The following is an 83,634-nucleotide window of genomic DNA, read 5'->3' on the forward strand; positions in this document are numbered from 1 at the left end:
GGCATGGCCCCTGCGTTGCCCGGTGGCATGGCACAGGAACCATGAGTCCCGGTGCTGCGCCTGCTGGGGCGCTGCCTGACCGGCTTGCAGGCGCAGCACCGGGACTCATGGTTCCTGGGCCATGCCACCGGGCAACGCAGGGGCCATGCCGAGGGTGTGCGCGATGGTTTCGAGCGTGGCCGGGAAGCCGGCTACGAGGCCGGGCGCCAGGTGCTGGTGATCCGCGACAGCCGCCCCGAGGATGCTGCCGTGCCTGGCTGCGACGACAACCTCTTCGACGACTGGCGCCTGCCGCTGACGGCTGAACTGAAAAAACGCTTCAAGGCCGATGTGGCCCTGCGCCTGCCCGCCGAAGCGCAACCCAGCGCTGCGCAATGGAAACTGATTTTCAGCGACACCCCGTCTACCTGCGTGGTGGCCGGGGCGGGCGCGGGCAAATCGACGTCGCTGGTACTGCGCATCCTGCTGTTGCGCCATTACCTGGGCTACGAGCTGGACGCGATGACCGTGGTCACCTTTACCCGCGAGTCGCGCAAAGACTTCATCAAGCGCCTGGTGCAGGTGTTCGCCCTGTGGCAGATCAACCTGCAACCGGCGCAGGCGCGCGAGCTGGTGCGGACCTTCCATTCACGCATTCTGCCGCTGGTGCGCAGCCTGCCGGGTTTTGACCAGCTGCGTGCTTTCGAAACGCTGGGCAGCGACATGCCAGCCGGGCGCGAAGCCGAGGCCGACAGCAACCCGTTCGACCTGCGCTTGAATGACGCCCAGCGCCAGCAACTGAACCAGTGCTACAGCCGCGTGCTGCATGAAAGCCCACGCTTTGCCGAGCTGATCGGCTTGCTGCGAAGCGAAGTCTTGCAGCTCAAACCCCTGGACCCGAACAACCCCGAGGTGCAAAAACGCGCCCAGGTTACGCAATTGGCTGCGCAGCGCGACGAAGAGCTGTGTGATGTGATCGAGGACCTCTGGTTCGCTGCCGGCGCCTGGCCGATCACAGGTATCGAACCGTGCCGCGATACCGTCGAGATCCGTGGCAGCCGGTTTCATGTGCATGGGCGCCTGGCGGGGGGCGGGCCGTTGGTGGTGCTCGGCTTCGATCCGACGGAAAGCGCGCAGTACCAGCGCCCTGGCGCCAAGCTGGCGGTACGCGGTGAGTGGGCGGTCAAACGCACTTTGTTGCAGGCGTTCTGCGACCGGCCGCTGATCTGGCTGGACAACTACGCCATGGCCCGGCGCCTGGCAGCGTCGCTGGCCGGTGATGCCGTGGCGGGCCCTGGCTTCGAGTACAAGGTCAAGGGCGAGCTGGCGGCGGTGCCGCTGCTGGATGCGTTCGTGGGGGCTGCCAATTTCATCGAGAACCTTGGCCTTGAGGTGAACACGGCCGTGGCGTCGATGAGTTTCCCCAGCGGTGACAGCGACGCCCTGTTCTTCGAGGCCCTGGCCTTGTACTGGAAAGCCCTGGAAGCGCACCTGCTGGGCCTGTCGCCACCGGTGATGAGCTACAACCGCATGTTCGCCCTGTTCGGCGAAAACAACCCGGAAAACCTGCGCCTGCTACCCGACCCGCTGTTGCGGCCATTGGCGCACCTGATGATCGACGAGTTCCAGGACGTGTCGCCACAGATCGTCAGCTGGCTGCGTGCGAGTTTGCGCGAAATACGCCGACGCGGCCCGGCCATGCACACCGGGCGGCATGCCCAGCATTCGTCACTGCTGTGCGTGGGCGACGACTGGCAGTCGATCTATGGCTGGCGCGGCAGTTCACCCAAGTACTTCATGGAATTCACCAAGGCCTTTGCTGCACCGGCCAACACCCGCGTGATGCTGGTCGATAACTACCGTTGCCAGCAACAGGTGATCGATGCCGCCGAGCACCTGGTCAAGGGCACCCCGGCAATTGCCGGCAAGAAGGCCCGCGCCAGCGGCCCCGCCGCGCAATTGCCGGGCTCGCCGGTCAAGGTCTTCGACCGGGATGAGGCAGCCTTGGGCCAGACACTGATGGAGCACTACCAGCGCGGCGAGACGGTGATGATGCTGTACCGCAAGGGCAGCGACCGGGCACTGATGAGCGAGCACCTGCAAAGCGTGGTGCAAGCCGAGGCCGCGCTGCCGGCCGAGCAACGCCGGCTGCGCCAGCTGACCTACCACAGTGCCAAGGGGCTGCAGGCCGACGCGGTGTTCATGCTCGGCGACTGCCAGTACCTGACCAGCTCCCCCTACAAGAACCAGGTCTACCGCCAGGCCGGGTTGGGCAAGGCCGCAGACGCTCAGCCGTTCGATACCGCGCAGAAGGAAGAAGTGCAGCGCCTGGCCTACGTGGCAGTGACCCGTGCCGTGCAGCACTGCTATTGGCACGTCGAGGCCGCCAGCGGCGAAGCGGCAGTGGCGCCAAGGGCGTCTGCACGGGTCGATGGCCGGCAGGCATTCTTCGAGGACCTGCGCGGGCAGTGAAGGGCGCTGTGGCCGGCGAGCAAGGGGCGCCGTTCAGCTGAGGGGTGTCGGTCTGGCCTATGCAAGTGTCGGCCCGGCACCAACGCGGCTGCCGGCATCGCGCCAAGGTAGGGGTGTCGCGGCCTTGCCAGGCCTTAGTCAGGAAGCTACCCATGCGTTCATCGTCGACACCCAAGGATTACTTGCTGGACAACAATGGCGTCGAAATCGCGGTGCGCTGCTGGGGCCGGGAGGACGGCATGCCGGTCTTGGCCTTGCATGGTTGGCTGGACAATGCAGCCTCGTTCGACCGCTTGGCACCGCTGCTCGAACACTGTTTCGTCGTGGCCCCCGACCTGGTCGGCCATGGGCGTTCCGACCATCGCCGGCACGACAGTGGCTATTACCTGTGGGAGCACGCCGAGGACATGCTGGCGGTTGCCGACAGCCTCGGCCTGAGCCAATTCCATGTACTGGCCCACGGCATGGGCACGGGGGTGGCGTCGCTGCTTGCGGCCATGACCAGCGGCATCGCCAGCATGACGTTCCTCGACGGCATGGGGGCACCGTTCACCGTCGCCGAGGATGACCGCGTGCAGCACCTGGCGCGGGCCTATCGGCTCAAGCGCATGGTGCAGCGCAGCCAGCTACCGGGCTTCGGCGAGCCGGGCGCCGCCCGCTTCGATGACCTCGACACCGCCTTGGCGCAACGCCGCGAGCGGCTGGACACCGAGCTGTCCGAAGGCGCCGCCCGCTTGTTGGCCATGCGCGACCTGTTGCAGCTGGGCGAGGGCTATTGCTGGCGCCACGACCCACGGCTGGTGCTGCCCGAACCCATGCCGCTGACCGAGCGCGAAGCGTGCGACCTGCTCAGCCAGATCCGCTGCCCGTTGTACCTGATGTTCGGCCGCCAGGGGGCATTTTCCGGCGATGCGTTCAGCCAGCGCCAGGCAGCTTTGCCCGACCATGCGAAGGTGTCCTGGCACCCGGGCGGTCATCATTTCCACCTGGATGCGCCGGACCGGGCGCTGGCCGACCAACTGCTGCGCATCATCGCGCGGCACGAAGGGGGCATGCTGCAACGCCTGGTGAATGAGTAGCGAGTGCTGGTGATGGCCTGGGGCCCTGCGCTATGGTGGTACACCCCCAGGCCAGCAGGAGCCCGCCATGCGACCCTTCGCCATCCAGCACATCGACCACCTGGTACTGCGGGTCAGGGACCTGCCGCGCAGCGTGGCGTTCTATACCGACCTGCTTGGCTGTTCGGTCAGCCGCGTGCGTGAGGACCTGGGCATGGTGCACCTGGCCACGGGCACGGCGATGATCGACCTGGTTACGCTGGACGGGCCGCTGGGGCGAACCGGTGGTGCGGCGCCGGGCGCCGAGGGGCGCAACCTGCATCATTTCTGCCTGCGTATCGAGCCATTCGATGAGCCCGCCTTGCTGGCCTACCTGCAAGCGGCGGGGGTGCAGGTAGAACCTGCCGAGAAACGCTACGGTGCCGAAGGCGAAGGGCCGTCGCTGTACTGCTACGACCCGGATGGCAACCAGGTCGAGCTTAAGGGGCCGATAGCGTCAGTGGCAGCGGTGCACCCCCTCGGGGTTTAACCCTGGCGGCGCCGCACTCCGGGGCAGGCAACCATCAGTCGTAATAGCCGCGCAGCCCGAACGCGTAGCCAGTGTCCACGGTGGCCGGCCGGCCCCGGTTCCAGCGCTTTTTCAATACGAACTCGAATGCTGGCTCGTACAAGGCGTCGCGCACCACTGCGCCGGCCAGCACCTCCACGTCATACCAGCCATTGTCCAGCTCGATGATCGGCCGCCCCGGTACCTGGTAACGCGCCAAGAAGTCACCCAGCGTCTTGGGCGTGAAGTGCTGAAGCATCCGCCAGGTATACAGCATCAGCGCCCCGTGCTCGACGCGCAGTACATAGCCGTTGCGCTGGTGCTTCAGGCGGCTGCCAGCTTCGCGCAGCGCTGGTGTGTGGTTGTCCAGGGTGAACAGAATGCGGTACGGCAGGTTATCGACCCCGGCCAGTGGCAGCACCACACCTTCACTCACGGCTTGGTCGCCGCTGTCGTCATGGGTGAAGGCGTAGGCCAGGTCATCGGGCAGTTGCTGGTCCTGCTTGAACCGTTCGAGCAACTGGATATCGCCCAGCAGAAAGTAGTCGACCCCGTCATTGAGCACTTCGCTGAATTCGTGGCGCATCTGTTTTCCTTATTGTTGCGCAGTGCCATAGCGGCATGGGGTTAGTGCTTCTGTGCGATCTGGATCAGGTTGCCGCAGGTGTCATCGAACACCGCGACGGTTACCGCCCCCTTGTTGGTAGGGTGCTGGGTGAACTGGACGCCGGCGGCGCAGAGCCGGGCATACTCTGCCTGAATGTCACGCACGGCGAAGGAGGTGGCAGGGGTACCCGCTTGCTTGAGTGCAGCTTTGTAGGTTTTGGACGCCGGGTGGTCATCTGCCTCCAGCAGCAGCTCAACGCCGTTGGGGTCGTTGGGGGAGGTGAGGGTCAGCCAGCGGTGGTCGCCCATGGGGATGTCCTGCTTGGGCTCGAAACCGAGTACGTAATGGTAGAAAGCAAGGGCTTTGGCTTGATTGTCGACGAGGATGCTGGTGACGATGATCTTCATGAGTGCACACCGTATGCCTAGGGTCGATAAGTATCAGTAAAGACGCTGAGGGCCATTTGACCAGTGCGCTTGAGCCTACCCAGGGAAAACCTGCTCAAGCCATAGGCAAATGCTTGATCCGCCAGCCACCGCCCGGGCGCCTGCGGGGGTAAAGTGTCAGCCATGATCCCGATTCCCGTGCGCCCAGGCCGGCGCCAGAGAGGTAAGCGTGGCTGCCTATACCCTGCGACAACTCAAGTACTTCGTCACCACGGTAGAAGCCGGTAGCGTGGCGGAGGCTTCGCGCCAGCTTTACATCGCTCAGCCGTCGATTTCCACGGCCATCAAAGGCCTGGAGGAAAGCTTCGGGGTGCAGTTGTTCATCCGCCACCATGCTCAGGGTGTGTCGTTGACGCCCAGCGGCAAGCGCTTTTACGCCAAGGCCAAGTCGCTGCTGCAAATGGCCCATGAGTTCGAACAAAACGCCCTGGCCGACAATGACACCGTTGCCGGGCAGATCGATATCGGTTGCTTCGAAACCGTGGCGCCGTTGTACCTGCCACGGCTGATTGCCGGTTTCCGCCAGCGCTACCCTGGCGTGGATATCCGCCTGCGCGACGGCGAGCAGCAGGACCTGATCCAGGGCCTGACCGCAGGGAGCTTCGACCTGGCGTTTCTCTATGATCACGACCTCGATGGCACCATCGAGGCCGAGCCGCTGATGCCGCCGCAAAAACCGTACGTATTGCTGCCGGAGAACCACCGTTTTGCCAGCCAGGGCCAGGTCTCGCTGCGCGACCTGTGCCCGGAGCCGATGATCTTGCTGGACGTGGCGCCCAGCCGTACCTACTTCGTCAGCCTGTTCAACGAGCTGGGCCTCACGCCGAACATCGTCTTCAGTTCGCCTTCGATCGAGATGGTGCGCGGCATGGTCGGGCAGGGGTTCGGGTTCTCGCTGTTGGTCACCCGGCCGCATTCGCCCTACACCTACGACGGCCAGCGCCTGGTCATGCTGGACATCACCGAGCCGGTGGCGCTGTCGGGGTTGGCCGCGGCTTGGTTGAAGCGTGTACAGCTGACCAAGCCGGCGCAGTTGTTCGTGGCGTTCTGCCGCGAAGAGCTGGCGAAGTTCCAAGATCTGCAGCCGCAGCGCGGTGCCTGACCCAGTTCAGAACCAGCGGTCATTCTTCTTGCGCCCGCGGGTCAGCGCCGGCAGGATCAGCCCCGCCAGCAGGCCCGCGCCGGCGATGCTGCCACCGTAGACCATGTAGCGCATCATCACCTGTTTGTTCTCATCGCCCAGGCGCGCCTGGGTGTCGCGCAGCTCCGACTGGCTCTGGTCGTATTGCTCGTTGAGCGCCTTGTTGCGTGCCTCCAGCTCGTCGATCAGCTTCTTGCGCGAGTCCAGGGTTTCCTGCATGCCTTGCACGCGGTTTTTCCAGCTGTCGTCGATGGTCTTCAGCTGGCCGGTGAGCTCTGCCACCTGCGCATCCAGCAGCGGCAGCCGTTCGTTCTGGCCGGGAACCGCCTGCAGGTCATCGCTGAGGATCCACACCACGTCGCCATTCTGGCCGCGCACCTGGCTGTACTTGCCTTGGCTGCCAAGCAGGGTCAGCTTTTGCCCGGACTTGAGGGTGCCGACAATGCGATGGCCGTCGGTCGGCCCGCTACGCACATAGGTGCTCAGGCTGTCGCTGACCCAGCGTGCGTCGCTGGCGGGCTCTTCGGCATGCACGGGTGCGGCAAGCGCCAGCAGGGCGGCGATCAGGCTGCCGCGCAGGGCAGGGAGGGCGGAGGCGGTTGGGCGGGAATCGGGCATGTTGGTCTTCGCTGCAACGGAGAAAAAGTAGGCCGGTGACTGGGCCGATGAACCGGTCGGTGAGTTGACCGTCAGCGAATGACCTTTTTTTTGTCAGCAGGTTCACTGCCTGGCGTCGGAAATGTCTGCAGGATGTTGCAGCGCCAAAGCCGTGCCGGGGCGCCGCCGATGACGCAATTGTAATGCGGGGATCATCCTGGCGTTATCTGCCGAGGGGCAATCTCGCAACGTCGACATAAAAACAAATGCGACGTTCAAGGAGCATCCGATGACTTGCAGATACCCCCTTAAACTGGCTGCATGCCTGGCCTTGGCCAGCGCCGGTGGCCAGGCACTGGCCGCCGAAAAGAACACCGACGGCTTCATCGAAGGTAGCACCCTCGATGTGCTCAACCGCAACTTCTACTTCAATCGTGACAACCGCGATGCTGCAGCGCCCACGCACAACCCGCGCAAAGCGGCTGACAATGGCTACTCCGAGGCCTGGGCTCACGCCGTGATCGCCCGCTTCGAGTCGGGCTTTACCCAAGGCACGGTCGGTGTCGGCGTGGACGCGTTCGCCATGCTCGGCTTCAAGCTCGATACCGGCGGCGGCCGTAACGGCGGGCGCAGTTCGTTCGATGTATTGCCGGTAGACCATGACGGCCAGGCGCGCGATGAATACACCAAGGTTGGCGGCGCGGCCAAGGTGCGCCTGTTCGATACGGTATTGAAGGTGGGCGATCTGTTTCCGGTTAACCCGGTGGTCGCCGCAGGCGACTCACGGCTGTTGCCCGAGAGCTTTCGGGGCGCGACCCTGGAGAACACCAGCATCAAGGACCTGACCTTGCAGGCGGGGCGCCTGCATGCCATGAGCCAGCCCATGTCCAGCGGCATGCGGGAAAACTTCGCCACCTTCTATGGCGGCCCGGTGGACTCGCCCTGGATCGCCTACGGCGGCGGCGACTACGCCCTCAACGAATATGCCAGTGTCAGCCTGTTCAGCAGCCGGCTCAAGGATGTCTGGAACCAGTACTACGCCGGCACCAGCCTGAGTTGGCCGCTTGGCGAGCGACTGGCGCTGATTGGCGGTTTCAATTACTACAAGGCCGTGGACGAGGGGCGCCAGCGCCTGGGTGCTTTCGACAACGATATCTGGAGTGCCAAGCTGGGCGTGCGTTTCGGTGCCCACACCCTTGCGCTCACCCACCAGCGCAACAATGGCGACGACGACTTCGATTACTTGCGCCAGGCCGACTCGATCTTCCTCGACAACTCCATCCAGTACAGCGACTTCAACTCGCCCAAAGAGCGTTCGTGGATGCTGCGCTATGACCTGAACATGGCGGCCTATGGCGTGCCTGGGTTGTCGTTCATGACCCGTTACGGCAAAGGTAGCGACGCGGACTACAGCAACGCCAACGCCGTATATATGCGCCGGGGTGCCGATGGCAACCCGCTGACCGATCAGAAACGCTGGGAGCGCGATATCGAGGTCAAGTACGTGGTGCAGAGCGGTGCGGCCAAGGACTTGGCGCTGCGCGTACGCCAGGCCACCACCCGCGCCACGGCGTTCGAGTCGGACCTGGACGAAGTGCGGCTGATCGTCGAGTACCCACTGTCGATCCTGTGAATTCACCTTGGTAGCTTTCCAGCTCCTTTGGTTTGGGTGAATGTTTGCGCTCCCCGGGCAATGCAAGTCAGTTAAGTAATTTGGGGCAGTCCAGGGGATCGCGCAGTTCTCGAGTTCAGCGCCAAACCTGTGGGAGCGGGCGTGCCCGCGAAGGGCTGCAAAGCAGCCCCAGTAACGCTCAACTGACAGGCATTACCCTGTGGGGCGCTTTTTTTGCGCAGTAGCCGTTACCGCTGCGCGGGTTCAGGTGTCTGCGGTTTCGCTCGCAGCCTTCGCCGTCTTGACCGACGCCTTTTTCTCCTGCACCACGATATAGAACTCTTCGCCATGCTTCACCGCCCCATACAGCACGGCTTTTTCGATCAGCTCGTTGCCGCGCAGCTGGCGCAGCATCATCGGGTCTTTGCGCAGGTCGCGGTACAGCGCCAGGCAAAGCAGCACCATCACCACCACAAACGGCAGGGCCACCACGATCGTCAGGTTCTGAAGCCCGGTCAGCGCTTCGCCGGGGTCCCGTGGGTCGCCGATCGCCAACATGATGGCCGCGACCGTCCCGGTCAGCGCGCCCCAGAAGATCACCGTGCGCCGCGAAGGTGCGGTGGTGCCGTGCTCCGACAGCGTGCCCATCACCAGCGACGCCGCGTCGGCGCCCGAGACAAAGAAGATGCCCACCAGCACCATCACCAGCACTGACGTCGCCGAGGCCAGTGGGTAGCTGTCCAGCAACTGGTACAACGCATGGTTGCTGTTGACGGCCCCGTTGGCCAGCTGGAAAGCACCTTCGCGCAGGGCATCGACGGCCGCGCCGCCGAAGATGGTGAACCACACCAGGCTGACCAGGCTCGGCACCAGCAGCACGCCGGTAACGAACTGGCGGATGGTGCGGCCACGGCTGATGCGGGCAATGAACATGCCCACGAACGGCGTCCAGGAAATCCACCAGGCCCAATAGAACACTGTCCAGCCGGCCAGCCAGCTGTTCATCTGCTCGCCACCGCTGGCGTTGGTACGGGCCATCATTTCCGGCAGCATCTTGATGTAGATGCCGAGCGAGGTCGGCAGCAGGTTCAGCATGAGCAGGGTCGGCCCGACCATGAACACGAACAGCGCCAGCACCAGGGCCAGCACCATGTTGATGTTGGACAACCACTGGATGCCCTTGCCGATGCCCGATACCGCCGACGAGACGAAGGCGATGGTCAGCAGGGTGATGATGGAGATGTAGAACAGCTTGCCAGGGCTTTCGATCCAGCCGTTGTATTCCAACCCGCCGGCGATCTGCAGGGCGCCCAGGCCCAGTGAGGCCGCCGAGCCGAACAGCGTGGCGAAGATTGCCATCATGTCGATCAGCCGGCCAAGCGGGCCGTTGGCGTGCTTGCCGATCAACGGCCGGAAGGCCGCGGAAATCAACTGTGAGCGGCCCCGGCGGAAGGTACCGTAGGCGATGACCAGGCCGACGATGGCGTACATGGCCCAAGGGTGCAAGGTCCAGTGGAAGAGGGTGGTCGCCATGGCGACCTGCATCGCTTCGCTGGTCTGCCCGCTGGCCGAGCCGGGCGGCGGTGACACGTAGTGCGACAGCGGCTCGGCCACGCCGAAGAACATCAGGCCGATACCCATGCCGGCACTGAACATCATCGCCACCCAGGACACCGTGCGAAACTCTGGCTGTTCGCCATCACGGCCAAGCGGTACCCGCCCGTAGCGGCTGGCGGCCAGCCACAGCACGAACACCACGAACAGGGTGGAGGTCAGTACGAAGAACCAGCCAAAGTTGAGAATGACCCACGATTGAGCGGTGGAGGCACTGCGCGCCAGGCTGGCCTGGTTGATGAAGCCCCAGAGCACGAAAGCGATGGCCAGGATGCTGGTGAAACCGAAGACCACCCAGTCCAGCTTGCCCTCGAAGCGCCGGTCCTGGCGGGCTTCTGCGGTTTTCGAGGGGTCGGTAACGCCAAGGTCGAGTGTTTCGTTGATGTGTTCCTTTACCATGAATGTTGAGGCCCCTGTGTGGCTTGCCTGTTCGTGCAGGCTTGTAGTTGTGTGAGCTACCGAGGGCGTTGGCGCCTCGGCCGGGTGGAGTGCTGGCGGAATTATCCTGCGCGGTCAGCGCCGGCACCTGTCCCGATAGCGTCCTGGGGCTGCCCTTGCGCGACTTGGCAAATACTTTTAGTTCTGGGGGCATTGGCCCTTTCTGTCTCGGCTTCTGGTACGCTGGTGGGCATTACCCGGGGCCGCACATCAAGCACCGTAGAAGCGCTGTCGCGTGCGGGCCCGGCCGTACCAGGAAACGGAGATTCGTAATAATGGCCACTGACCGTGTGAGCCTGATTCATTTCGATAAACTGAGCATGAGCCCTGCCGCAGCCGAGCGGTTCCAGCATGCTCTTGATGCGCTGGAAGCGCTCAAGCTGCAAGACCGTTACGTTTACCTCATCGCGCCTTACCTTGGGGATATCGCTGACGCTTGCGACGCCGACCAATTGAAGACGGCCTTGGAACAAGGCCTACGCGTTGTCGACGAGCTGGTGGCCGCCTACTCGGTCAACAAGGCCAAGGCCGATGAAGTGAGCAAAGTGTTCAAGGATGCTGGCGCGCGCGCGCGGGCTGAATTGCCCGGCTGAACGGCATATGGCCAAAGACATCGACAACCCCTGCGTTTCGCTGTGCCAGCTCAACAGTGAGCTGTGCGTGAGCTGCGGCCGTACCCGCGAGGAAATCCGCAAATGGCGGGGCATGAAGCGCCCCGAGAAGATGGCGACCGTGCAGCGGGCGGCCACGCGCATGAAGGCCATCGCCAAGAAGGCGGCCAAGCGGCAGGTCAGTTAGGCCCTGCTGGCAGCTCATCAGCCCCCACAGGGGGCGCAAAGCTTGAGGTCTGCACTGCTCCTGTGGGAGCCCGGCTTGCCGGCGATGGGCCGCACTCCTTTTTTTGCCCATAAAAGGTCCGCTAGTCGGCCTCTGATGGTCCAGACTGTATACAGCCCCACACCTGATGCAGCCGACCAGCATTGCTCAAGCCATTGGTCACCCAGCGGGGCGGCGAAGTTACAACTGCCGAGGGTCGTTGATGATCAAGCGTCGCCTGCGCCACGCCTTGCCCTTGTTGTGCCTGATGCTGCTGCCCCTGGCGGCGGTAGCCGATGACACATGCCGGCGGCTGACCGCCACCGGTAACCCGGAATACCCGCCTTACCTGTGGCGCGATCCGCGCAACCCGCAGCAGTTGATGGGTGCCAATGCCGATTTGCTCAAGCACCTGGGCAAGCAGCTCGGGCTGGAGATCGACGTGGTTTACGCTGGGCCGTGGTCACGCGCGCAGGAAGAAGTGCGCACTGGTCGGATCGACCTTCTGGCCGGGTACTTTCGCACCGAGGCGCGGCAACAGCACATGGACTTCATCGAGCCACCGTTCCTGGCCACCCCCAGCGTGGTCTGGGTGCGCCAGGGTGACGCCTTTGCCTACCGGCAATGGGCGGACCTGAAGGGCCGCAAGGGCGGTACGTTGGTGAACAACAGCCATGGCCAGCAGTTCGATGAGTACGCGCAGGCTCATCTCACGCTCGAAGCGGTACCCACTGCTCGCCAGGCGTTCGAAAAACTGGTGCACAAGCGCAGTGCCTACGTGGTTTACGAACAGTACCCAGGCATGGCCCTGGCGCGCACGCTGGGTATTGGCGGTGCCGTGCAGGTACTGCAGCCACCGGTCTCCAGTGAAGGGTTGTACCTGGCCATTTCGCATAATTCACCCTGCAACCAGCCACAGCTGCGCGCAGCACTGGCCCGGGAAATGGCCAGGATCGTGGGCGGAGCCCTGCCGCAGCAGTTGTTGAAGGAGAACATGAGGCAATGGCAATGACAGGCCGTGCGCAGGCCGTTGCTACAGCGCGTGGGCCAGCTGCTCGGCTTCCTTGGCGTTGCTGACGTTGACCGCGCCAGGCAAATGCACATCATTTTTTGCCGCCAGCAGCTCGGCCATCACGCTGACGGCGATTTCCGCCGGGGTCTTGCTGCCGATATAGATGCCTATCGGCCCATGCAAACGCTGTAGCGACGCTTCGCTTTCGCCGAAATGCTCGATCAGCCGCTCACGGCGCAGTTGGCTGTTGCGCCGCGAGCCGATGGCGCCAATGTAGAAGGCCGGGCCGTGCAAGGCTTCGAGCAAGGCCAGGTCGTCCAGCTTGGGATCATGGCTGACGGCAACGATGGCGCTGCGCACATCTGCCTTGAAGGCACGGACCACATCGTCTGGCATGCCTGGCAGCAGGGTAACGCCGGGGATGCTCCAGCCTGCCGTGTATTCCGGGCGCGGGTCGCACAACGAGACACTGAAGCCGTTGAACAGGGCCATGGTTGCGAGGTACTCGGCCAGGGCGCCAGCACCGATCAGCAGCAGGCGGTAACCAGGCCCAAGGGTGCTGCACAGGCGCTGGCCATCAAACCTGAACAGTTGTGGGGTAGCGGTGGCAACCAGGCTGGCAGCACCCGTGTGCAAGTCGAGTTCGCGACACATCAGGTTGCCGCTGTCCAGGCTGGCCAGCAGTTGTTCCAGGTGCGACAACGCGGGCGCGAACTCCAGCACCAGTTCAAGGGTGCCGCCGCAGGGCAGGCCGAAGCGGTGGGCTTCGTCTGCGCTGACGCCGTAGCGCACTACCTGCGGCTGGCCGCTGGGCATGCCGGGGCCACCGTAGGCGCTGGTGTAGCGGTGGATGAGGTCGTCCTCGATACAGCCACCGGATACGCTGCCAACTACCCGGCCATCGCTGCGCAGCGCCATCATCGAGCCGACCGGGCGCGGTGAAGAGCCCCATGTACGGGCGACCGTGGCAAGCAGGGCGCGGTGGCCGCCGGCAAGCCAGTCGCGGGTGGTGCGCAGCACCAGCAGGTCGATGCTTTCCATGGAAACTCCGTTACAACACTGTCGAGAAGGTTGGCTCAGGCATGCCCCCTTCAGCGCATATGCAAGATGATGGGGCTACTGCTGGCCGGGTCGGTGTGCCCGCGCAACTTGCTTACCGCCTGCGCGTCCACCGCGCCGCCCTGGTTGCCCCAGGCCGAGCGCACGAACGTCAGCACTTCGGCGATCTCCTTGTCTCCCAGTTGCTCGCGAAAGGCCGGCATACGGTAAGCATCTGGCACTCCAGCAGACACTACGCGCTGTGAACCGTTCAAGGTGATATTGATCGCCGACGCGTCCTCTTTGGCCAAAGCCGATGTAGCCCCGGCCAGTGGTGGCATCGATGGCGTCTGGCCCTTGCCGTCCAGGCCATGGCACGACGCGCAGCGGGTCACGTAGGTGTGCGCCCCGGGGGCGTCCAGCCGCTCGGCAGCCGACACCGCCTGGTACTGCCAGGGCGCGCCATCGCGCTGAGGGTCACCGGGCAGCGACTTCAGGTAATGGGCGATGGCGGCCAGGTCGTCGTCAGTCATGAACTGGGTGGAGTTGTTGAATGCCTCGGTCATCGAACCGAATACCACGGCATGGCGGTTGCGGCCGGTCTTGAGGAACTGGGCGATTTCCGCTTCGCTCCAGCGCCCCAACCCGGTGTTGTGGTCCGCACGCAGGCTCGGTGCATACCAGCCATCGAGCAATGCCCCGGCCAGGTACGCTGTGCCGCTGTCGTCCAGGGCCTTTTCGTTGAACGCCAGGCCACGCGGCGTGTGGCAACTGCCGCAGTGGCCAGGGCCCTGGACGATGTAGGCACCTCGGTTCCACTGCGCGTCCTGCCCCGCCTGGGCGGTGTACGGCGCCGTCGGGGCGAACAGGCCGTTCCACAGCGCAATGGGCCAGCGCAGGTTCAGCGGCCACGGGATATCGCTGGGCAGGTTGGCTTGCTTGGCCGGCTGCACGCCGTGCATGAAAAACGCATACAGCGCCTTTACATCGTCATCGCTGAGTTTGGCGTACGAGGGGTAGGGCATGGCCGGGTACAGGCGCCGGCCACCAGGCGCCACGCCGTGGCGCACGGCGCGGTCGAAGTCCGCCAGGCTGTAGGCACCGATGCCAGTGTCGCGATCGGGGGTGATATTGGTGGCATGAATGGCCCCCAGCGGGGTGGCCATTTGGAGCCCGCCGGCGAACGGTTGGCCTTCTGGCAGGCTGTGGCAGGCGACGCAGTCGCTGAGCCGGGCCACGTATTCGCCACGGCTGACCAGCGCTGCGGCGGCGGTGTCCGCCTGCGCGTCGGTGAACGGCGAAGCGGGCTCGCGGGTGACATACCAGGCCAGCAGGCCCGCCGCGATCAGGCACGGCAGCGCCAGCCAACCAGCGGTTCTTGCGAAACGATGGGTCATGGGGCAATCCTTGTGCGTCAGCTGAAAGTATGGCGGCTCATTGGCAGGCTGCGTACGCGCTGGCCGGTCAGTTGCGCCACCGCGTTGGCCACTGCCGGCGCGACTGCGGGCAGTGGCGGTTCGCCAATGCCGCCCATCTTCGCCCCGCTTTCGACAATGCGCACATGTACCCGTGCCATGCGCGAAGGCGGCAGGATCGGGTACAGGTCGTAATTGCGCGCGCGCGGCTTGCCATCCACGTACACCGCTTCTTCCACCAGCGTCTGCGACAGGCCCAAGGCCACCGCACCATTGACCTGGTGCTCGATGATGGCCGGGTTGACGATACTGCCGGGGTCGATGGCCTGCCAGATATCGTGCACCTTGACCTGGCCGTTCTCCATCGACACTTCGGCGATGACGGCTGCGTGCGAGCCGAAGGGCGAGGCCATGGCCACGCCACGGGCCCGCTTGCTGCCATCTTCGGCGGTGAACGGCCCGCGCTTCCAGCCCCCGGACAAGTCGGCGACCGCGTTCAGCAGGGTGGTCAGCCGGGGGTTGTCGCGCAGCAGGTGCAGGCGCAGTTCGAACGGGTCCTTGCCACCTTTGTCGGCCAGTTCGTCTAGAAACGACTCATAGAAGAAATCGTTCAGCGAGTTGCCCACCGAGCGCCAGTAGCCGAGCATGGCCGGGCCTTTGACATAGACCTGGGCAATGCGTTTGTTGGCGATGGCATAGGCCTTGCCCGACAGCCCCTCAAGCGCGGTGGGGTCGACCTTGTCGCCCTGCTTGCCCGCCAGGGCCTCGGTCGGGCCTTCGGTGGCGCTGACCGCTTCGATGGCCACCGGCAGGCCGTCGGCATCGAGCCCAGCGCGGAACTTCACCACGGCGACCGGGCGCAGTACATCACGCAGAAACTCTTCTTCGCGGCTCCAGATCAGTTTGACCGGCCGGCCCACCGCCTTGGCCAGGGCAATGGCCTGCGGGTAGGGGTTGGCCGATTCGTACAGGAAGTGGCGGCCGAAGAAGCCGCCCAACAGTGGCGAGTGCAGGTTGATCTGGCCGGTTTGCAGGCCGGTGCGTTGAGCGATGTCGTCGCGGAACATGTCCGGGGCCTGGTTGGGCAGCCAGACATCCAGCGTGCCATCGGCATTGAAGCGGGCCAGGGCCGACGGTGGCTCCAGCTGGGCATGGTTCAGGTACTGGTTGTGGTAGCTGGCCTCGACCCGGGTCTTGGCATTGGCCAAGGCACCCGCTACATCGCCTTCGTTTTCTTCATCGCGCGCCGGGCCATCGACCGTGGCCAGGTGCTCGCGCCAGCCGTCGCTGGAAAAATCAGCCGGCATCGCCCGCAGGGTGCTGTCGGCGGCTGGCTCTTGCCAATCGACTTGAAGGGCTTCGACGGCGCGCTTGGCGTGCCACCAGCGTTCAGCGACCACCGCTACCGCCCCTGGCAACTGATGCACCGAGTGCACGCCGTTCATGGCCTTGACCTGGCCTTCGTTACGCAGGCTGCCAACGGTCATGCCCAGGCGCGGCGCATGCTGCACGGCGGCGTGGAGCATGCCGTCCACCTTGATGTCGATGCAGTATTGGGCTTTGCCGGTGGATTTGTCGTAGGCATCCAGGCGCCGAACCGGCTTGCCGATCCAGCGGAACTGGCCAGGGTCGCGCAGCTTGACGCTGGCCGGGTCGGGTACCGGCAGGTCCATGGCCCGCCCGGCCAGTTCGCCGTAAGGCACCGAGCGGCCGCTCGTGGTATGTACCACGTTACCCGGGGTGCTCGACAGTTCGGCCACCGGCACTCCCAGTTTTTCGGCGCCAGCCTGCAGCAACATGGCCCGGGCGAGGGCGCCCAGGCGGCGCATGGTGGGGTAGCTCATGCGTACCGACATGCTGCCGCCGGTAATCCGCATGCCGTTTTCCATCACCACATAGGCTTCGCCGGGTGGCGCGCTTTCGACCACGAAGTGCGCGGGGTCCACGTCCAGCTCTTCACCGACGATCTGGGCCATGGCGGTGAACGGCCCCTGGCCGCCTTCCATGAACGGGCTGAGCAGGCGCACCGTACCGTCTGGGCGAATTTCCAGAAACGCCGGCACTTGGGTGCCGCGTTCTGCTGTGGCCACGGCGGCGGCTTGCACCCGCGGCACGCCCACCGGCAGGCCGAAGCCCAGCACCAGTGCGCCCACGGCAGTGCCGGCGAGGAAGCGACGGCGTGACAGGTTGACCGTTTCGCCGCGCTGCAGTGCGAGCAGTTCGGCAGGGGTATCGACGGGTGTGTTCATCAGGCCTGCTCCCCTTGGGCCAAGTCGTGCATGGCGGCATGGATGGCGTTGTAGGTGCCGCAGCGACACAGGTTGACCATGGCTGCGTCGATCTGCTCGGCGCTGGGTTTGGGCGTGTGCTTGAGCAGCGCGGTGGCCGCCATCACCTGGCCGGACTGGCAGTAGCCGCACTGAGCCACCTGGTGGTCGACCCACGCCATGACCACCCGTTGGCCGACCGGGTCGGCTTCGATCGCTTCGATGGTGGTGACCTCGCGGCCGACCACGCCGGCCACCGGGGTGACGCAGGCACGGACCACGTTGCCGTCGACCAGTACCGAACACGCGCCGCACTGGGCCAGGCCGCAGCCATACTTGGTGCCGGTCAGCCCCAGGTCATCGCGGATCACCCACAACAGGGGCGTGTCGGCGTCCGCCTCGACCTGGTAGGTCTTCTGGTTGATGCGTAGTTCCATGGTTCACCTGCCAGTCATCGGTTGTTGTCGCGGGGTCATGTCGGGTGGGGAATACATTGTTCCCCGGTGGGGAAACGCTAGCACAGGCCGGCGGCCAACGGTTTGAACCGGGTGGCAGGTTCAGAGAATCAGGCAAGTAATCCGTTGGAATGCGCAACTGGGCAGCCAGGCAGGACGTGCGCGGTAAAAACCCGGATAATGCCGGCCAATTTCGTCTTGCACGCTTAAATCACGGTAATCCCGCATGGAAATCAAGGTTAACTTTCTCGACAATCTGCGCCTCGAAGCGAAGTTCGACGACTTCACGGTGATCGCCGACCAGCCGATCCGCTACAAAGGCGATGGTTCGGCCCCGGGCCCGTTCGATTACTTCCTGGCGTCTTCGGCCTTGTGTGCGGCTTACTTCGTCAAGCTTTACTGCCAGACCCGCGACATACCGACAGAAAACATCCGCCTGTCGCAGAACAACATTGTCGACCCGGAAAACCGCTACAACCAGATCTTCAAGATCCAGGTGGAACTGCCCGAGGACATTTCCGAAAAGGACCGCCAGGGTATCCTGCGTTCCATCGACCGCTGCACGGTGAAGAAAGTGGTGCAGACCGGCCCGGAGTTCGTCATCGAGGTGGTCGACAACCTCGACGCCGATGCGCAGGGCCTGCTGATGCCGGTGTCCGATACCAGCACCTGCATCCCCGGCAAGGACCTGCCGCTGGAGCAGACCATCGCCAACATGTCGGGCATTCTCGCCGGGCTGGGGATGAAGATCGAGATCGCCTCATGGCGCAATATCGTCCCCAATGTGTGGTCGCTGCACGTTCGCGACGCGCAGTCGCCCATGTGCTTCACCAACGGCAAGGGCGCTACCAAGGAGGCCGCACTGGCCTCGGCGCTGGGCGAGTTCATCGAACGCCTGAACTGCAACTTCTTCTACAACGACCAGTTCTGGGGCGAAGACCTGGCCAATGCCGCGTTCGTGCATTACCCCGACGAGCAGTGGTTCAAGCCCGGCCCGCGCGACGCGCTGCCGGCCGAGATTCTCGATGCGCATTGCCTGGAAATCTACAACCCCGATGGCGAGCTGCGCGGCTCTCACCTGTACGACACCAACTCGGGCAACACGGCGCGCGGGATCTGCTCGCTGCCGTTCGTGCGCCAGTCTGACCAGCAAGTGGTGTACTTCCCGTCCAACTTGATCGAAAACCTGTTCCTCAGCAACGGCATGAGCGCTGGCAACACCCTGGCCGAGGCGCAGGTGCAGTGCCTATCGGAAATCTTCGAGCGGGCGGTGAAGCGTGAAATCCTCGAAGGCGAATTGTGCCTGCCGGATGTGCCGCACGAAGTCCTGGCCAAGTACCCGGCCATCCTTGCGGGTATCCAGGGCCTGGAAGCGCAGGGCTTCCCGGTACTGGTCAAGGATGCCTCGCTGGGGGGTGAGTTCCCGGTCATGTGCGTGACCCTGATGAACCCGCGCACCGGTGGCGTTTTCGCCTCGTTCGGTGCCCACCCAAGCCTGGAAGTGGCGCTGGAACGCAGCCTTACCGAACTGCTGCAGGGGCGCAGCTTCGAGGGCCTGAACGACTTGCCGCAACCGACCTTCGAAAGCCATGCGCTGACCGAACCGAACAACTTCGTCGAACACTTCATCGATTCCAGCGGGGTGGTGTCGTGGCGTTTCTTCAGCGCCAAGGCCGACTTCGAGTTCGTCGAGTGGGATTTCTCTTGCCACGGCGCAGACTCCAACCAGCAGGAGGCCGCCACGCTGTTCGGCATTCTGGAAGACATGGGCAAGGAAGTGTACATGGCGGTGTACGACAACCTGGGCGCCACAGCCTGCCGTATCCTGGTGCCGGGTTATTCCGAGATCTACCCGGTCGAAGACCTGATCTGGGACAACACCAACCGCGCCCTGGCGTTCCGTGCCGACATCCTCAACCTGCACAGCCTCGACAGCCGTTCGCTGAAACTGCTGCTCAAGCGCCTGGACAACTGCGATGTCGATGACTACACCACCATCACCACGCTGATCGGCGTGGAGTTCGACGAGAACACTGCCTGGGGCCAGCTGACCATTCTTGAACTCAAGCTGCTGATCTGCCTGGCCGTGCAACGTTTCGAGGAGGCCAAGGAACTGGTCGAGGCGTTCTTGCAGTTCAACGACAACACCGTCGAACGTGGCCTGTTCTACCAGGCGCTGAATGTGGTGCTGGAGGTGCAACTGGATGACGAACTGGAGCTGGGCGACTACGAGGCTAACTTCCGCCGCATGTTCGGCAATGCGCGCATGGACGCGGTGCTGGGCTCGGTTGACGGCAGCGTCCGCTTCCATGGCCTGACCCCGACCAGCATGAAGCTCGAAGGCCTCGACCGGCACCTGCGGTTGATCGAGAGCTACAAGAAGCTGCATGCGGCGCGGGCCCGCTTCGCCTGATAGCGGCTTTACACAGCGTTGAATGGCACCGGCCACCCGGTGCCATTCAACGTGCCGTCTGTGCCCCCCCCCGGACCAACTCGAACCAGGCGCGCATGGCCTTGGCCAGTATCTGTCGCTTACGCCGCGCTCAAATGAAACGAGTATGTATTTCTGCCACCCTATCCATGTCGGCCATTTAGTCTTGGCCTGTAGGATATTTCTGTAGTTATCCTGCTTTTCATAAAGCCTTTGTTCTTCTTTTTGGGTGGGCTCCTGAAGTTAGAGCGGTGCCGCCTGTGCCCAAAAGCTACTTGCTGCTTAAGTTGTAGGAAACTTCCTAATTTCTCGTTTGGGCTAGCGGGCTATTGAAAAAAGAGTCATGGTTAGACGGGTGATCCAGTCGGATTCTACCTCGCGTTCATGTTCGTCGAAGGGCCTGCAGTATCCTGCTTAAACTGTTCTGGCTTTCAGTCGATGAATTCAGTTCTCGAGGTCACCTGCGCTCAGGAGGAACCATGGCTTCAAACAGTTTTCAGAATGAGGTGCCCAAGGCACGCGTCAATATCAAGCTTGACTTACATACTGGCGGCGCTCAGCGCAAAGTAGAGCTGCCGCTAAAACTCATGCTCATGGGCGATTACAGCAACGGCAAAGAGCAACGTCCGCTGTCTGAGCGGGTAAAAGTCAATATCAACAAGAATAACTTTGACAATGTGCTTTCTGAGTTTTCGCCAAGCCTGCAATTGTTTGTCAAGGACACGCTCGCCAACGATGGGGCTGAAACGCCTGTCGAGTTGAGCTTTCAGCGCATGAAGGATTTCGAGCCCGAACAGGTCGCGCGGCAGATACCGCAGTTACGTGCGCTGCTGGCAATGCGAAACCTGCTGCGTGAGTTGAAAGCCAATCTCCTCGATAACGCCACGTTCCGTATTGAGCTGGAACGCATACTCAAAGATGAAGCATTGAGTGACGCGTTGCGTAAGGAGTTGGCTGCGCTTGCCCCTCAAGGCGAACGCTAGGCAACCATCATTTCGACCGACCGGAAGCGAACCCATGTCCGAAGAGCAATCCCCTGCGCAATCGCGCGGTGCCGCTGTGCGAGTGAAAGACAGCCAGAATGTTTATCACGCCCTGTTTGAAAAAATAAATCTCGAACCCCTTGATCACATGGGCGGTATCGACGCCTACCAGAGTGTGGAAGTGCTGTCCGATGCAACGCCCAATGAGCGTGTCACTGCGTCGGTCAGTGTCTTTCTTGAACGGCTCAAGCACGTCTCCCCCAAGCTGGAGCGCCTGGACAGGGCACTGCTGGATGAGCATATTGCCTCGATCGATGCCCAGATCAGCAGCCAGCTGGACGAGGTGATGCATCACCCGGACTTCCAGCGGGTCGAGTCGATCTGGCGAGGGGCGAAGTCGTTGATCGACCAGACGGATTTCCGTCAGAACGTGCGCATCGAGTTGCTGGATGTCAGCAAAGAGCACTTGGCCCAAGACTTTGAAGATGCGCCCGAGATTGCGCAAAGCGGTATGTACCTGCATACCTATACTCAAGAATATGATACGCCGGGTGGGGAGCCTATCGCGGCAGCAGTCTCGAACTACGCGTTTGGCCGTGGCGCGCAAGACATTGCACTGTTGCGCAATATCTCTAAAGTCGCGGCCTCTGCCCATATGCCATTCCTGTGCTCAATGGGTCCCGCATTCTTTGGCAAGGAAACCATGGAGGAAGTGGCCGCGATCAAGGATATCGGCAACTACATGGACCGCGCCGAGTACATCAAGTGGCACGCCTTTGCCGAAAGCGATGATGCCCGTTATGTAGGCAGCACGTTGCCTTGCACTTTGGGCCGCCTGCCTTATGGGCCGGATACAAACCCGGTTCGGCTGTTCAACTATGAAGAGCGCGTGAAGGGGCCGGATCACAGCAAATATCTTTGGGTCAGTTCGACGTTCGCGTTTGCAGCCAATATGGTCAAAAGCTTCATTGCCAATGGGTGGTGCGTACAAATTCGAGGGCCGCAATCAGGGGGTGCTGTGACCAACCTGCCCATCCACCTGTATGACATGGGTACGGGCAGCCAAGTCAAAATTCCTTCGGAAGTGATGATTCCAGAAACACGGGAGTTCGAGTTTGCCAATCTTGGCCTGATTCCCTTGTCGTATTACAAGAATCGCGACTATGCGTGCTTTTTTTCGGCGAACTCAGCGCACAAACCCGCGATGTATGACACGCCTGAGGCCACGGCCAACAGCCGCATCAATGCTCGGCTGCCTTATGTATTCCTGCTTTCTCGTATCGCGCACTATTTGAAGGTGATCCAGCGGGAAAGCATCGGTACGACCAAGGACAGGCGCTTGTTGGAGCTGGAACTGAACAGGTGGCTAAGTGGGCTGGTCACTGAAATGACCGATCCCGGCGATGATTTGCAAGCTTCTCATCCGCTAAGGGAGGGGAAAGTAATCGTCGAAGACATTGATGACAACCCGGGGTTCTTCAGGGTCAAGCTGTTTGCCGTGCCGCATTTCCAGGTTGAAGGCATGGACATCAACCTGTCATTGGTTTCGCAGATGCCCAAAGCCAAATCCTGACAGCGTACCGGGGAGTAATAACCGTGAAGATCGATCGGCCCCTGTGGGCGTCCGGTGTGGTGTTGTCTGCGCAGCAGTTTCAGCAGCAGGCCCGCTTTGAATCGTGGACCAATCAGGCAGTTGCTGCGCTGGCATGGGTCCATCCGTGGGGCATTCACGCAGTTGCGTTCGATGCAGACGCACTGCAGCTGGGTAAACTTCTGGCTACGCGGCTACAGGTGTGCATGCCGGACGGAACGTTGATTGACACGGATCGACTGGATCGGCTGCCCGGTGCCCTGGAGCTGGCCAGGGCCTTGCCTGACGACAATCAGGCTGCAACGGTGGTGCTCGCCTTGCCGCTTGAACAGGCCAACGGCAGCAACTGTGTGTTCGAAGGCGGCAGCGTTGAGCGCCCTGTCAGATACCGCCAGGTGTGGCGGGACGTTCAGGATCTCTACACCGATGAAGTGCAGCCCATCAGCGTGCTCGAACACGCGTTGAGCTTGCGCCTGCAGGGTGATGACAATGCTGATTACCTCACCTGCCCGGTAGCGCGCTTGCTACGGGATGGGCGCGGTGGTTGGGAGATTGATCAGGCCTATGTTCCCCCGCTGCTGAAGTTTGATGCTCATGCGGGGCTGTTGCTTCAGCTGGACAATTTGCTGACTCAGTTGTCCGCCAAGCGTGAGCGGTTGATGGGCATGCGCCGGGAGAGCAACCAGCGCATGGCGGATTTCGCGGTCGCAGATGTGACGTTGTTCTGGTTGCTCAACGCACTGAATACCTACCAGCCGGTGCTGGCTGACCTCAAGGCACACCCTGGCCGGCACCCGGAGCAGGTGTACCAGCAGTTGGTGAAGTGTGCAGGGGCGCTGCTGACGTTTTCGCTGGACCAGAGCGTCGAGGATATCCCGGCTTATCAGCATGCAGACCTGGAGGCTGTGTTTCCACCGCTGATGCGTACGCTCTCCACCCTGCTGGAGGCAAGCCTGCCCTCGCGTGTGATAGCACTGGTGCTGGAGGCGCGTAGTGCCAACCGTTGGCAGGTGACCCTCGGCGATCCTCGGTTGCTGGAGCCGGAAGGCGCTGACTTCTACCTGTCGGTGCGCTGCCGATTGCCGGCTGTGCAAGTGCAAAGCCAGTTCCCCCGGCTGTGCAAGATAGGCTGCCCAGATGATGTGGATCATCTGGTCAATGCCGCACTCGATGGCGTTCCCTTGAAACCCCTGAGCCATGTACCAGCGGCAATACCGCTGCGTTTGGAGAACCAGTATTTCGCGCTGGACCTCAGTCATGAAAAAGGCCGTGCCATGTTGGCCGATGGCGTTTGCGCGCTCTACGTACCGAGCGTTTTTCAGGACGCCAAACTTGAACTGTTTGCGGTGCTGCGCTCATGACGTTCGCCCAGCATAACCACGGTGCGGCCAAGCTGGATATCGACGCTTTGCTGCAGGACACCTACTTGTTGGTGGTCGAGTTGCGGCACGGTACAGGGGCGCACAGTAGCCCGGAACTCTGGTCGCGTTGCGTAGCCGATGTCGAGCATGTTCGTACCTCGCTTCAGGAAGAGGGCCTGGACCGTCGCAGCATCGAGCTTATCAGTCACGCGCAATGTGCCTTGCTGGATGAGACGGTACTCGCTTGTGCCGAAGGCCAGGCCCATGAGGATTGGGCAATGGAAACCTTGCAGGCCAGGTTTTTCAGTAGCCACCAGGCGGGTGAATCGCTTTATGAGGACATGCGCACGGTGCTGCGTGAAGCCTCTGCCCACCCTTATGTCTTCACGGTTTTTCAGCGGGTGCTGATGCTGGGTTTTCTGGGGCGTTACCGTGATGTCAATCACCCGGAAAGGCAGCAGTTGCTGGCTGCAATCAATGCGCAGGTTCCCCCTCTTGATACAAGCCAGTCCCTGGTCACCCAGGCAGGGGGCACTTCGCACGTGCCGGTCTGGGGTTGGCTGCAGTCCCCTCTGGTTCATGTGCTGGCCGCATCTGGCCTGCTGATAGGCCTGTGGTGGGGGCTCGACCATACGCTGGGTCAGGCTGTGGCCTCGCTCCTGCCGGTGCAGGGGTGAGCGGGATGTTGCTCAAAGCGAAGCAAGGGCTGTGGTTGTGGGCCGGTGCGCTGTCCTTGTTGCTTGTTGCCATGCTCCCGCTGGCTACCGAATGGCAGGTCACGTTTGCCGTGGTCGTTACGGGCGCAGTATGGGCGGTGTGGCGGCGATGCAAGTGTGTTGCCCGCGAGGCGTATGAACTGCAATGGGCCAAGGGCGCCAACTTACCTGCAGGGTCCTACCGCCATCCGATTGTTCTGGTCGTTGGTGATTGCCTGGCTGAGCTGTTTGGTCCGGTGCCCGAAGCGCAATGGGCGCTGCGGGTAACGGGGGAGGGGTGCTACGTGCGAGTGCCCGAGGTGCAGACGCTACCCGCGACGGTTGCCAGCCTGCGGCTGCACAGGCCTGAGTGGAACGACCAGCTGAGTGTCATGTGGGTCGTGGACCCTGCCGTCCATACAGATGCCGCGGTGCTGGCGAATGAGCTGCGCAGCGTGCACCGCCAGGTTGTGAGGTTGCGCGAGCGTGGTAGCCCGCTGTCGCTGCTGGTGGTGGGCTATTTTCAGCGTGGTTCCCACACCACGGCCTGGTTCAGCTGGGCCGCCGCCAGGTCGGGCGTGCACGTGCATGAGGCAGGTGTGTGCATGAGCCTGGCTCAATGGCAGGTATCCGCCACGGAACCACATTCCTGCGCTGCCCGGCTGCGAGATGCGGTGCATTTGAACGCTGCTGCTGGCTGGTTGAGCAATGTCTGTATGCCTGAAATGCAGCTGCGGGCTTCTGCCAAGGCGATCGCAGCCGCCACCGTCGTTGCCGTTGCATGGGTTCCGACTTCTGGCAGGCACCCTGAAAACAACCTATGGCACCGCTGGCTGCAAAAGCGAACCGGCCTCTGCTTTGAACAGGGTGGAGCTGATGACGCCTATGGGTCGTTCCCGTTCCCTGACGCTCTGCTCCACTTGCTGCCGCGCAGTGCTCGTAACAGGAGGCCACCCAGAGCTCTGTTGCTAGGGGGCTGGCTGTTTGTGCTGGCAGCCTCCATCGCGCTGGTCAGCGCTGCATGGCAGAACACACTGCTTGTACGCCAGGTTACCGATGACTTGCGGCGCTATGGCACTGCTTCGATGAGTGTCGAGCCGAACAAGATGCTCCAACGCGAGACCGCGCTGGCTGTACTTCACCAGGATGCCCAGCGCCTGGACCACTACTACCGGCAAGGTACGCCCTGGTCGCTGGGCCTTGGTTTGTACCAGGGTGAAAAGTTACGCCCGTCATTGCTGGCTGCCATCAACGGCGACCGTATCCCGACGATGCCTCAGGCTTCGCCCGAGAGGCCCCAGATGGTACGCCTGAACAGCCTTTCGCTTTTCAGCAGTGGCAGTGCGCAGCTGGAACCGCAGTCAACCAAGGTTCTGGTTACAGCGTTGGCGGGCATCAAGGCTCAGCCAGGCTGGCTGATCGTGATCACAGGGCACACGGATGCTACCGGCAAAGATGAAAACAACCTGCGTTTGTCCCGTGCCCGTGCGTCTGCGGTTCACGACTGGATCCAACACATGGGCGATATCCCCAGCAACTGCTTAGCGGTGCAAGGCCTGGGGGCCAGCCAGCCCATTGAAAGCAATGACACTGAACAAGGACGTTCGGCCAATCGCCGAGTTGAGATTCGCCTGGTGCCGGAGGCGGGGGCTTGTCAGTCCTCGACTGCGGGCTCAGGCCTGCAACCCCTGTCGCATTCCGCGACCTCCAACTCCTGAAAGAGGATTTTCAAAATGGCTATTCCTGTTTACCTGTGGCTGCAAGACGATGGCGGCGCCGATATCAAAGGCTCGGTGGATGTTCAAGATAGAAACGGCAGTATTGAAGTCGTCGCGCAAGATCATAATCTGTACATTCCAACTGATAATAACACTGGCAAATTGACCGGCACGCGTATCCATACCCCATTTCTTTTCACGAAAGAAATTGATGCGTCTTCCCCGTATCTCTACAAGGCTGTAACAACCGGCCAAACGCTGAAGGCGGCGGAGTTCAAGTGGTACAAGATCAATGACGCAGGCCAGGAGGTTGAGTACTTCAACACCAAACTGGAAAACGTGAAAGTCGTCAAAGTTGCACCGAAGATGCACGACATCAAAGATCCAAAGAAGGAAAAACACAATCACCTGGAAGCGGTTGAATTGCGTTACGAAAAGATAACTTGGACATTCAAGGATGGAAATATCATCCATTCGGACTCGTGGAATGAGCGTACCACCGCCTGATGAATTCTGGCCGTTCACCTATAAAGGCTGACGGCTCCAGTGTATTGGGTTGAGCGTCCGCGCGCGGGCGCTCAGCCAAGTACACCTCGGTTACAGATACGTCTCCTCATGACATTACGTTGACCATCGACGACAAGGATGCCCGCTATGGCACATGATCCTACCCGTTTGCTTCGCCGTCTCAACGCCTACTGCACCCAGGCACTTACGGCGGCAGCGTTACTGTGTCAGGCACGTGGGCACAGTCATATCAGTATCGAGCACTGGTTGTTGAAGTTGTTCGAGCAAGGAGAAGGTGATCTGGTCGTCATTGCCCGCCGGCATGGCTGGGATATGGAAGCCATGTGGCAAGGATTGCTTCAGTACTTCGATACCTTGCCGCGCAGCGTGCTCAGCAAGCCCCAACTTAGCACCCAAGTACAGCAACTGATCAGTAGTGCCTGGCTTCTGGCGTCGATGGATCGCGACTGTGACCAATTGCGCTCGGTGCATTTACTGGCCGCCCTGGTTGAAACACCGGACCTGCTCAAGTGCTCGGCGGCTTGGCCTCTATTGAGTCTAGGTGCAACGCAACTGCAACAGGTTGGAGCCTTGCTTGAGCGGGACTCGGAAGAAAGTCAGCCGGTGCAGAGTGTAGTGTTCAACCCGGCAGTGGGGCGGACGATCAAGCCCACAACCCACTCGGATGACGATGTGGCGCAGCCCGCGATCCTCGATCAGTACAGCCATGACGTAACCGCCAAGGCCGCGGCAGGGCAGATCGATCCCGTTTTCGGCCGAGACAATGAGATCCGGCAGGTGATCGATGTGCTGAGCCGTCGGCGCAAGAACAATCCTATTCTGGTCGGTGAGCCCGGTGTCGGGAAAACCGCCCTGGTCGAAGGGCTTGCCTTGCGCATCGTCAGCGGGGATGTCCCCGACAGCATGAAGCCGGTGAGCATCCGCACGCTGGACCTTGGGCTGCTGCAGGCAGGGGCTGGCGTCAAGGGCGAGTTCGAGCAGCGGCTCAAGCGCGTGATCGAGGCCGTGCAGCAATCGGAAACACCAATCCTGCTCTTCATTGATGAGGCGCACACCTTGATCGGGGCCGGCAACCAGGCGGGGGGCGCCGACGCCGCTAACCTGTTGAAGCCGGCCTTGGCCCGGGGCGAGTTGCGCACCATCGCGGCCACCACCTGGAGCGAATACAAACAGTATTTCGAACGGGATGCTGCGCTGGAGCGGCGCTTCCAGATGATCAAGGTGGACGAGCCGGACGATGCCAACGCCTGCTTGATGTTGCGGGGGCTCAAAGCGCGTTATGCCACCCATCACGGCGTGCATGTGCAGGACGCCGCCGTACAGGCGGCGGTCAGCTTGTCCCGACGTTTTCTGACGGGGCGCCGCCTGCCTGACAAAGCAGTGGACCTGATAGATACCGCCTGCGCCCGCGTTCGCATGAGCCTCGATTGTGAGCCGCCGGCGCTGGTTCAGTTGAAGTCGCAGCAAACAGCCCTGGCTGCGGAGCGAACTGCGTTGGAACAGGATGCACAGCTTACGGGCAAGGGGGTTGAGCCCCGGCTGGCGAAGATCGATGCCCAGTTGTTCGAACTGGAGAGCCAGCAAGCCGCTCTGGTGTTGCAGTACCAACAGGAGCTTGAACTCACGCGCCAGTTGCTCGATGCCCGCCAGGCCGAACAGGTCGACACAACGGCCTGCGCGCAGTTGCAACAAGCGCTGAGCTACGTACAGGGGAGCCGGCCGCTTCTGTCGCTCGACGTGTGTGGCCGCAGCGTGGCCGAGGTAATTGCCGACTGGACAGGCGTTCCCCTTGGCAGCTTGCTCAAGGACGAACACGCCAGCTTGTTGAATTTGGAAGCACAGCTCGCCGAACGCGTGGTCGGCCAAGACCCGGCTCTGCTTGCACTGGCTCAGCGGCTGCGCGCCGCCCGAACCGGGTTGACGAACGACAATGCGCCGATGGGCGTGTTCCTGCTCGTCGGCACCAGTGGGATCGGCAAAACGGAAACTGCGCATGCCTTGGCTAGCAGCCTGTTCGGCGGAGAAAAGTCGCTCATCACCCTGAACATGTCCGAATACCAGGAGGCGCACACCGTCAGCCAACTGAAAGGGTCACCGCCTGGTTATGTGGGTTACGGCCAGGGCGGCGTACTCACCGAAGCTGTTCGCCAGCGCCCCTACAGCGTGGTCTTGCTGGACGAGGTCGAGAAAGCCCACCGTGATGTACTCAACCTGTTTTACCAAGTGTTCGATCGCGGCTTCATGCGCGATGGCGAAGGCCGGGAGATCGATTTCCGCAACACGGTCATTCTGATGACCTCCAACCTCGGCAGCGACCTGCTGCACAGTTGCATCGAGCAGCACCCAGCCACTGAAGATGCAGCCCTGCATGAGCTGTTGCGCCCAGTGCTACGTGAGCACTTCCAGCCGGCTCTGCTGGCACGCTTCCAGACATTGATCTTCCGCCCACTGGGGCCCGATGCACTCAAACGCATTGTCGCGATCAAGCTGGGCCAGGTTGCCAGGCGTTTGCAGCGTCATTACGGCCTGCAGTGTCAAGTGGAGGACACGCTTTACCAAGCCCTGGTCGCCGCCTGCCTGCTGCCTGATACCGGTGCCCGCAATATCGAGAGCTTGCTGAACCAACAGATTCTGCCGGTACTCAGCCAACAGCTACTGCAGCGCCAGGCCCTTGGCCAGCCAACTCAAACAGTGACGCTTGGGTACTGCGAGCACAGCGGCATCAATTTGAGCTTTACCGATGAACGCGAAGCAGCGCTGCTGGCTGGCAAGAGGGGTTGATCATGGCGAAGTCATTACGAGGTTCCGCCCATAACCACTACACCCTTGCAGTCGATGAACTGGATGCGGTCGAGCTCGATGTACTGTCGTTCAAAGGGGAGGAGTGGCTGAGCCAACCGTTCAAGTACACGGTGGCGTTTACCTCTTCCACGCAGGACATTGATGCCGCCAAGGTTCTCGGGAAGGACGCCAGTTTTCAGATGGGGTCGTCGTCCGTCGGGGCCGCGTCCCGCACGTTGCATGGTGTGATCACGGGGTTCAAGCACCTCTCCAGCTCAAGGGATGAAGCCCGTTATGAGGTAACCCTGCAGGCTCGCCTGGCGCTGCTTAGCCGTGGCAAGCAATACCGGATCTATCAGCATCAGTCAGTGCCGGAAATCGTCGAAAACATCCTGCGCAGCCGCCACCAGTTCGAGGGGCAGCACTTTCTGTTCGACCTGGTACGCGAATACCCCAAGCGCGAACAGGTCATGCAATACGGTGAAAGTGACCTTGCCTTCATCAGTCGCCTGTTGGCAGAGGTCGGCATCTGGTACCGCTTCACCCACAACGACAAGCTGTTTATCGACGTTGTCGAGTTTCACGATCACCAGCAGCATTACCAGTTCGACGTTAGCCTGCCGCTGCGTCCACTGTCTGGCCTGGCCAGCAACGGACAGGATGGCGCCTGGGCGCTGCAGGTCAGCCATGAGGTGGTGGAGCAGCACATCAACGTGCGCGCCTATTACCACCGCGACGCTGCGGCCTTTCTGGAGGGGGACGTGGATCACAGTCGGGGGGCGACGACGACCTATGGCGAGGGCTACCACTACGGCGAACCCTACACCGCGCTGGGTGACGCAATCGCCCAGGATGAGGACCTGGAAAGCGAAAGTGGCTACTTCTACGCGCGCCTGAATCATGAACGCTTCCTCAATGGGCAAACCCGCTGCAACGGCGTAAGCAGCAGCGTGACACTCGCCCCAGGGCAAGTGGTCACCATCACTGATGGAGCACCACAGGTCTTCGAGCCTGGGGTCGTCATGACGCATTTGACCGTCGAGGCCGCTCGGGACCGTAGTCTGGAAGTCACCTTCGAAGCGATACCTTACTCGGAGTCGATCTGCTTTCGGCCACCACTGCCGAGCAAGCCGCAGATTGCGGGCACAGTACCGGCGCGGGTTACCAGCACCCAGCAGAACGACCCCTATGGCCATATCGACCTGGAGGGCCGCTACCGGGTGAACTTCCTGTTCGACCGGGACAGTTGGAAAGCCGGAAAGGAGAGTGTCTGGCTCCGATTGGCTCGACCTTACGCCGGCGATACCCACGGCCTGCACCTGCCGTTGATCTGCGGTACGGAAGTGGCTGTGGCGTTTGAGCAAGGCGACCCGGACCGGCCCTATATCGCGCATGCCCTGCACGATAGCCAGCACCCTGACCATGTCACGCTGCGCAACTACAAGCGCAACGTGCTGCGTACACCTGCGAACAACAAGTTGCGCATGGACGATACGCGTGGCCAGGAGCACATCAAGCTCAGTACTGAACACAGTGGGAAGAGCCAGCTGAATCTCGGGCATCTGGTCGATGCCGATCGCCGGCCTCGCGGGGAGGGCGCGGAACTGCGCTCCGATGGGCATGCAGCTATCCGTGGCGGCAGTGGCATCTTCATCAGTGCTGATGCTCAGCCTCAAGCCCAAGGGACAATGCTGGAGATGGGAGCAGCGTTGGCTCAGCTCAATAACGCCCTGGCATTGGTGAACGCACTGGCGCAAAGCGCAGCTGTGTCGGGAGCATTACCAGCTGATAATCAGGCCCAACAGAGCCTGCGGGAGGCATTGGCGCGGCTCAAAGATGCGGGACTCCTTGCCTCGGCACCTGCCGGGATAGCTATGGTTACACCTGCAAACATCCAACTATCGGCAGAAAACTCTATTACAGCTACGGCTGGTGATAGTGCTGACTTCAGCCTATTCAAACGTTTCAGCGTGGCCGCAGGTGAGGCAATCAGTCTGTTCGCCCAAAAGTTAGGGCTCAGATTAATTGCGGCTCGCGGCCCTGTGGATATTCAGGCACAAAGCGATGCGATGACGTTACAAGCAGACAAGGAACTTGCTTTAAATAGCATTAATGGCGAGATCGTTCTCAATGCCCAACACGGCATCACCCTAGTTAGCAGAGGTGCCTATATCAAGATAAAAGACGGATCTGTTGAGATCGGTGCCCCGGGTGAACTGCATATCAAGAATGACAATATCGCTTGGGGAGGCACTGCCTCATTGGAGAAGGCCCTGGCACCGATGATTCTGGAAGACCCTGTTTACAGCAATCCCATGCAAGGTGGCTTTCAAGTTAGAGATAAAGTCAGTGATAAGCCAAAACCTTACGTACGGTATCGAATTGAAGCTGCCGATGGCAGCGTGCTGAGAGGCATGACAGATGGGAATGGTTATACACAATCCCACTATGGAGTTGATCTTCAAAGCATAAAGTTATTCTTTGAGTAACTTCGGAGTGATAGGAAATGAGCGGTGCGGATATCTCAGTAGCAGAAAACAGGATTGGCAAAAGTAAAACCGTTGTAGTGGCCCATCATCAATCGGTACAGTGTTATTTTTGCCCGGAAACCGAAGAGTTGGTTTTTATTGCTGACAGTGAGGCTGCAGAGTTTGAGGCGCATTGGAAGGAAATGCAGCAGTGCGTAAATGATTTTCATCAGGAAAAAATTAAGTACTCCGTTGCAATTGAAAAATATGGAATTGCTGCAGAAACCACAGCAGCGCCTGAGGCATCATTTCATGACGCTGTAGTGCGAGCTGAGAAAAATTTGGAGTTGAGGCGAGAAAAGTTAAAAGAAAAAATTGGTGAGTTTTCTACCCAAGACATGAAATATGATGATGTTGTGGAGCTTGTTCCTGTTAGTGGTCAGTCTGCTAAAAGAAAAGCTGGTGAGAAACGAGCGCCTGTAGTTTATGTAAAAAAAGGTTACTACAGTAAAGGCAAGGATGGCAGAAAACTCCATACTGTGTCGTTGAAAAGTAGTGACAAAAAAGGCGGCGCTGAAAGTATCTTTGAGCGGCGCAGTGATGGAAAAATTCGACGCATAGACGACAAGAAGCTTAAGAGGCAACTTGCCGGATTGAATTGGCCAAAAATAAAAACTGATCTGAAGGATGTTGTTAAATGGGCAGGCCTTGGTTTTGATCCTGAGGCGCTGAGTATGGATTGTACACTTTTTGACTGGGCGGATAGCTGGAATGCTGCCGCACAAGGTGAGGCAACGTGGGGGGATCATATTGATTTTGAGGGCGGAGCACAGTTTATGCGCTTTGTTTCCAATTTCGGCGCAAATGTTGAAATTGATCCACGTAAGCAACAATTCTCCATCAAAGGAGAGGCTGGCGGCAGCTTAACTGCGGCTGCCGGCATAGCCTCCTTTTCAATTTACGCCCCGGATCGCATCGGATGGGCGCTCACAGTTAATCCCCCTGATGAGAACGAGGTCCCGTTTGATTTAGGGATGATGCGCGTATGTTTGAACGTTCGCTTGGCCGCATTTATTGGAGCGACGCTTCAGGTGGAGGCTCTATTCCAGGTGGTCAGGAGTGGTGACCAGCAAACCGTCATGGGCCAACCTGGTCGTTTGAGACCTTTCAGTGAAAGGAAAAGCAAAGCTTACGATTTTCATAAGCAGATGAGCAGTGAAGAAGAAGGGGTAAAACTTTCGGCAGAAGCTTTTGCGGGTGCGAGGGCGGAAGGAACACTGACGGGATCACTGCAATGGTTAAAGCCGACAGCGGCAGGGGAAAAAAATGGCGGCATACTGGAGACTACTGGAGAGTACGTCGATTTTTGTAAAATAGGACCCAGTATTGCAGGGTTGGCGGGGGTGGGTGCCGGCTTAAGTTTTCATTGTACTTTTATTAATGGGAAGTTTTGTTTTCATTTTGCAGCCTCTCTATGCAAAGGGCTGGGTGCTAAAGGTGGCTTTGTTTGTGAAGTGAATGGCAATACCTTTCTAGAGTTTGGTGCTTGGTTGATTTATCAACTGAATCAAAGGAATTATGGTTTTTTTAGAGTCATGGATGTTGATGCATTTAGTGTGTATACGAAGTATTGTGTTATGCAAATGGAGCTCGTTGAAGCTGATGTGTATGAGCATTACTCATTCGCAAAAAAATCGATTGAAAAAATTGTAAATGATTTCAAAAAACAGGTTGATGAATTGACTGATGAGACGAAGAGGAGTGTTGATGCTTCGAGACGACGGAATCAGTTAGCTAAAAATGTTATCACCCGACAGTTGGATCTGTTGCGCCACACACCTGAGGCTAAGGGTATATTGCTTTACCTTCTGACGCGTCATGGTAAGTGGGATAATATAGATCCAGGAAATATAGAGTTTCTGGATCGCTACGGCGAACGAAAAGAGGCGGTGCTCTGTGTACTTAGAAGTATTCAAAGCAAGCCGGAGTGGCGTAAAGTATTGTCTCGTGTCAATGCGGAAGGGAATGGCCCATCAGAAGGAGATGTTGAGCTGGACGCCGTCGAGCGGCATGAACGAAGCTTGATAGACTTTCTTAAGTTAGGGAAGGATCGAGATAGAGAATTCTATGAAATAAAATATGAGCGAAGCGAATTGGCCAAAATTTATGATCGGTTGAAGGAGTTTAGTTCTTCTGGTTATGCGCTCGCTATGAATGATACGGTCTATTATAAGCTAAACGTTGGTCGTAATCCGAATTACCCGCGACGCTGCAAGTTTGGTCCTTGTGGTGCGGATATTGTCTGAGTAAGTCCGATTGGAGTGGTCGTGATGATTTTTAAGGTGTCTGTGTTTTTATTCGTTTTTTTGAGTTTGTCAGGCTGTGACCAGTTGGCGAGTGAAGTAGATAATAAGGAGCTCGGGATAACGCCGATAGAGATGAAACATTTTATCGAAGAAGTAAAAAGGGGCTTGGTATTTGTTGAGGGTGGTGAATATTTGATGGGGGATTATGGCTTAGAGTACGGGCCGGAGCTAATGTCTTATGATAGTGATGGAGACAGTCGGCCGGTACATAAGGTCAAGTTGAGCACCTTTTCTATTGCAAAATTTAAGATCTCAAATAAAGAGTTTGAGATGTATCTTAAAAGCAATGGTCTTAAGTTGCGTTCTTTTGAGGTGGGGGGGATACAGAAAAAGTGGAAGAACGTTCATTCTTTACCTAATTTGCCAGCGCATATGGACTGGTATGAAGCCGACCGCTATTGCAATTGGCTGGCTAAAGTGTCCAATCTTCCTTTCTCATTACCCACGGAGGCCCAGTGGGAGTACGCGGCACGCAGCCGCGGGCAGTTTTTGATGGTAGCCACTGATGACGGTACTTATAAGCAGACCAATGATGGTTTTACTGAATATGGGGGAGGACCAAAAGGAATTAACATTTCTACTTATCGAGATCGTGAGGATTTTGCTAGACAAATGGGGTGGAGCACGGAGGGGCTTACGCCCTTGCCGGTGGACAGGTTTCCCCCCAATCCGTTGGGCCTTTATGCCATGTCGGATAATGGGCTGGAGTGGGTTAAGGATTGGTATGACGAAAATTATTATCAGTACTCCCCTGAAATTGACCCCCAGGGGCCGGAAACACCAGTGACCAAGGACTACTATGGCCGGGATACAAAAGTTACACGTGGTCAGGCATATGCCAATCCAAGCTGGGGAGGAGGAGTGAATGTGCACAGAACCCCTGAGAATCCGCATGGTTATGCATCCGAAGATAAAATGATTGTGTTGGGCGATAAAACGGCTCGGTGTGTTGTTAATAGTCACAATCGGATTGAGTAGCGGCGAGCTTTCTATTTCAGGGGGAGCATTTAAATATAGGCTGCCTGAAAGGCGGTAATGATTTTATTATTAGGTGCTTAATGATATGCGCGGAGTTATTCGTGTTGGCGACAAACTGTCTTCGGGAGGCAAGGTGCTTGCCGGTACCCGTGGATTGAAATTCATGCAGCTTGATGTCGCTTGCGTAGGTGATGCTGTTTTTTGTCCAATACCTGGGCACGGCGTGAATGAAATAGCAGAGGGGGATACAGGTTCGAAAGTTGAAGGTCGGCCCATTGCTTTAGACGGTCATTGCTGTTCCTGTGGTTGTGATTTAATCACGTCGCTTCCTCAAGCAGGTAGGCTGTGAGATGGCAGTTGACCTGAGCTCATTACCTGAGAGGCGATTGCTACCCCGGCAACCTCGGCACTGGCGATGGGGTGTGGTCATCTTGCTTTGTTCGCTCGTCGTTGGCGGGTTGATGGTCCTGCGTTGGCGGGTGGACAGTTGGCATCCATCATTGTGGTTTTGGATCTGCGCATTTTTAGGGGTTTTGATTACCGGGTTATTGTTCTACGCACTGCGTTTTTTGGCGTACGAGAAGCATCGAGATTATATAGAGGGTTGGAATGAGAGTCGCGATGAGTTGGAGCGATCACTCATTCTGCGCGGCCAGCCTACGGTTGCCGTATTGGCCGTATCCTATTGTTCCGGGGCGGGCAATAATAAACTTGCTCAGGCCCTGCGTTTGGGCAGTAAGCCTCTCCAGTCTATTTATCTGGAAGGGCAAGCCTTGACAATGCGGTTGAGCCAATTAAAACCGTCGGTACAAAATCACTCAAAATCCGAATACGCTAAGCGTTTACGTGGGTTTTTACAGCAAGTTGTACGTGGGTTGGAGTCTGATTTAGAGATCGGGGCGCGCAGTCTTGCTGTGGATGTTCGTATCAGGCATAACCAAGTACTTTGCAATGAAGAGCTGCTGTCTATTTGGTCTGCAGTTACCACCAACCCCCGTTTAACTCATAACGTGGTCTTTGCGATGGACGATGATGGCGTCATGTGGCTGGACACCTGGTTGGATGCGCCGGAACGACATCAACTGTTAGTGTCCGTCGAAATTAATCTTTTTCTAGACCCCATTGCTGAACAGGCCGAGGCCGTGACAGCTGTGTTGTTGGGCTCTTCGCAGTGGTGTAACACGCAAAAAATTGATTCGATCGCCCTGGTTCATCGCCCTGTCCAACTTGAGTGCGCTGGTCGCTCTATCAAGGACGCAGTTACAGAAGCATTTCTTTGGGGGCAACTGCGTGCCGGAGAAGAAAGGTACTTCAGTTGGCAAGCTCAGGTGCCTGGCGACGTTTTACGTGAGACATGTATCGCTGTGAATGCAGCACGCTTCCCTTTTAACGTGGCCAGGTGTCATCGATTGGATGATTCGTTTGGTTTGCCTGGATGTGCAGTAGGTAATGTCGCATTAATCGTTGCTAGTGAGTGTGCCAAGGCGGAGGACGGTCCGCAGGTGGTCCTGCTACACGATGCCTCTACTCAAATGTTTATTGTCCGGCCTGCATGAGATCTTGAAATAGGGATTGATCGTGAAAAAGAAGAGAATCAGCGTCTGGATAGTGATCCTGTGTTTGCTCGTTGCGGGTGGGGTATTGATCTGGGTCGATAATCCCGTAGTGCAGGTGAGGAGTGAGACTGCACGCTTGCAATGGTCAGCAGTGTTGTTGATCGGCTGTTTGATATTTCTCTTTCTCGATGGCGTCGGCGAATTGGCTATCCGAATGTTGGGCGCGAGAGATTTTATTGCTCTGATGGGACAAAAGCTCGGAGCCAACTGGACTTTTTCGAATGGCAGTAACGTAGTTTCTAATGCTGAGGATCCATTTGGCGTACCCGAGTTGAGGGCGCATTTGAAGGGACGCTACGGCTTCTTCTGGCGGCGCAAAATTCGACTGTTGTTGGTGGTCGGTGAGTCTGAGCAGATCGAGGCGATTGCCCCTGGGTTGAGCGAGCAGCGTTGGCTGGAAGGGCAAAACACCGTGCTGCTGTGGGCCGGCAGCATCCAAGGTGAAGCGCAAGACGCGTTGCTTTTGCAGTGGCGCGGCCTATGCCGCAACTGTGCGCTCAATGGGGTGGTCTGGGTGTTGAACAAAGAGCAAAGCAATAACGTGAGCGCGATGAACGACAGCGTTCGTCGTTTGCAGAGTCTGGCCAAAACCCTTCGCTGCCAATTGCTGCTGCATGTGTGGCAGGTCTGCGACAGTATGTGGCCGCAGCACGCGTGCGAAATCGGAGCGATAGGCTGCATGCTCCCGGTACCCTTATCGCCAGTGCGGCTCGCCGACCACTTGGGCATGCTCGCACAACCCTTACGTGAGCAGGGTCTATCGCAGCTTCAAAAAGACTCTGATCATGATTTCTTGCTTCGATTGTCACGCGATGTTGCGACCGATGGTGTCTCCGGATGGTGCGCTGCATTGTCCGCGCTGTTCCGGCGACGCGACGTTTGGTTGCGTGGCGTGTGGTTCAGCTTACCGCTGCGACTCCAGAACAACCTTCGCGTGGATCATCACTGGCCTGAAGACCCAGCATGGTCAGGGATCCTCAACGATCGATCCGCCCGAACCCAGCGACTGGGTTGGCACCCAGCCAGAGTCGCCTACGTTTCTGCGCTCGGCCTCGCTTTCATTTGGGGCATCGGTTTGCTGTTGTCGTTTGCGAGCAACCGTGCCGAGGTCGGTCAGATAGCGGCAGCGTACAGCGCTTTGCAACAGCCTGTAGCAGGTACAGACACTAAACAGGCACTGGGTGAGCTGGTACGCGAACTCTCCCGCCTGGACTACCGATCAGAACACGGCGCACCGTGGTACCAGCGCTTTGGCCTGAACCGGTCGCATGACCTGCGTGAAGCGGTGTGGCCGCTCTACATGCAAGCCAATAACCAACTGCTCCGCGACCCTGCCGTCTCTGAGCTGGAGAAACGGCTCAAAGCGTTGGTCAACTTGCCTCTGGCAAGCCCCCTGCGCGCCACGCGGGCACAGCAGGCTTACAACTACCTCAAAGCCTATCTGATGCTGGCGCGCCCAGAAAAAGCCGATGCTGTTTTCTTGGCCGAGACTTTGGGCGCTGCTGAACCGGCATTGTGGACATTCTACGGCCAGCATCTGCCCGAGCACCCTGACTGGGCGATTAAGGCCGACCTCAGGTTGATCGCCCAAACACGCCAAGTGCTGCTGCGCGAACTGGGGCAACGAAACGCTGAAAGCAGCCTGTACCAGCACGTCCTCGATACCGCCGCTAACCACTATGCCCCAATGGCCTTGCAGCAGATGGTTGGCGACACCGACGCGACCGCGCTGTTCACCAGCACCGGTCACGTCCCCGGCGCGTTCACCCGCGAAGCCTGGGAGGGCCAGGTCCGCATGGCTATTGACGACGCGGCCAATGCACGGCGTGAAGAAATCGACTGGGTATTGAGCGACAACGTGGGTGATGTCGCGGATGAACTGAGCCCTGAGCAACTGAAAGCGCGGCTGACCGCACGCTATTTCCGGGACTACAGCAGTGCCTGGCTGGCCTTTCTCAACAGCCTGCGTTGGCAGCAGAGCACAAGCCTGCATGATGTGACCGCCCAATTGACGCTGATGAGCGATGCCCGCCAGTCGCCCCTGATCGCCCTGATGAACACTCTGAGTTACCAAGGCCAGGCGGGTGTCCGTGGCCAGGCCCTGGCCGACTCGCTGATCGAATCGGCGCAGAAGCTGGTCGGGCAGAAAGCACCGCCGATGGTCGACCAGCTGGCTCAAGCGCCCAGCGGTCCACTCGACAGTACCTTCGGTCCGCTGATGGCGTTACTGGGCAAAGCCCCCGAAGGCCGAGCCAGCAGTGACCACTTGAGCCTGCAAGCCTTCCTCACCCGCGTCACCAGCGTGCGACTGAAGCTTCAGCAGATCACCAACGCCCCAGACCCGCAGGCCATGACGCAAGTGCTGGCGCAAACCGTATTTCAAGGCAAGGGCGTCGACCTGACCGATGCGCAGGCCTACGGAAGCCTGATTGCCGCGAGCTTGGGCGCCGAGTGGGGCCCTGTAGCCCATGCGCTATTTGTGCAGCCGTTGACGCAGGCCTGGCAGCAGATCCTGCAGCCGTCTTCTGCTGGCCTGAACCGGGATTGGCAGCGCGCCATCGTCGATGAGTGGCATGGCGCCTTTGACAACCGTTACCCCTTTGCCGCCTCCAGCAGTGATGCATCCCTGCCCATGCTCGGGCAGATGATTCGGGCCGACTCCGGGCGCATCGAGCAATTCCTGCACCAGCAACTCAATGGCCTGGTGCGCAAAGAGGGGAGCCGCTGGGTGATCGATCCTCGCCAAAGCCAGGGCCTGCGTTTCAACCCTGCCTTTCTGGAAGCAATCAACCACCTCAGCCAACTGGCGGACGTGCTCTATACCGACGGTGGCATGGGCATGAGCTTCGAGCTGCGCGGCAAACCCGTGCAGGACGTGGTGCAAACCCGCTTCGTGCTCAACGGCGAGCAGCATCATTACTTCAATCAGCGTGAGCGCTGGCAGCGCTTTAGCTGGCCAGGGCAGGGTGACCACCCCGGCATCAGCCTGACCTGGACCGGTATCCATGGCGGCGAACGGTTGTATGCGGACTACCAGGGCACCTGGGGTTTGATACGCCTGCTGGAAGAGGCCACCGTCACCCCGCTGGATGACGGCGACAGCCGCTTTCGGGTGGTACTGAGCGCGCCGGACGGCCTGGGCCTGACCTGGCACCTACGCACCGAGCTGGCTGACGGCCCGCTGACCTTGCTTAAGTTGCGCGGCTTCCGTCTGCCCAGGGACATCTTCCTCGTGGGTGATGCGCGCTTCGCGCATAACGGAGGCCCGCAATGAGCCTAAGCAGCCTGGTCGCGAGTTGCCTCCCGGATCGCGATGCACTCGCCTTGGCCCGTGAACACAGCCAATGCTGGGAAGCCTGGCTGTCCCCCATCAGCGTTGATACGCCCGTGGGTGAAGACCCCGGTTATGACGACGATTTCCAACGCATGCGCGAAGAGGTCAACCGGCTGTCCGGCGCAGATGTAGAGTTGGTCGCACAGCTTGGGCAACGGTTGCTGCAACATGCCTGCAAAGACTTGCGCGTAGCGACGTATTACCTGTGGGCCCGCCTGCACACCGATGGGGAGCCCGGGCTGGCAGACGGCTTGAGCCTGCTGGCTGCGTTGCTGGAGCGGTATTCTGCGGACATCCTGCCGGCGCGCCCCAACAGCCGAAAAATGGCCTTGGAGTGGCTGGCCGGCAACCGGGTGCTGGCCAGTCTGTCGTTGTACCCCCAGGTGGTCAAGGCCGAGGTCCAGCGCACCGTGGCGGCGCTAGTGTGGCTGGAGCAGGGCTTCAGCGCTTGGCCAGAAGACCAACGACCATGCCTGGACGGACTGTACACCGCGCTGTCCGCTCGCCTGGCAGTGGCGGGTGGTGTGGATGCGATCGTTCCGCAAACCAGTAGTGAATCTGCGCCAACTCATTCGGCCACCCGCCCGAGTTCGTCGTCGATCAAGTCCGGGCGAGACTTGCTGGACAGCGGGCGGCAGTTAGCGACCTACCTGCGCGAGCAACCCGAAGGCTGGCTGGCGGCCCACCGGCTGATGAAGAGCTTGCGCTGGGACACCGTGCACCAAGTCCCGCCGCAAGACGCACAGGGCATAACCCGCCTGGCGCCCCCACGTGGTGAATACCGTGTCCAGCTCAAGCGCTTGCACGTGCAGCAACGCTGGAGCGAATTGATCGACCAGGCCGAGCGCATGTACGCCGAGGGCGTCAACCACTTCTGGCTGGACCTGCAATGGTATCTGCACCAGGCCTTGAACAAATCTCCGCACCCGCACAGTAGCTGGGCAGCCGTCATCAAACATGACCTGAACACGCTGCTGCAGCGCTTGCCCGGGCTAGAAACGCTGTATTGGCGCGATGGCTCGGCCTTCGCAGATGAAACCACACGCGAATGGATCAACCAGCACGTCAGCGACAGCCGCGGCGCGCAATGGCTGCCTGCTGCAGCCTCGGCAACCCCCATGGCCAGTTGCGACATCCTTGCACTGGAACCCGATGCGCTGGCGCAAGCCGATGCTGAGGGTGTCGAGCAGGCGCTGGCCTGGCTGGCAAACCGGCCGGATACGCAGGCCGGGCGCCAGCGCTGGTTGCTGCGCCTGCTGATGGCGCGGGTGGCCGAGCAATACGGCAAGGCCGAACTGGCGATTCATTTGTTCACGGAGCTGGATACCACCGCGCACCACCACGCATTGACCGACTGGGAGCCCGAGCTGATCTTCGAGGTAAAGGCGCGTTTGCTCAAACTGCTGCGTTTGAAGGCCCAGCGCAACGATGCCGACCGGCCGGCCCTGGCACGGCAGATGGAGCGGCAGCTGGCGGCGTTGGTCGCCATTGACCCTGTACGTGCTGCGGTGCTGTGCAGCTAACTCACATTGATCAGGACCCTGTTTTGAATAAGGACAACCCAACCCTGCGCTACTTCGATGCCGAGATGCGCTACTTGCGCGAAGCGGGTAAAGAGTTCGCCCAGGCGTTCCCGGACCGTGCCGCGCAGCTGAACCTGGACAAACCCGGCGCGCAAGACCCCTATGTGGAGCGCCTGTTCGAGGGCTTCGCGTTTCTCATGGGGCGCCTGCGGGAAAAACTGGACGACGATTTGCCCGAACTGACCGAGGGGCTGGTCAGCCTGCTGTGGCCACACTACCTGCGCACCATACCCTCGCTGGCCATCGTTGAACTGATGCCAGATGTGAGCCAGATGAAAAGCAGCGAAACCCTTGCCAGGGGCTTTGAGGTGCTGTCTCAGCCAGTGGGGCCACAACGTACCCGCTGCCGCTATTCCACAACACAGGCTCTGACACTACAACCGCTCCAGCTGGGCGCCGTACGTCTAGATAATGAACCCGACGGGCGCGCAGTGCTGCGCCTGCGTTTTGTCCGTGGGGACCTGGCCGACTGGAATCGGCTGGATCTGTCCCGACTACCGTTGTACTTGAATGCTGATGCAGCGTTGGCCAGCGCACTGCATCAAGCACTGACCTTGAAGGTAAAGGCACTGTACGTGCGAATACCGGGCGAGGCAGAGCGCCAGCTAATGGAAGGTCATTTCAAGCCCAAGGGCTTCGCCGACGATGACTGTCTTTGGCCCAAAGGCGACAGTGCCTTCAGCGGCTATCAACTGTTGCTTGAGTACTTTACCTTCCGTGAGAAGTTCATGTTCGTCACACTGTGCGGGCTCGAGTCGCTAGCGATACCCGCGCAGGCCCCGTGGTTCGAACTGGAAGTGGTGCTTGATGAAGCGTGGTCGCATGCCTTCATCCCCAATCAGGATCACATTCGCTTGCACGCGGTGCCAGTGATCAACCTGTTTCCACTGGAAGCCGACCCACTCAACCTGGACCCGCTGCAAAACGAGTACTTGCTTCGCCCGATGCGGCTGCAGGACGGGCACACGGAAATCTATTCCGTGGACAGGGTGTCCGGTTCGAAGAACAGTGTCCGGCACGACTATGTGCCTTTCAGCAGCTTTCGCCACAAGGGTGGCATGCTCCGCGATGAAGCGCCGGAGCGGTATTTTCATACCCGGCTCAGGCAGGGCGCCAATGGCCTGCATGACACCTGGCTGATCCTGGGCGGGGAAGGCTTTGACAAGGACGTGCTGCTCCAGCGCAACAGCCTGTCACTGCGCCTTACCGGGACCAATGGCCAACTGCCGCGCAAGGCGCTGCGCAGTACGTTGCTCGACGCTACCGCACAGTCCACCCAGGCCGGGCTGCAGGTGCGCAACCTGACCTCACCCACGCTGCCGAGCTACCCGCCCAATCGTGACCGTTTCCACTGGCGAGTGCTGAGCCATCTGGGCTCGAACTTCCTGCCCATGCTCAACAGTGCCGAAGTGCTGCGCGGCACGCTGGCCTTGTATGAGTGGACGGGTAGCGAAACCAATCGCCGTCGCCTGGAGGCCATCGTTGAGGTCAGGCATCACCTTATCCAGCGGTTCGAAAAAGGCTTTCTGCTGCGCGGCGTGGATATCGAAGTGACGCTCGACAGCAATGGCTTTTCCGGGGAGGGGGACATTTGCCTGTTCGGTGAAATGCTCAGCCGCTTCTTCGCCCTGTATGCCGATATTCACTTGTGCACGCAATTGACCTTGATCCTGCAACCTACGGGGAGGTGCCTGCGATGGAGCGAACATCACAGTCAGCGTATTCCCGGCTGAAAGCAGCAGGGCTTTTGCAGGTGCTGCAGGGGCAGGTTGCCTCGGCCAATGTGTATCGCGTGTGCCAGCTACTGGAGCAGGTACTGGCTGATCACCCGCCGTTAGGCAGCACCGCCCATCCAGGTGATGACGGGGTACGCTTTCGGCCTGATCCGGGGATGGGGTTTCCCGCAGGTGAGCTGAAGGCCATTGAGTCTGACGCCACCTGCCCCGAACGACCTATCACGATACGAACGCGGCTGCTGGGTTTGTACGGTGTCGATTCGCCGCTGCCAACAGCCTACCTGGACGACATCGCCCAGCGCCGTGAAGGCCACGAAGCCGTTGAGGCGTTTCTCGACATCTTCAACCATCGGGTATTCACCCAGTTCTACCGGATCTGGCGTAAATACTCGTACCCCGCCACATTTCAGGCGGGCGGGGGCGATACCACCTCGCAATGCCTGTTGGGTTTGATCGGGCTCGGCATACCGGGTACGGCCGAGCGTATTGCCACGCCCATGTCACGCTTCCTGGCGCTGCTCAGCGTTATGCGCTTGCCCACCCGCAACGCCGAGGGCATTTCAGCGCTGGTCAAGCTGCTGGCTCCAGGTACCCAGGCACATGTCACCGGCCATTGGCCGCAACGTGTGGTAGTTGGGCGGCCAGCCAGCCTGGCAAAGGATAGCCCGGTCAGTCTCTCCCAAGGCTTGCCGCTAGGCACTGTCGGGCTTGATGCGAACAGCCAGTTGCGCCTCTTGCTGCACACCAATGACCCGGATGAGGCGCGCGAGTGGCTGCCTGGTGGCCAGCTGCTGCTGGACATGCAAGTACTGCTGGAGGTGTACCTCGGGTGGCGCTGCACGGCCAGGCTACAGCTTTCCATTGCGCTGCGTCTGTTACCCGTACCGGTGCTTGGCCATACGCAAGTGAGGCTGGGAATGACTGCAGTGCTGGGTTTGCCGGCAGGCGAAGAAGCTACGGCCCACACCATCACCATCAATCTGGGTCGTTATCAAGGCCTGAAACTGCACCCTTGCAACAGGGAGGTAGCGCATGTGGCGTACCACTTCTAAACGCTTCACGGCCGTGGCGTTGGCGATACTGCTGGGCGGCTGCGGCCTCACCCAGAAGGTCGTTGACGGCACAGCCTCCACCGCCCATGCGATCTTCTACAAGCAAGTCAAAACACTGCATCTGGATTTCACGGGGCGGGCAGCAATGAATACTGACAGCACCGAGATGAGCGGGTTGTCCGTTCCGGTGCTGATACGGGTCTACCAACTGCGTGATCACAAGGCACTGGACCGGGCCGCCTACGACGATCTTGTCAGCCACGGCGGGCGTGTGCTGGGTAGTGACTTGTTGAACGAAAAGGCTGTAGTGGTCAAACCTGGTGAAGCGGCTCAGCTCAGCACGCCTTTGCACAGTGAGTCTCGGTACATTGCCGTTGTTGCCTTGTTCCGAAACCCGGACCTGGAGCAAGACGCGTGGCGCCTGACCTTGCAGCGTGATGACCTCGCCCCGGACCAGCCCAGGGTCATTGAACTGGGCGACAACCGCTTGAAGTTGCGCCCGCGCGCCGAGGGCTGAGCACATGACCGAGCCAGGCCCTTCGCTTTACGAAACGCTGCTGCAACATTACAGCGGCGAGCTGGAACTGCAGCGGGTCAGTGAGGATGACCAACTGACGCTCTCGGTTCTGGACAATCTCCAGCGCATTCTGAACAGCCGCGCCGGAACCCTCGCCCATCTGCCGGAATATGGCTTACCGGATATGGGCACGGTTTTACAAGGGTTGCCTGCCTCGGCCCATGGCTTGATGAATGACATCGTGAGCACCTTGCGCAGATATGAGCCGCGGCTTGCAGAAGTCCGCATCCAGCTGCTAGCGCAGCGACGGCCGGGCCACCTGGAATACGCACTCGAAGTTCGCATCAACGGCGGTGGCCGGGTTGCCTTCGGGGCCACGCTTGCGCCAGATGGAAGGGTGGTCGTGCGTCACCTGAAGCGGGAAGGCTATCTCACCAAGCCATAGACCTACAGACAAGGGGGCCAGATGACGGCGCTTTTTGAAATGCGGATTCGCCTGGGAGACGACCCAGGCAGTTTTGATGAGTTCAAGGTGTTGCGCGGCGAGCTGGCCAAGCTTGATCACCCCGCGTGCCCTGATGTCGACTGGGCAAAAGTCGAAGCATTGTGCTTGAGGCTCTTCGAGCGGAACGGGGTGGAGTTGCAGACGGCAGTGTCCTTCATCCTGGCGCGTAGTTACCGTGCAGGGCTCGCGGGTTTGACCGAGGGCGTGGCACTGCTCTGTACACTTACGGACGCGTGGCCGCGCTTGTGGCCGTTGCAAGCTTCATCCCGTATCGATCTCATCGCCTGGTTGTTTGCCCGTTTGCATCCTTTGGTCCGAATGCTGGAGTGGGGCGGAGCGAGCCTGGTGACGCTGGGGGAACTGATTACTGAACTGGGGCGGCTGGAGCGTCGCCTGGAGCAGCTTGGCCACGCCCCCTTGGCCTCGCTGAAGGTGTTCCGACAGCAGGTCAGCAGCGTGATGCAGCGCATGTCGGGAGGCCGCGACGTGCCGATGCCGCTTGCGTTGCAACCATGGGGGTCACCCGCTACGCCAGCGCTTAGCCCACAGATCGCCGCAGTGGTCTCAGCACCACCGGCCTACAGTTTTGTGGTCGAGCCTGTGGTGCAGAAGCGCGCGGTATTGCCGTGGCTGCTGGTACTGTCGGTCTCCTGCGTTTTTGCGGGATGGTTAGGCTGGCAAGAATGGGCATCCAGGCAAATCAAAAACGCCCCCATGCCTGAGCCGATCCAACTCGATAGCCTGAACCTGTTCGAGCCGGGCAGTGCCGAACTGAAACCAGGTTCTACCAAAGCGCTGATCAATGCACTGGTGGGTATCAAGGCTCAACCGGGTTGGCTGATCGTGATCTCCGGGCACGCGGACGCACGGGGTGATGCGGCCAGAAACCTCGACCTGTCCAGAGCCCGTGCCTTGGCCGTGCGCGACTGGATGCAGCGCATGGGAAACATCCCGGACAGTTGCTTCGCTGTGCAAGGTGTTGCCGCCAGCCAGCCAGTCAGTAGCAATGCTACCCGGCTTGGGCGCGCTGAGAATCGGCGCGTGGATATCCGAATGCTGCCACAGAGCAGCGCGTGCAACGATCTCGCCGACCTTTGACACACAAGGTAGTGCGTAACTGAACATCCAGGCCGTGTGCCAAAAGAAAGCGTAGTTTCGATAGCGGACACTAGGAACTGCTCAACGCCATGCCAGCGATATAGCCAAAGGTCATGCCCGGCCCCAGGGTAATACCGCCGCTCGGGTAGTGCCCGCCCATCACGCTGTGCATATCGTTGCCCACCGCATACAGCCCGGGAATAGGCTGCGCCTGCTCGTTCAGCACCCGGGCCGCCGCGTCTGTCGCCAGACCGGCAAAAGTGCCAAGGCTGCCGGGCGACAGCCTGACCGCGTAGAACGGCCCGTTCAGCAGGGGCCGTAGCGAGGGGTTGGGCCCGTGCAACGGTTCCCCTTGGGCGCGGTTATAGGCTGACGCGCCGCGGCCGTAAACGGGGTCCAGGCCCTGGGCCGCATGCTGGTTAAACGCCGCCACCGTGCACTGCAACTGCGCCGCATCGATGCCACAGCGCTGCGCCAGTTGGGCCAGGCTGTCGCCCTTGTGCAAGTAGCCACAGCGTTGGTAGATGCGGGTGGGGAACGGAAAGGGTTTGGCCCAGCCAATGCCATAGCGCCGTTGCGCGGCATGGTCGCAGATCAGCCAGGCCTGCGCCGGCTCGCCCTGCGGCGTGGCGGCGAACAATGCATTCATGAAGTCGTGGTAGCAATCGGCCTCGTTGGCGAAGCGCCGGCCATCGCTGCGTACCGCAATGAAACCGGGTTTGGCGCGGTCGACCAGGTGTGGAAAGTGGCCATGACTGCCATCGCGGCGTGGCACCTGCGACACGGGTGCCCAAGCCCCGGCATGGGCACCGCAGCTATGTACCTGGCCACCGGCCTGTTCGCCCAGGCGCAGGCCGTCCCCGGTGTTTTCCCGGGGCGCGGCAGAATAATGCTGGTGACCTTGCGGCGCATGCGGCACCAGTTGCGCAATACGCTGACGATCATGCGGGAAGCCCCCGCAAGCCAGCACCACGCCACGGCGCGCATGAATCACCTGGCCGTCGGCAAACTGTGCGCCGCCGACCCGGCCTGAGCCCAGCAGGCGCGTGGCCGCCTTGCCGGTCAGCACGGTCACGCCCAGATCGAGCGCACTGCGCAGCAGGCGTGCCACCAGCGCGTTGCCATTGACCAGCTGCTGGCCGCGACGGTGCAGCAGCAGATCGCGGCCATGGCGCAGCAGCCGCCTGCCGACATGCATGGCCGCCTTGGGCGAGCGGGTGGCGTTGAAGAAGGCGGCCATGTCGGCGCCCCCGGCAATGCCCATGCCGGCCAGGCTGACAATGTCCAGCGGCGGGCGCAGCTTGCGCAGCCAAGGCCCCAGCCGGCGCCCGTCGTAGGGCAGTGCGCACAGCGAGCGGCCGCCGCGCGCACTGCCGTCACCTGCGTGCATGTCGGGCATGCGGCTGCCGCTTTGAAACTGCACGGCAGTGTGCCGCTGGAAAAACGCCACCATTTCCGGGCCGTGGTGCAGAAACGCCCGTTGGCGTGCATCCAGTTCACTGACATGGGTTTGCGCGCGCAGGTAGCGCTCCGGGGCGTCGCCCGTCTCGACGATGCCCTCGGCAACGGCCAGCGGGTTGCGGGGTATCCACAGCCAGCCGCCCGACCAGGCGCTGGTGCCACCCAGGTGGGTGGCCTTTTCGGCGATGATTACCTGCTGGCCATGGTGGGCCGCAGTCACGGCGGCCGCCAGGCCCGCGGCACCAGCGCCGATGACCAGTACGTCGCATTGCAGAGGTTGCATGGCGTGGTTCCGTAAGGGCGGTGAGAAGGGGTGTGCAGGGTTTACTGCAAGGGCGAAAAACCGGTGGGCCGCATCAGCCGTGAGTGCAGGCGCACGACTGCCCCCAGCTCCCGGTTGCGCCGCGAGAATTCCGTCCAGCGTGGGTCCGCCGCCATGGCCGCCCGGCGCGCCATGCGCTCGTCCAGGCTGCTATAGCCCCAGATATGCACCACCTGGTTGACGTCGCCGAACTCGCTGGTGAAAAAGCCCACCAGGTTGCCCAAATGTTCGCTTTGCACCTCCAGCGCGTGGCTCTGGTACAGCGCGAGCCAGTCGGCCATTTTCAGGGGGTCGAGGGTGTAGGTTCTCAGTTCGTAGTACATGCTGGGGTCTCCGTGGGGGTGGTGGGCGCCTGAAGGCGCGCAGCGATGTGGTTGGCAGCGAGCCAGCCGAACGTCAGGGCAGGGCCCAGGGTGATGCCGGGCCCGGGGTAGGTGCCTTTCATCAGTGAGTTCATGTCGTTGCCAACCGCGTACAACCCGGCGATGGGCTGACCGTTGCGGTTCAGTACATTGGCATCGGTGTTGGTGACCAGGCCGCAGGCCGAACCGAGGTCGCCGGTGTGGAGGCGGATGGCATAGAACGGCGCGCGGGTGAGCGGCGCCAGGCAGGGGTTGGGTTGGTGCTGCGGGTCGCCCATGTAGCGGTTGTAGCTGTTGCCGCCTTTGCCGAATGCACGGTCGGTGCCCGTGGCGGCATCACGGTTGAACTGTTCGAGGGTGCGGGCAAGCCCCTCCGGGTCCACGCCGATGGCCTGGGCCAGGGCTTGCGCTGTGGTCGCCCGGTACAGGTAGCCGGCATCGACCAGCGCCTGGTTGTTCACGGGGCTGGGCCGCGCCAGGCCCAGGCCATAGCGGTGCATCGCCTGGCCATCACAGACCAGCCAGCAACTGTTGATGCCTTTGGCGAACATCGTCTGCACGAAATGGTGATACGAGTCGGATTCGTTGACGAAGCGCCGGCCGCTGGCGTCTACCGCAATCACGCCGGGTTTGGCGCGGTCGGTCACCAGGTGCGGGAAACGTTCGTGGCGACCGTCGGCATGGCGCAGTTCGGAAACCGGTGCCCAGAAGAAGTTCGCCGCCAGGCCGTCGCCAACCGCGGCGGCCACTGCCTGGCCAAGGCGCAGTGCGGCACCGTCGTTGCTCGGCGGTGACATGCTCAGGTGCGCGCCCGCTTGCGCTGGGCGGTAGCTGGCGGCCAGCGCGCCAGCGGCGAACCCACCCATGGCGCACACCACGCCGCCACGGGCCATTACCCGTTCGCGGCGCCCGTCACGCTGTATCACCACGCCGGTGACCCTGCCGCACTCGGTGATCAGCTCCACGGCGGCGCTCTTCAACCACAGTTGCGTGCCATGGGCGAAGGCGCTGGTGGCGAGCCGGGCGACCAGTGCGTTGCCGGTCGTCAGCCGCGTGCCGCGCGGGTGCTGCAGCCTGTCCCGCCCATAGCGGGCCAACAGCTTCAGGCAGTGCCACAGTGACCGGGGCGAGCGGCGCATGCTGAGAAAGTGCTGGATGTCCACGCGGTTGACCATCATGCCGCCGAACAGCAGCATGCCCGGCGGTGGCATCTGCAGCGCTTTGAAATGTGCACCGAGTCGCCTGCCGTCGTATTCGACCATTTCCAGCGCGCGGCCAAACTCGGTGGCGCCGGGGGCGTGCGGGTAGTAATCCGGCGAGTGCGGGCGCAGGGAATAGCGCAATTCGGTGTGTTGCTCCAGCCAGCGCAGCGCCTGGTGACCTTGCTCGATGAAGGCGTCGGCCAGGGCTGCGTCGTAGCCGTCACCAATCACGTGTTTGAGATAGGTGCGCATGGCCTCGGGGGAGTCTTCGGCCCCCGCCGCGCGCGCCTGGTCGGTGCCGTACAGCCACACGGCACCGCCAGAAATGGCCGAAGTGCCACCGAAGTGCCCGGCCTTCTCCACCACCAGCACTTTCAGCCCGCGGTAGGCGGCCGTAGCGGCGGTGGCAAAGCCGCCGGCGCCACTGCCCAGCACAACCAGGTCGTAGCTATGTGAAGCTGCTTCATGAGTCGCCATGGCTTCAGATCTCCAGCGGCGTCACGCCCATGAAGGCGCCCAGATGGCCGAGTTGGGCAAAGGCCATTTCCGGCCCTGTCTGGATGTTGCAGCCGACCTGGCGGGCGCGGTTGAGCAGCGGGGTGATCTCGGGCGCAGTGACCACGTCGGCTACCAGGGTTTCGGGCAGCAAGGTGGCCAGCAAGGCGGCGGACAATGGCAACTCGGCACGGCTGCCCATTCCAACCGGAGAGGCATTGGCCAGCAGGTCGAAGCCTTCGAGCCCATTGAACGCTGTGTGGACCGTGAGCCCGCGGAAGGCAGTGCCAAGCAGGTCGCACAGTGCGCCCAGGCGCTCGCTGCTGGGGTCGCTGAGGGTAATACTGCCGATGCCGGCCTCGGCCAAGGCATAGGCGATGGCGCTGCCGACGCCACCACAGCCGATCACCAGTGCACGCTTGCCCGTTGGCACGAAGCCATGCTTGCGCGCAGCACCGAGGAAGCCGGCGCCGTCAACGTTGTCACCCAGCAAACGGCCGTCGCGCTCGCGGCGCACCACATTGACCGAGCCCAAGGCCGCAGCGCGTTCGCTCAGGGCATCCAGGCGCTTGGCCAGGGCCTGCTTGTACGGCACGGTGACCACGCAACCGCGCAGGTTTTGCCAACCGCGCAGGGCACCGACAAAGCTGTCCAGCGCTGCCTCGTGCAAATCGATGGGCAGCATGGCGACATCGCGGTGGTGGTTGGCGAACCAGGTGTTGAAGTTTTCCGGGGACTTCACCTGGGCGATGGGGGCACCGACGATGGCGACCAGTTCAGTGGAACCACGAATCATGCTGACCTCATTATTGGCGTTGTTGTGGCACCAAGGTTGAGGCAGTACAACGCAGACAACAATGCGCTTGGCGGTGACTTGATGCGATAATCGCAACCATGCTCCGTTTATCGCATTGATCGGCCCGATTAGCTTCCAGCCCTGAGGTAAGGCATGCCCACCCCCGTCATTCATCCCCGCGACCTTATCGCCGGCCTGCAAAAGGGCCTGGCCCTGATGCAAGTGTTCAGTGCCGAGCAGCCGCGCCTCAGTGTGCCGCAAGCCGCCCGCCTGTCAGGCCTCACCCCCAGCGCTGCGCGGCGTTTTTTGTTGACCTTGGTGCATGAGGGCTTCGCCCAGACCGACAGCCGTGAGTACTGGCTTACGCCCAAGGCCTTGCGCCTTGGGCAGGCCTATGTGGACTCGGCGCAATTGCCGCGCATGCTGCGGCCAATCATCGAGCAGGTGGCGCGGCAGACCCAGGAGCATGTGTCGGTTGGCACCCGCGATGGGGACGAAATCATCCATCTGGTGCGCAGCCGCTACAGCCATGTGGCGTCGTTATCGATCCGGCCAGGTTCGCGGGTGCCGATGTATTGCACGGCCGGGGGACGGGTGTGGCTGGCCTGGCTGGGGGAGGGCGCGCAGGCTGAATACTTTGCGCGCAACGCGTTGCAGGCGTTGACGCCGTATACGCAGACTGACCCTGTGCTGCTGCAGGCCGAGCTGCAGCGGGTGAAGGCACAAGGGTTCTGCATTGTCGACCAGGAATATGAAATCGGCATGCGCGTGCTGGGTGTGCCGTTGCTGGATCGCGCCGGCCAGTTGCAGGCGACGCTGACCATTACCACCCATGCCTCACGCTTGAGCATGGATGAAATCCGCTTGCGCTATCTACCGGCATTGTACGAGGCCCAAGCATTGTTGCGGCCGGTGCTGGGTTGAGCCCAGCACCGCAGGCCGCCGGTTCTACAGGGCGTCGGCCATAGCTTGGTCTTCGCCCAGGAAGCCGCCACTCTGGTGCTGCCACAGCCGCGCGTAAGTCCCTTGTTTGGCCAGCAGTTCGGCGTGAGTGCCTTGCTCGATGATGCGCCCCTCGTCCATCACGATCAGCCGGTCCATGGCCGCGATCGTCGACAAGCGGTGGGCAATGGCGATGACCGTCTTGCCCTGCATCATTTCATCCAGGCTCTCCTGAATCGCCACTTCCACTTCCGAGTCCAGCGCACTGGTGGCTTCGTCCAGCAGCAGGATGGGGGCGTTCTTCAACATCACCCGGGCAATGGCAATGCGCTGGCGTTGCCCCCCAGACAGCTTGATACCGCGCTCGCCCACCAACGTGTCGTAACCACTGTTGCCCTGGCGGTCGCTGAGCTGGTCGATGAACCCGTCGGCCTGGGCATTGGCTGCGGCGGCGCGGATCTGCGCGTCGGTCGCATCCGGGCGGCCATAGACAATGTTGTCGCGAATCGAGCGGTGCAGCAGTGAGGTGTCCTGGGTGACCATGCCGATCGCACTGCGCAGGCTGTCCTGGGTGACCTTGGCAATGTTCTGCCCGTCGATGCGGATTTCACCTTGGTCCACGTCATAGAAGCGCAGCAACAGGTTGATCAAGGTGGACTTACCGGCACCCGAGCGCCCCACCAGGCCGACTTTCTCGCCGGGGCGTATGTGCAGGGTCAAGTCGTTGAGCACCTGGCGCTCGCCGTTGTAGTTGAAACTGACCTGGTCAAAACTGACTGCGCCACCTTTGCTCACCAGCGTGGTCGCATCCGCTGCATCCTGCACCTTGGGGCCGCGGGTCAGGGTCCCCATGCCGTCCTGTACGGTACCGATGTTCTCGAACAGCGAAGTGATCTCCCACATGATCCAGTGCGACATGCCGTTGATCCGCAGGGCCATGGCGGTGATCGCGGCTACCGCACCGGCGCCGACCTGGCCCTGGTGCCACAGCCACAGTGCATAACCGCCGGCGCCCATGATCAAGGCCACGACCAGCGCCTGGTTGACGATTTCGAACAGGCTGACCAGGCGCATCTGGCGAAAGCCGGTCTGCTTGAAATCCTCCATCGCGGCACGCGCGAAATGCGCTTCACGGTTTGAGTGGGAGAACAGTTTCACCGTGGTGATGTTGGTGTAGGCGTCGGAAACCCGCCCGGTCATCGACGAGCGGGCATTGGCCTGTTCCTGCCCGACCTTGCCCAGGCGGGGGACGAAATACAGCATGGCCAGGCCGAACAACAGCACCCAGGCAATGAAGGGCAGCATCAGTTTCAGGGCAAAACCACCGGCCAGGGCGATGATCGCGATGAAGTACACGCCGATTCCGGGCAGGATCTCGATAAGGGTGAACAACACGTCGCGTACTGCCAGTGCTGTCTGCATCACCTTGGTGGTGACCCGGCCAGAAAATTCGTCGGAGAAGAACGACAAGCTCTGGCGCAGCATCAGCCGATGGAAGTCCCAGCGCAACCGTAGCGGCAAATTGATTGCCAGCACCTGGTGCTGAACCATGGTGCGCAAGGCCACCAGCCCGACGCTGACCACCAGCACGATACCGATGCCCCACAGCACGCGGCTTTCCTCGGGGCTGACCGTGCTGCCCGCCTGCCAGGCGGCCAGCAGGTCCACTACCTGGCCTAGGAAGGCGAAAAGCCAGGCCTCATAGACCGATACCCCGGCACTGAGCAATGCCAGCACCAGGATGTAACCACGGGCGCCGCGCGTACAGGCCCACATGAAGCGCAACAGCCCCATGGGCGGCGGTGGCACCTCGTCGGGCGGGAAGGGGTCGAGCCTGCGCTCAAAAATACGAAGCATGCTTGTCTCCGGGCATCTGCTTTGGCGTAACCGGTAACCATACAGCACTGGGCGCAATCCGCCTGCCAATAGACACCTGCGGTGCACATTCGATCAAACCGGCAGGCTTGACAGGTATCTGCTTCCCCTACCATTATCCAACCATCTCCACGCAACGGGCTTGCCAGCATGTCCATGACCAACCACGCCATCTTCGCTTCGGGCTTCAACGCCCAGGCTGGTGCGTGCGTTGCCGTTGCCAAGAAATCCAAGAAACAGCCGCTCATCTGACCGAGGCGCGCTGTCTCGTCAGGTGGGCTGACGAGACAGAAGGCGCCAGGCAACCCCGCCCGATTCCCTCCACTCTTCGCCCTGCTGACGCTGACTTTCGGTCAACATCAGGAGTTTTTGCATGTCGAATTTCCGTGGTATCTGGATCGCCCTCGTCACGCCCATGCGCGCGAATGAAATCGACTTCGCCGGGCTGGAAAAGCTGGTGAAGCGTTTGCTCGAAGAGGGCGTGGCCGGTTTTGTGGTGTGCGGTACTACGGGCGAGGCTGCGGCGCTGTCCAAGGCCGAGCAACTGGCGGTGCTGGATGCCGTGCTGGGCTGGGTTGAGCCGGGCAGGGTGGTGATGGGGTTGTCGGGTTACAACCTGGATGAACTGCTGGCCTTCCAGGCGCAGGTCCAGCAGCGGCCGCTGGGCGGGCTGCTGGTTCCCGCACCGTGTTATATCCGCCCTTCGCAAGCGGGTATCGAAGCCTTCTTCCACACCGTCGCCGATGCAGCCCGCGTGCCGGTGATCGTCTACGACATACCTTACCGTACCGGCGTACGCATCGAGCAGGAAACCCTGCGGCGTATCGTGCGCCACCCGCGCATTGCTGCGGTCAAGGACTGCAGTGGCGACCTGGAAACCACCCTGGCGCTGATCCAGGACGGTAACGCCCAAGTGCTGGCCGGTGAAGACCTGCAGATCTTCAACAACCTGTGCCTGGGGGGCGCGGGGGCCATTTCGGCTTCGGCGCATGTGCGGGCGGACCTTTACGTGCGCATGCTGCGCCAGGTGGACGCAGGTGACTGGGCGGCCGCGCGCGGCACTTTCTACCAACTGCTGCCATGGCTGAAAATGGCCTTTGCCGAGCCCAACCCGGCTGTGGTCAAGGCGGCATTGATGTTGCAGAACCTGATTGGCGATGAGGTGCGCGCCCCTATGCAGGCGTGCACGGCGGCGACCCGGGGCAAGCTGCAAGAGGTGCTGGCCGCACTCGGCGCCTGAGCCAGGGTATCTTCACGGGGGCACGGGGAGTAGCATCGGCCCCATGCGCCTTCACAGCGTCCAGGTTTTCGACCTGGAGGCAGTGCCAGAAGGCATCACGCCCCCTCGACCCGGTAGCCTTGCCACAGCCATGCCAGACGGTTTCCCAGCGTTGCCCTCGCTTAACGCGCTACGTGTTTTTGAAGTGGTCGCCCGCCACCTGAACTTTCGGCTGGCGGCCGAGGAGCTGGGCGTGACCCAGGCCGCTGTTGCGCAACAGGTACGCGGGCTGGAAGCGAGCCTTGGCCTGCGCCTGTTCGAGCGCCTGCCCCGCGGCCTGGCGCTGACCGATGCGGGCCTGGGCTACAGCGCCAGCATCCGCAACGCCCTGGCCATGATCGATGAGGCCACGCGCCTGCTCCGGCCACAGGCTGCCCACCTGACGGTCAGCGTCACCCCGACCTTTGCCTCGAAATGGCTGATACCCCGGCTCGGCGCGTTTGCCCAGCGCCACCCCGACATCGATTTGCGGGTGTTGGCGACCGATCGGTTGTCGCACTTCGGCACTGACAGCGTGGATGTTGCCGTGCGCTACGGCAACCCGGACGTCGGCGCGGGGCTGAACAGTGAACGTTTGATGGAGCAGCGGATTGTCGCGGTAGCCAGCCCGGCCCTGTTCAAGGGGGCCCACGCGCCCACTAGCTTCGCGCAATTGCAAGCGTTCGTCATGCTGCACGACGCCCACGATTTCTGGCCCAGGTTCCTGGCCGAGTTGTTCCCCCAGCACGGTCAACCCAGCGCCCGGAATCTGCGCTTCAACCAGACCTCGCTGGCTATCGACGCCGCCCTCAGCGGGCAGGGCATTGCCTTGGCCAGCCTGGCCTTTGTCAACGAGGACATCGCCGCTGGCAGGCTGAGCCAGGTGTTCGACCATGAATTGCGGCTCGACAAGTCGTTCTACCTGGTATGGCCACGCAAGCTGCAGCAACCCAAGGCGCTTGGTACCGTGCTGCAATGGCTCAAGGACCAGGCCGGCCCTCGCTGAGCCTGTTCGGCTAGTGGGCGTACTTCCTTGCCCCGGCCACACACATCACCGCCCCCAGCGTGACCACCAGCATCATCCAGCTGACGTGTTCGTGCAGCAACAAGGCTGCCAGGCCAAGCCCCATGAAGGGTTGCAGCAGTTGCAGTTGGCCCACGGCCGCAATGCCACCCTGCACCAGCCCCCGGTACCAGAACACGAAGCCGATCAGCATGCTGAACAGGGACACGTAGCCAAAGCTGAACCAGGCAGGGGCGCCTGCCCTGGCCAACACATCCGCGGTTGGCAGGTTGGCGATGGTCAGCAGCAGCATCAGCGGCAGCGCCACGATCAAGGCCCAGCTGATCACCTGCCAGCCCCCCAGCCTTCTGGAAAGGCGCGCGCCCTCGGCATAACCCAACCCGCAAACCAGCACCGCCGCCAACATCAGCAGGTCACCGCTTGCCGACGCTTCGGCGCCATTGAGCAATGCGTAGCCTGCGACCAGCCCGGCACCTGCAAACGAGAACAGCCAGAACAACGGCCGCGGCCGCTCCCCGCCACGCAGTACGGCAAACCCGGCGGTGCACAGGGGTAAAAGCCCCACGAACACGATGGAGTGGGCAGAACTGATGTGCTGCAGGGCCAATGCCGTCAGTAGCGGAAACCCGATCACCACGCCCAGTGCGGTCACGGCCAACGGCAGCAAGTCAGCGCGTTGCGGGCGAGGCTGCCTCAGCAAGATCAGTACAAGCGCACCCAGCAGACCGGCGATGGACGCCCTGGCGCAGGTCAGGAAGGTGGGCTCGAAAGCTGCCACAGCCACCCGCGTTGCCGGTAACGAGCCAGCAAAGATGGCGACGCCGATAAACCCGTTGATCCACCCGCTTGTTGTTTTTTCCATGGCCATACCCTTCGTTCATCCAGGCCCCAGTACAGCACCGACAACACGAGGAAGGCCATGTACAATCCAGTACAGTTGAACCGAACTGTTATGCCTATGAAACCAGTACAGTCGAGGGTGTGATGAGCCGGAGCGGTACGCGGATTGATGCGGTGATGGGCGAAATAAAATCGCGGATAGCCTCGCGAACCTATACCCCTGGTGCCAGAATCCCCTCGGTGCGGGCCATGGCGCGGGCCCTGCAGGTGTCGGTGTCTACCGTGCTGGAAGCCTATGAACGGTTGATGGCCGAGGGGCTGCTCAATTCTCGCCCGGGCTCCGGCTTTTACGTCGCCGGGCCGGTCGCGCCATTGGTGCTGACCGAACTGGCGCCCAGGCTCGACCGGGAAGTGGACCCGTTATGGATCTCGCGCCAGTCCTTGGAAACTGCCAGCGACGCGATGAAACCGGGGTGTGGCTGGCTGCCTGCCGCCTGGATGTACGAGGCGGGCATGCGCAAAGCGTTGCGCACCCTGGCGCGTTCCGACACCGTGAAGCTGACCGACTACGCCTCACCGCTTGGGCATCCGCCGCTCAGGCAGTTCTTGTCGCGGCGTTTGGCGGGGACCGGGATCGAAGCCCCGGCAGACCACATCATGCTCACCGAGTCCGGCACCCATGCCATTGACCTGATTTGCCGCTTTCTGCTGCAGTCTGGTGACACGGTGCTGGTCGACGACCCGTGCTATTTCAATTTCCACGCCCTGCTCAAGGCGCACAGGGTGAACATCGTCAGTGTGCCCTACACGCCGGCAGGCCCGGACATCGAGGCGTTCGGTGCTGCCTTGCGTGAGCATGCGCCACGGTTGTACATCACCAATGCCGGCATTCACAACCCGACCGGCGCCAGCCTGTCGCCGGTCACGGCACACCGGCTGCTGAAGTTGGCCGACAGCTCCAGCCTGGTGATCGTGGAGGACGAGATTTTCGCGGATTTCGAGGCCACACCGGCGCCTCGCCTGGCGGCCTTCGACGGGCTTTCGCGGGTCATCCAGATCGGCAGCTTTTCCAAGACCATCTCCGCCTCCATTCGTTGCGGCTACATTGCTGCGCGTGGTGAATGGATCGAGAGCTTGGTCGATCTGAAGATTGCCACCACCTTCGGCGGTGGCCGCCTTGGTGCAGACATCATTTACCAGGCCATTACCGACAGTGGCTACCGCAAACACATGGAGGGTGTTCGCCAGCGCCTGGCCCAGGCAATGACCACAACGGTCGCCAGGCTGCGCGCCCTGGGCATCGAGCCTTGGATAACGCCCCAGGCAGGCATGTACGTGTGGTGCCAGTTGCCCCACGGTAAAGATGCCGCCACGCTGGCCAAGGCCTGCTTGAGCGAAGGCGTGGTGCTGGCCCCTGGCAATGCATTCAGCCAAGCCGGTACTGCCGGTGATTTCCTGCGTTTCAACGTGGCCCAATGTGCAGATGACAGAATCTGGGAAGTGTTGGCGCGGGCGTTGCGCGGTTGAGAGGTCTAGGGCCCGGCGCCATCCCGTTGCCCGGCCGGGCGGTGACCCGTAAGGTTCAGTGGCATCTGCTTCAGCAGGTGGCAATGCCAGGTTCATGCTGTGGCGTTCGGATTTTGGATTATCGTTTGGCGCAATCGCCAGTCATGGATCAAACGAATATGAGCGATACCCCCCAGGCCGGCCGTAGTTACTGGGCAGTTTTCCTGATTTTTTTGCGATTGGGCCTGACTTCGTTTGGCGGCCCCATCGCACACTTGGCTTATTTCCGGGATGAATTCGTTGTGCGTCGACAGTGGCTAAGCGCGCGCAGTTATGCGGATTTGGTCGCCCTTTGCCAGTTTCTGCCCGGGCCTGCAAGCAGTCAGGTCGGCATCGCGCTTGGGCTGAGCCGCTTGGGCTATGGCGGTGCACTGGTTGCCTGGCTGGGCTTCACCCTACCATCGGCGATTGCCTTGATCCTCTTCGCTCAGGGCCTGGCCTGCTATGGCGATGCGGTGCCCACTGGCGTGTTGCACGGTTTGAAGGTGGTGGCGGTGGCGGTAGTCGCACAGGCGGTATGGGGTATGGCGCGTAATGCGTGCACCGATGCACCGCGCATGGCCATCATGGCGGCAGCGACCTGTTTCGTGCTGCTGCTGCCTTCGGCCTTAGGGCAAGTGGGCGTCATTGGCGTTGCCGCACTCATCGGTCTATTGCTGTTCAAGCCCCAGCCGGGGGCATGCCATGATTCACTGCCCATCAGCATTCGCCGTCGCGCAGGCTTATGTTGGCTGGCCTTGTTCTTGACCTTGCTGCTGGGGCTGCCGCTGCTGGCAACGTTATTCCCCGGCCAGACGCTGTCGATGCTGGACGCGTTCTACCGTTCCGGCTCGCTGGTCTTCGGTGGCGGGCATGTGGTGCTGCCGCTATTGGAGGCGCAAGTCGTGCCATCTGGGTGGGTCGACAAAGACGCATTCCTGGCTGGCTATGGCGCGGCTCAAGCCGTCCCAGGGCCGCTTTTCACCTTCGCAGCCTACCTCGGCGCCTCAATGAACCAGGCGCCCAGCGGCTGGCTGGGGGGCCTGATCTGCCTGGTGGCGATTTTCGCGCCTGCGTTCCTGCTGGTTGTGGGTGTTTTGCCGTTCTGGCAGCGGCTGCTGCGTAACAGCCGCACCCAAGCGGCACTGCTGGGCATCAATGCGGCAGTGGTGGGGTTATTGCTTGCCGCCTTGTATCAGCCCGTATGGACGAGTGCGATTCGCGCCCCACATGACGTTGGCCTGGCCCTTCTGGCGCTGGTTGCCTTGATGTTCTGGAAATTGCCGCCGTGGCTGGTTGTACTCTGCAGCGGCGGCCTGGGCTGGCTGTTGGATATCGCCCTGACAGGCTAATTACCGATGTCTGCAATCGCGGGGTGGATTGCCCGGAGCGTTGCGTCACTGCCATCGCAGCCCTGAAAACATAAATCACCGAAAGGTGCTTGACCGGAGAGAACGATCGTTCTACATTCGCCCCATGAGCAGACCAACGATAGATCACAGAGACCAGATCCTGGCCACCGCCGAGAAACTCATCTACGAAAACGGGATTCATGCCACGGGTATGGATTTACTGGTGAAAACTTCAGGCGTGTCGAGAAAGGGCATCTACAACCACTTCGCTACCAAAGATGATATTGCCGCTGCGGCCTTGGGGGCCCGCGACGTACGCTGGATGCAGTGGTTCAGGACTGAATGCGATAAAGCAGCCACGCCATACGCTCGCATACTGAACATGTTCACTGTGTTGAAAGGCTGGTTCGAGTCGGATGGTTTTCGCGGTTGTGCATTCATCAACACGGCAGGCGAGGTCGGGGACCCTGAAGATCCCATTCGCCAGATCGCCAAGTTGCACAAGCAGAAACTCTTGGACTACACGCTTGAACTGGCTGAGCAATTGAATGTTCGGCACCCGCCGGTCTTGGCCCGGCAGTTGTTTGTCCTGATCGAAGGCGCGATCACCATGGCGCGTGTCATGGGGGATTATCACGCTGCTGATGATGCCAAGGAAGTTGCGCAACTTTTGCTGAAAGAGTTTGCGCCCTGACGTTTGAATGCCTGAAGTTGTAATCACACTTTGCTGCCCAACTCGACTGGAGTCATTACCATGTCCAACGCCCAAACTCGCCCGCCACTTCCACCTTTTACCCGTGAAACAGCCATCGAGAAAGTTCGACTTGCTGAAGATGGCTGGAACAGCCGCGACGCGGAAAAAGTCTCGCACGCCTATACGCTGGATACCCAATGGCGTAACCGCGTTGAGTTCGCCACCAACCGCGAAGAAGCGAAAGGTTTCCTGACCCGCAAGTGGAAAAAAGAGCTGGATTACCGCCTGATCAAAGAGCTCTGGGCGTTTACCGATAACCGCATCGCCGTGCGTTACGCTTACGAGTGGCATGATGATTCCGGTAACTGGTTTCGCTCCTACGGTAATGAGAACTGGGAATTCGAAGCGGATGGCCTGATGCACCGTCGCTTCGCCTGCGTTAACGATATGCCTATCAAGGAAAGCGAGCGCAAGTTCCACTGGCCGTTGGGCCGCCGTCCGGATGACCACCCTGGGCTGAGCGAGCTCGGGCTGTAAGTGATCTTCCGCCTGAGCGTCTTCGTTGGCGAGCTAGCCCTGCCTACAGAACGCATCAGGGCTCACGGTTGTTTGCCAGAAGATTTGCAGCCGGTGCGAGGGGCCGCGGCGAGTGGCTGAGCTTCTCGCTGATCAATGCGCCGAGCTGCTCAGCCTGGGCAGCGCTGGCGCAATTGGTGAAGCTCAGCAGCAGCCCTGAACGGCGGGGAAGCGCCAGATGCCAGCGCGACAGGGCCTGTACCGCGATCCCCTTGGCCAGCAATTGCTCCGCCAGGAACGTGTCGCTTACCCCCTGCGGCAGGCGCAGCAGCAAATGCATGCCGCCTGGGGACCGCTCGACATGCCAACCTTTGGGCAAGCTCCGCTCCAGTGCGCCGAGGGTCAAGGCCCGGCGTTCGTTGTAGAGCCGGCGCATGCGTTGGATATGACGGGTGAAATGGCCCTCGGCAATGAACTGCGCCACCAAGGCCTGGGTCATCGAGGGTGAACCGCCGGAAAACAGTGCGTGGGCGACCCGCTCGAACGCTGCAACCTGAGCCAGTGGCACCGCCAGGTAGGCCAGGCGGATACCGGGGAACAGCATTTTGCTGAAGGTGCCCGCATACAGCACCCGCCCATTGCGATCCAGGCTGGCAAGCGGCGGGAGCGGGCGGCTGACATAGCGGTACTCGCTGTCGTAGTCGTCCTCCACGATCCAGGCCCCGGTGCTGGCGGCCCAGTCCAGCAGTAGTTGCCGTCGCGGCAGCGACAAGGCCATGGACAGGGGGCTCTGATGGCCCGGTGTGACCATGGCGACCTGCGCCGCCCTGGCGTTGGCGATAGCCTGCTCGACATTCATGCCCTCGGCATCCACTGCCACCCCCTCCAGTTCAAGCCCGAATTGGCGCAGTACCTGGCGCGTGACCGGATAACCCGGGTCTTCAACCCAGGCGCGCTCGCCGTTGCGCAACAACGTCTGCGCTACCAGCGACAGGCTGCTGCGCCAACCGCTGGTGATGAACACCTGCTGGGCCGTGCAAGCGATGCCCCGTGACATCTGCAGGTACGAGGCAATCGCGCTGCGCAGTGCTGGCAGCCCAAGGGGCGGCGGGTAGTCCAGGTCACCCGGCTGCATCCCGCGCAGGTAGCGAGCACCCAGGCGCGCCCAGATCTTGCGCGGGAAGGCATCCATCGCCGGCAAACCCATTTGAAATGGCAAAAGCTGTGGCGGGCGCCGCAGGGCGTCCGGGTCCTCGGGACCATCACTGGCCGGGGGCTGCGCTGTCGCCGCGGCTGCGGGCGGGCGCAGCTCAGGGTTGACCACGGTGCCTTTCTGCTTCAGGGCCAGCAGGTAGCCCTCACTGGTGAGCAACGAATAGGCAAGCTCGACGGTGCCACGGGCCACCCCCAGCTCCTTGGCCATGGCCCGCGCAGACGGCAAGCGGTCACCCGGCGCCAAGGTGCCTGCTGCTATCGCGGCGAGCACACGGTTGTAGAGTTGCCGGTAGAGCGGCGCGGCGGAGCGCTCATCGAGCGGTGCGAAGGATCGGGAAGAAAACGTCATCATGGCCTAGTTCATATACCCTTTCTTGGCTCATTCAAATGGGTTGAACGTGGTTCATCATAGCCCCGTCACCCATCGAACGAGCTTTGCCACCATGACGTTCACCCCGACCCCCTCAGTACTGCGCGAGCCTGACCTGGCTGATTCGGACCTGCGCCATCTGGACGGCGAGAGTGACCTGCATCTCGCGTTCCCGGTCATGCAGCAACTGCGCTCGCACCTGGCTGGCGAGGCCGACTTCATCGGCCGCGTCCAGCGTATGCGCGCTGAAGGCTATCGGCTGCTCGGGGGCTTCGGCTCAGGCCAGCTTGTGGCGCTGGCAGGTTACCGCCTTCAGGAAAACCTGGTCTACGGGCGGTTCCTGTATGTGGACGACCTGGTCACCGCCGAAACGCAGCGTGGCCAGCAGTGGGGCGCACGATTGCTGGCTGCCTTGCAGCGGTTGGCCCAGGCCACGGGGTGTGCGCGCCTTGTGCTCGATACCGGGTTGGCCAACACCCGCGCGCAACACTTCTATTCCCGTGAAGGCCTGCACAACAGTGCCACGCGCTTCCAAAAACAGTTCGCTGCGCCTTGAGCGGCAGCACGTCTCTCATCGAGGTAACTTCATGACGTCGTCAGAGCAGCCCAGGGCGCCTTTGCGCATTCTTCGCCTGATCGCCAGCCCGAACGGTCAGGCATCAGAAAGCTTCAAACTGTCCCAGCACATACTGCTCGGCTTGGCCGTGCAGGCTGGCAGGCGTGGTATACAGGTCACCGATTTCGACCTCAATGACCTGGCGCCGGTCGACGCCGGGTATGCCCAGGCCCTGGCCAACCTGGGAGGGCCTGAAGCCGTAGCGCAAGACGGCACATTGAACCGTTCCGACGAACTGATTGGCCAGTTGCAGGCCTGCGACCTGCTGCTGATTGCCACGCCAATGCATAACTACAGCGTGCCAGCACCGCTCAAGGCCTGGATCGATCACGTGGTACGGGTCGGCATCACGTTCCTGAGCACCGCGGCAGGCAAGGTGGGCACGGTGGTGGATCGGCCGGTTTATGTGGCCGTAGCCTCCGGGGGCTACATCAGCGGGCCGAATGCCCGCCAACCCGACTTTCTCCGGCCATACCTGTCCGCCGTACTTGCCACGATTGGCCTAAAGCAGGTCAATTACTTCACCCTCGAGGGCACCGCCAGAGGGGCGGAGTTTCTGCAAGCGGCCAGGGCTGCTGCACAGGCTGAAGTGCAAGGGTTCTTCGCCGCGTCTTCCAAGCCGCTACCGCAGGGGCAACACGCATGAGTCGTCTGAACTGGTTTACCGCCTCGCCTGGGGCCGCCAAAGCCCTCACTGGGTTACATCAGTTCGTGACAACGCAGACCGATCTACCGGCACCCTTGATTCATCTGGTTTTTCTGCGGGTGTCTCAACTCAACGGTTGTGCGCACTGTATTGACCTGCATTCGCGTGATCTGCTCAAGACGGGCATGTCGGTGGATAAACTGCTGTTGGTGCCGGTCTGGCATGAAGCGCACTACCTGTTCTCGGCGCAGGAGCGCTCGGCCCTGGCCTGGGCAGAGGAAGTGACCCGGGTCAGTGAGACGCATGTATCGGATGAGGCCTACGCCGCCGCGTCGGCCGCGTTCACAGAAAAAGATTTGGTCGAGCTCACCGCGGCCATTGCCGCGATGAACGCGTTCAACCGCATGGGTGTCAGCTTCCGCTTGCGACCGGCCGCGAAAGCATGAGGGTTGGTGGCAGGGGTTCAGGCCTGTAGCGGCGACCTCCTGCCCGTGATGCTTAAAGCGTACCGATGCGAGCCAGCGCTTGCTGGAGCTGATCGCGTTGCAGCGTGTCGAAGGGCAGGGCGAAGAATGCTTCGCAACGGGCTGTTATCCGCGCCAGGGTGGAGTGGAAAGCCGCGTCGACGGTCGCTGCATCGCCCTCTACATCGGACGGGTCCTCCAGGCCCCAGTGCGCCTTCAGTGCCGTGCCGAAGTACACCGGGCAGGCTTCGCCGGCGGCCTTGTCGCACACGGTGACCACGATGTCGGGCGGGCACCCCTCGAATGCCTCGTTACCCTTGCTGCTCAGGCCCTGGGTCGAAATCCCGGCCTGCTGCAGGGTGGTCAGGCTGCGAGGCAACACCTGGCCCTTGGGAAAACTGCCGGCACTGACGGCTTCAAAGCCGTCAGGCGCCAGGTGATTGAACACGGCCTCGGAAAGGATGCTGCGGCAGCTGTTGGCCGTGCACATGAACAGAACTCGCATGGGGGCTCCTCCGCTTGTTGGCGGACTATCAGAGGCTAAGGCGCAGTGCCAAAGCCGAAAGGGTGATCAACAGCACGGGCAGGGTCAGCAAAATGCCGACCTTGAAGTAGTAACCCCAGGTTATCCGCACGCCTTTGCGCGCCAGCACATGCAGCCAGAGCAGTGTTGCCAGGCTGCCGATAGGGGTGATTTTCGGGCCCAGGTCGCAGCCAATCACATTGGCGTAGATCATCGCCTCGCGCACCAGGCCTTGCGCTTCGCTGGCCTGGATCGACAACGCGCCGACCAGCACGCTGGGCATGTTGTTCATGACCGAAGACAGCAACGCTGCGATCAATCCAGTGCCCAGGGTGGCACTCCACAGCCCTTGTTGCGCCAGGCGGTCGAGCAGTTGGGTGAGCATGTCGGTCAGGCCGGCATTTTTCAGCCCGTAGACCACCAAGTACATGCCGAGCGAGAAAATCACCACCTGCCAGGGGGCCTCGCGCAGCACGCGGCGGGTCGCAATGCGCTGCCCGCGCGCGGCGACCGCGAACAGTAGGGCGGCACACACGGCTGCCACTGCACTGATCGGGATACCCAGTGGCTCAAGGGCGAACAGGCCCACCAGCAACGCCAGCAACACCCAACCCCCGACCGTGAAGGTGGCACGGTCGTGGATCGCTTCGCCGGGCGTTTTCAGGGCTGCAACGGTGTAGTGCTGCGGTATGTCACGGCGAAAGTACAACGACAGTACCAGCAGCGTCGCGGCGACGCTGGCCAGGTTCACCGGCACCATCACCGAAGCGTACTCGGCGAAGCCCAACCCGAAGTAATCGGCCGAAACGATGTTCACCAGGTTGGAGACAACCAGCGGCAGGCTGGCGGTATCGGCGATAAAGCCGGCGGCCATGACGAAAGCCAGCGTCGCAGCCGGCGAGAAACGCAGCGCCAGCAGCATCGACATGACGATGGGGGTGAGGATCAGCGCCGCACCGTCGTTGGCGAACAATGCCGACACGGCAGCACCGAGGAGTATGCAGAAGGCGAACAGGCGGTAGCCGCTGCCATTGGCCCAGCGCGCCACATGCAGGGCTGCCCATTCGAAAAACCCGGCTTCATCGAGCAGCAGGCTGATGATGATGACGGCGATGAACGTGAACGTGGCGTTCCAGACGATGCCCCAGACCGCCGGGATGTCGTGCAGCGAAACGGCACCTGTGGCAAGGGCGATGACCGCGCCGAGCGCGGCGCTCCAGCCAACGCCAAGCCCTTTGGGCTGCCAGATGACCAGGGTAAGGGTGAAAACGAAGACTGCAATGGCGACCAGCATAGGGTTCTTTCTCGTTGTTGATCAGCAGCAGGCAGAGCCCCGGACAGGGCGGCCATCCATGTTCTGCAGGCGTTGGGTGTTGTGTGCCAACCATTGCTCGTTGGCCTGTAGCGTCGCCTGCAGAACCGCATTGACCCAAGTGGGCAGGTCCGGGTTGAGGCGGTAATACACCCATTGCCCCTGGCGTCGGTCCAGCAACAGGCCACTGCTGCGTAGCTGGGCCAGGTGGCGGCTTATCTTCGGCTGGCTGTCGTTCAGCGCGCACATCAACTCGCAGACGCAAAGTTCACCCAGGCTGGCGATCAGCAGGGTGGCGCGGGCACGGGTTTCGTCGGCCAGGCATTTGAACACTTCAGGTGGGGTAATCATGGCAGTGTCTTTACATATGGAAATCCGAATATACGTATTTCCATATGTGCTGTCCCAGCGGATTTGTGATCTGCCGCCGCGGCCGCGCCTTGTCATTTGCCGGGGCTTGAGGCAGGGTCGAGGGCAATGACGTCCCTGCCAAAGGAGCCAGCCCATGTCAAAGCTTTATCCCAGTGTCGACCCCGAGGGTTTGATCGAGTACTCGGTGGTGTACACCGACCGCTCCCTAAACCATATGTCACAGGCATTTCAGGGCGTGATGAAGAACATCTCCGCCACCTTGAAACAGGTCTACAACGCCCAGGGTGTGGCTGTGGTGCCGGGCAGTGGCACGTTTGGCATGGAAGCGGTGGCGCGGCAGTTCGCCACTGGCCAGCAGTGCCTGGTGATCCGCAACGGCTGGTTCAGTTATCGCTGGAGCCAGATTCTCGAGATGGGCAACATTCCGGCGGCTACCACGGTGCTGAAAGCCAGGCCGGTGGAAACCGGGCGCCAGGCGGCCTATGCGCCACCGCCGCTGGATGAAGTGCTGGCGGCGATTGCGGCACACAAACCGCAGGTGGTCTTTGCCCCGCATGTCGAAACGTCATCCGGGATCATGCTGCCCGACGATTACCTGCGCGCGGTGGGTGAGGCCGTGCATGCAGTGGGCGGCTTGTTCGTGCTGGACTGCATCGCCTCCGGCGCGGTGTGGGTCGATATGCACACATGCGCCGTCGACCTGCTGCTCAGCGCGCCGCAGAAGGGCTGGAGTGCTTCCCCATGCTGCGCCCTGTTGATGTTCAGTGCCCTGGCCCTGCAACGCATCGAGCAGACACAGAGCAGCAGTTTTGCCTGCGACCTGAAAAAGTGGCTGCAGATCATGCAGGCTTATGAGCAGGGCGGGCATGCCTACCACGCGACCATGCCTAGCGATGCACTGGCAAGGTTCAACGGCGTGATGAACGAGATGCGCGCCTACGGCTTCGACGCACTGCGGGCCGAGCAACAGGCCCTCGGCAAGCGGGTGCGCGCCCTGTTGGCCGGCAAAGGCATCAAGAGCGTGGCTGCCAGCGGTTTCCAGGCCCCGGGTGTAGTGGTGAGCTACACCGATGATGCCGCCATCAAGAACGGCAGCAAATTTGCCGACCACGGGCTGCAGATCGCCGCTGGGGTGCCGCTGCAGTGCGATGAGCCGGCAGATTTCCAGACTTTCCGCATTGGCCTGTTCGGGCTGGAAAAGCTGCAGCATATCGAGCGCACCGTCAGCACGCTGGAGCAGGCGCTGGAAGAGGTGCTGGCGGAATAAGGGTTCCCGCCCACCCTTGCAGCCAAGCCGCTTCGCTATTGTCGTCGCCAGACCTCGCCTTGCTCGCTAACCACCCAAGGCTTGTCAGCCGCGTCGATGCACACCCCGCCTACCCAACGCTGAGCAGGGTGCTGGTCGAGCCAGTGGCGCTGGCCGGCCAGCACCTGTTCGGCGAGTGCGGTCAGCCGTAATGGCCGATGGGCCCAGGCGTCGCCCGGGCCTTCGCGCAGCAGCGGGTGGGGTGTATGGAGCAACGGCTGCAGCAGGGCATGGAACATCATGTCGCCCAGGTAAGGGAGCGGCTCATCCTGCTGCATCAGTTGGGTAAACACGCGTCCGGCTGGCAGCTCCCCATGCGATGCCAGAACGCGCAGCAGCAGGCGTTCGGTCAAGCTCAAGCCGTCGCTGGCGCCAGGCAGCTCTTGCAGCTGGCGCGCCAGTGCCCGGCCCAACAGCGGCAAAGGCCGGTGCTGGCGGCCAGCGAGGGCGGCCCAGACTTGGGGTTCAGCGGCGGTGTAGGCAGCCCAAGCCTGGCGCGCCAAGGTCAGTGCATCCTCACCCAGCGCGCGACGTTGTGGCCATAGCCAGGCCAGCAGATCCGGGGCCAGTTGGCCGATACCGATGAAGCGCTCTACGCCAGGGACCTGGTCGATTTCGATCAGCTCCAGGCGTCGCGGCAAACAGGGCAGGCTGGCGAGCACGCGGATCAGGAACAACTGGTCGTAAGCGTCGGCTTCGCACCACAGCACCAGCTGGCTGTCGCCGTTCAAACCGGCCAATGCGGCTTGCTGTGCAGCCTGGCGCAGGGCGACAGCCTCGGCGCTGAGGTTGAACGCTTGCTGTATGAACGCGCCGCGCACCGGCCAGTACCGATCTTCTGGCAGGGCCGGCACCGGCCCCATCACCATGGGGTCGTCGAACATCTGGAAAGCGCCGGCAAACCCCGCAACCCGCAAGCTGTGGGCAATATCGTTACCGCAGCGCCAATGCTGCACGGCGGCTTCGTCATCGGCAGCGAAGCCAGGCTGGCGTGCGGCGAACGCTACGGCATCGGCATGCGCCTTGAGCTTGGGCCAGCTGGCGAAGCCGGCTTCGCGGGCCACCAGCCATTGGGTATCGGCAAGGCGATAATGGGGGCCAGGCAGGCCAAGGGTACGCAACTGTTCCCGGGCGTCGTCGGCCTGGTGGTGCTTCAGGGCGTTGAGCAAACGCTTGGCGCGTTTGCGCAAGGCGGCAAGATCGAGCAGGCCATGGTGGCGGGATGCATGGATGGTGGGCATGCCAACTCCTTTGAGGCTCGGTCCGCCGACAAGCCTGGAGCTGGTATGGAAACAGGTTATCGCATGGCTCGGGTAACCCCTTTGCGCGGACCGCAGGCGCAGCCAGCGCCAGGGCTCGACTTTAACCGCATCGCGGCTTGGCTGGCAAACCCAGGCTTTCCCTGCCGAGCCCGCCAACGCATGCGCTGCCAGGCACCGCGCGGGTTGCTTGGCGAGGCCCCGCATGCAGGCAACATCTGTTCGGTTACCGCCCACAAGCATGCCTGAGCCCCTCAAGCCGGCGCCGCGCCGCTCCGATAGCAGCACACCCACCGTCGAATCATCGATCAGAAGTGGTGCCAACCAGGAGTACTGCCCGCATGCTTGCCAACTTGAAGATCCGCACCGGAATGTTCTGGGTATTGTCGCTGTTCAGCCTGACCCTGCTGTTTTCCACCCTCAGTGCCTGGCGAGCGGCGGTTGGCAGTGACCAGCAGATCACCGAACTGGACCAGACTGCGCACCAGTCGGACCGCTTGAACAATGCCTTGCTGATGGCCATTCGTTCCAGCGCCAACGTGTCGTCGGGCTTCATCGAGCAACTCGGCGGCCACGACGACAGTGCTGCCAAGCGCATGGCACTGTCGCTCGATTTGAACGAAAAAAGCCAGAAGCTGGTCGACGAATTCGTCGAAAACAGCCGCGAGCCGGCCCTGCGCACTTTGGCGACCGAGTTGCAGGCGACCTTCGCCGAATACGCCGCCGCGGTGGCCGGGCAGCGTGAGGCCACCCGCCAGCGCTCGCTGGAGCAATATTTCAAGGTCAACGTTGACGCCGGTAACGCCATGGGCCGGTTGCAGGCGCTACGTCAGCAACTGGTTGGCGAATTGGGCCAGCGTGGCCAGCAGATCATGCTCGAGTCCGATCGCCGCCTGGCCCGTGCGCAGTTGCTCAGCCTCGGCCTGCTGGCGCTGACCTTGGCCCTGGCAGCCCTGTGCTGGGGCTTCATCGCCCAGCGAGTGCTGCACCCCCTGCGTGAGGCCGGCCAGCACTTCCAGCGTATTGCCGGGGGCGACCTGAGCGTGCCAGTGCAGGCACAAGGCAGTAACGAGATCGGCCAGCTGTTCCACGAGTTGCAGCGTATGCAGCAAAGCCAGCGCGACACCCTGGGCCAGATCGGGCGCTGTGCCCGGCAACTGGACGAAGCCGCCACTGCGCTGGACGCGGTAACCGAGCAAAGCGCCAACAACCTGCGCCAACAGGGGCTGGAGCTGGAACAGGCAGCCACTGCCGTGACCGAAATGACCACCGCCGTGGAGGAGGTTGCACGCAATGCCATCAGCACCTCGCAGACCACCAGCGAGTCCAATCAGCTAGCCACGCAAAGCCGCCGCCAGGTCAGCGACAATATCGACGGCACCGAGGCCATGACCCGCGAGATCCAGACCAGCAGTACCCACTTGGAGCAGTTGGTGGGGCAGGTGCGCGATATCGGCAAGGTGCTGGAAGTGATCCGCTCGGTCTCCGAGCAAACCAACCTGCTGGCGCTGAACGCCGCCATCGAAGCGGCGCGTGCCGGGGAGGCGGGCCGCGGCTTTGCCGTGGTGGCCGATGAAGTGCGTACGCTGGCCTACCGCACGCAACAGTCGACCCAGGAAATCGAGCAAATGATCGGCCGCGTACAGGCCGGCACCGAAGCGGCAGTGGCGTCGATGCAGGCCAGCACCCACCGTGCGCAGTCGACCCTGGACGTCACCCTGGCCTCGGGGCAGGTGCTGGAGGGTATCTACAGTGCGATTGGCGAAATCAACGAACGCAACCTGGTCATCGCCAGCGCCGCCGAAGAGCAGGCGCAGGTTGCGCGCGAAGTGGACCGCAACCTGCTGAACATCCGTGAACTGTCCAACCATTCGGCGGCCGGGGCGCAGCAGACCAGCGCTGCGAGCAAGGCACTGTCGGGCCTGGTGGGGGAGATGACGACCTTGGTCGGGCAGTTCAAGGTTTGAACGCCTTCGGCCCAGAACATTTACGAGCCTCGCAGAGATCGAGCGGCCCTCGCGCAGCGCTCGGTCTCTCGGCACGCACCTGCCATCGAAAACTCAGTCGACATTTCCTACGTTACGCCGGGAAGTGCTGGACTTCTCGCAGAATCGGTTCCCCGCTAGCGTTCATGTCTTCAGTTTGCCGGAAGACAAGGACCTCTTCATGCATCGCCCACCTCAAGGCCGCGGGGCCTTCTGTTGCTACCGATTTCGCCTGAGCGCTGAGCAGCGCCGGAGTGCTGCAGTCGCTCGACAGCCTTGTCTCAAGGTGGTAGCCGGGAGTCCGCATGCCTAGCCAGTCCGATCTGCGGTTCAGCTTCGAGGCCCTGGCCGGCCGGGTTGAGTTCGAAGTGGTTTCGTTCGAACTCGAAGAGGCCATCAGCGCGCCGTTCCAACTGCACCTGGAACTGATCAGTTTCGACGCGGATGTCGACTTCGGCCTGCTGCTCGACAAGCCCGGGCTGTTCACGGTCTGGCGTGGCGAGCAGCCGCTGCGCCATGTGCACGGCCTGGTCAGCCGTTTCAGCCAAGGCGAGACCGGCAGGTTTCGTACCTACTACCACGCGTTGCTAGAGCCGCAGCTGGCCCGCGCCCGGCTGCGCTCGAACTGGCGCATCTTCCAGCACAAGACTGTGCCGCAGATTATTGAACTGATGTTGCAGCGCCAGGGCATCAACCGCTTCGTAATCAAGAGCCTCGGCGAGCATCAGGTCCGCGAATTCTGCGTTCAGGCCGGTGAAACCGACCTCGACTTCATCGCCCGGCTGGCAGCCGAAGAAGGCTTTGTCTACCGCTTCGAGCACACGCCACAACAGCACCGCCTGGTCATTACCGATCGGCTGCTGGCGTTTGGCACTATCAGCCGCGGCGCGGTCCGGGCCGATGACCCACAAGCGGTAGATGAGGGTGATATCGGCCCCGACCACGTGCTGTATCACGCCAACAGCGGTGGTGATCAGGCCGTGCCGTGCCTGCGACGCCTGCGTTACAGCGAGCAGGTCCGCAGCACCCGGCAGGTGCAGCGGGACTACACCTTCACCCACCCGCGCTACCGCCAGGAGCATCGGGCCGCTGACAGCAGCATCCCCCATCAAACGCTGGCCTACGAGCGTTTCGACTACCCTGGGCGCTACAAGCGGGACGCGGTCGGCGTACCGTTCACGGCCACGCGCCTCGCGGCGCTGCGCCACGACACGCATGTTGCCGAGGTGCAGGGCGATGATGTGCGCCTGCAACCAGGGTTGAGTTTCACGCTTGACGGGCACCCGCGCGAAGACCTGAACGTGCATTGGCGGCCGATCCGCGTGCACCATGAAGGCGTGCAGTTCACCAGCCTGCAGGAAGAGGCAGGCAGCGCCGACCATGGCACCCGCTACGTGCAGCGTGCCATGCTGGTGCCGGGCACCCGCGAATGGCGCCCGGCACCCCTGGCCAAACCCCGTATCGATGGCCCGCACATGGCCACCGTGGTCGGCCCGCCCGGCGAAGAGATCTACTGTGACGAGTGGGGCCGGGTCAAGGTCAGTTTTCCCTGGGATCGGGAGAGCAAGGGCAATGAGTTCAGCTCTTGCTGGGTCCGGGTTTCGCAAAGCTGGGCAGGCGGCAGTTGGGGCTCGATGGCCATCCCGCGCATTGGCCAGGACGTGATCATTCAGTACGTCAACGCCGACCCCGACCAGCCGCTGATCATCGGGCGTACCTACTGCGGTGATCAGCTTCCGCCGTATGACCTGCCGGAGCACAAAACCCGCATGACCATCAAGAGCCAGACCCACAAGGGCAATGGCTTCAATGAGCTGCGCTTCGAGGACGAACTGGGCAGGGAGGAGGTGTTCATTCATGCCCAGCGCGACTACAACACGGTGGTCGGCAACGACGAAACCACGCGTGTCGGGCGCAATCGGTTGGAGCAGGTGGGCAATGATCAGCAACTTAGCATCGGTAACCACTATCGCCAGGAAACCGGGGGCAACCACAACCAGTTCATCGGGCAGAACTGCCAGGTCGAAATCAAGCATGACCTGACGAATCAGGTCGGTAACAACCGCAGTGAGGCGACCCTGGGCTGTCAGCAGGTTCTCGTCGGCAAGGACAGCGCCTTGGTGGTCAAAGGTGCTCAACGGGTCGAAGTCGGCAATGGCATGCAGCAGCGCACTACCGTGTATCAGCTGCATGCCAGTGAGCGCATAGAGTTGAAAACCCCAGGTGGCTGCATCGTGCTGGACCGGCGCGGTATCACCCTCAATGGCCAGACACTGAACCTGATGGGGCAAACCCAGGCGACTGCGCAGGGGGCAGGCAGCGCTACGTCGCTGACATTGACGCCGAACGCTGCCAGCACCTGTGAGGGAAAGCTCTGATGACGGCTGATGAACTGGCCCACGTGATCGAACAGCAGCATGCGCCCACCCTGTACAGCTATGTGTTGGTCGACCCCCTCGCGCCCGAGGACAAAGGCGATCCAGCCTTGCTCGCCCAGCTTCGCGAGGCATTGGGGGCGAGCGCTTTGATGCGTGTACCCAGGCCCGACCTGGCGCATGTGCCGCACCTGCATCCTGTACTGGTATGCCTGGCTGTGCCCGGTGCGCTGCCCAGCCGCGCAATATTGGAATTGACCGCCCGGGCAGCCGTGCGTGGGTTGTTTCAGCCAAGGCGCTACGTATGCGGCTGGGTGTTCAGTGAACAGCCAGCGGCCGACATCGCAGCTCACCTCAGTCGCTTGTGCCGGTTACCCGACAGGGCCCAGGCACTGAGCTTCTATCCGGTCTACGAGCCGATACGCCTGGAGCTGCTTGCGGCAACGTTCAAGCAAGGGGAGCGTGCGCCGTGGTGGCCCATCAGCCGCTGGTTGTTCCTCAACAGCAGTGGGCAGTTGCTGAACCTCAAGGGGCAGAGCGGGCAGCGCTGTCTGCTGCCCGCGTCTGCTTGGCGCATGCAAGCGGATGGAGCATTGGTCGAGCGCGTATTGCGGAGCTTGAGCGCTCTGCGAGCAGGCGTGAACAATAGCTTTCAGTGTCAGATACCGTCGTTTGCGGCTGTACGAGCCGGCAACCATATCCAGGAAGCACGCGCCTTGGGCTTGACCGACTCGGAAGATATCGTGGTGCTGGCCCTGCACCAGCTGTGCATTCATCCCCAGCTAACCTCCCTTGCCGCCGTGCGCGGCCTGATAGATGTAGCCTGCCAAGAGCAGCGCGCGCTAGCGCCGTTGCTTGCCTGCTACTCCGAGGCGCAATGGCGGCACCTGATCCAACTCCTGCCGGAAGCGGAGCGCCTTGCATGACCATCAGTCAACGAATCGCCCTGGCTGTCGCTGAAGCCGGGCTGCCGCATGACCACTGCATGGCTTGTCAGCGCCAGGGGCTGCCCATTCTGCCCCTGCGCCGTGCGCTGGTCCCGGATACCCGACCGGAGTGCGTCACTACCGTGGCGGGGCATTTGCACATCTGCGCCAAGCCTGGCCTGCGCACGTTACGCATGGGCTACCTGTATGTCTTGCTTGACCAGCAGGTCTGGCAAGCCTACGCCGTCAGCGCACAGGGCCATCTGCGACGCTTTGACCCCTATGCGCCCCCAGCTGGCCCACCTGGGCCACTGCCGGAAAAATGTGCGCAGGAAAACCACGATATTCCGGCGGCCTTCGTCACGATCGACACCGACAAATACAACAGTGCCTGGCTGGCCTTTTCCAGTGATGCCTGGCCGGTGAGCGTGCTGAACGCCTACAAGCAAGGCGTGGCACCAAGGCACCGCTTCGTAGGGATTGATCTGACCCAGGCGCGTACCCATCCGCAATTGCTGGGCCTGGCGATGACGGCCGACCAGTTGCAAGTTGACAACCAGGTGTTCGAGTACAGCCAGCAGGCGTGCGCACCGTTCGACAGCGTGCATGGTTTCCACAGTCGTTGGCTGCGCAGGTTTGCCCTGCGTGGTTACGTGGTCAATGCATCGGACCGCCACCAGTTGGCAAACGGTGTGTTGGCGCTGGTGCTGGACGACACCGTAGGTTTCATCCAGGAATATAACCACCAGCGGCTGAGCTGGGTAGTGAAGCGCCAGGTCTGGCGTGAGGACCCACTACGCGCGTACCAGTTGCAGACGTCGCAGATAGTACAGGTGATCCGCGCCACGCACCGGGAGTGGGCGGCACAAGGGGTGCCGTCGCTGCAGCCGGTGACCGGCGACGGGCCACCAATTTTCGTGGACCCGGCAGTCGAGCGACAGCGTTTGGTCGAGCGTGCGCAGCTGGAAAGTGATGCCCGTCTAGAAGAGCGCTACCACGAGCCGCAGCGGGCTGCTTTCCAAGCTGAGCACGAGGCGCAGGATGCCGAGTTCCAGCGCTACATCGACCAGGACGCGCAGGCCTATGTTGCATTATTCGATACCCCGATGTTCAAGGTGGCCGAGCGCCACGACTATGACGGCCGTGATCGCGAGTCCGGTGTGGCCTATACCAAGACCATGGGACTGTGCTTGGGCGGTGGTGTCACAGAGGCCGTGGTGGCCAGCCTTGAACCCCGCCAGCCCCCAGCCGGTACCAGCGAACGGCTGTGGCAGGTATGGCTACAAAACCCCGACAGCCCTCCCTACCGCGCGCTGCTGATGCGTGACAACGCTTTGCTGGCCGCGCTGTTCCCCAGTTTTTCAGGTGACCAGGCAATCAACTGGAACGACAGCGACAAGCTCTTCGGCATGTTGAGCAAGGTCATCGCCAGCGACGATGCCGGTTTACGCATGCGAAATAGCTTGAAGCAGGCCATCGCCGAAACGCAGAGCGCGGTGAATGCCGCCAGTCAACGCCTGGCGCCTAGCCTCGGGCCAGGCATTCACAACGCTGTTCGGCACCTGAACAGCGCAATCCAGTTTCTTTACAACGGGGTGCAACTGATCGAGCTTGAAGTGAAGATGAAGCTGGGCGAGTACTACGCCTTGCAGAGTGTGCACTTACGCCAGTTGCAGCACCGCGCAAATGCCTCCCTCGCTGAGACGAGAGACCGTATGTATCGCAGTGTCGATGACTTTGAAGTTGGTTCGCTCAAGGCGATGCGCAAGGTCCGGCCGATCCTGCAGCACGGTTTGATGAGCCTTGCGCTGCTCGACCCTCGTCTGACCAACACCGTGATCAGTGTCACGGTCTGGGTCGAAGGCACGGCTGCGCAAGTGCATGGCCGGTTAGTCGAAGCGGCCAGCATCAAGCTGACTCAGGCGAGCAGTGCGGCGCACGCGGCCATGGTGGATATCTCGGTCGCGGCAGGTACCCTCGACAGCAATGCCCGCAAGTTGCTTGACGGGATGAAGATAACTGCGCACCAGGCCAGCCAGCTGGTGCGTGGCGGTTTCTCAGGCCTGCGCGGGGTTGCAGGCAGTTGGGAGGTGCTACTCGGGATCGGTGGGCTGTATTTGCAGTATGACAGCCTGACCAGAAATCAGGAAAAGGCCGAGGCAGAGATTGGGCCTAAGGCGTACGAGGCCAAATTGGCGCTGCAGGGTTCGCAACTGGGTGTGCTTGGGGGGCAAATCGAATTGGTGGGGCTGGTGTTGAGGGGCGCTGCGGGTTCAAGCACGCCTTGGGCTCTTAACGTAACGGCTCCTGGGCCGGCTTTAATTCGACTCGGCGCTATATTCAGCGCGGTTGCTGGAGTCTTTGATATCGCACAAGCGGTTGTCGCTACTGAACAAACTGCCGCCAAAGGAGATAAAACAGCGCGAAATATGAATGTTATGTCTCTGGCAGCATTTACCGCTGGCACCCTAACCTTTGTAGGCGCAGTTTTGACATCAGCAACATTCGGGCCGCTGGGGTTGGCCATTATCTTTACGCTTATTGGATATGCTGCTGGCAGAAGCGCTCTAAAAAAAGAGTCGAGCGAATTGGAGGTCTGGATAAAACGTTGCTTTTTTGGTAGGGCCAACGAACATCCGAAGATTCATTGGGATGCCCCCGAGTATGCAGATATCGCATTTTCTGAGTTGAATGCGGTTACGCTTGGCGTCAAAGCCAACCTTCATTTTTCATCTTCGATAGATACCAGAGAGTCCATGAGAAGGATGGGTGGGTTAGTCCATGTTGAGATAGAGCAAAAATTGATTTTCAAAATAGTACTACCCAAATATCGAGAGGATGTTTCTGCTTTCTCATGGGCCCTTGTTGTGCATCGTGACGGGGATGGATCATTTCCCGAATACAGCGGTGGCGAAACACTGATTTCTGAAGGGTTTGAAAACTCATTAGTAAAGTCTCTTTCAAAAATGGCCAGCTATTCTCGATATTCACCACCTAGACTTCCTGACTACAAAAAACGGTTTGAGGTGGTCAGAGAAGTCAAGTATGTAGTGACCGAAGGCGTGACCGGACGATGGTTGGAAATATCGGGTGTGGTCGAACTTATGCCGGTCATAGGGCGGCACACAATTACTGCAGCAACGCTTTCGGTCATGTATTGGCCAGATCGTTCAATCGTGGATGCCTATGCTGCTATGACCAGACGAGGTGTGAATGACTAAGCTCACATCGCCACCTCTAAGTGGGCGCGGCTTGGGTTGGAGGTATGATCTCCCTTATGTTGGAGAAGAGCCCAAGGTCAGTGGGTGTCTGGACAGGATCAAACCCCCACCCAACTATTACGATGCGATCTATCTGGAGTTGCCAAGGCAGTCAGTCAGCTTGCGAGGCGTTGTAGCATTATTGGGTGTGCCATCGATGCTGCTCTGCTTAGGCGTGGCGCTATGGTTGTATTGGGGGTTGCTGGTTGAAGGGTTTACCCATGATTGGGTCACCAATGTCTTGACTGTGATATTTCCTGTGCTACCGCTGTGGGTGATCCTTTGCTTTATCAAGTTGGATCTGACTGTTCCAAGAGACGAGCCCATTCGCTTCAATCGGTTACGCCGAAAAATCTACCTCTATCAATTCAGATTTCATTACATGTATTTATTCAGCCGCAGACACTGGGGCGTCAAACCCGTTGCCTACAACTGGGATGACGTTACCGCCGAGGTTTACCGAATCTACGCCCCCGGCCACGGCGGTCTGATCGAAAACGTCATGCTGTCGGTCCGTAATCCGGAAACCAACGAAGTCATTGACCGCGTGTTTTTCAGCCACGACCTCTACCACGGCGAGGCCTACTGGGCCATCGCCAGACTGTTCATGCAGCAAGGCCCCCAGGCCCTCCCGAAGTTCGTACACCCCGCCCGCGACTGGAATGATGATGATGGTCTGAGCCACATGCACTGCCTGGCGCCGAGGGTTCACTGGCCAGTGGCGATTGATCGCGAATCACGTACCGCACCGCACGCAGGCGAAGCGCGATGAAACCTGTTGTGCTTGTCGGTCATCGACATCTCTGCCCATTGCATGGCGCTAACCAGGTCGAGAGCGGGAGTGCTGGGTATACATTCAACGGCAGCGCAGTGGCCAGGGTGGGGGACCGGACTACCTGCGGAGCGGTAATCGAAAGCGGGGCCGAGCACTTCCTGATCGAGGGGGCTGCTGTGGCGCGCAAGGGGGACAGGACTGATCATGGCGGCGTGCTGGATGAAGGCGATGCAGGCTGGTTGCTGGAGTGAGGCGATTTGCGCGCACGGTATGGCTGGCGTGCATCACCGCCCAGTCTTGCTGATCTTTTTGCCGGCCTGCGCAGCCACTTCCAGCGCCTGGCCGTCCCGCTGCTTGCCTTGGCGTGCCAGGCCCTCGAGCTGGGGTATCAGCATGCCTTCCGGCAAGTGCCGCCAGAACCGCCCCGGCATGTGCAGGCGCAGGGCATCAGGGTTGAGGCGGGCAGGGTTGAACGTATGGCGGTAATAGGTACGCCACAGCTCGGCCCCTGGGTCTTCGGCACTGCGCGCCCACTGTCGCCATTGCGCCGGGCAGTGCCGTTGATAGTCGAACCCGGCACCGTCGAAGCGAATGCCATCCTGAGGCGTAGCGATCAGCCAGCGCAACTTACCCAGGCGGTCGGCGAAGTGCGCACTGGCGCTCTGCAGAACGTCATGTGCCGGCTCGTGGTAAGCCACCAGGTCCAGTTGCAATTGCCCAGCCACCACTTCGGGTAGCGGCACGAAGCGGACAAAGGCATGCAAATGATGGGCTTCGCGCGTTACCTGCTTGATGCGCCGTTGCAACTCACTGCCCAGGCGGTCCCCCGCCAGCATTGCGGTGCGGTCGCCGTGGGCGACACGCCACAGCACTTCGTACAGCAGGTTCCAGCGTTGCTCGCCACGGTAGCGAGAGGCCAGTTCCAACTGACCCAACAATTGGGCCGGGACTTTGGCCCGGAAGGGGCCAGGGCCGGCAGGCAGCGCTGTGGGTACAGCCAGTAGATCCGCCATGGGGCCCTGGTTCCAGGTGATTTCCGAAGGGTCGATGCCATGCCCCAGTAACACCCGCGCCTGTTCACGCCATGTGGCGAACAGGTCGTCGCAGTCGAGCGCAATCACCCCCACAACCCCATTTGCACCGGCGCCTGCGGTTCGCGCAGGCGTGCACGCAGCAACCCGCTGCGCAGTTCGGCCTGTGCCGGGCGGTAATCGCTGGTGACGATGAACGGGCGAGCCTTGTCCAGTACGCAGCGCAGCTGAATCAGGTCGTCATAGCGGATACGCCGTTCCCGGCGCAAGGCCACCAGGCGCTGCACGCTGCGCAGGCCTATGCCGGGTATGCGTGCCAGCAGCGCCGGCTCGGCGCGGTTCACGTCCAAGGGGAATACCTCGCGGTTGGCCAGCGCCCAGGCCAGCTTGGGGTCGATGTCCAGTGCCAGGTTACCGTGCTGACCCAGCAGCTCACCCGCCTTGTAGCCATAGCCCCGGAGCAGGAAGTCAGCCTGGTACAGGCGGTGCTCGCGCAACAGTGGGGGGGCGGCCAACGGCACGCTGCCTGGGCTGTCGGGGATCGGGCTGAACGCGGAGTAGTACACCCGCTTGAGGCCGTAACCCTGGTAAAGCGATTCGGCATTGCGCAACAAGGTGCTGTCATCGGTGCTGTCGGCACCGACGATGACCTGGGTACTTTGCCCCGCCGGGGTAAAGCGCGGTGCCCTGGGTTCATTGGCTACGGCTTGCTGCCCCTGGTGAATGACGCCCATGGCCTGGCGAATGGTGTGTGCCTGCTTTTCAGGCGCCAGGCGCTTGAGGCTGTCGTCGGTCGGCAGTTCGATGTTGACGCTGAGCCGGTCGGCCAGGCGCCCGGCTTCTTCGATCAGCAGCGGGTCGGCGTCGGGGATGGTCTTCAGGTGGATGTAGCCGCGGAAGTTGTGTTCTTCGCGCAACAGCCGGGCCACGCGAATCAGCTGTTCCATGGTGTAGTCCGCCGAACGGATGATGCCAGAGCTGAGGAACAGGCCGCTGATGCAGTTGCGCCGATAGAAATCCAAGGTCAGGCGCACCACCTCTTCCGGGCTGAAACGTGCCCGAGGCACGTTGCTGGAGCGGCGGTTGACACAGTACTGGCAGTCGTACAGGCAAAAATTGGTCAGCAGCACTTTCAGCAGCGACACGCAGCGGCCGTCGGGCGTATAGCTGTGGCAAATCCCCATGCCATTGGTAGCACCCAGGCCATCGCCACCGCGCGAATTGCGCTTGGGCGCGCCGCTGCTGGCGCAGGAAGCGTCGTACTTGGCAGCGTCGGCCAAAATACCGAGTTTGGCGATGAGTTGCATGGGGGCGTCTCGCTGTACTGAATATTCATACAGTATTTTGAGATCTTAGGGATTGCAAGAGGTTGTTCGCCATACCCGACTACTTTCGTCAGAAAAATCCCTATTGCTGGGCCACGGCCCACATCTGTTGGCGAAGCCAGCGCCGCAAGGGGTCGGCATGGGTACGCGCATGCCAGATCTGCATCACCTCTACGGGCGGCAGCTCCATGGGTAGCGGGAACATGCGCAGATCCTGGTCACGGTCGATAGCTTCGAGGGCAAGCGAGCGCAGGCAGGTCAGAAGCAGGTCGGTACCCCGCAGCAAGCGCATGGGTGCGATGAAGCTGGACAGGCCTGCCACCACCCGGCGTTGCTTGCCCTGGCTGTGCAGGGCGCGATCAACCAGCCCATCAAGGTCACCGGTCAGGGTGGTGAGCAGATGGTCGCTGGCCAGAAATGTGTCCAGGTCTAGGCCGCTACCCAGGCCTGGATGGCTGCGCGAGGCAAGCACTACGAACTGCTCCCTGAGCAGCCGCTGCTGGTGGAAGGTATCGGGCAGGTCGGTGTAGAAGCCGGCGACAGCCAGGTCGCAGGTGCCTTTTTCCAGCGCTTCACGGGGTAGCATGCCGCGGGTGTTGTGTGTGATCAGCGTTAGGTTGGGCGCTTGGCTGCGCAGTATTGGTAACAGCCTGGGCAGCAGTGTCTGCTCCACATAATCGGTGCTGTACAGGTGTACGCGGGCAGGGCGGGCGAGAAAGTCTTGCCCCTCGCAGCGTTCATAGAAGCCTTCCAGGCCCGCTACCAGGCGTTCTACCTCCGGCGCCAGCTCATGGGCCCGCGGTGTGGGGGTAAGCCCTCTGGGCGCACGCACGAACAGGGGGTCGCCAAGCTGGTCTCGCAATCTGCCGAGCTTGTGGCTGAGTGCAGGTTGGCTAAGCGCCATGCGTTGGGCGGCGAGCGTGGCGCTGCGCTCCTGGTAAAGCACATGGAACAGATAGAGCAGGTTCAAGTCCTTGTTGGCGATATTCATATTCCGAATGGCAGCCATGATCACTTTAGAATTATCGAATCATAGCTGCAGCGGTAGCATTCCCCCAGTGATGACTGACCCGGAGCTGCCCATTAGATCTAGCGCTCCGCCACTTTGGTATTGCAGGCGCTTGCCTGATCAGGAGTTAACGCATGAAGAAGCCGACCACACTGGCGCTGGCAGTCACCGGCGCGTTACTTGCCGGTGGTGCCCAATCGGCGCCCAAGGGCGAGGTACTGGTGCTGCTGTCCAGTGAACACCAGCTGCCGTTGCAGAACGGCGAACACTACGCCACCGGCTATTACCTCAATGAGTTCGGTGTGCCCGCCGACCAATTGCTCAAGGCTGACTACCGCCTGGTGCTGGTGACACCCAAGGGTAATGCCCCGCGTGTGGATCCGCGCTCGGTTGACCCGCAGTATTTCGCCGGTGATGCCACAGAGATGCGCCGGATTGAAAAGGTGGTGCAGGGGCTGCCAGACATCGGCGATACCCTGTCGGTGAAAGAAGTGCTGGCTGGCGACCTCGACCGCTATGCCGGGCTGTTTATCCCCGGCGGCCACGCGCCTTTGATCGACTTGGCCAATAACCCGGATGTCGGCACCTTGTTGCGGCATTTCCACCAGGCAGGCAAACCCACTGCGGCTATCTGCCACGGCCCAATCGCTTTGCTTTCGGCGCAGCAAGACCCGGTTGGCTACCAGGCCGCGCTGGCGCGTGGCGAGCGGGCGGCAGCCAAAGACTGGGTGTACCAGGGCTACAAGATGACTATCTTCTCTGACCCAGAGGAGCAGGTGTTCGAGGGATCGCTCAACGACCAGCGCTTGTTGTTCTACCCGGCGAACGCGATGGCGATGGCCGGCGGCGACATGGGTTATGCCAAGCCCTGGCAACCGAATGTGGTGGTGGATCGCGAGTTGATTACCGGGCAGAACCCGTTCTCGGACAAGGCCCTGGCCAAGGCGTTGCTGAAAAAACTCGGTGAGCGCGCGAAACTCACGGCCGAGGCCAACTGAAGCGCAAGCGGCCAGCCAGAGCAGAAGGGGCGCCACAGTGGCGCCCCTTTTTGTTGTGCGCCAGGCATGGCGCGTTGCGCGTTAGCGCAACCCGTTTGGTTGTGGTAGCCGAGCGGGTGACTTGGAGGTGAAAGTCCTCTACACACCCGGCAAGGGGAAGTGTTAGCCAGAGGCAAGGGTGTCGCGGGCGACTGCGAATCTGAAGGAAGCCCGAGGCAAAATGCTGGTCTGACGAACAGGAAGCGGATGAGGCGGCGCAGCGGGGTTAGGCGGCAACAATCGCCAAAGCCCAGTACTTGCACGGAAGGCTGGGGCGTAGATCCGACAG

The 83,634-nt window shown here is 61.3% G+C and carries 68 protein-coding genes; 46 read left to right on the plus strand and 22 right to left on the minus strand.

Translation table 11 applies throughout. From position 1 onward, the window contains the following. Positions 1-51: 51 nt before the first annotated feature. The 3 genes from GYA94_RS14680 to GYA94_RS14690 all read left to right on the plus strand — a co-directional run bounded on the left by GYA94_RS14680 (position 52) and on the right by GYA94_RS14690 (position 4,038). Positions 52-2,451, plus strand: a complete 2,400-nt coding sequence (locus GYA94_RS14680; protein WP_255326939.1) for a UvrD-helicase domain-containing protein — start codon at positions 52-54, stop codon at positions 2,449-2,451. Between the two features lie 152 nt (positions 2,452-2,603). Next, positions 2,604-3,530 carry an alpha/beta fold hydrolase gene (locus tag GYA94_RS14685; RefSeq protein ID WP_161892572.1) on the plus strand — a complete coding sequence of 309 codons (927 nt, stop codon included), beginning with the start codon at positions 2,604-2,606 and terminating at the stop codon, positions 3,528-3,530. A 67-nt stretch (positions 3,531-3,597) separates the two neighbouring features. Further along, entirely contained in the window at positions 3,598-4,038 is a 441-nt protein-coding gene (locus GYA94_RS14690) for a VOC family protein (RefSeq protein WP_110679635.1), read from the plus strand. Positions 4,039-4,072: 34 nt separating this feature from the next. Here GYA94_RS14690 and GYA94_RS14695 read toward each other — a convergent pair whose 3' ends face one another. Both GYA94_RS14695 and GYA94_RS14700 read right to left on the minus strand, forming a co-directional pair. After that, complete coding sequence (locus tag GYA94_RS14695) at positions 4,073-4,642, minus strand: hypothetical protein (protein WP_110679634.1); 570 nt, start codon at positions 4,640-4,642, stop codon at positions 4,073-4,075. Between the two features lie 41 nt (positions 4,643-4,683). Continuing rightward, a complete protein-coding gene (locus tag GYA94_RS14700; RefSeq protein ID WP_161892573.1) occupies positions 4,684-5,070 on the minus strand; it encodes a VOC family protein in 387 nt (128 codons plus the stop codon). Between the two features lie 208 nt (positions 5,071-5,278). On the opposite strand from GYA94_RS14700, the gene GYA94_RS14705 reads away from it, so the two are divergent. Then, the gene (locus GYA94_RS14705; protein WP_029887319.1) at positions 5,279-6,211 is read left to right on the plus strand and encodes a LysR family transcriptional regulator; all 933 of its coding nucleotides are present in this window, start codon (positions 5,279-5,281) and stop codon (positions 6,209-6,211) included. 6 nt (positions 6,212-6,217) lie between these two features. On the opposite strand, the gene GYA94_RS14710 is transcribed toward GYA94_RS14705, so the two are convergent. Beyond that, positions 6,218-6,868 carry a TIGR04211 family SH3 domain-containing protein gene (locus GYA94_RS14710; RefSeq protein WP_029887318.1) on the minus strand — a complete coding sequence of 217 codons (651 nt, stop codon included), beginning with the start codon at positions 6,866-6,868 and terminating at the stop codon, positions 6,218-6,220. A 268-nt stretch (positions 6,869-7,136) separates the two neighbouring features. On the opposite strand from GYA94_RS14710, the gene GYA94_RS14715 reads away from it, so the two are divergent. Further along, the gene (locus GYA94_RS14715; RefSeq protein WP_161892574.1) at positions 7,137-8,480 is read left to right on the plus strand and encodes an OprD family porin; all 1,344 of its coding nucleotides are present in this window, start codon (positions 7,137-7,139) and stop codon (positions 8,478-8,480) included. A gap of 243 nt (positions 8,481-8,723) precedes the next feature. Here GYA94_RS14715 and GYA94_RS14720 read toward each other — a convergent pair whose 3' ends face one another. Beyond that, on the minus strand, positions 8,724-10,472 hold the full coding sequence (locus GYA94_RS14720; protein ID WP_110679630.1) for a BCCT family transporter: 1,749 nt from the start codon (positions 10,470-10,472) through the stop codon (positions 8,724-8,726). A 314-nt stretch (positions 10,473-10,786) separates the two neighbouring features. Between GYA94_RS14720 and GYA94_RS14725 the strand changes: the two genes are divergently transcribed. The 3 genes from GYA94_RS14725 to GYA94_RS14735 all read left to right on the plus strand — a co-directional run bounded on the left by GYA94_RS14725 (position 10,787) and on the right by GYA94_RS14735 (position 12,339). After that, positions 10,787-11,104 (plus strand): hypothetical protein, encoded by a 318-nt coding sequence (locus GYA94_RS14725; protein WP_110679629.1) that lies wholly within the window; start codon positions 10,787-10,789, stop codon positions 11,102-11,104. A gap of 7 nt (positions 11,105-11,111) precedes the next feature. After that, positions 11,112-11,309 (plus strand): DUF1289 domain-containing protein, encoded by a 198-nt coding sequence (locus GYA94_RS14730; protein WP_029887314.1) that lies wholly within the window; start codon positions 11,112-11,114, stop codon positions 11,307-11,309. A gap of 241 nt (positions 11,310-11,550) precedes the next feature. Further along, on the plus strand, positions 11,551-12,339 hold the full coding sequence (locus tag GYA94_RS14735) for a substrate-binding periplasmic protein (RefSeq protein WP_161892575.1): 789 nt from the start codon (positions 11,551-11,553) through the stop codon (positions 12,337-12,339). 21 nt (positions 12,340-12,360) lie between these two features. Here GYA94_RS14735 and GYA94_RS14740 read toward each other — a convergent pair whose 3' ends face one another. The 4 genes from GYA94_RS14740 to GYA94_RS14755 are packed head-to-tail and all read right to left on the minus strand — an operon-like array spanning position 12,361 to position 17,496. After that, positions 12,361-13,380 (minus strand): XdhC family protein, encoded by a 1,020-nt coding sequence (locus GYA94_RS14740; protein ID WP_161892576.1) that lies wholly within the window; start codon positions 13,378-13,380, stop codon positions 12,361-12,363. Between the two features lie 50 nt (positions 13,381-13,430). Next, the gene (locus GYA94_RS14745; protein WP_161892577.1) at positions 13,431-14,774 is read right to left on the minus strand and encodes a c-type cytochrome; all 1,344 of its coding nucleotides are present in this window, start codon (positions 14,772-14,774) and stop codon (positions 13,431-13,433) included. A 17-nt stretch (positions 14,775-14,791) separates the two neighbouring features. Further along, positions 14,792-17,041, minus strand: coding sequence for a xanthine dehydrogenase family protein molybdopterin-binding subunit (locus GYA94_RS14750; RefSeq protein WP_110679625.1), 2,250 nt, complete (start codon positions 17,039-17,041; stop codon positions 14,792-14,794). Next, positions 17,041-17,496 carry a (2Fe-2S)-binding protein gene (locus tag GYA94_RS14755; protein ID WP_161892578.1) on the minus strand — a complete coding sequence of 152 codons (456 nt, stop codon included), beginning with the start codon at positions 17,494-17,496 and terminating at the stop codon, positions 17,041-17,043. The genes GYA94_RS14750 and GYA94_RS14755 overlap by 1 nt, the downstream gene beginning before the upstream one ends. Before the next feature lie 244 nt (positions 17,497-17,740). Here GYA94_RS14755 and GYA94_RS14760 point away from each other — a divergent pair, with 244 nt between their 5' ends. The 20 genes from GYA94_RS14760 (at position 17,741) to GYA94_RS14855 (ending at position 46,855) form a co-directional block, all read left to right on the plus strand. Next, a complete protein-coding gene (locus GYA94_RS14760) occupies positions 17,741-19,927 on the plus strand; it encodes an OsmC domain/YcaO domain-containing protein (RefSeq protein ID WP_161892579.1) in 2,187 nt (728 codons plus the stop codon). A 497-nt stretch (positions 19,928-20,424) separates the two neighbouring features. Then, positions 20,425-20,928: a type VI secretion system contractile sheath small subunit gene (gene tssB, locus GYA94_RS14765; protein ID WP_110679623.1), complete on the plus strand. Its 504-nt coding sequence runs from the start codon at positions 20,425-20,427 to the stop codon at positions 20,926-20,928. A 34-nt stretch (positions 20,929-20,962) separates the two neighbouring features. Continuing rightward, positions 20,963-22,501, plus strand: coding sequence for a type VI secretion system contractile sheath large subunit (gene tssC / locus GYA94_RS14770; protein ID WP_110679622.1), 1,539 nt, complete (start codon positions 20,963-20,965; stop codon positions 22,499-22,501). 23 nt (positions 22,502-22,524) lie between these two features. Continuing rightward, on the plus strand, positions 22,525-23,880 hold the full coding sequence (tssK, locus tag GYA94_RS14775; protein ID WP_110679621.1) for a type VI secretion system baseplate subunit TssK: 1,356 nt from the start codon (positions 22,525-22,527) through the stop codon (positions 23,878-23,880). Next, entirely contained in the window at positions 23,877-24,557 is a 681-nt protein-coding gene (gene tssL / locus GYA94_RS14780; RefSeq protein ID WP_110679620.1) for a type VI secretion system protein TssL, short form, read from the plus strand. Before tssK ends, tssL begins: the two co-directional genes overlap by 4 nt. A 5-nt stretch (positions 24,558-24,562) precedes the next feature. Next, complete coding sequence (locus GYA94_RS14785; protein ID WP_197879195.1) at positions 24,563-26,293, plus strand: OmpA family protein; 1,731 nt, start codon at positions 24,563-24,565, stop codon at positions 26,291-26,293. A gap of 15 nt (positions 26,294-26,308) precedes the next feature. Next, positions 26,309-26,800 carry an Hcp family type VI secretion system effector gene (locus GYA94_RS14790; RefSeq protein ID WP_110679618.1) on the plus strand — a complete coding sequence of 164 codons (492 nt, stop codon included), beginning with the start codon at positions 26,309-26,311 and terminating at the stop codon, positions 26,798-26,800. 147 nt (positions 26,801-26,947) lie between these two features. Next, on the plus strand, positions 26,948-29,602 hold the full coding sequence (tssH, locus tag GYA94_RS14795) for a type VI secretion system ATPase TssH (RefSeq protein WP_161892580.1): 2,655 nt from the start codon (positions 26,948-26,950) through the stop codon (positions 29,600-29,602). Between the two features lie 2 nt (positions 29,603-29,604). Continuing rightward, positions 29,605-32,091, plus strand: a complete 2,487-nt coding sequence (locus GYA94_RS14800; RefSeq protein ID WP_161892581.1) for a type VI secretion system Vgr family protein — start codon at positions 29,605-29,607, stop codon at positions 32,089-32,091. A 17-nt stretch (positions 32,092-32,108) separates the two neighbouring features. Continuing rightward, positions 32,109-34,376 carry an ATPase gene (locus GYA94_RS14805; protein ID WP_161892582.1) on the plus strand — a complete coding sequence of 756 codons (2,268 nt, stop codon included), beginning with the start codon at positions 32,109-32,111 and terminating at the stop codon, positions 34,374-34,376. 24 nt (positions 34,377-34,400) lie between these two features. After that, entirely contained in the window at positions 34,401-35,414 is a 1,014-nt protein-coding gene (locus GYA94_RS14810) for a formylglycine-generating enzyme family protein (RefSeq protein WP_161892583.1), read from the plus strand. Positions 35,415-35,499: 85 nt separating this feature from the next. Continuing rightward, entirely contained in the window at positions 35,500-35,763 is a 264-nt protein-coding gene (locus tag GYA94_RS14815; protein WP_161892584.1) for a PAAR domain-containing protein, read from the plus strand. Position 35,764: 1 nt separating this feature from the next. After that, entirely contained in the window at positions 35,765-36,970 is a 1,206-nt protein-coding gene (locus tag GYA94_RS14820; RefSeq protein WP_161892585.1) for a KPHS_23130 family T6SS system protein, read from the plus strand. A 22-nt stretch (positions 36,971-36,992) separates the two neighbouring features. After that, positions 36,993-40,304, plus strand: coding sequence for an ImcF-related family protein (locus tag GYA94_RS14825; RefSeq protein WP_167524226.1), 3,312 nt, complete (start codon positions 36,993-36,995; stop codon positions 40,302-40,304). Next, entirely contained in the window at positions 40,301-41,887 is a 1,587-nt protein-coding gene (gene tssA, locus GYA94_RS14830; protein WP_161892586.1) for a type VI secretion system protein TssA, read from the plus strand. Before GYA94_RS14825 ends, tssA begins: the two co-directional genes overlap by 4 nt. Before the next feature lie 23 nt (positions 41,888-41,910). Next, a complete protein-coding gene (tssF, locus tag GYA94_RS14835) occupies positions 41,911-43,680 on the plus strand; it encodes a type VI secretion system baseplate subunit TssF (protein WP_110679609.1) in 1,770 nt (589 codons plus the stop codon). Next, positions 43,644-44,735, plus strand: coding sequence for a type VI secretion system baseplate subunit TssG (tssG, locus tag GYA94_RS14840; RefSeq protein WP_110679608.1), 1,092 nt, complete (start codon positions 43,644-43,646; stop codon positions 44,733-44,735). The genes tssF and tssG overlap by 37 nt, the downstream gene beginning before the upstream one ends. Further along, on the plus strand, positions 44,716-45,252 hold the full coding sequence (gene tssJ, locus GYA94_RS14845) for a type VI secretion system lipoprotein TssJ (protein WP_110679607.1): 537 nt from the start codon (positions 44,716-44,718) through the stop codon (positions 45,250-45,252). The genes tssG and tssJ overlap by 20 nt, the downstream gene beginning before the upstream one ends. 4 nt (positions 45,253-45,256) lie before the next feature. After that, positions 45,257-45,697, plus strand: a complete 441-nt coding sequence (tssE, locus tag GYA94_RS14850; protein WP_110679606.1) for a type VI secretion system baseplate subunit TssE — start codon at positions 45,257-45,259, stop codon at positions 45,695-45,697. A gap of 21 nt (positions 45,698-45,718) precedes the next feature. Then, positions 45,719-46,855 (plus strand): OmpA family protein, encoded by a 1,137-nt coding sequence (locus GYA94_RS14855; RefSeq protein ID WP_110679605.1) that lies wholly within the window; start codon positions 45,719-45,721, stop codon positions 46,853-46,855. A gap of 70 nt (positions 46,856-46,925) precedes the next feature. Here the strand turns inward: GYA94_RS14855 and GYA94_RS14860 are convergent, their stop codons facing one another. From GYA94_RS14860 to GYA94_RS14875, 4 genes are read right to left on the minus strand one after another with little or no spacing between them, the layout of a single operon-like run. Further along, the gene (locus GYA94_RS14860) at positions 46,926-48,599 is read right to left on the minus strand and encodes an FAD-dependent oxidoreductase (protein ID WP_161892587.1); all 1,674 of its coding nucleotides are present in this window, start codon (positions 48,597-48,599) and stop codon (positions 46,926-46,928) included. A 41-nt stretch (positions 48,600-48,640) separates the two neighbouring features. Beyond that, positions 48,641-48,961 carry an NIPSNAP family protein gene (locus tag GYA94_RS14865; protein WP_161892588.1) on the minus strand — a complete coding sequence of 107 codons (321 nt, stop codon included), beginning with the start codon at positions 48,959-48,961 and terminating at the stop codon, positions 48,641-48,643. Continuing rightward, entirely contained in the window at positions 48,946-50,679 is a 1,734-nt protein-coding gene (locus GYA94_RS14870) for an FAD-dependent oxidoreductase (protein WP_161892589.1), read from the minus strand. The genes GYA94_RS14865 and GYA94_RS14870 overlap by 16 nt, the downstream gene beginning before the upstream one ends. A 4-nt stretch (positions 50,680-50,683) precedes the next feature. Then, positions 50,684-51,493: a shikimate dehydrogenase family protein gene (locus GYA94_RS14875; RefSeq protein ID WP_161892590.1), complete on the minus strand. Its 810-nt coding sequence runs from the start codon at positions 51,491-51,493 to the stop codon at positions 50,684-50,686. A gap of 153 nt (positions 51,494-51,646) precedes the next feature. On the opposite strand from GYA94_RS14875, the gene GYA94_RS14880 reads away from it, so the two are divergent. Beyond that, positions 51,647-52,417, plus strand: a complete 771-nt coding sequence (locus GYA94_RS14880; protein ID WP_064314589.1) for an IclR family transcriptional regulator domain-containing protein — start codon at positions 51,647-51,649, stop codon at positions 52,415-52,417. A gap of 24 nt (positions 52,418-52,441) precedes the next feature. On the opposite strand, the gene GYA94_RS14885 is transcribed toward GYA94_RS14880, so the two are convergent. Continuing rightward, on the minus strand, positions 52,442-54,292 hold the full coding sequence (locus GYA94_RS14885) for an ABC transporter ATP-binding protein (protein ID WP_161892591.1): 1,851 nt from the start codon (positions 54,290-54,292) through the stop codon (positions 52,442-52,444). A 391-nt stretch (positions 54,293-54,683) separates the two neighbouring features. Between GYA94_RS14885 and dapA the strand changes: the two genes are divergently transcribed. Both dapA and GYA94_RS14895 read left to right on the plus strand, forming a co-directional pair. Continuing rightward, positions 54,684-55,550 (plus strand): 4-hydroxy-tetrahydrodipicolinate synthase, encoded by an 867-nt coding sequence (gene dapA / locus GYA94_RS14890; RefSeq protein WP_161892592.1) that lies wholly within the window; start codon positions 54,684-54,686, stop codon positions 55,548-55,550. 130 nt (positions 55,551-55,680) lie between these two features. Continuing rightward, positions 55,681-56,574, plus strand: coding sequence for a LysR substrate-binding domain-containing protein (locus tag GYA94_RS14895; protein ID WP_110678295.1), 894 nt, complete (start codon positions 55,681-55,683; stop codon positions 56,572-56,574). A gap of 10 nt (positions 56,575-56,584) precedes the next feature. Here the strand turns inward: GYA94_RS14895 and GYA94_RS14900 are convergent, their stop codons facing one another. Further along, on the minus strand, positions 56,585-57,454 hold the full coding sequence (locus tag GYA94_RS14900; protein WP_054904037.1) for a DMT family transporter: 870 nt from the start codon (positions 57,452-57,454) through the stop codon (positions 56,585-56,587). A gap of 122 nt (positions 57,455-57,576) precedes the next feature. On the opposite strand from GYA94_RS14900, the gene GYA94_RS14905 reads away from it, so the two are divergent. The 4 genes from GYA94_RS14905 (at position 57,577) to GYA94_RS14920 (ending at position 61,560) form a co-directional block, all read left to right on the plus strand. Then, a complete protein-coding gene (locus GYA94_RS14905; RefSeq protein WP_161892593.1) occupies positions 57,577-58,959 on the plus strand; it encodes an aminotransferase-like domain-containing protein in 1,383 nt (460 codons plus the stop codon). A 158-nt stretch (positions 58,960-59,117) separates the two neighbouring features. Continuing rightward, positions 59,118-60,329 carry a chromate efflux transporter gene (chrA, locus tag GYA94_RS14910; protein ID WP_161892606.1) on the plus strand — a complete coding sequence of 404 codons (1,212 nt, stop codon included), beginning with the start codon at positions 59,118-59,120 and terminating at the stop codon, positions 60,327-60,329. A 124-nt stretch (positions 60,330-60,453) separates the two neighbouring features. After that, positions 60,454-61,023, plus strand: a complete 570-nt coding sequence (locus GYA94_RS14915; protein ID WP_110678301.1) for a TetR/AcrR family transcriptional regulator — start codon at positions 60,454-60,456, stop codon at positions 61,021-61,023. A gap of 60 nt (positions 61,024-61,083) precedes the next feature. Continuing rightward, on the plus strand, positions 61,084-61,560 hold the full coding sequence (locus GYA94_RS14920; RefSeq protein ID WP_110678303.1) for a nuclear transport factor 2 family protein: 477 nt from the start codon (positions 61,084-61,086) through the stop codon (positions 61,558-61,560). 55 nt (positions 61,561-61,615) lie between these two features. On the opposite strand, the gene pdxR is transcribed toward GYA94_RS14920, so the two are convergent. Continuing rightward, the gene (pdxR, locus tag GYA94_RS14925; RefSeq protein WP_174824183.1) at positions 61,616-63,103 is read right to left on the minus strand and encodes a MocR-like pyridoxine biosynthesis transcription factor PdxR; all 1,488 of its coding nucleotides are present in this window, start codon (positions 63,101-63,103) and stop codon (positions 61,616-61,618) included. A 94-nt stretch (positions 63,104-63,197) separates the two neighbouring features. On the opposite strand from pdxR, the gene GYA94_RS14930 reads away from it, so the two are divergent. Genes GYA94_RS14930 through GYA94_RS14940 form a run of 3 tightly spaced genes read left to right on the plus strand, consistent with a single transcriptional unit; the run spans position 63,198 to position 64,832 of the window. Then, positions 63,198-63,680 (plus strand): GNAT family N-acetyltransferase, encoded by a 483-nt coding sequence (locus GYA94_RS14930; protein ID WP_161892595.1) that lies wholly within the window; start codon positions 63,198-63,200, stop codon positions 63,678-63,680. 31 nt (positions 63,681-63,711) lie between these two features. Beyond that, positions 63,712-64,386: an FMN-dependent NADH-azoreductase gene (locus GYA94_RS14935; RefSeq protein ID WP_110678309.1), complete on the plus strand. Its 675-nt coding sequence runs from the start codon at positions 63,712-63,714 to the stop codon at positions 64,384-64,386. Continuing rightward, on the plus strand, positions 64,383-64,832 hold the full coding sequence (locus tag GYA94_RS14940) for a carboxymuconolactone decarboxylase family protein (RefSeq protein ID WP_110678311.1): 450 nt from the start codon (positions 64,383-64,385) through the stop codon (positions 64,830-64,832). The genes GYA94_RS14935 and GYA94_RS14940 overlap by 4 nt, the downstream gene beginning before the upstream one ends. A 52-nt stretch (positions 64,833-64,884) precedes the next feature. Here the strand turns inward: GYA94_RS14940 and GYA94_RS14945 are convergent, their stop codons facing one another. Genes GYA94_RS14945 through GYA94_RS14955 form a run of 3 tightly spaced genes read right to left on the minus strand, consistent with a single transcriptional unit; the run spans position 64,885 to position 67,036 of the window. Continuing rightward, a complete protein-coding gene (locus GYA94_RS14945; protein WP_161892596.1) occupies positions 64,885-65,355 on the minus strand; it encodes an arsenate reductase ArsC in 471 nt (156 codons plus the stop codon). A gap of 28 nt (positions 65,356-65,383) precedes the next feature. Continuing rightward, on the minus strand, positions 65,384-66,667 hold the full coding sequence (locus GYA94_RS14950; RefSeq protein ID WP_110678314.1) for an arsenic transporter: 1,284 nt from the start codon (positions 66,665-66,667) through the stop codon (positions 65,384-65,386). A gap of 21 nt (positions 66,668-66,688) precedes the next feature. After that, positions 66,689-67,036 carry a metalloregulator ArsR/SmtB family transcription factor gene (locus GYA94_RS14955; protein WP_029885761.1) on the minus strand — a complete coding sequence of 116 codons (348 nt, stop codon included), beginning with the start codon at positions 67,034-67,036 and terminating at the stop codon, positions 66,689-66,691. A 154-nt stretch (positions 67,037-67,190) separates the two neighbouring features. Here GYA94_RS14955 and GYA94_RS14960 point away from each other — a divergent pair, with 154 nt between their 5' ends. Further along, the gene (locus GYA94_RS14960) at positions 67,191-68,324 is read left to right on the plus strand and encodes a pyridoxal-phosphate-dependent aminotransferase family protein (protein WP_161892597.1); all 1,134 of its coding nucleotides are present in this window, start codon (positions 67,191-67,193) and stop codon (positions 68,322-68,324) included. A 35-nt stretch (positions 68,325-68,359) separates the two neighbouring features. On the opposite strand, the gene GYA94_RS14965 is transcribed toward GYA94_RS14960, so the two are convergent. Further along, positions 68,360-69,604 (minus strand): DUF1835 domain-containing protein, encoded by a 1,245-nt coding sequence (locus tag GYA94_RS14965; protein ID WP_161892598.1) that lies wholly within the window; start codon positions 69,602-69,604, stop codon positions 68,360-68,362. 359 nt (positions 69,605-69,963) lie between these two features. Between GYA94_RS14965 and GYA94_RS14970 the strand changes: the two genes are divergently transcribed. From GYA94_RS14970 to GYA94_RS14995, 6 genes are all read left to right on the plus strand, one after another. Further along, the gene (locus GYA94_RS14970; protein ID WP_161892599.1) at positions 69,964-71,589 is read left to right on the plus strand and encodes a methyl-accepting chemotaxis protein; all 1,626 of its coding nucleotides are present in this window, start codon (positions 69,964-69,966) and stop codon (positions 71,587-71,589) included. Between the two features lie 323 nt (positions 71,590-71,912). Then, positions 71,913-73,985, plus strand: coding sequence for a type VI secretion system Vgr family protein (locus GYA94_RS14975; RefSeq protein ID WP_161892600.1), 2,073 nt, complete (start codon positions 71,913-71,915; stop codon positions 73,983-73,985). After that, positions 73,985-74,908 (plus strand): hypothetical protein, encoded by a 924-nt coding sequence (locus tag GYA94_RS14980; RefSeq protein WP_161892601.1) that lies wholly within the window; start codon positions 73,985-73,987, stop codon positions 74,906-74,908. Before GYA94_RS14975 ends, GYA94_RS14980 begins: the two co-directional genes overlap by 1 nt. Continuing rightward, positions 74,905-78,129 carry a T6SS effector BTH_I2691 family protein gene (locus GYA94_RS14985; RefSeq protein WP_161892602.1) on the plus strand — a complete coding sequence of 1,075 codons (3,225 nt, stop codon included), beginning with the start codon at positions 74,905-74,907 and terminating at the stop codon, positions 78,127-78,129. The genes GYA94_RS14980 and GYA94_RS14985 overlap by 4 nt, the downstream gene beginning before the upstream one ends. After that, complete coding sequence (locus GYA94_RS28220) at positions 78,122-78,940, plus strand: DUF6708 domain-containing protein (protein ID WP_255326940.1); 819 nt, start codon at positions 78,122-78,124, stop codon at positions 78,938-78,940. Before GYA94_RS14985 ends, GYA94_RS28220 begins: the two co-directional genes overlap by 8 nt. Next, the gene (locus GYA94_RS14995; RefSeq protein WP_009686597.1) at positions 78,937-79,194 is read left to right on the plus strand and encodes a PAAR domain-containing protein; all 258 of its coding nucleotides are present in this window, start codon (positions 78,937-78,939) and stop codon (positions 79,192-79,194) included. Before GYA94_RS28220 ends, GYA94_RS14995 begins: the two co-directional genes overlap by 4 nt. A gap of 33 nt (positions 79,195-79,227) precedes the next feature. Here the strand turns inward: GYA94_RS14995 and GYA94_RS15000 are convergent, their stop codons facing one another. The 3 genes from GYA94_RS15000 to GYA94_RS15010 form a co-directional block, all read right to left on the minus strand. Next, entirely contained in the window at positions 79,228-80,070 is an 843-nt protein-coding gene (locus GYA94_RS15000; protein ID WP_161892603.1) for a TIGR03915 family putative DNA repair protein, read from the minus strand. Further along, complete coding sequence (locus GYA94_RS15005; RefSeq protein ID WP_009686599.1) at positions 80,061-81,281, minus strand: putative DNA modification/repair radical SAM protein; 1,221 nt, start codon at positions 81,279-81,281, stop codon at positions 80,061-80,063. The genes GYA94_RS15000 and GYA94_RS15005 overlap by 10 nt, the downstream gene beginning before the upstream one ends. 100 nt (positions 81,282-81,381) lie before the next feature. After that, positions 81,382-82,290, minus strand: a complete 909-nt coding sequence (locus tag GYA94_RS15010; RefSeq protein ID WP_110678330.1) for a LysR family transcriptional regulator — start codon at positions 82,288-82,290, stop codon at positions 81,382-81,384. 152 nt (positions 82,291-82,442) lie between these two features. Here GYA94_RS15010 and GYA94_RS15015 point away from each other — a divergent pair, with 152 nt between their 5' ends. After that, positions 82,443-83,306, plus strand: coding sequence for a type 1 glutamine amidotransferase domain-containing protein (locus GYA94_RS15015; protein WP_110678332.1), 864 nt, complete (start codon positions 82,443-82,445; stop codon positions 83,304-83,306). Positions 83,307-83,634: the final 328 nt, after the last annotated feature.

The organism is Pseudomonas juntendi (assembly GCF_009932375.1).
Lineage (GTDB): Bacteria > Pseudomonadota > Gammaproteobacteria > Pseudomonadales > Pseudomonadaceae > Aquipseudomonas > Aquipseudomonas juntendi.

Coding starts and splice junctions, on each gene's coding strand:
- GYA94_RS14900 (WP_054904037.1), bottom strand. CDS start 57,454: ATGGAAAAAACAACAAGCGGGTGGATCAACGGGTTTATCGGCGTCGCC.
- GYA94_RS14875 (WP_161892590.1), bottom strand. CDS start 51,493: ATGATTCGTGGTTCCACTGAACTGGTCGCCATCGTCGGTGCCCCCATC.
- tssB (WP_110679623.1), top strand. CDS start 20,425: ATGGCTTCAAACAGTTTTCAGAATGAGGTGCCCAAGGCACGCGTCAAT.
- GYA94_RS14735 (WP_161892575.1), top strand. CDS start 11,551: ATGATCAAGCGTCGCCTGCGCCACGCCTTGCCCTTGTTGTGCCTGATG.
- GYA94_RS14970 (WP_161892599.1), top strand. CDS start 69,964: ATGCTTGCCAACTTGAAGATCCGCACCGGAATGTTCTGGGTATTGTCG.
- tssE (WP_110679606.1), top strand. CDS start 45,257: ATGACCGAGCCAGGCCCTTCGCTTTACGAAACGCTGCTGCAACATTAC.
- GYA94_RS14720 (WP_110679630.1), bottom strand. CDS start 10,472: ATGGTAAAGGAACACATCAACGAAACACTCGACCTTGGCGTTACCGAC.
- GYA94_RS14750 (WP_110679625.1), bottom strand. CDS start 17,041: ATGAACACACCCGTCGATACCCCTGCCGAACTGCTCGCACTGCAGCGC.
- GYA94_RS14860 (WP_161892587.1), bottom strand. CDS start 48,599: ATGCAACCTCTGCAATGCGACGTACTGGTCATCGGCGCTGGTGCCGCG.
- GYA94_RS14870 (WP_161892589.1), bottom strand. CDS start 50,679: ATGGCGACTCATGAAGCAGCTTCACATAGCTACGACCTGGTTGTGCTG.
- GYA94_RS14865 (WP_161892588.1), bottom strand. CDS start 48,961: ATGTACTACGAACTGAGAACCTACACCCTCGACCCCCTGAAAATGGCC.
- GYA94_RS14815 (WP_161892584.1), top strand. CDS start 35,500: ATGCGCGGAGTTATTCGTGTTGGCGACAAACTGTCTTCGGGAGGCAAG.
- dapA (WP_161892592.1), top strand. CDS start 54,684: ATGTCGAATTTCCGTGGTATCTGGATCGCCCTCGTCACGCCCATGCGC.
- GYA94_RS14880 (WP_064314589.1), top strand. CDS start 51,647: ATGCCCACCCCCGTCATTCATCCCCGCGACCTTATCGCCGGCCTGCAA.
- GYA94_RS15005 (WP_009686599.1), bottom strand. CDS start 81,281: ATGCAACTCATCGCCAAACTCGGTATTTTGGCCGACGCTGCCAAGTAC.
- tssC (WP_110679622.1), top strand. CDS start 20,963: ATGTCCGAAGAGCAATCCCCTGCGCAATCGCGCGGTGCCGCTGTGCGA.
- GYA94_RS14920 (WP_110678303.1), top strand. CDS start 61,084: ATGTCCAACGCCCAAACTCGCCCGCCACTTCCACCTTTTACCCGTGAA.
- tssJ (WP_110679607.1), top strand. CDS start 44,716: ATGTGGCGTACCACTTCTAAACGCTTCACGGCCGTGGCGTTGGCGATA.
- GYA94_RS14695 (WP_110679634.1), bottom strand. CDS start 4,642: ATGCGCCACGAATTCAGCGAAGTGCTCAATGACGGGGTCGACTACTTT.
- GYA94_RS14915 (WP_110678301.1), top strand. CDS start 60,454: ATGAGCAGACCAACGATAGATCACAGAGACCAGATCCTGGCCACCGCC.
- GYA94_RS14945 (WP_161892596.1), bottom strand. CDS start 65,355: ATGCGAGTTCTGTTCATGTGCACGGCCAACAGCTGCCGCAGCATCCTT.
- tssL (WP_110679620.1), top strand. CDS start 23,877: ATGACGTTCGCCCAGCATAACCACGGTGCGGCCAAGCTGGATATCGAC.
- GYA94_RS14855 (WP_110679605.1), top strand. CDS start 45,719: ATGACGGCGCTTTTTGAAATGCGGATTCGCCTGGGAGACGACCCAGGC.
- GYA94_RS14805 (WP_161892582.1), top strand. CDS start 32,109: ATGAGCGGTGCGGATATCTCAGTAGCAGAAAACAGGATTGGCAAAAGT.
- tssG (WP_110679608.1), top strand. CDS start 43,644: ATGGAGCGAACATCACAGTCAGCGTATTCCCGGCTGAAAGCAGCAGGG.
- GYA94_RS14955 (WP_029885761.1), bottom strand. CDS start 67,036: ATGATTACCCCACCTGAAGTGTTCAAATGCCTGGCCGACGAAACCCGT.
- GYA94_RS14895 (WP_110678295.1), top strand. CDS start 55,681: ATGCCAGACGGTTTCCCAGCGTTGCCCTCGCTTAACGCGCTACGTGTT.
- GYA94_RS14685 (WP_161892572.1), top strand. CDS start 2,604: ATGCGTTCATCGTCGACACCCAAGGATTACTTGCTGGACAACAATGGC.
- GYA94_RS14740 (WP_161892576.1), bottom strand. CDS start 13,380: ATGGAAAGCATCGACCTGCTGGTGCTGCGCACCACCCGCGACTGGCTT.
- pdxR (WP_174824183.1), bottom strand. CDS start 63,103: ATGACGTTTTCTTCCCGATCCTTCGCACCGCTCGATGAGCGCTCCGCC.
- GYA94_RS14940 (WP_110678311.1), top strand. CDS start 64,383: ATGAGTCGTCTGAACTGGTTTACCGCCTCGCCTGGGGCCGCCAAAGCC.
- GYA94_RS14725 (WP_110679629.1), top strand. CDS start 10,787: ATGGCCACTGACCGTGTGAGCCTGATTCATTTCGATAAACTGAGCATG.
- tssA (WP_161892586.1), top strand. CDS start 40,301: ATGAGCCTAAGCAGCCTGGTCGCGAGTTGCCTCCCGGATCGCGATGCA.
- GYA94_RS14885 (WP_161892591.1), bottom strand. CDS start 54,292: ATGCTTCGTATTTTTGAGCGCAGGCTCGACCCCTTCCCGCCCGACGAG.
- GYA94_RS15010 (WP_110678330.1), bottom strand. CDS start 82,290: ATGAATATCGCCAACAAGGACTTGAACCTGCTCTATCTGTTCCATGTG.
- GYA94_RS14700 (WP_161892573.1), bottom strand. CDS start 5,070: ATGAAGATCATCGTCACCAGCATCCTCGTCGACAATCAAGCCAAAGCC.
- GYA94_RS14930 (WP_161892595.1), top strand. CDS start 63,198: ATGACGTTCACCCCGACCCCCTCAGTACTGCGCGAGCCTGACCTGGCT.
- GYA94_RS14730 (WP_029887314.1), top strand. CDS start 11,112: ATGGCCAAAGACATCGACAACCCCTGCGTTTCGCTGTGCCAGCTCAAC.
- GYA94_RS14975 (WP_161892600.1), top strand. CDS start 71,913: ATGCCTAGCCAGTCCGATCTGCGGTTCAGCTTCGAGGCCCTGGCCGGC.
- GYA94_RS14935 (WP_110678309.1), top strand. CDS start 63,712: ATGACGTCGTCAGAGCAGCCCAGGGCGCCTTTGCGCATTCTTCGCCTG.
- GYA94_RS14800 (WP_161892581.1), top strand. CDS start 29,605: ATGGCGAAGTCATTACGAGGTTCCGCCCATAACCACTACACCCTTGCA.
- GYA94_RS14950 (WP_110678314.1), bottom strand. CDS start 66,667: ATGCTGGTCGCCATTGCAGTCTTCGTTTTCACCCTTACCCTGGTCATC.
- GYA94_RS14755 (WP_161892578.1), bottom strand. CDS start 17,496: ATGGAACTACGCATCAACCAGAAGACCTACCAGGTCGAGGCGGACGCC.
- tssH (WP_161892580.1), top strand. CDS start 26,948: ATGGCACATGATCCTACCCGTTTGCTTCGCCGTCTCAACGCCTACTGC.
- GYA94_RS14710 (WP_029887318.1), bottom strand. CDS start 6,868: ATGCCCGATTCCCGCCCAACCGCCTCCGCCCTCCCTGCCCTGCGCGGC.
- chrA (WP_161892606.1), top strand. CDS start 59,118: ATGAGCGATACCCCCCAGGCCGGCCGTAGTTACTGGGCAGTTTTCCTG.
- GYA94_RS28220 (WP_255326940.1), top strand. CDS start 78,122: ATGACTAAGCTCACATCGCCACCTCTAAGTGGGCGCGGCTTGGGTTGG.
- GYA94_RS14960 (WP_161892597.1), top strand. CDS start 67,191: ATGTCAAAGCTTTATCCCAGTGTCGACCCCGAGGGTTTGATCGAGTAC.
- GYA94_RS14905 (WP_161892593.1), top strand. CDS start 57,577: ATGAGCCGGAGCGGTACGCGGATTGATGCGGTGATGGGCGAAATAAAA.
- GYA94_RS14690 (WP_110679635.1), top strand. CDS start 3,598: ATGCGACCCTTCGCCATCCAGCACATCGACCACCTGGTACTGCGGGTC.
- GYA94_RS15015 (WP_110678332.1), top strand. CDS start 82,443: ATGAAGAAGCCGACCACACTGGCGCTGGCAGTCACCGGCGCGTTACTT.
- GYA94_RS14790 (WP_110679618.1), top strand. CDS start 26,309: ATGGCTATTCCTGTTTACCTGTGGCTGCAAGACGATGGCGGCGCCGAT.
- GYA94_RS14985 (WP_161892602.1), top strand. CDS start 74,905: ATGACCATCAGTCAACGAATCGCCCTGGCTGTCGCTGAAGCCGGGCTG.
- GYA94_RS14785 (WP_197879195.1), top strand. CDS start 24,563: ATGTTGCTCAAAGCGAAGCAAGGGCTGTGGTTGTGGGCCGGTGCGCTG.
- GYA94_RS14745 (WP_161892577.1), bottom strand. CDS start 14,774: ATGACCCATCGTTTCGCAAGAACCGCTGGTTGGCTGGCGCTGCCGTGC.
- GYA94_RS14980 (WP_161892601.1), top strand. CDS start 73,985: ATGACGGCTGATGAACTGGCCCACGTGATCGAACAGCAGCATGCGCCC.
- GYA94_RS14715 (WP_161892574.1), top strand. CDS start 7,137: ATGACTTGCAGATACCCCCTTAAACTGGCTGCATGCCTGGCCTTGGCC.
- GYA94_RS14965 (WP_161892598.1), bottom strand. CDS start 69,604: ATGCCCACCATCCATGCATCCCGCCACCATGGCCTGCTCGATCTTGCC.
- GYA94_RS14820 (WP_161892585.1), top strand. CDS start 35,765: ATGGCAGTTGACCTGAGCTCATTACCTGAGAGGCGATTGCTACCCCGG.
- GYA94_RS14810 (WP_161892583.1), top strand. CDS start 34,401: ATGATTTTTAAGGTGTCTGTGTTTTTATTCGTTTTTTTGAGTTTGTCA.
- GYA94_RS14995 (WP_009686597.1), top strand. CDS start 78,937: ATGAAACCTGTTGTGCTTGTCGGTCATCGACATCTCTGCCCATTGCAT.
- GYA94_RS14760 (WP_161892579.1), top strand. CDS start 17,741: ATGGAAATCAAGGTTAACTTTCTCGACAATCTGCGCCTCGAAGCGAAG.